Here is a 112,716-nt window from a genome sequence, read left to right on the forward strand (position 1 = left end):
CTGTCGCTTGCCGCCGACGTGGCGCGCCGACCGGTGTCCCGCCGTCACCTCCCGCCTGGGCGCCCGCACGCCGGCGCGGCGGCCAGTGTGCGGGGTGACCTCGGTGGCGCGGGGCCGGGGGCGTCAGGAGAGGGCGTCGAAGCCGGCGCGGAGGTGGTTGAGGCGGTCCGTGAGGTCGGACAGGGGGACGGAGAGGGTCGGGTCCTGGGACTTGCGGGCCAGCTCCCGCACCCGGGCCAGCTCGTCCTCCACCGCCGTCAACCGCCGCGACAGCTCGGGCAGCACCGAGGCGTGGTCGCCGACCCCCGGCGGCAGTTCGCCGCTCACGCGGTCGCGGAGCAGGGACGCCTGCTCGGCCAGCCGCTTGTTCATGTTGTACAGCTCCGTGAACACCGACACCTTCGCCCGCAGCACCCAGGGGTCGAACGGCTTGGTCAGGTAGTCGACCGCCCCGGCCGCGTAGCCGCGGAAGGCGTAGTCGGGCGCGCTGTCCACCACGGTCAGGAAGATGATCGGGATGTTCCTGGTCCGCTCCCGCCGCTTGATGTGCGCGGCCGTCTCGAAGCCGTCCATGCCGGGCATGCGCACGTCCAGCAGGATCAAGGCGAACTCGGTGTTGAGCAGCGCCTTGAGGGCCTCCTCGCCCGACCTGGCGCGCACCGGCACCAGGTCGAGGGAGCTGAGGATGGCCTCGAGGGCGATCAGGTTCTCCTCGCGGTCGTCAACGAGGAGAATCTTGGCGCGATCCGGCATCGATCACGACCCTTCGACTGCTGAGGCTGACGAGTCCGACATGGACCCGCGCCCGCGGCTCAGCCAGCCGCGCAGGCGTTCGAGCAGGCGATCCACGTCGACCGGCTTGGGGACGTAGTCGGACGCGCCGGAGGCGATGCTCTTCTCGCGATCGCCCCGCATGACCTTGGCGGTCAGCGCGATGATCGGCAGGTCGGCGAACTGGGGCATGCGCCGGATGGCGGAGGTGGTGGCCCAGCCATCCATCTCCGGCATCATGATGTCCATCAGCACGAGCGCGACGTCCTCGTTCCGTTCGAGCTGCTCGATCCCCTCCCGGCCATTTTCAGCGTAGACGACCGTGGAACCATGTCGTTCCAGGACGCTGGTCAACGCGAACACGTTACGGATGTCGTCGTCCACGATGAGGATCTTGGCGCCGCTGAGCGGGTCGTCGCCCTGCCACTGGACCGGCGTCTCCACCGGCTCGACCAGTTCCGGCATCGGCATGTCGAGCGGCAGCGGCGGCTCGGGCGCGACCGCGGCGGACGACGACTCCTCCGCCGGCGTCGTCATCAGCTGGCGGCGGGCCACGCCGCCGTCGGTGGCGGCCAGCGGGCCGGTGTAGGAGGCCGGCAGGTAGAGCGTGAACGTGCTGCCCTTGCCGAGCTCGCTGTCCACGTGGATCTCGCCGCCGAGCAGCCTGGCGATGTCCCGGCAGATCGCCAGGCCCAGGCCCGTGCCACCGTACTTGCGGCTCGTCGTGCCGTCGGCCTGTCGGAACGCCTCGAAGATGACGTCCCGTTTGTCGGGCGCGATGCCGATGCCGGTGTCGATCACCTGGAAGGCGAGCAGGTCGTCGGCGTCGTGCAGGCTGTCGTCGTCGTAGTCCACCCCGGGCGGCGCCATCGCGACGCGCAGCTTCACCTCGCCCCGCGGCGTGAACTTCACCGCGTTGGAGAGCAGGTTGCGCAGCACCTGCTGCAGGCGCTGCTCGTCGGCGCGCAGCTCCTTCGGCACGTCGTTCTCGACGTCGACGCTGAACGACAGCCCCTTGTCCTGCGCCAGCGGCGCGAACGCCGCCTCCAGCAGGTCCACCATCTTCGGCAGCGCCACCTTGATCGGGTGGATGTCCATCCGGCCCGCCTCGACCTTGGACAGGTCGAGCATGTCGTTGATGAGCTGGAGCAGCGACGAGCCCGCGCTGTGGATCGTACGGGCGAACTCCACCTGCTGAGAGGTCAGGTTGCCCTCGGCGTTCTCGGTCAGCAGCTTGGCCAGCACCAGCAGGCTGTTGAGCGGCGTGCGCAGCTCGTGGGACATGTTCGCGAGGAACTCGGACTTGTACCGCGAGGAGACCGCGAGCTGCTCGGCGCGCTCCTCCAGCGTGCGGCGGGCCTGCTCGATCTGGAAGTTCTGGATCTCGATCGCGCGGTTCTGCTTGGCCAGCAGCGCCGCCTTGTCCTCCAGCTCGGCGTTGGACCTGCGCAGCTCCTCCTGCTGGCGCTGCAGCTCGTCGGAGCGCTCCTGGAGCTCCCTGGTGAGCCGCTGCGACTCGGTGAGCAGGTCTTCGGTGCGGGAGTTGGCGATGATCGTGTTCATCGTGACACCGATGGTCTCGACGAGCTGGCGCAGGAAGTCGAGGTGCACCTCGCCGAACGGCGTGAACGAGGCCAGCTCCAGCACGCCGAGCACCCGGCTCTCGAACAGGATCGGCAGCACCACGATCTGCGCGGGCGTGGACTGGCTGAGCCCGCTGTCGATGGTGATGAACTGCGGCGGCACGTCGTCGAGCATGATGTGCCGGCCCTCGGCCGCCGCCTGGCCGACGATGCCCTCGCCGATCGCGAAGCGCTGGCGCGGCCCCCGGTCGGGGCGCACGCCGTACCCGCCGATCAGTATCAGCTCGTGGTCGCCCTCGGGGTCGACGCCGTAGAAGGCGCCGTAGCGGGCCGAGACCAGCGGCGTCAGCTCGCTCATCGTCAGCTTGGCCACCTCGAGCAGGTCGCGGTGGCCCTGCATGAGCCTGGAGATGCGGGCCAGGTTGGACTTGAGCCAGTCCTGCTCCTGGTTGGCCTGGGTGGTCTCGCGGAGGTTGGCCACCATCGAGTTGATGTTGTCCTTCAGCTCCGCCAGCTCGCCCTGCGCCTCGACGGCGATCGAGCGGGTCAGGTCGCCCCGGGCCACGGCGCTGGTGACGGTGGCGATGGCGCGCACCTGCGTGGTGAGGTTGCCGGCCAGCTCGTTGACGCTCTCGGTGAGCCGCTTCCACGTGCCCTCGACGCCCTCGACCCGGGCCTGGCCGCCCAGCTGCCCCTCGGAGCCCACCTCCCGGGCGACTCGGGTCACCTCGGAGGCGAACGACGACAGCTGGTCCACCATGCGGTTGATGGTGGTCTTCAGGGCCAGGATCTCGCCCTGGGCGTCCACGTCGATCTTGCGGGTGAGGTCGCCGTTGGCCACGGCCGTGGTGACCTCGGCGATGTTACGCACCTGCGAGGTCAGGTTGTTGGCCATGAAGTTGACGTTGTCGGTGAGGTCCCTCCAGACGCCCGAGACGCCGGTCACCCGGGCCTGGCCGCCCAGCTGGCCCTGCGTGCCCACCTCGCGCGCCACTCGGGTGACCTCGTCGGCGAAGGAGGACAGCTGGTCCACCATCGTGTTGAGGGTGTCCTTGAGCTGCAGGATCTCGCCCTGCGCGTCGACAGTGATCTTCTTCGACAGGTCGCCCTGGGCCACCGCCGACGACACGGCCGCGATCTGGCGCACCTGGGAGGTCAGGTTGTTGGCCATGAAGTTGACGTTGTCGGTCAGGTCCTTCCAGACCCCGGACACGCCCCGCACCTGCGCCTGGCCGCCCAGCTGGCCCTCCGTGCCCACCTCCCGGGCGACTCGGGTCACCTCGGAGGCGAACGACGACAGCTGCTCGACCATCGTGTTCATGGTCGACTTGAGCTCGAGGATCTCGCCCTGGGCGTCCACGTCGATCTTGCGGGTGAGGTCGCCGTTGGCCACGGCCGTGGTCACCTGGGCGATGTTACGCACCTGGTATGTCAGGTTGTTGGCCATCGAGTTGACGTTGTCCGTCAGGTCCTTCCAGACCCCGGACACGCCCTTCACCTCGGCCCGGCCGCCCAGCTTGCCCTCGGTGCCCACCTCGCGGGCGACTCGGGTGACCTCGTCGGCGAAGGAGGACAGCTGGTCCACCATCGTGTTGAGGGTGTCCTTGAGCTGCAGGATCTCGCCCTCCGCGTCAACGGTGATCTTCTTCGACAGGTTGCCCTGGGCCACCGCCGTCGCCACGGTCGCGATGCTGCGCACCTGGGAGGTCAGGTTGTTGGCCATGAAGTTGACGTTGTCGGTGAGGTCCTTCCAGACGCCCGAGACGCCGGTCACCTGGGCCTGGCCGCCGAGCTGGCCCTCGGTGCCCACCTCGCGGGCGACTCGGGTGACCTCCTCGGCGAAGCCGGACAGCTGGTCGACCATCGTGTTGACGGTGTTCTTCAGCTCGAACATCTCGCCCACGGCGTCGACCGTCACCTTGCGGCTCAGGTCGCCCTTGGCCACCGCGGTGGTCACGACCGCGATGTCGCGCACCTGCGCCGCCACGCGCGAGGACATCGTGTTGACGGCCTCGGTGAGGTCGCGCCAGCTTCCCGACATGCCGCGCAGGTTGGCGCTGCCGCCCAGCCGGCCCTCGGTGCCGGCCTCGCGCGCCACCCTGGTCACCTCGCTGTTGAACAGCGCGAGCTGGTCGACCATGCCGTTGATGGCCTTGCCCAGGCGCCGCACCTCGCCCCTGGCGGAGCGGTCGAGGTCGATCCTGCGCGACAGGTCGCCCTTGGCGACCGCGTCGATCACGTCGGCCGCGCCGCTGACGGGGCTCACCAGGGCGTCGATCAGCTGGTTGACCGACTCGACGCCCTCCGCCCAGGCGCCGACGCCCGGCCCCGGCGTCAGCCGCTCGCCGAACCGGCCCTCCTTGACGATCTCTTTGCGAACGCGCACCAGCTCGTTCGCCAGATGTTCGCGGCGGTCCGCCACTTCGTTGAGCAGCAGCCGGACCTCGCTGAGGATGCCGGGAGGCGCGTGGGAGACACGACGCCGGAAATCACCGTCCCGCCAGGAGAAAAGGGTCTCGAGGATAGGAATGAGATCCGACTCGGTATAGGTCCTCTCCTCCGGGGTTGGCGCGGCCTTGGCCGTGGTCATGGGGCCTCCTTCACTCGCGGCGGGCTCCGGCGAGTGATTCAAGTCTGTCACGATGAGTAGCTCGTAGTCCTGCCCTTGGATTTACCCCAAGTCAGCGGGAAGTGTGGTAGGCACGGTGGGATGACTGCTTCTCCCCATGCGGTGCTCGCCGCGACCTTCGCGCCGGGCGAGACCGCTGTGACGGCTGCGATGAGGTTCACGCGCGAAGTGATGACCGCGTGGGCCACCGGCGGCGTGCTCCACACCGCCGAACAGGTCGCGGGCGATCTGGCCGAGCAGGTCGCTGACGAGCCGTTCGAGGTGATCTGGAAGCATCTCGGGGATGCCGTACAGGTGGAACTGAGGCAGCGATACCTCTCCCAGGGTGATCCGAAGGCTCCTTCCGGGAACGTCGAAGAGTGGGGAGTCACCTTCACGGGCGATTCCCGTGTCCATTGGGCTAGGCTCACGCTACCTGGCTCTCCGGACATGGTGGCCGCCGAATGGCTGGAGGAGAGCGCCCGGGGGCCGCACTGGCTCGGGTTCTTGGCCGATGCGAGCGATCTGCTCGCGGGCACGCTCGACCCGGACATGGTACCTGCCATCATCGCCCAGGTCGTAGTGCCGCGTTTGTCCAGCTGGTGCGCCGTCTACACCTCCGACAGCTCCCTCGGTCCGATGCGGCTGGTCTACCTCTGGCACGCCGACGAGGCCAGGATCGACGGGCTGCGCGAGCAGCTCGCCGACATGGACGTCGCCGCCGCCGACGCCAGGGTCACCTCGACCGTCCACCTGGCCGACTCGCAGGTGCTCGCGGTGCCGCTCACGGCGCGCGGGCGCGGGCTCGGCATGATGTGCCTGGGCCGGCCCGACCGCTTCCCGGACGACGTCATCCAGTTCGCCGAGGACATCGGCAGGCGTGCCGCGCTGGCCATGGACAACGCCCGGCTCTACGCCCAGCAGGCCGCCGCCAACCGGGCGCTCCAGCGCAGCCTGCTGCCGCCCAACGAGCCCGAGGTCCCGGGGCTCGACTACGGCGTCATCTACGAGCCCGCCGGCGAGACCAACGAGGTGGGCGGCGACTTCTACGACCTGTTCAAGGCGGGCGACGACTCGTGGCGGTTCGCGATCGGCGACGTGTGCGGCACGGGCCCCGAGGCCGCCGCCGTGACGGGGCTCGCCCGCCACACGCTGCGGCTGCTGGCCCGCGAGGGGTACGGCGTCGCGGCCGTGCTCGGACGGCTCAACCAGGCGATCCTGGAGGAGGGCGAGCGCGCCAGGTTCCTCACGCTGCTGCACGGCGACATCACGCCCGTGGCGAGCGGGCTGGAGGTGCGCCTGGTGTCGGCCGGGCACCCCGAGGCGCTGCGGCTCAAGCCGAGCGGCAAGGTGGAGGCGGTGACCACGCCGCAGTCGCTGCTGGGGGTCTTCCACGAGGTCATGTTCGAGGCCGACACCGTGCACCTGGAGCACGGCGACGTGCTGCTGGCGGTGACCGACGGGGTGACGGAGCGGCGCTCGGGCGGACGGCTGCTCGACGACGACGGCGGCCTGGCCAAGCTGCTGGCCGAATGCGCCGGGCTGTCGGCCAGGGCGGTGGCCGAGCGCATCCGCAGGGGCGCGGCGGAGTTCGCCTCCGAGCCGAGTCAGGACGACCTGGCCATCGTGGTGCTGCGCGCCCGCTAACACGCTCAATAACGGCTCCCTGTGACGGCGTGGGCACATGCTGTCACCGGGAGAGTCCGACGGTCAAGTCGATCAGTCAGAGAGCTTCTTACAGTGTGTCAGATGTCACTGTGATTGAGATGCTTCCTGGCGAATTCGAGCTGGAGCGCGGTCTGCGCGATCCGCTCCGCCACCACGAGCGAGCCGCCGATGGCGTCGTACATGTAGACCTCGTGCTCGCGCCCGTGCTCGGCCAGCTTGGCCACGTACTTCTCGATCTGGCGCAGCGGGCAGCGCGTGTCGTTCTCGCCCGCGAGGATCAGCACCGGGCTCTTGACCTGGTCGACGTAGGTGATGGGGGAGCTGGCCGCGTACTGCTCCGGCTGCTCGTCGGGTGAGCCGCCGAGCAGGGCGCGGTGGTAGGCGCGCAGGCTCTCCGCCTCGTCCTCGTACGAGGTCTGGTGGCAGGCGATCGGCACCGCCGCGATGCCGGCCGCCCACAGGTCCGGCTGGGTGCCGAGGCCGAGCAGCGTGAGATAGCCGCCCCAGGCCGCGCCGGCCAGCACGATCCGGTTGGGGTCGGCGATGCCGCGATCGACCACCGCTTGGCGTACGGCGGCCACGTCGGCCAGCTCGATGTGCCCGACGTCGCCGTGCAGCGCGTCGCGCCAGGCGGAGCCGTAGCCGGTCGAGCCGCGGTAGTTGACCCGTACCACCGCGAAACCCGCGTCCACCCAGGCCGCGACCTCCGGCGAGAACGCGTCGCGGTCGTGCGCCGTCGGGCCGCCGTGCAGCAGGAAGACGGCCGGGTACGGGGCGAGGCCCGTCTCGGGCTTGGAGACCAGCGCGTGGATGCGGCCGCCCTCGCCCTCGACGTCGAGGTCCTCGACGGGGACGCTCGGCGGGGCGGGCGGGCCGCCGGGGTTGACCACGACCTGGCCGCTGCTGGAGCGGATGACCGGCGGGCGCGAGGCGCTGGACCAGGAGTACTCGACGTGGCCGCCGGGCCGGGGAGCCGCCTCCTCGATCACGCCGTGCGGCGTGTCGATGAGCGTCAGGCCGCCGCCCGCGAGGTCGTAGCGGTGCAGGTACGTGCGGGCGCGGTGGTCGCGCAGGATGAGCAGGCCGCGGCCGTCGTCGTACCACTCGGCGTTCAGGTCGCCGGGGTCCTTCAGCCAGATCTCGCGCTGCTCGCCGCTCACCGGGTCCCAGACCAGCGGCTCGTGGCGCCGGCGGCGCTCGTGCAGGGCCAGCAGGCGGCGGTCGCCGACGACGGGGGCGAAGTGCAGGCCGGTGACGCCCTTGGTGGGCCCGTCGTACAGCTCGCCCACCGTCTCGCCGCTCGGGCGGACGACGCGGAGCGCGGGGTGGCGGAAGTCGCCGTACTCGCCGTGGTTGATCGCGATGAGCGAGCCGTCGAGGGACATGTCGGCCACCCAGGCGGCCTCGGTGTGCTCGTACAGGAGGCTCGCCGGGCCGCCGACGCGGACGACGTGGATCCTGAACGTGCCCTCGCTGGCCATGCTGATCGCCGCGACGCCCGTCGTGGACAGGGCGATGCCGCCGGGCTGGCCCGGCGGCAGGTCGGGGGCGACCGGCTCGTTGGGGCCGCCGGCGAACGGCTGGCGCCACCACACGCCGAACTCGTCGCCGCCGGTGTCGGCGAACCAGTAGATCCACTGGCCGGTGGGGTCGATGGCGGCGTACGCGGTGCCCTTCGGGCGGTCGGTGACCTGGCGGACGGCGCCGCTCACGCGGTCCCAGGCGTAGACCTCCCAGGTGCCGGTGGCGTTGGAGCGGTAGATGGAGCGGTTGGGGGCCTGGCGCGCCCAGGACGGCAGCGTCATGCGCGACGCGCGGAACCTGGCCTGCCAGCGTTCCTCCGCCTTCATCCTGCGCGCCCCCTCCCATTGATGTCCCGTGCCTCCGGGCGCGGGATGCCGTCCAGTATTGCGCGTGTTCCAGGGAAAAACTTGGGGAATGTGGGGGAATTTCGGACTAAATGCCCCATCAGTAACACCAGTCCCACATGCCCGTCAAGGAACGGGTCTTGATCGGGGTACGGGCTCGAAGATAGACACGTGAAACGCGGCATGCGTTACTACTTTTTGCCGACTTTTCATGACATTTCGGGAGATAAATCCCGCTATTCGCCTGTCAAGCTCGGCCGGGTCCGTATGCCACGCACTCGGCCCCATCCCGACCACCTGGGCGATGTCGTCATGCCCCAGCTCCATCTCGAACTCCACCGAACGTCGCTCCAGCTCGGCGAAGCCCTCCAGACTCCGCGCCAGCCTGCGTTCCTTCTCCTCGTCCACGGAGAGCAGCCCAAGCTCCTCGACCAGCGGGCTCAGGTGCCGCGCGGCCGGGGTCACGACCACCGCGACGCCGCCGGGCCTCAGGATCCTCCCGAACTCGGGCCCGTTCCTGGGCGCGAACACGTCCATCACCACATCGGCCACCCCATCCCTGATGGGGAGCGGACGCCACACGTCGGCCACGAACGCCCCTGCCCTGGGATGCACCCGCGCCGCCCGGCGTACAGCGTGCTTCGACACATCGAACGCCATCCCGATGCCATCGTTCACCGCGTCCAACGCGGCCGCCAGGTAGTGCCCGGTGCCCGCGCCTGCGTCGACGATCAACGGCGCGGCCCAGCCCTCCGCGCGACGATCGCCGATTTCCGGCTCGTACGCGGGATCCGTTGATCCAGCGCCGTGACCGGCCTCCACTCCCGCCCCACGGTACGCCCTCAGCCCCGTGCCGTCATTCGTTTCGGCGGAGTGCTCACGTTTTGCTGGAACGTTCTTGTTGCACGCGTACTTTCGTACGGTTTCTGCTACCGCGTCGTGCAGTGGTGCGTAGTGGCCCGCATCGAGAAATCGCGCTCGCGCGGCCACCATCTCGGGGCTGTCGGCCGTTCCCGGGGGTTTGTTGCCGACCAGGAGGCTCACGTAGCCCTGCTTGGCGATGTCGAAGGCATGCCCTTGGGCGCACCGCAGCGCGCCGGCGTCGAGCCGGAGGGCGGCTCGGCAGACGGGGCACGCCAGGTATTCGACGATATCGGCCAGCATGCCGCCCATTCTCGTCCACCCCCCGGCCCCCCTTCCCACGGGGCACACCCCACCGGGGGCACACCCCACCGGGGGCGGGCACCACCAGGGCGGGGCACCACCCGGGGCTGGGCGCCGTGCGCATGGCGCCGGTCTCCGCCGTCCCGCTGCTCGCCGACGCGGCGCGCCTGGAGAGGCGGGCGCGCCTGGAGAGGTGGGCGTTGTGGGGCGGTGTGCGTCCTTGGAGGGCGCGAAGGGAGGGGCACAGCGCCGTCGAGGGAGCGGGCGTCGGGTGGTGGCGTGTGTCCTTTGGGCGGCGCGGGCTGCGAGGTGGCGCGCCCAGGGGGACGGGCTGGCGTGCGGGTGGCTGGGCGCCGTGCGTGTGGCGCCGGGCTCCGCCGTCCCGCTGCTCGCCGACGCGGCGCTTGGAGGGGGCGGGCGTTGTGGGGCGGTGTGCGTCCTTGGAGGGCGCGCACGGAGGGGCACAGCGCCGTCGAGCGGAGCGGGCGTCGGGGGCGGGGTGTGTCCCCTGGGGGCGGCGTGGGGTGGGGGTTAGGCGGCGGTGGTGGCTTCGAGGAGGAAGGCGGCGTTGGAGGGGGTGGAGCGGAGCTTGTCGACGAGCATCTCGAGCCCCTGCTGCTTCTCCAGCGTGGTGAGCATGCGCCGCAACCGCCACACCACCTGCCGCTCCTCCGTGTGCAGCAGGATCTCCTCCCGCCGCGTCCCCGAGGCGTCCAGGTCCACGGCCGGGAAGAGCCGCCGCTCCGCGAGCTCGCGGACGAGGTGCAGCTCCATGTTCCCCGTCCCCTTGAACTCCTCGTACAGGTTGTTGTCCATCCGCGACCCCGTGTCCACCAGCGCGGTGGCGAGGATGGTGAGGGAGCCGCCGCCCTCGACGTTGCGGGCGGCGCCGAAGAAGCGCTTGGGCGGGTACAGGGCCCCGGCGTCGATGCCGCCGGTGAGGACCCGGCCGCCGCCGGGCGCCAGGTTGTTGTACGCCCGCCCCAGCCGCGTCAGCGAGTCGAGCAGGAGCACCACGTCCTGGCCGGACTCGACGAGCCGCTTGGCCCGCTCGACGGCCAGCTCGGCGACGGCGGTGTGGTCGCGGTCGGGGTGGTCGAAGGTGGAGTAGAAGATCTCGCCGGAGATCGTGGCGCGCATCTCGGTGACCTCCTCGGGCCGCTCGCCCACGAGGAGGACCATGAGGTGCACTTCGGGGTGGTTGCGGGTGATCCCGGCGGCCAGCGCCTGCAGGACCATGGTCTTGCCGGCCTTGGGCGGGGCGACGATGAGGCCGCGCTGCCCCTTGCCGATGGGCGCGAAGAGGTCGATGACGCGCGTGCTGAGCGACTCGGTCTCGATGCGGAGCCGCTCGGTCGGATGTACGGGTGTCAGCTCGGCGAACCTGGGCCGGCCGCGCCACTGCGCGGCGCCGTTGACCGAGGTGACGCCCACGAGCTTGTTGCCGGCGAACGACGCGACGACGTGGTCGCCGGGCCGCAGGTCGAACTGCCGTACCTTGTCGGGCGTGAGGCGCACGTCGCCGGGTCCGGGGAGGTGCCCGGCCCGGAGGAACGCGGATTTCTCGCGTACGTCCAGGAGGCCCTCGACCTGGCGGACGGGCACGTCCGCACGCTGCTCTGGAATGTGTACAGACATGGTGAAACCCCTTTAAGGGAATGCGCCGGACCAGCCCGGAAGCGGTCGGGCGCGGTGTGGAAAGAAAGGAAGCCGGGCCCCTCGAGAGAACCGGGGCGAGACTCAGATGAAGATCGGCGGAGCCGAAGCTCGACGCCTGGTGGCAAGATACCACACCATCTGGCCCAGTAAACGCCTAGCCCTCTTGGGCTATTCCCGGGCCGTTCTCGGAGTTTCTCCCACGGACGCGGGCAGGGGGACGCGACAATGTTCTTCTCGGCACCGTACTGCGAGGAAAATTACCGCACCCGGTGTGCCGGAGGGCATAGGCCCCCGTCGAAGCAGCGCCATCGTGTCAAGTGACATGCAGGACCCCTGCAACTCGGTGAGGGTTCCATAGAACCAACAGGAAACTCCTTGGGGGAGCACCATGAAGACCGTCAACCACTGCCCGCGGTGCCACCACGAGCTCGACGAGGGCCCGATCATTTACCGGTGCGCGCACTGCTGCCGCGCCGTCTACGCGGCCGACATCGAGAACGAGTTCGTTCCGCGCCAGCAGCAGGTAGCCGTAGCCGCCTAATCTGGGCGAGTGCCGCATACATCCATAACAGTGTCCGGCGTCGAGGTGACGCCGCTCTGCGACGCCGTAGGTCCCATGGGAGCGGCGATCCGCCGCCCGCTCGCCGAGATGTTCCCCGGTTCCGGGCTCCAGGACGAGCCTTGGGTCCTGCACTTCCACTGCTACCTGATCCGCGACGCGGCCGGTCGGCTGACCCTCGTCGACACCGGGATCGGTGACGAAGACTCACCGGCCGCGAGCTGGGCCCCCGTTCCCGGCACCCTGGCCGGCGAGCTGGCCGCCGCGGGCGTCGCGCCCGCCGAGATCGGCACCGTCGTCCTCACGCACCTGCACAGCGACCACGCCAGTGGCGTGGTGACCGACGGCAGGCCCGCGTTCGAGAACGCCCGGTACGTCCTCCAGCAGGCCGAGGTGGACGCCGCGCGGGGCCCCGTGCTCGACCGGCTCCTCACCCCCATCAAGGGGCAGCTGCAGGTCGTCGAGGGCCACGCCGAGGTCTCGCCGGGCGTCCACGTGCAGCACGCGCCCGGGCACACGCCGGGCCACCAGATCGCCAGGGTCGGCGACGTGGCCGTGACCGGCGACCTCGTGCTCCACCCGGTGCAGCTCGACGACCCGGCCATCCGGTACGCCTACGACGACGACCAGGAGACGGCCGCGCGCACCCGGGCGGAGGTGCTCCAGGCGCTCAGGGCCGAGCGCGCGATTCTCGCAACCGCTCACTTCGGCGAGCCGTTCCTGCGTCTGTGACGTTTCCCGGGCACGATGTGTAGCCATGAAGATACGCGTTGTGACCGGCGTCGCACTCGGCGCCGCTCTGGTCGTCCCGTCGGCGGCGTGGGCGGCCCCCACACCCGATCTGACCGGGGCCGCCGTCTACGCGGCGGCAGGCAACCAGCTCAGCCGATACACGGCCGCCGGCGAGTGGCACCCGCTCGCCAGCTTCGGAGCCACGCAGTTCGCCGCGTCGCCCGACGGCACCAAGGCCGCCTGGATCACTGAGAGCGGCAACCTCAACATCAGGGAGCGCGGCAAGACCAGCACGATCGTCAGCGGTCTCCAGGGCAGTACGCCGTGCCTCACCCCGGTCTGGTCCGCCGACTCGACCAAGGTGGCCTACCCGAGCGCGAACGGCACGATCAACGCCGTCCGGGCCGACGGCAGCAGCGCCCCGCGCAAGCTGGGCGTGTCCAAGGGCGTCTGCCACCTCGCCTGGGCGGGCAACGGGCGCTACCTCGCCGGCTTCACCACCACCGGCGACGCCCTCTACCGGCTCGACGCCAAGACGGGCAAGACCGTCATGGTCAAGGGCGTCAAGGCCATCACCCACGTGCAGAGCCTGTCGCCCGACGGCAGCAAGGCGGTCGTGGCGTTCCCGGAGGGCACGCCGGCGCTCGCCGCCAGGACCTGGCCCACCACGTTCAAGCCGGTCATCCTCGCGATCCCGTCGGGCAAGCGGCAGAAGCTGCCGGCCAAGGGCAACGCCATCGGCGCGTACTACCTGCCGGACGGCCGTCTCGTGATGCGGATGGCCGCCGCGCGCACGCAGCCGCGGCACGCGGCCGACCACGCCCACAACACGCTGGTCGTGTTCGACAGCGCGGGCAACGAGCTCCAGCGGCTGGCCGAGCCGCCCAAGGCCAGGAACCAGGCGCTGCTCCAGGTCGTGTCGTAAGGGGCTACCGTCCGCTCATGGCCGGCTGATCGGCCAGGAGCGACGAGGGCAGGGAGGCCATCGCGGTCAGGCCGCCGTACGGGGAGGGCGCGAGAGTGACCTTGATGCCGTGCCTGGCCGCGAGCCTGCTCACCACGAACAGGCCGAGCCGGTCGCTCTGCGCCAGGTCGAACTCCGGCCTCTTCGCCAGCCGCTCGTTGAGCTCGTCCAGCTCGGCCCTGGCCAGGCCGAGACCGCGGTCCTCGACCTCGATCATCAGGCCGTGCGGGGTGGTCGAGGTCCGCAGGTCCACCCTGGTCCGGGGCGGCGAGAAGAGGGTGGCGTTCTCGATCAGCTCGGCCATCAGGTGGGCCACGTCCGTGACCACCGCGCCGAGCAGCGCGACCGGCGGCGGCTGGAGGATCTCGACCCGCTCGTACTCCTCGACCTCCGCCACGGCCGCGCGCAGCACGTCGAGGATCGGCACCGGGTTGCGCCAGCCGCGCCCGGGCGCCTGGTCCGACAGGATGATGAGGCTCTCGGCGTGCCTGCGCATGCGGGTGGTGAGGTGGTCGAGCTTGAACAGGTCCGCCAGCACCTCGGGCTCCTCCGTCGCCCGCTCCATGCTGTCGAGCTGGAGCAGCTGCCGGTGCAGCAGCGACTGGTTGCGCCTGGCCAGGTTCACGAAGACCTGGCTGACGCCGTGCCGGAGCCGGGCCTGGCTCACCGCGGCCGCGACGGCCGTGGACTGCACGTCGTTGAACGCCTGGACGATGTCGCGTACCTCGGACGTGTGGGACGTGACCTCGATCGGGGCGATCTCTTCGGCGGTGGGCGGGGCCGTGTTCGTCCGCAACCGCTTGACCAGGCCGGCCAGCCGCACCTCGGCCAGCTCCGTGGCGGCGTCGCGGAGCCCGGCCAGCTCGCGCACCAGCCGCTTGCGGAAGCGCAGCGAGAACATGATCGACGCGATGACGGCGATCAGGCCGACACCGCCCGCGACCCCGATCTTGATGAGCATGCCGATGGCCGTGGGCGTCACCCGGTTCACGAGGCTCTTGACGGCCAGGGCCTGGTTGCGCTCGACCGCCGCCCACAGGTTCTGGCCGTCGACGGGCCAGGTGGCGGCCGTGACGGGCAGGCCGTTCGTGGCCGCCTGGCCCCGGATGGCGTCCTCGGCGTCCAGGAACTCCTTGTAGACCGATGACTCGGCCAGCCGCGCGTACGGGCCGCGCAGGCCGCGGTCGAGATGCGAGAGCGCCTGCGAGAACAGCAGCCGCCTGGTGGCCACCATCCCCGTGAACGCCTCGTGCTCCGGGGGCTCCACCCGGCCCTTGCCCAGAACGACCGCGATCAGCGCCCGCTCCCTGGACAGCACGTCCTTGGCCTCGCCCAGCATGGTCACCGCCCTGGCCTGCTTGTAGAGGGCCATGTCGGGCACAAGCACCATGGCGTCGTACATGCGGAAGGACGCGTCCACGATCTGGCTGTAGCCGTCGATCACGTCGAGCGGCGCCACGGCCCCGCCGTCCACCTCGCGGCGGACCTCCGCGAGCTGGTCGAGCTTGGTGTTCAGCGCGGCGAGCTGCGCGGTCATCTCCGGTGACAGGTCACGCTGGTTCTTGGCGAGCGTACGGAACGCGGTCACGGCCTTGTCCGTCTCGCCGCGCTGCTTGGCCATCTTGGCGGCGCCCTGCCGGCTGACCAGGAACTCCACGGAGAACAGCCGCTCGTCCTGCAGCTCGATGTTGACGCGCTCGGACGGGTCGGCCAGGTTGGTCGCCAAGTCCTTGATCGACAGCAGGCGCACGCCGTCGCCGCCGGTCAGGCCCGCGGCGAACGCCCACAGGCCCACGAGGGACAGCAGCGGGACGAACAGGAGGACGAGAAGTTTCACGGCGATGGGGCGGCCACGCGTGGGGGGCATGCGACCTCCGGGTGCAAGATGAGATCGCCTCGCAGAGTACACCCCCCTTTGAAAGGATTTCTGTGCGTCTTCCGCGTTCTTTCTCCGGCTGGACCATCGCGGTCTTCGGATTCCTCGCCTTCGCGCTCGGCCTGCTCGGGTTGGTCTCACCCGACTCGCTGCTGGCCATGCTGGGTTTCGAGGTGCTCGACGTCCGCCCCGCCGGGGACTACACGCTGGTCTATATGGCCGCCTCGTCGATGGCGGCGGTGAACATGGGCGTTTATTACGTTTTCGCGGCTTCTCACGACTACACGCCGTTCTTCCGGTGGACGGTGCCGTTCAGGCTCGTGACGTTCGCCGTCTTCACCACGCTGGTGCTGACCGGGGCCGCGCCGGCCAAGTTCTTCGGCGTCGGGCTCTGGGAAGGGCTCGGCGCGCTCATCACGGGGTTCGCGCTCTGGCGCGAGGGCAAGCTCGTGCCCTCGCGCCAGTGAGTCACCGCGTGGCTTCCTCCGAGTCGCGCGCGACCAGTCGGTCGCCCGGCTCGGGGGAGTGCCGCAGGCGCTTCTCCAGCTCGCGCTTCTCGTTCTCCAGCTGGGCCACCCGGTCGGTGGCCTCGGCCCTGGCACCCAGCAGCCGGCGGCGGCGCCTGGCGGACCTGCGCGAGCCCGAGCCGATCAGCCAGAGGCCCAGCAGCAGGACGGCCGCGGTGGCCGCCCCCGCGAGGAACATCTCCACCTGATTGGGCTCGAAGGTGTACCCGAACAGGATGTACCTGGCGCTCTCCTCCGTCAGGACGATGGCCACCGCGCTGCCGGCGAGGAGGACCAAGAGCACTCCAAGTAGAATCATCCAACTCACCCCTTGTCGTAAGAGCCCGATTCCCCTGCCCTGTCGGGGATGAGGTATGCGCCAGGATTGCCGTCATGAGACCCGAGCCGGGGCAGGTGCTCCACTTCTCCGAGGACCCGACGATCGAGCGGTTCGTCCCGCACGTGGCGCCGACGTCGAAGTTGAAAGAGTCGTACGTGTGGGCCGTCGATCACGACCGCTGCCCCGACTACTGGTTCCCGCGCGCCTGCCCGCGGGCCATGGCCTGGGTGGGACCGCGCACCACCGAGGAGGACGCGGCCCGGATCATCGGCGCGGGGTGCGGCGAGCGGGTGCACGCCATCGAGTACGGCTGGCTCCAGGCGATCAGAGAGGTCCGGCTGTACGCCTACCGGCTGCCCGCGGACGGCTTCGCGCCCATCGGCGACCCGCCGTCCGCCGTGGTCTCCACGGCGGCCGTGACGCCGCTCGGTCCGCCGGAACGCGTGGGCGACCTGTTCGAGCTGCACGAGGAGGCGGGGATCCAGCTCAGGGTGCTGCCCAGCCTGTGGCCGTTCTGGGACGAGGTGATCGCCAGCACGCTGGAGTTCAGCGGGATCAGGCTGCGCAACGCCCGTCGATGAGGGCCTGCAGCGTCTCCAGCGGCATCGAGCCGGGCGGCCGCTTCTCCTGCGCGAACGTGTTGGCCTCGCGCCGCAGCACCTCGTTGACCGGGGTGGGCACGCCGTGCAGGCGGCCGAGCAGCACGATCTCGCCGTTGAGGTAGTCGGCCTCGATGGAGCCGCTGCCCCTGGCCAGGCTCTGCCACGACGACCCGCCGCCGCGGGCGATGCCCTCGATGTGCCGGACGTCCACCTGGTGGCCGCGCAGGCTCGCCTCTTCCTCAGGCGTGGAGTACGCGATCCCGGCCCGGTCGAGCAGGGCTCTGGCCTCGGCCCTGGCCACCTCGACCACCTTCTCCCTGCCGGGAGCGTGGCCCACGAGCGCCTCCACGGCATTGCCCAGGTTGCTGAGCAGCTTGCCGTGCTTCCAGCGCATGACGTCGGTCTGGGTCAGGCCCACCAGGCCGTGCTTGCCGAGGTCGCCGGCGATCCGCTCGGCGAGGTCGTCCACACCCTGGGGATAGCGCCCGACATGGAGCAGGCCCGAGTACGGGTGCCCGTGGGCGGCGACGACGCCGGGCTCCAGATGCTGGGCCGGCAGCCACACGCAGATGCCGTAAACGCGGTCGAACCGCCGCAGGACCATGCGCTCGTTGGCCACGCCGTTCTGGGCGCAGGCCACGGGCAGGTCGGACGGCCAGCCGGCCAGCGCGGAGACGGTGTCCTGGGACTTGGTGGCCAGGATCAGCACGTCGTCGTCACGCGCGGGGACGGGGCCGTCGGCGGCGGGGATGTCGAGGGTCTCGGTGGATTCGGGGGTGATCAGCCGCAGGCCGTCACGCTTGAGTGCCTCGTAGTGGGCGCCTCTCGCGACGAGGAGAACGTCGTGCCCGCCTTGGTGGAGGCGGGCACCGATGGTTCCGCCGACTGCTCCTGCTCCGATCACTATGTAGCGCATTGTCCAAGGATGTCACTTTGCGAGGGCGACCTGGGTCTGCGCCGGCACGGCTGACCCCCGCATCCGCTCCCGCATGATCGTCTTGAGCACGCGCCAGCCGTCGCGCACCGCGTTCAGGTTGCTCACGCCGTGGATGCGGGAGCGCTCGTGGCTGGGGACCTCGTGGATGATGAGGCCGGCCTGGGCGGCGCGGACGTTCATCAGGGTCTCGATCTCGAAGCCGTCGCAGTCGAGCTCGAGGGCGTCGAGGTGGCGGGCCCAGAAGGCGTTGTAGCCGTAGCAGAGGTCCGTGTAGCGGGTGCCGTAGAGCAGGTTGGTCATCCCGGTGAGGACCTTGTTGCCGAGCGAGCGGATCGGACTGAGGTCGTCCGAGCCGCCACCAGGGGCGTACCTGGAGCCCTTGGCGAAGTCGGCGCCGTCGAGGAGGGTGGAGACGAAGGAGTGGATCTCCCGGCCGTCGGTCGAGCCGTCGGCGTCGATCATGACGATGATGTCGCCGCGGGCGGCCTGGAAGCCCTCGATGAGGGCGTTGCCCTTACCGCGCCGGCTCTGCACGACGACCCGGAGGTCGGGGCGCAGCCTGCGCGCTACGGCGACGGTGTCGTCGGTCGAGTTGCCGTCGACCAGGATCACCTCGTCGATCCAGTCGGGCAGCGTAGCGAAGACGTGGGGAAGGTTCTCGGCCTCGTTCATCGCGGGGACGATGACACTGACGCTGGCGGCGAAAGGCTGCTTGTTCATGGAATCAAGATGACTCCCCACACATGCAAGTCACTTGACACCGCCTTGCATTGGTCCGTCATTTATCGGACCAGCGCCTCCGCGGCCCTCGCGATGATCTCGTCGACGGTCTCCTCCGGGGTCTGGCGGGTGGTGTCCAGCCACAGGCCGATGCGCGGGGTCTCGGCCCGGAGCGACCCGTCGAGCTGGGCAATCGTCCAGTCGGAGCCGTAACCGACCTTGGGGCGGGCACGTTCGCGGCGATCCACTTCATCCGGGTCGGGCGCCAGGACGATTACATGAAGAGGACGAGTATGAATCAATTTCGTAAACCGTTCCAAGTCCGGTCCAAGAATGACGTCCTGGACTATTGGCGTGAATCCGGCTTCGAAATACAGGTCCGCGGTGTTGGCCGCTATCCGGTGACGCAGGTGCAGCTGGCGGACCGCCTCGCCGTCGAGGTCGGGGGTCATCTCGGCGCGGCCGCCCACGACCATGCGGCGGAAGGCGTCGCCGCGCACGTGGGCGGAGCGCGGCAGCCGCTCGGCCAGCGCCTGCGCCACCGTGGACTTGCCGGCGGCCGAGATGCCGGTGATCAGGACGGCGCCGTTCACGTGCCGACCAGCTTCCGCACCCGGTCGGCGCCTATGGACAGCAGCAGCGTGGGCAGCCTGGGGCCGGTGTCGCGGCCGACCAGCAGCCTGTAGAGCAGGGCGAAGAAGGCCCGCTGCGCCGCCTTCAGCTCGGGCGTCGCCTTGGCGTCGGCCGGCAGGCCCGCCTGGAGCTTCGGGACGCCGTACACGAGCGTGGTGAGGCTGTCCAGCGACCAGTCGTCCAGCCCGTCGGACAGCAGCCGCAGCGACTCGCGCTCGTCCTGGCCGAGCGAGTCGAGCAGCTCCTCGTCCGGCTCCTCGCGCACGCGCGTGCGCTCCTCGGCGGGCACGTGGGCATCGACCCAGCGCTGCGCCCGGTCCAGGCGCGGGCGGGCCTCGTCGAGCGCCTCGATCGCGTCGAGGTCGCGCAGGATCCGCAGGGTCTGCTCGGCGTCGCCGGTCGTGACGTCCACGATGGAGGCCAGCGTCCGGTACGGGACCGGGCGCGGAGTGGCCGGCAGCGGGCCCGCGGCCGTGCCCACCGCCCTCCTGTACGCGGCCAGCTCGGCGGGCTGCCCCTGACCGTCCGCGATCTTGCGCCCCAGGGCGTCCCACTCGTCGTAGAGCCGCTGGATCTCCTGGTCGAAGGCGATCTTGAAGGACTGGGCGGGCTTGCGGCGGGCGTACAACCAGCGCAGCACCGGCGCCTCCATGATCTCCAGCGCGTCGGCCGGAGTCGGCACGTCGCCCTTGGAGCTGCTCATCTTGGCCATGCCGGTGATGCCGACGAACGCGTACATGGGGCCGATCGGCTGCCGGCCGCCGAACACCTCGCCCACGATCTGGCCGCCGACGATCCACGCCGAGCCGGGAGAGTGGTGATCGACCCCCGACGGCTCGAAGACCACGCCCTCGTAGGCCCAGCGCATCGGCCAGTCGACCTTCCAGACGAGCTTGCCGCGGTCGTGCTCGGCCAGGCGCACGGTCTCGCCGAAGCCGCACTCGCAGGTGTAGGCCAGCTCGGTGGTCGCGTCGTCGTACGCGGTGACCGTCGTCAGGTCGCGCTCGCACAGGTCGCAGTACGGCTTGTACGGGAAGTACTCCTCCACCTGCTTCGACCGGTAGCGGGAGAGCACGGCGTCGATCTTCGCGCGCTCGCGCACGGCCAGCAGGATCTGCTCGCGGTAGGCGCCGCGCGTGTACTGCTCGGTCTGGCTGATGCCGCGGTATTCGACGCCCAGCTCCTCCAGGGCCCGGATCATGGGCGCCTTGAAGTGCTCGGCCCAGCTGGCGTACGAGCTGCCGGGAGGGGCGGGCACCGAGGTCAGCGGCTTGCCGATGTGCTCGGCCCACGACGGGTCGACGCCCGCGGGCACCCTGCGGAAGCGGTCGTAGTCGTCCCAGGACAGCAGGTGCACGCACTCGACGCCGCGCCGCCGGATCTCGTCGGCCACCAGGTGGGGGGTCATGACCTCGCGCAGGTTGCCCAGGTGGATCGGGCCCGACGGGCTCAGGCCCGAGGCGCAGACGATCGGTTTGCCGGGCGCGCGCCGCTCGGCCTCGCTGATGACCTCGTCCGCGAACCTGGAGACCCAGTCGGTCTCGGCACTTTCCGCCATCGCGCCATTCTTGCGGCTCCGCGCCGCCCAAGCCAACGCGTTACCAACCAAACCCGCCGTGTCGCCGGTCCTCGGGTCGCCCACCCGGCGCCGGAGCGGCGGGTGGGCGGGGCCGCTAGACGAGTAAGTCCTAAGTCGGGTCAGTGGTCGTAGGCGATCAGGGATCGGGTGATGGGCTGGCCGGTGGCTCGGTTGTGCCAGATGGCGGCGGTCAGGGCCAGGATGCGCTGGGCGATGCGGGCGCCGACCCCGGTGACGGTGCGTCCGCCGTGCAGTTCCAGGTCGAGCTGGCCCTTGAGCGTGTCGTTGACGGACTCAATCAGCTGGCGGATCGGCTTGAGCAGCTCTTCGCCGGGGCGAGGGGTGCGGTTGCGGTAGGACGGGCGCAGCAGCCGCACGCCGCGCTCGGCCAGGAAGGTGTCCAGTTCGGCGGAGATGTAGCCCTTGTCAGCGACGATGAGCAGGCCGGGCCGGTCGGCGAGCAGGTGCGGGTCGTGCTCGCAGATGGCCATCAACACCTGGCGTTCGTCGATGTTGGGGGTGGCCAGGGCCCAGGTGATGGGTAGTCCGGCGGGGGTGCAGATGAGGTGCAGGCGCAGGCCCCAGAAGTAGCGGGAGTGGGAGCGGCAGTAGCCGTAGCCGGCCCAGCCGGCCAGGTTCGAGCGTTGGGTGGTGGGGCGGGAGCGGCCGCATTCGATCGGAGTGGAGTCGGCCACCCACACCGCATCGCTCCACAGGTCGGTGTCGGATGCCAGCGCCCGGATGGCCCGTTTGAGCAGCGGCAGGGCCTTGTGCAGGCGTTTGTTGTAGCCGGACTGGCCGGGCAGGTAGGGGAAGGCGCCGGGCAGGTGCTTGGGGACGTAGCGCAGCCAGCGCGCCTCGGAGTGGATGCCGAGCAGGACCTGGGCGACGGCCAGGGTGAGCAGTTCGGCGTCGGTGAGTTTCGGCTTGCGTCCCAGTCGTGGCTGATGTCCGAGCCAGTCGTCGATGCTGACGTACAGTGCGGTGAGAAGGGTGTTGAGGTCTGTTGTCACAAACCGATCGTCAACACCCTTCGTTATGTACGCACTCCGTACCGCAGCTACTTAGGACTTACTCGTCTAGAGGGTCGCCGCGTACGGGTCCCAGTCGGCGGGGAGCGGGTCCGGAGCGGTCGTGGTGGAGGTGATGGGCAGGAACTCCCCGCGCTCGCCGGACTCCGAGATGGCGCACATGAGCTCGAGCACGTGGTACGCCAGCTCCCCCGACGCCCGGTGCCCCGTGCCCGCCCGGAGCGACCTGGCCAGGTCGAGCACGCCGATGCCGCGCCCGGCCGTGGTGCCCGACACCGGCAGCTCGCGCCAGTCCGCGTCGCGCGCCCCCCGGGCCAGCAGCGGCCCCTCGAAGGTGTTGGGGTCGGGGAGCGACAGCGCGCCCTCGGTGCCGATGATCTCGATCATCCGGCGGGGAACCGGCGAGTCGAAGCTGAACGTGGCCGTCGCCGTCGCCGTCCCCGGGAAGTCGAGCAGCGCGTTGACGTGCGTCGGGACGTCCACGGGGAAGACCAGGCCCTCCTTGGGCCCCGAGCCGACGACGCGGTGCGGCCGCGCCTTGCGGGTGTCGGCCGCCACCCGGGTGACGGGCCCGAGCAGCGACACCAGGGCGGTCAGGTAGTAGGGGCCGAGGTCGAAGAGCGGGCCGCCGCCCGGCTGGTAGAAGAACTCGGGGTTGGGGTGCCAGGACTCCGGCCCCAGGTTCTGGATGGCGGACGTGACGGCGACCGGCTCGCCGATGAGGCCGGAGCGCAGGGCGTGCAGGGCCGACTGGAGCCCGGCGCCCAGGAACGTGTCGGGGGCGCCGCCGACCCGCAGGCCCAGGTTGGCGGCCTCGGCCACGACCTTGGCGGCCTCGTCCACGTTCATGGCCAGCGGCTTCTCGCCGTACACGTGCTTGCCGGCGCGCAGCGCCTCCAGCGCGACGGCCGCGTGCGCGGACGGGACGGTGAGGTTGACGACGATCTCGACCTCGGGCACCGCCAGGACCGTGGCGAGGGTGCCCGACACGGGGACGCCGTACTCGGCCGCGACCGCGGCGGCCCGCACGGTGTCGATGTCCGCGAGGCCCAGCACGCGGACATCGGGGAAGGAGGTGAGGTTTCGGAGGTATTGGCCACTGATGTTCCCGGCGCCGACGAGGGCGACGCCGATGGGGCCGTTGCTCAAGAGCCCTCCAGGGAGGTGAGGTAGGCGTGGCTGTCCGCGAGAGCGGCGAAGATGTCGGTCGCGCACTCGTCGAGCTCGACGATGCGCCAGGCGTCGGGCGCGGCGGCGAGGATCTCGGGCACCGGCATGACACCGCGGCCCACCGCGGTGTGCGGCTCGCCCTTGACCACCGGGCCGTCCTTGACGTGCAGCGCCAGGATGCGCTCGGAGAGGCGGCCGAGCAGGGCGGGCACGTCCGCGCCGCCCACCGCCGCCCAGTAGGTGTCGATCTCCAGGAACACCTCGGGAGCGAGCAGGTCGGCCAGCACCTCGATGGCGTGCCGGCCGTCGATCTCGGGCTCGATCTCCCACCAGTGGTTGTGGTAGCCGATCCGCATCCCGTACCGGGCCGCCTGCTCGGCGAAGCCGTTCAGGAGATCGGCCGTGCGCGACAGGCCGTCGCGCGTGGTGAACTCCTCGTGCTCGATGCCGCCGGGGATGATCACCAGGTCGGTGCCGACCGTGGCGATGGCGTCGAAGACCTCCGCCGGCTCCTTGCTGAGCAGCGCGTACGCGTGCGTGCTCGACACCGTCAGCCCCAGGTCGTCCATGACCTCGCGGAAGCCCTTGGGGTCCGTCGTGGGGTCGAAGGGCTCCACGGCCAGGTAGCCGATCTCCGCGATCCGGCTCAGCACCGTGTCGCGGTCGGCCGCCAGCGCGTCCCTGACGGTGTAGAGCTGGACACTGATGGGTTTCGTCATCCGCGTACCCCCAGGAGGTGCTCGAGTGCGAGCTGGTTGAGCCGGGTGAAGTGGAAGCCGCGGGCGGCGGCCACCTCGGGGTCGAAGTCGTCCTTGGCCAGGTCGGCCCAGGTCTCGCCCGGCGCCAGCGTAGGCTGGGCGAGCTCGTCCACGCGGGAGGCGCGCAGGGCCTCCTGCACCTCGGGGTCGGCGCGGAAGGCCCGCGACTTCTCCTTGAGGATCAGGTAGGTGCGCATGTTCGCGGCCGCCGAGTCCCACACGTCCTGGGCGTCCTCGGTGCGCAGCGGCTTGTAGTCGAAGTGGCGGGGGCCGTCGTAGCCGCCGTTCTCCAGCAGGTCGACCAGGAAGAAGGCGCTCTTGAGGTCGCCGTGGCCGAAGATCAGGTCCTGGTCGTACTTGGGGCCGTGCTGGCCGTTGAGGTCGAGGTGGAAGAGCTTGCCGTGCCACAGCGCCTGCGCGATGCCGTGCACGAAGTTGAGCCCGGCCATCTGCTCGTGGCCGACCTCGGGGTTGAGGCCCACCATCTCAGGGTGCTCCAGCTCGTTGATCAGCGCCAGGGCGTGGCCGATCGTGGGCAGGAGGATGTCGCCGCGCGGCTCGTTCGGCTTGGGCTCGAGGGCGAAGCGGAGGTCGTAGCCGCGCTCCAGCACGTACGAGCAGAGCGTGTCCAGGCCCTCCTTGTAGCGGTCGAGCGCGGCCTTGACGTCCTTGGCGGCGTCGGACTCGGCGCCCTCGCGGCCGCCCCAGCACACGTACGTCTTGGCGCCGAGCGAGGCGGCCAGGTCGATGTTCCTGATCACCTTGCGCAGCGCGTACCGGCGGACGTCGCGGTCGTTGCTGGTGAACGCGCCGTCCTTGAAGACCGGGTGGGTGAACAGGTTCGTGGTGGCCATCGGGACCTTCATCCCGGTCTCGTCCAGGGCCTTCCTGAACGCGGCGATGGCCTTGTCCCGGTCGGGCTCGACGGCGAGCAGGTCGTCGTCGTGGAAGGTGACGCCGTACGCGCCCAGCTCCGAGAGCTTGTGGACGGTCTCCACCGGGTCGAGCGGCGCCCGCGAGGCGTCGCCGAAGGGGTCGCGCGCCTGCCAGCCGACCGTCCAGAGGCCGAAGGTGAACCGGTCGGTCGGGGTCGGGATGAAATCGGTCATTTAGGTGCGCTCCTCGGGGATTAGTCCATAATCTGTACATAATCCTGAGGAGGCAGGCATGGTCGCGTCAAGAGGGGTACGGCATGATTCCATGCGTGCCCGTAACCTGGCCGTAGTCCTGGGTGCCATCCACCGATCAGGACCTCACACCCGCGCGGCGCTCGCCGAGATGACGGGGCTCACCAAGACCACCGTGTCCAGCCTGGTCTCCGACCTGATCGAGGCGGGGGCGGTGGCCGAGAGCGGGGCCGTGCGGGGCGGCGAGCGGGGGCGGCCGGGCGTGGCGGTGAGCCTGAGCGGCGACCGGGTCGCCACGCTGGGGCTGGAGATCAACATCGACTACCTGGCCGCGTGCGTCGTCGATCTGACCCGGGCCGTGCGGCTGCGCCGTACCCGGCCGGCCGACAACCGCAACTCCGACCCCGTGGACATCCTCGGGAGCCTGCGCGACCTCGTGAAGGAGACGACGGCCGAGGCCGAGCTGGCCGGGCTGCGGATCATCGGCGCGGCACTGGCCGTGCCGGGGACGGTCGAGGGCGAGGTGCTGCGTAACGCACCGCACCTGGGCTGGCGGGACGTACGCGTGCCGGACCTCGTCGACCTGCCCTTCGCCATCGACAACGAGGCGAACCTGGCGGCGCTCGGCGAGCTGTGGTTCGGCTCGCGGGAGACGGACTTCCTCTACGTGTCCGGCGAGATCGGCATCGGCGCCGGGCTCGTGGTGGACGGCACCCTGTTCAGGGGGACGTTCGGGCTGGCGGGCGAGCTGGGCCACGTGGTCGTGGTGCCCGACGGGCCCGCCTGCAGGTGCGGCGGGCGCGGCTGCCTGGAGGTGTACGCCGGCCAGGACGCCCTCCTGGGGGCGCTGCCCTCGGTGTCCGAGCTGGTCACGCGGCTGGAGTCGGGGGAGCAGCGGGCGCTGGAGGCGTGCGGGCGGGCCGGGCACGCGCTCGGCGTGGCGCTCACCTCGGCCGTGCACCTGCTCGACCCGGGCCGGATCGTGCTCGGCGGGATCTACGCGCCGCTCTTCCCCTGGCTCGAAGGGCCGGTGGCGGAGGGGTTGGGCACCCGGCTGGGCCACATGCGGGGCACGCCGCCCGCCCTCGTGGTCTCGGGCACCGGCGCGGACGCCGCCGTGCTGGGTGCGGCAGGGCTGATCATCCAGCAGGTCATCGCCGAGCCCGCCCAGATGCTCGGCCTGTAAGGGGCGATCCCTACCATATCGGCATGCTGATCGAAGAGCGGGCCGCCGAGGACGGCGAGCTGGCCGAGCTGCTCGACGCGGCGTTCGCGGAGCTGGTGGCGCGTTACGGGCCCGAGGGGCGCTCGCAGGTCAAGGCGGGCGCGAGGTTCCTCGTGGCGTCGGTGGACGGCCGGGCCGTCGGCTGCGGCGCCGTGCAGCGCGTGGACGACCTCACCGGGGAGCTCAAGCGGATGTTCGTGCTGCCCGAGTATCGCGGGCGCGGCATCGCCACGTCCATCCTGGGCGCGCTGGAGGGGCTGGCCTGGGATCTGGGCTACCGGCGGCTGCGGCTGGCGACCGGGCTGCGGCAGCCCGAGGCCATCGCGCTGTACGAGCGGTGCGCGTACCGGCCGATCGAGCCGTACGGCAAGTACGTGGACGCCCCCCTGACCCGCTGCTACGAGAAGCCGCTGGCTCAGTAGTAGCCCTTGGCGCCGTCGAGCAGCTCCCTGACCGTGTCGAGGTGGCCGACGTGCCGGGCGGTCTCCTCGACCATGTGGATCAGGATCCAGCGCAGGGTGGCGGCGCCCGAGCTGAAGCCGGGGAACTCGCCCACCTCGTCGAACGAGTGCGCGGCGACGATCTCGTTGGAGACCGCGCACTGCTGCTCGTACTCGTCGAGGAGCCGGGCCAGCGGGACGCCCTCGACCCGCATGTCGGCATCCTCCACCGCCTCGTCGAACTGCGGGTTGGTGGCCGAGTCGCGGCCCAGGAAGAGCACCTCGAACCAGCAGTGCTCGGTCCAGCGCATGTGGGAGACCAGCCCCGCCACCGTCATGAGCGGCGAGGTCGGCAGGACCGGCCGGTGGGCGTCCTCCTCCGACAGGCCCTCGCATTTCCACCGCACGAGTGCGCGCTGCATGTCGAGCCAGCCGGTGAGCTGGGTACGTTCGTCTGCCACGGCGGGAGGGCGTACGCGTGAGAGGCTCATGGCCGCCGACGCTACCGGAACGCGACAGGCGGGCGGACCGGGACGGCCCGCCCGTCCGCCCGCGACTAGCCGTTGGCCGCGTCCTCCAGGCCCTGGACGTCGATCTTCCCCATGCCCAGCATGGCCTTGACGGCGCGCTGTGCCCGCTCCGGGTCGGGGTCGCCGATCAGCTCCTGGAGCCGGCGCGGGATGATCTGCCAGGACAGGCCGTACCTGTCCTTCAGCCAGCCGCACTGCGACTCCTCGCCGCCGTCGGTGAGCTTCGCCCACAGCTCGTCGACCTCCTCCTGCGAGTCGCAGTCGACGTAGAGCGAGATGGCCTCGGTGAACTTGAACTCCGGGCCGCCGTTCAGCGCGATGAACCGCTGCCCGGCCAGCTCGAACGTCACCACCATGGCCGCCCCGGTGGGCCCGGGCGTGACCTCCAGGACGCGCGAGTCCTTGAAGAGCGAGGTGTAGAACCCGGCGGCCTCCTCGGCCTGGTCGTCGAACCAGAGGAACGTGGTGATCTTCTGCATGGCGTTTCCTTCCTACGAGGTCTCTCGCCAACGCGTCGAACTCACCTGGCCCGGATCGACAGACCAGACATTTCTTTTTCCGGCTGCCGGGTCAGCGAGCCCTTCCCGGATCAGCGGGCGCCGGCGCGGTGCTCTCGCGGACCACCAGGCTGGTCGCCAGCTCGACCCGCGGCGTGTCGGGCTCCTGGCCGTTGATGAGCTGGATCAGCATGCGGGCGGCCATGGCCGCCATGTTGGCCAGGGGCTGGCGCACGGTGGTGAGCGTGGGGGCGATCCACTGGGCGAAGGACAGGTCGTCGAACCCGACCACGCTCAGGTCCTCCGGCACGCGCAGGCCGCGCGCGTGGGCCGCCCGGTACGTCGCCAGCGCCTGGATGTCGTTGCCCGCGAAGACGGCCGTGGGGCGGTCGGGCAGGTCCAGCAGCTCCACGGCGTGGTGGTAGGCCGGCTCGTGGCTGTAGTCGCCGTGCCGGATCAGGGCGGGGTCGACCTCGATGCCCACCTGGTCGAGCGCGGCGCGGTAGCCGTCGAGCCGGGCCCGCGAGGTCAGCCGGTGCGCGGGACCGGTGATCATCGCGATCCGCCGGTGGCCGAGCTCGATCAGGTGCCTGGTCGCGGTGAAGCCGCCGTTCCAGCTGGTCGAGCCGACCGAGGGCACGTCGGGGCCCTCGTCCACGGACGGCTGCACCACCACGAACGGGATGCCCAGCCGCCGCAGCTCGCGCTCCTGGTCGGCCGAGAGCTCGGAGATGACCAGGATCGCGCCGAGCGAGCCGCGCGTGCCGAGGTCGTCGAGCCACTGGCGGGCCAGGTTGCTCCGCTTGTGCACGGCCGAGACGACCAGGCCCATGCCCTCGGCCTGCAGCGCCTCCTCGGCGCCGCGGATCAGCTCCACCGCCCAGGGGTTGTCCAGCTCGTTGATGACGAACTCGATCAGGCCGCCGGGGTGCTCGTGCCGGCCCGGCAGCGTGTAGCCGTGCTGGCCGAGCAGCCGCTGGACCTTGCCCCGGGTCTTCGCGGAGACATCCGACCTTCCGTGCAGCACCTTGGACACGGTCGAGACCGAGACGCCGGCTTTGGCCGCGATGTCGGCCATCGTGCTCCGCCGCTCCGTCGTGATGTCGTCCACTGTTCACATCCTTCCGCCCCCTAAGTCTGCCGTCTCGAACAAGCCCTTGACGCCATCCGACGTTTCGCCTACTTTTCCGGCAGGCCGATTTTCGCAACTTTTCGCAAACCGCCGCTCCGCCGCACTCCGACTTCCCCCCCAGGAGGAACGCATGGATCACGCACCCAGCCGCCGCGCGGTGCTCGGCGGCACGATGGCCGGCCTCGCCGTCCCGCTCCTCGGCGGCACGCCTGCCCGGGCCGCCGCCGCCCAGGCGGCGGGCCCCATCGGGTCCGGCTGGACAGAGATCTTCTCCGGCTACTCCGTCCACCAGCCGCCCGACAGGACCCGCCACACCTACGACGCCGCCACCGGCGAGCACCACTTCTGGGTGTACGACACCGACCCCAGCACCTTCCCCGGCCAGGACTCGGGCCCGCGCAGCGAGCTGCGCTTCCACAACGACTACACCTCGGGGGACGCGCAGTTCGAGTGCGACATGAAGATCGGGGCGGGCACGCACCGGATGTGCGTCATGCAGGTCTTCGGCGGCGCGACGTCGGCGACGGCGTTCATGACGCTGGCCATGAACACCGACAGCATCAACTACTACGACTCCACGACGCAGATCTACGCCCCCGTGTACGACAAGTACATCCGGCTCAACGTCGTCCACGAGACCGGCATCGGCAAGATCCACATCTTCGTCAACCGCCAGTACCGGACCAGCTTCAACGACCGCGGGGCGGCCACCCACTACTTCAAGGCCGGCCTCTACGGCCGGGCAGGGATGTCGGCGCGCAGCGACAACTACCTCAAGAACATCCACATCTATCGCAAGTGACACCCACCCGGCCCGCCCCGCTCCCGGGGGCGGGCCTTAGAGTGTCGATCATGGAGCCGACGACCGCGGAACAGTACCGGCGCTTCGCGTCGAGGGAGGCCCGCGGCTCGTCGCCGCTCTACGAGCAGCTCGCCTCCGGGGTGGCGGACGACCCCGACCTGATCGCGCTGCTGTCCGGCCTCCCGCCCGCCAAGCGGCAGCCCAACCTGCTGTTCGCCGCCGCCCGCTACGTCGCGGGGACGCCCGCCGGCTACCAGGAGTTCCGCCGGTCCGTGCTCGACCACCGGGACGCGGTCGTCGCCGCGATGCTCTCCCGGCGTACCCAGACCAACGAGGCGGGCCGGTGCGCCGCGCTCTACCCGCTGCTCGCCTCGCTCCCGCAGCCGCTGGCGCTGCTGGAGGTCGGCGCGTCGGCCGGGCTGTGCCTGCTGCCCGATCGCTACGGCTACGACTACGACGGGAGCCTGGCCGGGGACGTGGACAGCCCGCTGCGGCTGCGCTGCCGCACCGAGGGCGAGTCGCGTTTCCCCGAGCCGGGCGCGGTGACCGTCGCCTGGCGGGCCGGCATCGACCTCAACCCCCTCGACGTCACCGACCCCGACGACGTGCGGTGGCTCCGTACGCTGGTCTGGCCCGGACAGGACGACCGCCTGCGGCGCCTGGACACCGCCATCGAGCTGGCTCGCCGGGATCCGCCCCGCATCGTGCGGGGAGACCTCAACGCGCGTCTCGGCGAGGTGGCCGCCCAGGCGCCCGCGCACGCCACGCTCGTCGTCTACCACACCGCGGTCCTCTATTACGTGCCGGACGACGGGCGCGCCACGTTCGTGGAGCAGGTCCAACGGCTCGGCGGCCACTGGATCGCCCAGGAGGACCCGGGCGTCCTGCCGGGCGTGGACGCCCGGCTCCCCGAGCGGCCGCCGGCGGACGTCCTCACCTACGCGCTCGCGCTCGACGGGCGTCCGGTCGCGTTCTCGGCGATGCACGGCGGCTGGCTCCGCTGGCTGCCCGCCTGAACCCCGGCCCCGTCACTCGCGCGCCGCGAGCGTGTCCGCCGGACGGCAGCTCAGCGCGAACCTGCCCGGGACGGCCGTGGCCGCCAGCGCCAGGGCCGCCACCGCGGCGACCACCGCGAGGTACGCGCCCGAAGGCACGTACGGCAGCGCCGACCCCGTCATCCCCGCGCTGAAGGCGGCCAGCGTCACCAGCGAGATCGCCGTCCCCAGGGCCACCGCCACGACCGTCGCCGTCAGCGTCTCCGCGCGCAGCATCCGCGCCGCCTGCCGCCGCGTCGTGCCCACCACCCGCAGCAGGGCCAGCTCCCTGGACCTGGCCAGGGTGGACATGGCCAGCGTGTTGACCACGGCGATCGCGCAGAAGGCGATGATCAGGCCCATGGCGACGTACGTGACCGCCGCGTTGGGGCTGTCCACCTCAGCAGCCCCGGCCCCGTCGAGCACCGCCCCGCCCGACGCCCGCCGGAGCGCCTCGCGGTCCCCGCCGGAGACCAGGACGGTGCCCCGCGGGTCGTCGACGTGGCCCGCGACGAGCCCCCGGGAAAGGGTCAGGTCGCCGAAGCCGAGACCGCGGGCGTAGATCGCGACGACCCGCACCTCGGCGGGGGTACCGTCGCCGAGCACCAGACCGACCCGGTCTCCGAGGCCGGCGTCCAGGCGGTCGGCGGCGGTGCGGCTGATCGCCGCCGACGTGTCGCCGAGCCCGTCCAGCGAGCCCGCCACCACGTCCAGATCCATCGTCCGGTCCAGGCCGCCGGGCGTGACGGCCTGGACGGCGTACTTCTCGAGATCGATCCTGACCGACGTGCGCAGCACCTCCGTGACGGCACGCACGCCGGGCACCTGGCGCGCGGCGGCGGCGGAGGCGCCGGGGCCGAGCACGTGGTCGGCCCTGACGCCCGCGCCCAGCTCGTCCTGCGCGGCGTGCCCCATGGTGGTCTGCACGAACAGGATCGTGCACGTCATCGCCGTCATCAGGGTCAACGGCACGATCACCGAGGCCAGCCGTCCGGTGCCGGCGCGCAGGCTCTTGCGCGCGAGGTAGCCGGCCACGCCGGGCGCGCGCAGCGGCAGCGCCGTCACCGCCCGCGCGACCAGCGGCCCGAGCAGGGCGACCGCGATCGTCCACACCAGCGCGGTCAGCATGGTGACAGGGCTGGAGGCCGCCTCCGTGTTCAGGCCGGCCAGCACGATCGTCAGGACCACGCCGCCGGCCAGGGCGAGCAGGCCCGCGACCAGCCGCACCGGCGGGATCCCGGCGGCGGGCAGCGCCGTCTCTCCCAGCGCCTCCACCGGCCTGATCCGCGTCGTACGGCGGGCCGAGACGCGCGCCGCCACCCACGCGACCACCAGCGTGGTCACGACCGCCACGATCGAGGGGAACGGGCTGACCACCAGCCGCAGGTTCGCCGGCATCGCGCCCAGGTCGACGAACCTGGACCGCAGCCAGAACCCGAGCGCGATCCCGGCCCCGGAGCCGAGCGCCCCGGCGACCGCCCCGATGAGCAGGGCCTCGCCGCCGACGAGCCTCCTGACCTGGCCCGGCAGGGCGCCGACGGCCCGCAGCAGGGCGAGCTCACGCCGGCGCTGCTGCATGGACAGCGCGAACGTGCCCACCACGACGAGGATCGCCACCAGCAGCGAGGTGCCGCCGAGCGCGCCGCCCAGGCTGATGAGCCTGACCCGGGAGTTCTCCGCCTCGGGGAACTCGACCGCCCCGCGCTCGTCGCCGGTGTAGACCATGGCGCCCTTGACGGCAACCTCGACGGCGACCTCGACTCCGGGCCAGACGCCGATCGCCGTCACCAGGCCGTCGCGCCCGGCCAGGCGGCGGGCCTCGCCGGTGGTGAAGAAGATCGTGTCCTGGCCGGGCAGCGCCTGCGCGGTCACCCCCACCACGCGGTGGCCGGGGATCGTCCGGCCGGCGTGGCGGGCGTCCACGACCACCTCGTCCGCGGCCTCGGGGGCGCGCCCCTCGGCGAGCGTGAACGGGGTGAGCGCGGCCGACTCCCAGCCGTGGGCGGTGAACCCCGCGTAGGGGAAGCTCACCTCGGTGACCACCTTGGTCACGCCAGGCACGCGGGCGAGGTCCCGCGCCAGGGAGGCGGGGATCCACCTGCGTTCGGACAGGAGCTTGGCCTTCTCCTTGCCGCTCTCCTTGGTCTGCCGGACGTACTGGTCGCCCGCCACGATCACGGGGGCGCCGGCGTACCGCTCGGGCGCCACCCCGCCGCGCAGGCCCGTCTCCAGCAGCATCCCGCACGCGGTCACCAGCGCCGCCGCGCACAGCAGGGCCACGAACGCGCCGGCGAACCCGGCCTTGCGGTGGCGGAGCATCCTCAACGCGAAGGAGATCATCAGTTCCACGCCCCCAGCCCGGTCATGCGCCCGGCCACCTTCTCGGCGGTGGGAGCCGCCATCGCGTCCACGATCCGGCCGTCGGCCAGGAACAGCACGGTGTCGGCGTACGAAGCCGCCACCGGGTCGTGGGTGACCATCACCACGGTCTGGCCCAGCCCGGAGACCACCTCCCGCAGGAGAGTCAGCACGTCGCGGGCGGTCATCGTGTCCAGCGCGCCGGTCGGCTCGTCGCCGAACACCACCTCCGGCCTGGTCACCAGCGCCCTGGCGATCGCCACCCGCTGCTGCTGGCCGCCGGAGAGCTCGGCCGGGCGGTGCCCGGCACGGCCGTCGAGGCCCACCCGGTGCACGACCTCCCGCAACCAGCCCCGGTCGACCCGGGTGCCGGCCAGCATGAGCGGCAGCGTGATGTTCTCCGTCACGGTCAGCGCGGAGACCAGGTTGAAGGCCTGGAAGACGAAGCCGACGCGCCGCCGCCGGAGCTCGGTCAGCGCGTTCTCGTCCATGCCCGCCAGGTCGGTGCCGCCCAGGCGTACCGATCCCGAGCTGGGGACGTCGAGCCCGGCGGCGCAGTGCAGGAACGTGCTCTTGCCCGAGCCCGAGGGGCCCATGACGGCGGTGAAGGTGCCCCGGGGGATGGCGATCGACACCTCGCGCAGGGCCGCCACCGCGCTCCGGCCCCTGCCGTACACCTTGCTCACCGCGTCCAACCGCACTGCCTCTGTCATGGTTCAAGCCTGCTGATCTGCGCTTTCCGCCACCAGAGAGCCGGTCACGACCCCGCCATGACCTCATCATGATCCGGACATAATGGTCAGGTGATCCGCATTCTCCTGGCCGAGGACCAGCACGTCATCAGGGAAGCGCTCGTGACCCTGATCAGCATCGAGCCCGACATCGAGGTGGTCCAGGCGGTCGAGTCCGGGGACGCGGTGGTCTCCGCCGCCCTGGTCCACAAGCCGGACGTGGCCGTCCTGGACGTCGACATGCCCGGCGCGATCGACGGCCTCGACGCCGCCGGCGAGCTGCGCGCGAAGCTGCCGGGCTGCCGCACGCTCATGCTCACCGGCCACGGCAAGCCGGGCCACCTCCGCCGCGCGCTGGCCTCCCAGGTGGACGGCTTCATCCTGAAGACCGCCTCGCCGGAGGAGCTGACGGGCGCGATCAGGAAGGTGGCGCGGGGCGAACGGGTGCTGGACCCCTCGCTCGCCAGCACCGCCTGGAACCTGGCCGACAACCCGCTCACCCCGCGCGAGGTCGACGTCCTGCGGCTGGTCGCGGCGGGCGCCGAGGCGACCGAGATCGCGGGCCGGCTCTTCCTGAGCGCGGGGACGGTCCGCAACTACATCACCGCGATCGTCGCCAAGCTCAACGCCCGCAACCGCACCGACGCCGTACGCATCGCCACCGAGGCCGGCTGGATCTAGATCGGCACCGTGGCGGTCAGCTCGAAGCAGCCGTCCTCCTGGGACACGGCCAGCCGCCCGTCGAGCGCCGTCAGCCGGGTGGTGAGGTTGCCGATCCCGGCCGAGCCGCGGCGTCCCTCCGCGGCGCGTGCCCCGTCGTTGCGCACGCTCAGCCGTACGGCGCCGTCCCGTACGGACGTGGTGATCGTGCACCGGCGGGCCGAGCTGTGCCGCAGGACGTTGGTGACGGCCTCCCTGAGCACGATGCCGAGCGTGGTGTCGGCCTCCCCGCCGAGGGTGTCGTGGCCCAGGTCGAGCCGGACGTCGATGCCCGCGGTCGCCAGCAGCGAGCGGGCCGACTCCGCCTCGGTGGCCAGGGACAGCTCCTGGCGCCCGCCCGACACCGTCCGCAGGTCCCGCATCGCCTGCTCGGTCATCGACAGGACGTCGTCCAGCTCCTTGCGCGCCCGGCCGGCGTCGAGGCGGCGGGCGAGCTCGCACTTGAGCAGGATCGCCGCCAGGGTGTGTCCGAGGAGGTCGTGCAGGTCACGGGCGGCACGCAGGCGCTCCTCGACGACGGCCGCGCGGGCCGGGCCGTCCCGCGACTCGTGCAGTTCCCTGGCCAGCTGGGCCAGCTTGAGCAGCCCGTACACGACCAGGCCGGTCACGACCGTGCTGATCGCGTAGTTGACGGTCAGCGGGACCGGCAGGCCGAGCAGCACGCCGGCCGCCGCGACCACCGCGACGACGGCCGCCACCAGCGGCAGCGCCGCAGCCCACGGGAAGGCCAGCAGGATCGGCCCCGCCAGGAACCCCGCCACTCCCAGCCAGGACTGCCCGAACAGCGGGACCGGCGCGAACGTCAGCACCGCCATGATCGACAGCGCCACCGGGTGCCGCCCCTCGACCGACCGCAGCTGCATGAAGACGATGACGGCCAGCGGGACCGCCGGCCACAGCGAGCCGGCCACCAGCAGCGCCTTGGCCGAGAACCCCACCAGCACGGCCGCCAGCAGCGCCATCGGCAGCACGCTGCCGCCCGTGTCGGGGACGGGCTCGGTGACCGTGGCGGGCAGCCTCGCCTCCACCGTCACCAGGGCGTCGTCGGTGAGCCCGACGGTCAGCGTGCCGCCTGCCGCCTCGACCTGGGCCGGCAGGTCGCCCAGGCTCTCGTCGCCGGCCGTGCGGGCGCCGTCGTGGGAGACGCGCAGGCGTACCGTGCCCGCCTCCGCGAAGGTCTCGATGCGGCAGGTGGTGGCGGTGCGCCGCCGTACGATCTCCGTCACGGCCTCCCGGAGCACCGCCGCCAGGAGCGCTCCCGCGGGCCCCAGCGGCTCGGCGTGCCCGGCGCGCACGTCCACGGTGACGCCCGCGGCGGTCAGCATGGCCTTGGCGGTGGAGATCTCGGGGGCCAGCGACATGGCCCGGTAGCTCGCCGCCGCGGCCCTGGCCTCGGCCAGCGAGCGGCGGGCGGTCTCCACGTCGGGATCGCCCGTCCGGGCGCCGTCGGCGATCGTGGCCAGCGCCCTGCCCAGGCCCGCGCTCAGCTCGGCGGCGATGCGCAGCCGCTCCTCGGCCGCCGCCGTCACCGCCAGCGCGAGCCTGGCCGCGTTCACCTCGTCGATCCGGTCGATCATCTTCGTCAGGCCGTAGACGACCAGGGAGATCAGCACCATGCTGATCACCGGGTCGGCGGGGCCGAGCAGCGCGGCGCTCGCCGCCACCGCCAGGGCGAGCGGCCACAGCCGGGTCAGCAGCAACGACCCGCCGACGAAGCCGAGCACGCCGACGGAGGAGCCGGACAGCAGGACCGACCCGTACGCCAGGACGGCCTGGAGGGGGACCAGCCACCACGACCGCCACCGGGCGAAGGCGACCTGCACCCCGAACACGGCCAGCGCCAGGGGCGAGCCGGCGGCCACATAGACGCTCGCGAAGCCCGCGAACACCACGACAACGATCAGCATCGCCCGCTTGTGCACCCGAGCAGCCTAGGAGACGTCCCTGCGCCGCCGGGTGCCGGGGATCAGGCACTCGGCCGCCGGCTGCCGGGTGCCGGGGTCAGGCGGCCGTACCGACCGGGGCGGCCGGAACGCGCCGCCCGGCCGACGCCCCGGGCCTGCGGGCGGAGACGGCCAGGACCGTGGTCGCGCAGGCCGAGACCAGCCCGGCGAGGGCGGCGGCGGCGCCGAGGGTCGACGCGTCGGGGTGGACGAGGGCCTGCCCGCGCTGCGCCTGCCACAGCACCAGCCCCGTGAGCCCCGCGTACCCGAACGCGGCGACGACCACCAGCGCGGCACGGGTGCCGGCGCCCGCGAGGACCCGGAAGCGCCGGGCGAGCAGGCGCAGGCCGATCGCGACCAGCGGGAGCACCTGCAGGGCGTGCAGGCCGACGAAGTGCGCCACCCGCAGGTCGCCCGCGCCGGTCTCCCACCCGGTGACCGGCATGCCGGCGCCGCCGTCGGGCGCGCCGACGCTGTGCGCGCCGATCGTGGTCAGGCTCAGCCCCCTGGCCAGCCCTGCCGCCTGGCCGGGGGTGGGAGCGGTCATCAGGTAGCCGACGGACATGCCGGCGAGCGAGATGGCCAGCCCCAGCGGGATCGCCCACGCCATCGCCCGGTCCAGGCGGCGCTGCGCCATCAGGAGGATCCCCATCGCGAAGGTCATCAGCCAGCCCAGGTACGCGGCGCCACCCATGATCATGAACACTGTCTCGTCCAGCCCGGTGGCGAAGTTGAAGTGGCTGCGCACGCCCCGTGCCGCCTGGAAGGTGATGGCCGTGATCTCCGGGAGGAGGAAACCGGCCACGGTCACCGTGCCCAGCCACCACAGCGTCCGCCGCCACCGGCGGGCCTGGCCGATCATCCAGGCCAGCGTGAGCGCGTAGAGCCCGAGGGAGATCGCGAACTTGACCGGCTTGAGCCACACCCCCTGGCCCATCAGCGTCCGCCCGTCCACCGCGAGCCCGATCGCGCAACCGACGGCCAGCACCGCCATCGCCGCCGCGCAGTAGCTGAGCGGGCCATGCCACGCGGACGTGGCCTTGCGAAAGTCCCGGCGCTGGAGCAGGGCACCCATGACGACTCCTTCACATCGACTGGGTGCAACTCTGCTGGTCAGCGGCCTGCCGGACCAGAGACGTGATCACCGGCCGGGCATGATCTCCTCACAAACCGGGCATCTTGTTACGGTCGGGCCGATAGTGCTGAGACTGTACTGGTCAGTCTCCGATTTATACGTTTTCTTGACGCCCTGACCAGGCTATTCACCTCTTTGGCCTGGATAGTGTGCGATGCATCTTTATGCGGCCATTACGGAGGGGTGACCGTTATGGTGCTGGCGAAAAAGCCGGCCCCCACGGAAGGGACGCTGCGCTCCTGGCTGCTGGAGGGGCTGCAGACCGACCGCAAGCAGATCCAGCACGGCCCCCATGTGAAGCACCCGTGGTGGCGGGTGATGTGCCTGACCGGCGTGGACTACTTCTCCACGCTGGGCTACCAGCCGGGCATCGCGGCGCTGGCGGCCGGGCTGCTCTCGCCGCTGGCCACGTTGTTCCTGGTGGCGCTCACGTTGCTGGGCGCGCTGCCGGTCTACCGCAGGGTCGCGGTCGAGAGCCCGTACGGGCAGGGCTCGATCGCGATGCTGGAGAAGCTGGCGCCGCAGTGGTGGGGCAAGCTGTTCGTGCTGGCCCTGCTCGGCTTCGCGGCCACCGACTTCGTGATCACGATGACGCTGTCGGCGGCGGACGCGACCGCCCACATCCTGGAGAACCCGTTCGTGCCGGACTTCCTGGCCGGAGAGCGGGTCATCGTGACGCTCGTGCTGCTCGCGCTGCTCGGCGGCGTGTTCCTGATGGGCTTCACCGAGGCGATCGGCATCGCCGTGGTGCTCGTCTTCGTCTACCTGGCACTGAACGCGGTCGTGGTCGCGACGGCCCTCGTGCATGTGCTGGAGGCCCCTCAGGTGGTCGTCGACTGGAAACGCGCGCTGAGCCTGGACTTCTCCAGCCCGCTGGCCATGATCGGCCTGTCTCTGGTGGTCATGCCGAAGCTGGCGCTGGGCCTGTCCGGGTTCGAGACCGGTGTCGCGGTGATGCCGGTGGTCAAGGGCGAGATCCAGGAGCGGATCAAGGGCACCAGGCGGATGCTCACCACCGCCGCGCTGATCATGAGCGTCTTCCTGATCTTCTCCAGCTTCGTCACCACCGTGCTCATCCCGCACCGTGAGTTCGAGGGCGGCGGCAAGGCGAACGGCCGGGCGCTGGCCTACCTGGCGCACGAATACCTGGGCACCTGGTTCGGCACCGTGTACGACGTCTCCACGATCGCGATCCTGTGGTTCGCCGGGGCCTCGGCGATGGCCGGGCTGATCAACCTGGTGCCGCGCTACCTTCCGCGCTATGGCATGGCGCCGGAGTGGACGGGCGCGATCCGGCCGCTGGTGCTGGTGTTCTCGGTCATCGCGTTCGCCATCACGATCATCTTCGACGCCGACGTGGACGCCCAGGGCGGCGCGTACGCCACCGGCGTGCTCGTGCTCATGCTCTCCGCCGCGGTCGCGGTGACGCTGTCGGCCGGGAAGCAGGGCCAGCACAAGGCCATGGTCGGGTTCGCGCTCATCTCGTTCGTGCTGGCGTACACGCTGATCGACAACATCATCGAGCGACCCGACGGCGTCAAGATCGCCTCGTTCTTCGTCGCGAGCATCGTCGGCCTCTCGTTGATCTCCCGCGCCACCCGCTCCACCGAGCTGCGGGTCACGGCGGTGCACCTGGACCCGCTGGCCGAGCAGTTCGTCAACGAGGCGGCGTGCGGCGAGATCCACGTGATCGCCAACGAGCCGCACCAGCGGGACCAGACCGAGTACAACGACAAGCTGCGCGAGGCGTGGATCACCCACCGGCTGCGTCCCGCGGAGCCCGTCCTGTTCGTGGAGGCGACGGTGCCGGACGCCTCGGAGTTCGAGTCGGAGCTGCACGTCAAGGGCGAGGAGCGGTACGGCCACAAGATCCTGTCGGTCGAGACCTCCGCGGTGCCGAACGCGCTGGCCGCGCTGCTGCTGCATCTGCGCGACCGGACCGGTTCCGTGCCGCACATCTACTTCCACTGGACCGAGGGCAATCCGGTCGTGGCGATGCTGCGGTACCTGGTCTTCGGCGGCGGTGACGTGCCGCCGGTGACCAGGGAGGTGCTGCGCCAGGCCGAGCCGGACCGGGAGCTGCGGCCGCGCGTCCACGTGGGCTGAGCGCGGGGCGGCGGCCTCCAGGTCCGCCAGGCGCCGGCCAGCGCTGCGGCGATCGCGATCCGGAACAGGACGAGGCTCGTGGCGTCGTTGAACAGGCTCGCGGCCTGCACCAGGGTCTGATCGGCGAACGTGGCCACCACCGTGGCCAGCGCCACCAGGAACAGCACCACCTGCACGCTGTGCACCGCGTCTCCTCGCCTAGCCGTCGTTCATGCCGACCAGACTTCCTGGCGCACCGTGCGTAAACAGTACGAGACCGCGCTGTCCGCGGGGCCGTGTACGGATCCCGTCAAGAATCCTTCCCTCGCCGTATGAAACCCGTCAAGAACGACAAAACGGGCTTATTTCCGGGTTTTCCTTGCTCAAGAGCCGCTCATCCCGGGCGGCGGGAAACGTGCTGAGGAGTGGGGATGGCCGACGTCATCTTCGTCGCCCTGACGATCGCGATCTTCGTGATCTTCGGGCTCGTGGTCAAGGCGGTGGAGCGCCTGTGAGCGCTGTCAACGCCGCCGGCCTGGTCGTGGTCGCGGGGCTGGTGATCTTCATGGTCGTGGCCCTGCTGTTCCCGGAGCGCTTCTGATGAGCACGACCGTCGCAGGGATGATCTTCATCGTCTCCCTGATCGCCGCCCTGGCCCTGGTGTACCGGCCGTTCGGCGACTACATGTACCGGGTCTACACGAGCGTCAGGCACAACGCCGCCGAGCGCGCGATCTACCGGCTGCTCGGGGTGCGCGCGGACGCCGAGCAGAGCTGGGGCGTCTACGCCCGCAGCCTGCTGGCGTTCTCACTGATCTCGGTCCTGTTCGTGTACGGCGTGCAGCGGCTGCAGGACAAGCTGCCGCTCAGCGTCGGGATGAAGCCGGTCACCGACCACATCGCCTGGAACACCGCGATCAGCTTCATCACCAACACCAACTGGCAGGCCTATTCCGGCGAGTCCACGATGGGCCACCTGACCCAGATGGCCGCGCTGGCGGTGCAGAACTTCGTGTCGGCGTCGGTCGGCATGGCCGTGGCCATCGCCCTGGTGCGCGGGTTCGCCCGCCGCAGCTCCGACACCATCGGCAACTTCTGGGTGGACCTGGTGCGCGGCTCGGTGCGGATCCTGCTGCCGATCGCCTTCGTCGGCGCCCTCGTCCTGGTGGCCGGCGGGCTGGTCCAGAACTTCGCCGGCCCGCACGAGGTCACCACGCTGACCGGCCACACCCAGTCGATCACCGGGGGCCCGGTGGCCTCGCAGGAGGTCATCAAGGAACTGGGCACCAACGGCGGCGGCTTCTACAACGCCAACTCCGCCCACCCCTTCGAGAACGCCACCACCTGGACGAACTGGCTGGAGATCTTCCTGATCCTGGTGATCCCGTTCACGCTGACGCGCACCTTCGGCAAGCTGGCCGGGCAGGTCCGGCAGGGGTACGCGATCCTCGCCGCGATGGGCGTGATCGCGCTGGCCGGCGTGCTGCTCACCAACGTCTTCGAGCTGGGCGGGCACGCGACCGTGCCGCAGGCCGTCGGGGCGGCCATGGAGGGCAAGGAGGTCCGCTTCGGCGTATCGAACTCCGCCACCTTCGCCGCCGCCACCACGCTGACCAGCACGGGCGCGGTCAACTCGTTCCACGACTCCTACACGCCGTTCGGCGGCATGATGACGCTGTTCAACATGATGCTGGGCGAGGTCGCGCCCGGCGGGGTCGGGTCCGGCCTGTACGGCATGCTGATCCTGGCCGTGATCACGGTGTTCGTGGCGGGCCTGATGGTCGGCCGCACCCCCGAATACCTGGGCAAGAAGATCGGCTCGCGCGAGATCAAGCTGGCCTCGCTGTACTTCCTGGTCACGCCGGTGCTGGTGCTGGTCGGCACCGCGTTCGCGATGGGCTCGGCCGAGCGGCGGGCGAGCATGCTGAACTCCGGCCCGCACGGCCTGTCCGAGGTGCTCTACGCGTTCACCAGCGCCTCCAACAACAACGGGTCCGCCTTCGCCGGGATCACCGTCAACACGCCCTGGTACGACGTGGCGCTCGGCCTGTGCATGGCCTTCGGCCGGTTCCTGCCGATCATCCTGGTGCTGGCGCTGGCCGGTTCGCTGGCCGCGCAGGCGCCGGTCCCCGAGAGCCCCGGCACGCTGCCGACGCACCGGCCGCAGTTCGTCGGCCTGGTCGTCGGCGTGACGATCATCCTGGTCGCCCTCACCTTCCTCCCGGCGCTCGCGCTCGGCCCCATCGCAGAAGGACTGTCCTGACATGTCATCCCCCGCGCTCAAGGCAGCGGAGCGGAACGGCCGCGTGGGCGGCGGTCTGCTCGATCCGAAACAGCTGCTGACGTCGCTGCCGGACGCGTTGAAGAAGCTCAACCCGGCCACGCTGTGGCGTAACCCCGTGATGTTCATCGTCGAGATCGGCGCGGCGTTCACCACCGTGCTGGCGGTCCTCGACCCCTCGTTCTTCGCCTGGGCCATCGTGGTCTGGCTCTGGCTGACCGCCGTCTTCGCCAACCTGGCCGAGGCCGTCGCCGAAGGGCGCGGCAAGGCCCAAGCCGCCACGCTGCGCAAGGCCAAGACCGACACCCGGGCCCGCCGCCTCAGGGGCCGCACCGCCACGGACTGGGACGTGGTCGGCGCGCCCGAGCTGCGGCAGGGCGACTTCGTGATCGTCGAGGCCGGGGAGACCATCCCCGGCGACGGCGACGTGGTCGAGGGCATCGCGTCGGTGGACGAGTCGGCCATCACCGGCGAGTCCGCCCCGGTGATCCGCGAGTCCGGCGGCGACCGCTCGGCGGTCACCGGCGGCACCAAGGTGCTGTCCGACAGGATCATCGTGCAGATCACCCAGAAGCCCGGCGAGAGCTTCATCGACCGCATGATCGCCCTGGTCGAGGGCGCCAACCGGCAGAAGACGCCGAACGAGATCGCCCTCAATATCCTGCTCGCCGCGCTGACGATCATCTTCCTGGTGGCCACCGTCACCATGCAGCCGCTGGCCATCTACTCCAAGCTCACCAACCCGGGCGTGCCGGACTCGCTCGCGCTGAACGCCGACGGCGTCACCGGCGTGGTGCTGGTCTCCCTGCTGGTGTGCCTGATCCCGACCACGATCGGCGCGCTGCTGTCGGCCATCGGCATCGCGGGCATGGACCGCCTGGTCCAGCGCAACGTGCTGGCGATGAGCGGGCGCGCGGTCGAGGCCGCCGGCGACGTGTCCACGCTGCTGCTGGACAAGACCGGCACGATCACGCTGGGCAACCGGCAGGCGTCGGAGTTCGTCCCCGTGAACGGCGTCAGCGAGGCCGAGCTCGCGGAGGCCGCGCAGCTGTCCAGCCTGGCCGACGAGACCCCCGAGGGCCGCTCGATCGTGGTCTTCGCCAAGCAGCGCTACGGCCTGCGCGAGCGGGAGATCCACGGCGCCGAGTGGGTGCAGTTCACCGCCCAGACCCGCATGTCCGGGGTCAACCTGGGCGAGCGGCAGGTCCGCAAGGGCGCGGCGACCGCGGTGATGAAGTGGGTCCGCGACCGGGGCGGCCACCCCACCGACGAGGTCGGGCACATCGTGGACGGCATCTCCGGCTCCGGCGGCACCCCGCTGGTCGTCGCGGAGAAGGGCCGCGTGCTCGGGGTCATCCACCTCAAGGACGTGGTCAAGCAGGGCATGCGCGAACGCTTCGACGAGATGCGCCGCATGGGCATCCGCACCGTCATGATCACCGGCGACAACCCGCTGACCGCCAAGGCCATCGCGGACGAGGCCGGCGTGGACGACTTCCTGGCCGAGGCCACCCCCGAGGACAAGCTCGCCCTGATCAGGAAGGAGCAGCAGGGCGGCCGCCTGGTCGCGATGACCGGCGACGGCACCAACGACGCCCCCGCCCTGGCCCAGTCGGACGTCGGCGTGGCGATGAACACCGGCACCTCGGCCGCCAAGGAGGCCGGGAACATGGTGGACCTCGACTCCAACCCGACCAAGCTGATCGAGATCGTCGAGATCGGCAAGCAGCTGCTCATCACCCGCGGCGCGCTGACCACGTTCTCCATCGCCAACGACATCGCGAAGTACTTCGCGATCATCCCGGCCATGTTCGCGGCCGTCTACCCGGGCCTGGACACCCTGAACGTCATGCGCCTGGCCAGCCCGCAGTCGGCGATCCTGGCCGCGGTCGTGTTCAACGCCCTGGTCATCATCGCGCTGATCCCGCTGGCGCTGCGCGGCGTCCGCTACCGGCCCGCCAGCGCCTCAAAGCTCCTCTCGCGCAACCTCTACGTCTACGGCCTGGGCGGCATCGTCGCGCCGTTCGCCGGCATCAAGATCATCGACTTGTTCATCCAGTTTCTTCCGGGGATGTCGTAATGGACCGTCTACCCAGCTGGCTACGCCGGCATCTGGCCGCGATCAGGGCCGTGGCCGTCCTGACCGTGCTGCTCGGCCTGATCTATCCGCTGGCCACCACCGGGATCGCGCAGGTGCTGTTCAACGGCAACGCCAACGGCTCGATGCTCGAAAAGGACGGCAAGGACGTGGGCAGCGCGACCATCGGCCAGTCCTTCACCGACGCCGGCGGCAACCCGGCGAAGAAGTACTTCCAGTCCCGCCCGTCGGCCGCCGGCGACGGCTACGACCCGACCTCGACCGGCGCGAGCAACCTCGGCCCCGAGGACGTCGTCGACGTGCTGCCGGTGCCGGGCGCCGAGGGCAGGCAGTCGCTGCTGACCCGGGTGTGCGAGCGGTCCAAGGCGGTCGGCGAGCTGGAGGGCGTCAGCGGCGCCCGCCCGTACTGCACCGCGGACGGGGTTGGCGCGGTGCTGAAGGTCTTCCCCGACCGGGCCGTCAGCGTCAACCAGGCCTGCCCGGCCGCCCCCTTCGTCGCCACCTATGAGGGGCTGAAGGTGGAGTGCGCCAAGCCCGGCGAGGACTACGCCGCCGGCCGGACCGTGCCCGTGCGCGGCGAGGTGAGCCGGGTGCCGGTGCCCGCGGACGCCGTGACCGCGAGCGGCTCCGGCCTCGACCCGCACATCTCCGTCGCCTACGCCGAGCTCCAGGCGCCCCGCGTGGCCAGGGAACGCGGCCTGCCCCTCGACACTGTCAAGGCGCTCATCGACGGGAACACGACCGGCCGGGCGCTCGGCTTCATGGGCGAACCCGCCGTCAACGTGCTCCAGCTCAACCTGGCGCTGGACAGGGGGTGACATGAGGGGGCGGCTACGGGTCTACCTCGGGGCGGCGCCCGGGGTCGGCAAGACGTACGCGATGCTCAGCGAGGGCCGCCGCGGCATGGAGCGCGGCCGGGACGTGGTCGTGGGCTTCGTCGAGACCCACGGCCGCGCCCGGACCGCGGCCCTGCTGCAGGGCATGGAGGTGATCCCGCGCCGGACGATGACGCACCGGGGCGCGACGTTCACCGAGCTCGACGCCGAGGAGGTGATCGCCCGCGGCCCCAAGGTGGCGCTGATCGACGAGCTGGCCCACACCAACGTGCCCGGCTCCAGGAACGTCAAGCGCTGGCAGGACATCGACGACATCCTGGACGCCGGGATCGACGTCATCTCGACGGTGAACATCCAGCACCTGGAGTCCGTCAACGACGTCGTCCAGGAGATCACCGGCGTCCCGCAGCGCGAGACCGTCCCCGACGAGGTGGTGCGCCGCGCCGACCAGGTCGAGCTGATCGACATGTCACCGGAGGCGCTGCGCCGCCGCCTGGCCCACGGCAACGTCTACGCCCCCGCCAAGGTCGACGCCGCGCTGTCGAACTACTTCCGCGTCGGCAACCTGACCGCCCTGCGCGAGCTGGCCCTGCTGTGGGTCGCCGGGAAGGTCGACGACCAGCTCGACCGCTACCGAGCCGAGCACGGCATCGCCACCATCTGGGAGGCCCGCGAGCGGGTCGTGGTGGCCCTGACCGGCGGCCCCGAGGGCGACACGCTGGTACGCCGCGCGGCCCGCATCGCCGCCCGCACCAAGGGCGCCGACCTGCTGGCCGTCCACGTGACCAGCGCCGACGGGCTGACCGGGGCCGATCCGGCCGGCCTGGCCCGCCAGCGGACGCTGGTCGAGAGCATGGGTGGCACCTACCACCAGGTCGTCGGCGACGACATCCCGCAGGCGCTGCTCGACTTCGCCCGCGGCGTCAACGCCACGCAGCTGGTCCTCGGGGCGTCGAGGAGAGGCCGGTTCGCGCAGATCTTCTCCCGGGGCGTCGGCGTGGAGACCACGGCGCGGTCGGGCTCCATCGACGTCCACATGATCACTCACGACGAGGTCAGGAAGGGCCGCCGCCGGCCCGCCCGCTCGCGGGCCGCGCTCACCAGGAAGCGCCGCCTGACCGGCTGGGCGCTGGCGGTGGCCGGGATGCCGCTGCTCACCGCCCTGCTCTCGCCGTTCAGGGACGTGCTGTCGCTGCCCAGCGAGATCCTGTTCTTCCTCTGCCTGACCGTCGGGGTCGCGCTGGCCGGTGGCATGTGGCCGGCCATCACCGCGGCCGTCGGGGGGTCGCTGCTGCTCAACTGGTACTTCACGCCGCCGATCGGCGAGTTCACCATCAACGATCCGGAGAACCTGTTCGCGCTGGTCGTGTTCGTGCTGGTCGCGGCGGCGGTCAGCTCGATCGTGGACGTCGCCGCCCGCCGTACCAGGCAGGCCGCCCGCGCCAGCGCGGACGCCGAGCTGCTGTCCACGCTGGCCGGGCACGTGCTGCGCGGCGAGGCCGCAGTGCCGTCCCTGATGGAGCGCATGCGCGAGACGTTCGGCTTCACCTCGGTGACCCTGCTGGAACGCCGGCCGGACACCGGCCGCACCCCCGACCACCGGTCGGACCCGGACGCCTGGCGGATCGTGGCCACCTCAGGCGGCGCCCCGTCCACCTGCCCGGGGCAGTCCGACACCGACGTGGTCATCGACGACGACATGATCCTCGCCGCCAGGGGCGGGCCGATGGACGCCGCCGACCGTACGGTGCTGGAGTCGTTCGCCGCGGAGGTCGCCGTCGCGCTGCGGCAGGAGCGGCTGCAGGAGGCGGCGGAGCGGGCCCGCCCGCTGGCCGAGGCCGACAGGATGCGCACGGCGCTGCTCGCCGCCGTCAGCCATGACCTGCGTACGCCGCTCGCCTCGGCCAAGGCGGCGGTGGAGAGCCTCGGCAACACCGACGTGGACTGGAGCGACCACGACCGCGCCGAGCTGGTGGACACCGCGAAGGAGTCGCTGGACAAGCTGGGCGGCCTGGTGGCGAACCTCCTGGACATGAGCCGCCTGCAGGCCGGCGTGCTCGGCCTGACCCCGGAACCCGTCGCGCTCGAAGAGGTCATCCCCCGCGCGGTCGACGACCTCGGCCCGGTGCGCGACCGCATCGAGGGGGACGTCTCCATCGAGCTGCCGGAGATCGTCGCCGACCCCGCTCTGCTGGAACGCGTCCTGGTCAACCTCATGTCGAACGCGGTCCGCTACAGCCCGCCGGCCGAGCCGGTGCTGGTCACCGCCAGCCGGCACGGGGAGCACGTCGAGATCCGCGTCATCGACCGTGGCCCCGGCATCCCGCCCGAGGCGCACGAGCGCGTCTTCCAGCCGTTCCAGCGGCTCGGCGACCGCGACAACCACTCGGGCGTCGGTCTCGGGCTGGCGCTCTCCCGCGGGCTGACCGAGGCGATGGGCGGCACCCTCGTACCGGAGGAGACACCAGGGGGAGGCCTCACCATGATCCTGACCATGCCCGTCTCGTCAAGCGCGGTGCCGGCATGACCCGCGTCCTCGTCGTCGACGACGAGCCCCAGATCCTGCGCGCGCTGCGCATCAACCTCGTCGCCCGCCACTACGACGTGGACGTCGCCGCCGACGGCGCCGCCGCCCTGCGCGCGGCCGTGGACCTGCCGCCGGACCTGGTCATCCTCGACCTGGGACTGCCCGACCTCGACGGCGTGGACGTCATCCACGGCCTGCGAGGCTGGACCCAGATCCCGATCATCGTGCTGTCCGGGCGGGCCGGCAACCAGGACAAGATCGAGGCTCTGGACGCGGGCGCCGACGACTACGTCACCAAGCCCTTCGGCATCGACGAGCTGCTGGCCAGGGTGCGCGCCGTCACCCGGCGCACGGCCATCCAGGAGGCGGAACTGGCCCGCATCCAGCTCGGGGACCACCTGGTGGACCTGGCCGGCAAGACCGTCACCGGCGACGTACGCCTGACCCCGACCGAGTGGCAGATCCTGGAGATGCTGCTGCGCCATCCCGGCAAGCTGATCAGCCAGCGGCACATCCTCACCGAGGTGTGGGGCGCCAAGTTCGTCAAGGAGACGCACTACCTGCGCCAGTACATGGCCCAGCTGCGCCGCAAGCTCGAACGCGACCCGGCCCACCCCGCCCATCTGATCACCGAGCCCGGAATGGGCTACCGCTTCAAACCGTGATTCGGCGCCCTGGCGGGGAGCGTCAACGGGGCGTCAGGCGTGCGTCGGGAATGCGTAGTGATCAGGGAAAGTCGCCGGTGGCGGCTCTAGCGTCGGCTGTGTACGGCTCCCCCGCTGGAAGGAAGCAGATGTCAGAGCCCCGATTGTTCGTCCCCGTCAGGGTGGGCACGTGCGCGTCGGCGCTGCGGTTGTTCCGCACGGCCTCGGGCAAGCGGACGGCGGTCGCGTTCACCTCGGCGCTCAAGCTGGCCGACGCCCTCGGGGCGGGCCAGCCGTCGGTGCTGCTCACGGTCGCGGCGCTGCGCTCCATGATCGCCGAGCTCGACGTCATCGGCGTCGTCATCGACCCGGCGGGCACGGTGACGAGGCCCGCGGAGCGCGTGGCCTGATCGGCCGCCGCCGCGCGGCTGTGGCGAGTGGGAAGTAATGCCGTGGAAGATATCGCCCCCGCGGGCCCGGGCGGGTTTCATGAAATTGCTCCCACAGAAAGGATGGTCGATGCGCGGGCGTCCTGTGGAGATGCTGCTTCCGGCCGGGTTCGTGTGGGCGGTCGGCGCTTGCGTCGTCGCCGGGCTGGCCTTCTCCGAGACCACGGCACGCACCATCATCATGGCGGTGGCGGTCGGCGTGTTCGGCGCCTGGGTGCGGCGCTATTTCGCCGCGCTGGCGACGGGCGTGATGTCATGGTGTTTCGCAACGGGCTTTCTGGCGCATCCCGAAGGCCAATTGGCCTTCGGAACCGACGACCTGCTCCGGCTGGCGGCGTTCACCGCCGTGGCGCTCGTGGGCTGCGCCTGGGGGTACGTGTGCGGCGCCCGCCGCCGCCACCGCCTGATGCGGGCGGACCTCCGTCGTGCCCCCGTGCTTCTCGGGCGATTACACGGGCGTCCCGAGGAGCTGCCGCACGAGGCGCAGTGACGGTTCAGACCTTCTCGACCAGGTCGCGAACATGCCGTTGAGCAGGGCCCGCGCGCAGCCCGCCCAGGGCACGTACGGGCCCGTCACGCCGGCGACCCGCAGCAGGTCGTACAGCTCGCCGGCGGCCTCGGCGGCGGTGCGCGGCAGCCGGTGCCGCCGCGGTCGTAGATCACGCTGGTGGTGAAACACCAGGTCAGGCGAGGGGGCCGAGGTACGTGCCGCCGGACACGTCGATGGTCTGGCCGGTCACCCACCGGCCCTGCGGCCCCGCCAGGAAGCCGACGACGTCGGCGACGTCCTCCGGCTCGCCGAGCCGCCCGAGCGCCGTGATCGCCTCCAGCCCGGCCACCACCTCGGGGATCGAGGTGTAGCCGGCGGTCATGTCGGTCCGCACCGCGCCGGGCGCGACCGTGTTCACCGTGATGCCGCGCCTGCCGAGCTCGTTGGCCAGGGTAGGGGCCATCGACGCGAGCGCCACCTTGCTGATGGTGTAGCCGATCTGCGTGGTGACCGCGAAGCGGCTGGCCGTCGAGCCCATGTTGATGATGCGGCCGCCGTCGTTCAGCAGCGGCAGCGCGCGCTGGATCACGAAGAACGGCGCGCTGACGTTGATCGCCAGCACCCTGTCCAGCTCCTCCGGGGTGGTCTGAGCGATCGGCTTGGCCGGGCCGATGCCCGCGTTGTTGACCAGGACGTCCAGCCCCCGTCCCGTCAGGCCGGCGGTCAGCCCCTCGAACAGCTCGTCCACCGCGCCCGTCTCGCCGAACCGGGCGCGGACGGTGAACGCCTGACCGCCCGCCTCCTCGATCCGCGTCACGGTCTCCTTGGCCGCCTCATCGTTGCCGGCGTAGTGGACGGCGATCAGAGCGCCCTCGGCGGCCAGCCGCAGCGCCACCGCCCGCCCGATGCCCCGCGACCCACCCGTGACCAGCGCCGTCTTGCCTGCCAGAACGCCCATCTGCTGCTCCTTGCCAGCGGCCGGTCCTCGGTGCGGATCCGGCGATGGCTCAACCCTGGCGGCACCGCCTCACCGCGTACTCACCACCCGCTCACCGCGCCTCACCGCCGTTGCCAGCTCAGGTAGCCGCCGTCGAGGGCGCGGGCGGCGTAGCCGTGCTCGCCCAGGACCCGTACGGCCTCCGAGGACACCGCGCAGTACGGCCCCCCGCAGTACGCCACGATCTCCATCTCCCTGGGCAGCTCGTCCAGGCGTTCGCGCAGCTCGGCCATGGGCAGGGAGATCGCCCCTGGCACGTGCCCGGCCGCGTAGTCGGCGGCCGGGCGCACGTCCACGACCAGCGTGCCGGGGTCGGCCAGGCGGGAGGCCAGCTCGTCGGCGGTCACCCCCTCAAGGGGCCCGAGCCGAGTCCGTACGGCGTCGCGCAGCTCGGCCAGCCGCTCCTCCGCGAACCCCCGCAACTCCGCCAGGAACCGCGACACCCGCTCGTCCGCCAGCCGGTAGTAGACCCGCTGGCCCTCCTTCCTGCTGGTCACCAGATGGACGGCACGCAACTGCTGGAGCTGGGCGGAGGTGTTCTTGAGCGCCACCCCCGCCGCCTGGGCCAGCTCCTCGACCGTGTGCTCGCGCTGGGCGAGCACGTCCAGCAGGCGCAGCCGCACCGGGCTGGCCAGAGCCTTGCCGATGCGGGCCGGCTGCTGGTAGATCGGGTCCTCCGGGGACTCGGACATCAGACCATGTACTGGTCGTGACGCAGGAACAGCTCGGTCCACTCCTCCGGGGAGAGCTCCCGCCCGGTGTTGGAGATTTCGGCGAGCTCCTCGAAGTAAGCCTCGCGGGGCGCGCCCGGGGTGAAGAGGATCAGCATCGAGGCGGGCTCGCCCGATTCGTTGCGGAAGGCGTGCACGCCGCCCTCGGGCACGTACAGGAAGTCGCCGGGCTTCCCCTCGGCCCACTTCTCGCCGTTGTAGAGCCTGATGGTGCCGGACAGCACGTAGAACGATTCGGTCATCGTGCGGTGGAAGTGCGCGCCAGGACCGGACGGGCGCGGGCCCATCTCCCATCGGTACAGGCCGAACGCGCCGTTCGTCGAGCCGCCCGTGCCGAGGTAGTGCACCTGCGTGCCACTGGCCATCGACAGGTCGGGCGGGGTGTCGGCCGGGCGCAGGACGCCGCTGTGCTCGCCGGCCTCTGCCAGGTATCGGGGCTCGGGGTAGGACATGTCCACTCCTTCTCATGTTCTAAGGAATCTTAGAATATCCGTCCGCTCGCCGCCGGGGGGTCACGATTTGGCGAAGCGCGCCGTTCCCGAGCGATCACGATCACTAGGTTCTGATCGAGCGCAAGGGAGGAGCAGCGCCGATGCCGCTCGATCTCACCGCGTTGCACGAGGCGGAGCTCCTGCGGGGCGCGCTGCGCGGGCCATGGCCGCCGGCCGTCCTCCGCGCTTGCCGCCGGGCGCTCCCGCGGCTTCTCGCTCTCCCCGGCCCCGAACGGCTCGAGTTCCTGCGCGCGACCGCCGCAGCCGAGGAGCCGGAGGCCCTGGCGGCCCTGGACGAGGCAGCGCGGGACACGCGGGCCCTGGCGGCACTGGACGCGGCAGCGCGGGCACGGGCTCAGGCGGCCCTCGACGCGGCAGCGCGGGACACATGGGCCCAGGCAGGACTGGACGCGGCTGGGCCGGACGCATCATGGGCCCTGGCGTGGGAGACCGGTGAGCGCCCCACGGCCTTCCACGTGTGCCCGGCCCGGCACGACGGACCGGTCCGGGCGGTGGCGGTGGGCGAGTTCGGGGGCCGTACGTTCGTGGCCAGCGGCGGCGACGACCACGTGGTACGGCTGCGCGACGCGTTCGACCAGTCAGGACCGGACCTGGAGGGCCTCACGGCGAGCGTCCGCGCCCTGGCGTTCGGCGTGGTGGACGGCCGCCCGGTGCTGGCCGGCGGCGATCACGACGGCACCATCCGTACGTGGGACCCGCTCACCGGAGCGCGCGGGTTCGCCCGCGAGACGGTCGCGGGCCACCCGTCCGCCCTGGCCTTCGTCACGGCCGAGGGCGGGCGGATGCTGCTCGCCGTGGCGATCGGGTACGACGACCACGAGATCCCGACCGCTGACGGACGCGTCGAACTGCTGGACCCCGTCACCGGCGAGCTCGTACGGGAGCTGCGTGCAGAGTGGGACGAAACGATGCTCGACCTCGCGGTGGCCACGCTGGGCGAGCGCACGGTGCTGGCCGCTCTGAGCTACGACACGCTGTACGTGTGGGACCCGGCCACCGGCGAGCGGTTCGGAACCGCCGAGCTGAACGATGTCTGGCCGGACCTGGAGAACGAAGGGTTCGCCCCGCCCCTGCTCGTGGGCGCGCGGAACGAGATCGGCGTGCTGGTCCGGATCGAACACCCACCCGACTACACCGTGCAGAGCCGCGAGGCGATCTACCTCAAACTGGACAACCTCGGCGACCGGGCCCGCGGCCGCGGGTTCGACCGAGACCAGGGCCCGGTGGCCATGACGACCCACGCCAGGCGGAACGTGATGCTCGTGGCGAACCACACCGACACCGGCCGGGCATGGGAACGGCCCGCGAAGGCCGTGATCACGTACGGGGGCGACGGGAAGGACGACGTCCACCTGGACGCCGACACCCGCCTGATCACGACAGCCGCGTTCGGGAGCCTGGAGGGCGGCCTCTGCCTGGCCACGGCCGGGCTCGACGGGACGGTGCAGCTCTGGGACGCGCAGACACCGCACCGGCACCGGCGGATCGGCTACGGCGGGTCGGGGCTGGCGCTGTTCACCACGGCGCAGGGCGCGCCCGCCCTGGCCGTCGGCACGCACAGTGACACGGTGCTCCTGGTGGACGCGGCGAGCGGAGAGAAGATCGGCTCGGTGGGCTGCCGCCAGAGCGGCCGCGGCCACGACTGCGACCTCTCGCCGTACGACCACTGCTGCCGAGGGCTCGCGGCCGGAAACGCCGCCGGCCAGCCGTACCTCGCCAGCAGCGGCTGCGCCGCCTACGGCACCATGCTGTGGCAGCCCCTGAGCAAGATCCGCGGGATCGCGCGGAAGGGCGACGCCACGAGCGGCCGGGTCACCTTCGGCACCGGCGGCCACTCCTCACCCACCGCCCTCGCCTTCGGCGAGGTCGACGGCCGCGTGCTGCTCGCGGCCGGAGCCGAGGTGTGGGACCCGGTCACGCAGGAGTGCGTGGCCAGGCTGCCCAGGTGGGGGTTCGCACTGAGCGAGAGCGCCTTCGGCCGCGCCGGGGACCACCAGCCGGCGCTGGCCACCCGGCGCGACAACCAGGTGGATCTCTGGAACCCGCTGACCGGCCGCCACCTCCAGGTGCTCGACGTGGACGACACCGGTGAGGGCCTGGCCATGGGCCGCGTCGCCGGTCGCGACATGCTCGCCGTCGGCAGCGGCAGGTACGTGCACCTGTGGGACACCGCCGCCTGGGAACGCCGCGAGTGGATACCGCACACTTCGACCGTCACCTGCCTGAGCCTGGCCGAGCACGGGGACCGAGCCCTGCTGGTGACCGGGACCGAGGACGGCACGGTGACCCTCTGGGACGCCGCCTCCCAGCGCCGCCTCGCCGTCCTGGGCGCGTTCGCCCGCCCGGTCCGCGCCGTCGCCGCGACGACCGTGCGCGGGAGCCTGCACGTGTACGGCCAGTCCCGCTACGGCCGCGTCCTCGCCTGGCGAGTCGCCATTCCCTAGTCCTCCTCGACCAGGTACATCGCCCATTCCGGAACCTCATCCAGGTTGTTGCCGGAGACGTCCAGCTCCTCCAGCGAACTCAGGCCCGCCAGGCTTGCGTAAGGAACTGAGCTCTCCCAGCCAATCGGGACTTCCACGATCAGGTTGAAGCGTAAGCGCAGCTGAGTGATGCCGGTCAGCTCCCTCACGGACTCCGGAACCCGTTCCAGCCTGAGACCTGCGAGGTCCAACACGTCGGCGTTCTCCGTCAGCGCCTGGGCGATGCGCCGCTCGACCGTCGAATCCAGCGACATAAGTGCGACGCTCCTTTGGCGGGATTCGTTCTCACCAGTAGACCAGGGTGGCATCGATCTTGCTCTGGTCCTGGCCGGTCAGAAGGACGTACATCACTCGCCCGTCGACGGACTTCATGGCCCCGGCGAAGCAGCCCCAGCCCTCGCACGCCTGATCACCGGGAGGAACCTCGGACCATCCTGCCGCGTAAAAGCCTTTGAGGGCTTCTTTCTTGGTGTCGGTGAATACGTCGAGGTCGACTGACCCACCATCTGCGGAGTCGCACGAATCAGACTCGTATATGTTGCTGACGCTGTCCCTCGGAAAGAGGTCGCGGGTGGCTCTCAGTAAGGCTTCGTTATCCTTCTTCGCCGCGGCGACGCACTGTTCCTGCGATTTGGCTCCTTTCTCTGCAATTCTGTCCACGGCCAAGTTGAAGAGCAGCAGCACCGCGCCCGAAGCGACGGTGGCTGCGGCAAGCGCCAGGAGAGAGCCATACACTGCGCGTCGAACCGTGCCGCTCATCTTGATGCTCAAGAAAGCATTCCCTCTCTCCGGCGAGGCCGTGCTCAAGCGTCTCTGTGACAGTCTGGACCACTCGTACCTTCGATGAGGGGGATTCGGTGGGCACATGGGCCGCTTACCTCGCATGCCAAGCATCGAGCGACGCAGAAAAGCTCCTTCCTGCTGGTGATACCTGGGGTCCGGATCGATGGGAGGAAGCAGTCGCCCCAGGATGGTCGGTCGCCGAGACGGAGATTCTGGCGGTTGCGGATCCTGAAGCCGTTTTGGCGCAGACGCGCGGGCACGCGCTGTTGGCCTTTGTACTGGACAGCGACTTTGCGCATGTGATGGGGGCGGTCGATGGCGATACTCGCTGGGAGCTGTATCTCAATGAGCACCATGCCGAGGCGTACGACTACCCACTGCCCGAAGTCACCTATGCCCAGAACGCCGACCTCCACCGGCAAATAGCTGACTGGATCAAGGCCGCTACCGGCAACATCGTGTCACCGGAGCAAGTCCGCAAGGTCGTCTCCACTCGTCGTGTCTTTGCCGATGACGCCCTGCGCTCTCTGCTGTACGTCTTCGGCATTGTCACCGAGCACCTGTCGTTCGGCGACGACCTGCCCCACGTCGTCAGAAGCTGCTGAGCCGCCAGATCGTGGGCGCAAGCAGCACCAGCACCTGCCATAGCCCCCAACCCGCGTCGGCCCCGACCACTGGCGCGTGCCACTCCAGGACCAGCAGTGGCATAGCGATGGCGAACACGCCGTCACTCAACCCGGCCAGCCTGCCCGCGCTGCCGCCGGAGAAGCGGGAGGAAGGCGGGCATCAGGTGGGCTGGCCGGTGGGGCGTACGACGACCGTGTTCACGTCCACGCCTTCGGGCTGGGCCAGCGCCCAGGCGATGGCGTCGGCGATGTTTTCCGCGCTGAGCAGCGGCCCGGCGGGGCGGCCGTCCGGCCAGAACGAGGTGTCCACCCGGCCAGGCGCGATCAGCGTCACGCCTACGCCGTCACCGGTCACGAGCATGCGGGTGTTCTCGGCGAGCGCGGTCACCGCCCACTTCGTCACCGAGTACATGTTGCCCGGCGAGTGGATGAACCCGGCGACGCTGCCGACCAGCACGATCCGGCCGCGGGTCTCGCGCAGCGCGGGCAACGCGGCCTTCACGAGCAGGGCGGGGCCGAGCACGTTGGTGAGGACCATGTCCCGCAGCCGGTCCGGCTCGGTCTCGGTGAGCGGGCCGTGGGTGGAGAAGCCGGCGTTGGCGACAACGTGGTCGAGCCTGCCGTACTCCTTGACGGTCGCCGTCACGGCATCCTGTACGGCGTCATAGTCGGTGGCGTCTCCGGGCAGGCGTAACACGCCAGGCACCTGGGCGAGCCTGGCCTCGTCGCGACCGGTCACGGCAACCACCCAAGAATGCCTCCACCGACACAGACCCCCTCCTGGCTAACGTGACGGCAGGTCCGCCAGGGCAGGCTGGGACATCGTGCGTCGCTCTGCCGGGAAGAGCCGGTAGATCGTGTCACGGAGCGCCTCGTCCCGTACGGAGACGAGGAACTCCTCGGGCGTGCTCCCGCACAGCCGGCGCAGCTCAGGCGACTCGTCCAGGAGGCACTGGATCAGCGCCCGCTGATCCGCGAGCCGCCGGGCCTCGCCGGCCTCGTCCACCAGACACCCATGCCTGCCGACATAGACGAAGCAGGACGGGAGCGGGCCTCCGGAGTCGAGCGTCACGGGATGGCGCTCGGCGGGCAGGCGGCGACGCCAGTAGTTCGGCTCGGTGAGGTCGAGCACGGCCAGCTCGCGCTCGTCGAGCCAGAGCACGAAGAGCCGCGACGTCTCGCCCGGGGCCTCCACTGGCACGGCCGGCACGTAGCCCCACCGGTTGACGTGTGCGGAGACGCCCGGCGCGAGGCCGTCCACATCGGCGAGCGTCATGGGGATGACCGGCGGGATCCCGCGGCCGGCGAACTTGCGGCGCAGCTGACCGGGCGAGGCATTGGAGCCCACGGCGACGACGGGATGGCGCTCCGACATCGGGGAGCGGCCGAGCCGCGCCAGGAGTTCGCCGAGCGTCTCGTCTCCGGCCTGCCAGTCGTCCGCCGGGGCGGACTCCTCTAAGCGCAACTGCAGGTACGCGCCGTCCATCAGCACGCCGGAGGTGGCAGGGGTGCGTCCCGGGTAGGTCAGCGGTTGCGTCATGGGGTCGCCGTGGAAAAGGTCCACGGCCTCGGCCATGGTCATGAAGCATCGAGCTCGTACACGAGCGTGTGCCGGTCTCCCGGTGCGACCGTGACCATCACGCGTACCGGCCTGCCCTCGGCGTCATAGCCGGTACGCATGTGCTCGGCCACCGGCGTGCCCGCAGGCAGCCCCAGCCGGGCGGACTCGTCCCTGGTGGGCATCCGGACCTGGATCTCGTCCACCAGCCGCTGCTGAGGGTGACCGATGGACGCGAGCAGGCCGCCGGGGGCGCTCACGTTCTTCGGCTGCATCAGCGCCGTCCCCCTGGCCAGATCCTCCGGGAAGTAGCTCTCGGCCAGCTGGAAGGGAACGTCGTCCACGTACCGCACCCTGCGCCGGACCACCACGATGTCCTGCTCGGCGTCGAGCCTGAGGCGTTCGGCCACCACCTTCGGCGGGATCTCCAGGCCGACGCTCACTTCCTGCAGGGGGACGCGGCCCTGGTCCTGGACCTCGGCCGCCCACGCGTCCGCGTCGGCACTGTGGCTTCCCCGGTGCTCGAAGTGGGAGAGGTGCCAGCGCAGGCGCGCCTGCGAGCGCACGGTACGGCCGCGGCCCCGCCCACTGCTGAGCAGCCCCTCGTTGGTGAGCTGCTGCAACGCCTGCCGCACCGTCTGGCGCGACACGCCATGTCTGTCTGCCAATTCCTGCTCTGGCGGCACCGTGTCCCCTGGTGCCAGTTCGCCTCGCGCTATCGACGTGCGCAGGGTGTCCGCGACGCGTTCGTACAACGCGCGGGGGTCGGATCCGGCCGGCACTTGAGTTCTCCTTGGACGACTTGTACGTACTCACCGTACCAAGAGACCCTATGGTGACCGCAAAATCACAGATTGTTAGGAAGACGAATCGAGCCAGGCGACGATGCTCCGCACGTACCCCTCGACGTTCGTCAGCGGACGTCCGTCGAGGATCCCGACGAGATGCCCGACCCCGAACGGCGCGTCATAGGCGCGGGCGCGCCGGTAGGTCTCGGGATCCACGGCCAGCCTGACGGTCTCCCAGCCGTGCCAGGCCATCAGGGCCGCGTCGACGGCGGGGTCGAACAGGTGGGCTTGATCCCAGTCGAGGACGCCGATCAACCTGCCGTCCCGGCCCCAGTGCACGTTGGCGCCGCCCAGGTCGCCGTGGACCAGCGCATCCGGTACGGCTTCCAGAGCCGCCGCCGCCTCCAGACGCCTGCGGCACTCGTCTCGCCACCTGTCCGGCAGGCGCGGCACCACCTGCTCGGCCAGAACCTCGGCCCAGCCCTTCTCCCTGGGGGCGTTGAGCAGTTGCCTCAGGCGCGGCGTGACGGGAACCTCGCGCACGGCGCGCAGCAACGCTCCGATCTGATCCGGGTCGCCCTGCCCCTCGGGCTGCTCCTCCCCGTCGATCCACGAAACGGCGACCGCCGCGCGCTGACCGAACCGGGTCACGGGGGTGAGCGGCTCCGGCACCGCGAAGGGCAGCCCGGCCTCGGCGATCTCCCGCAACACCGCCATGCGGCGCGGCATCTCCTCCGCCGACGACGGCCGCTTGCTCACCCGTACGGCCGCGGTTCCGGGGATGAGGACGACGTGATGGAGATTGCCCTCGGTGACCCGGGCGGCGTCAAGGGGGTGGCCGGGGAGGAGGGCGTCGGCGATCTCCAGCAGTTCGGCGGCGGTGATGGGGGTTTCGGTCATGACTTCACCAACATCCATGTCGCGGCGAGGCCGTCCGGGGAAACGAAGAAGGCCGCTTCCGATTTCGGAAGCGGCCTTCTACCTGGGTCGGGGTGGCGGGATTTGAACCCACGACCTCTTCGTCCCGAACGAAGCGCGCTGCCAAGCTGCGCTACACCCCGGTGCACGCCCGTCTTGCGCGTGCTTGGAAAAGTCTAGCGGACTCCCAAGGTACTTGTGACCGTGTCAACGGCGAGGAACGAGAGTAAGCAGTGACGCCTCCGGGAAGCAGGCGAAGCGGGCGGGGGCGTAAGGGGAGGTGCCCAGGCCGGCCGAGACGTGGAGCCAGGCGTTGTCGTGGCGGCTCAGGCCCTTGACGCGGGCCCGGTCGATGCCGCAGTTGGTCACCAGGGCGCCGTAGAACGGGATGCAGAGCTGGCCGCCGTGGGTGTGGCCGGCCAGCAGGAACTGGTAGCCGTCCGCGGCGAAGCGGGTCATGTTGCGGGGCTCGGGGGAGTGCATGACGCCCAGCCGGAGGTCGGCGTCGGCGGGGGCCGGGCCGGCGACGAGGTCGTAGCGGTCGCGGTTGATGTGGGAGTCGTGGATGCCCGCCACCGCCACGTCGAGGTCGCCCACCTTGATGCGGGCCGTGGTGTTGTTCATGTCGAGCCAGCCCTCGGCCGCCATGCCGGCCCCCAGTTCCTCCCAGGGCAGGGAGGGCACGTGCTGGCGGCGGTCGTTCTTGGAGGTGCGCCAGAGGTAGCGGGCCGGGTTTTTGGGCTTGGGCGCGTACAGGTCGTTGGAACCGTAGACAAACAGGCCCGGACGGGACAGCAGGGGCTCCAGGGCGTGCAGGAGCGAGGGGACGGCGTCCGGGTGCGCGATCGAGTCGCCGGTGTTGACCACCAGGTCCGGCTTCAGCGGGCCCAGGGAGCGGACCCAGTTGATCAGCATGGTGCGGCGCGGCGTCAGGTGCAGGTCGGAGAGGTGGAGAATGCGTACGGGACGCTGACCGCGCTCCAGCACCGGCACGTCGAAGCGGCGCAGGCGGAACCAGTTGCGCTCCACCACAGAGGCGTAACCCAGCCCGGCCAGGCCGAGACCGAGCATGGACAATGGCACTGCGACGGCTTTCCTCACCTATTCATGATGCCCGACATCGGGCGCGCGGCGTCCGGACAGTCCGCGCAGACGGCAAGATGGAGCGCATGAGCGCATTGAAGGACAAGCTGAAGGCCGATCTGACGGCCTCGCTTAAGAGCCGGGACGAGGTACGTCTCCGGACGATTCGGATGGCACTGGCCGCGGTGAACGTCGAGGAGGTCTCCGGCAAGCAGGCCAGGGAGCTGACCGACGACGAGGTCATCAAGGTGCTGACCAAGGAGGCCAAGAAGCGCAAGGAGGCCGCCGAGGCGTTCGGTAACGCGGGGCGGGCCGAGCAGGCGCAGGCCGAGCTGGACGAGCAGGCGGTGCTGGAGGAGTACCTGCCGGCGCAGCTCAGCGACGAGGAGCTGGGCGCCCTCGTCGACGCGGCCATCGCGGAGACGGGCGCCGCCGGGCCGCAGGCCATGGGGCAGGTCATGAAGGCGGTCAATCCGAAGGTCGCCGGGCGGGCGGAGGGTGGCCGCGTGGCCGCCGCCGTCCGCGCCCGACTGGCGGGTTAGCCGGAGCCCCGGCCCTTCGGTCGTCCGGCTGTTCCACCGCCCCGCTGTTCCGCCGCCCGGGCTGTTCCGCGGTCCGCTGTTCGTTGCCCGAGTGCTGGGTGCCGGGTCCGCGGTCCACTGCTCGGCCGGGCCCGTGGTGGCCAGGGAGACGGTCCAGGGCGCGGGTTGGCCCCGATGTACTGCCACGTACTGCGAGGGCCCTCAGAGGGGCCTGGAGGCGGTCTCGGCGGGCCGGGAGGCGGGTCCCCGCCGCAGAGGTAGGCGGCGGGGACGGAAGCGAACCTCGGGCCCGTCAGAAGGCGGGCTGGAGCGGGGCGTTTGGGGTCAGCGACCGCGGCCGTTGCCCGGGCCGCCCTCGCCCCGACCATTGCCGGGCCCCCCGTCCCCACGGTCCCCGTTCGGCGGGTTGAAGATGTCGAACGGGTCGCCGTCCCCACCGGAGGGCGGCCCTTCCTCGTCCTTGTCCTTCTTCTCGGGCTTCTTCGGCGCGCAGTTCTCCGTGCACCCGCCGAACCGCGACTGGTCCACCGGCGTGAACTCCGCGGCCTCGATCCCCTTCAGCGCGCTCAGCATCGCGTCTTTCCAGATCCGCCCGGAAATGGAGGCCCCGTACACGTACGAGTAGTAGCGCCCCCCGATCGTGACGCCGATCAGCTCGTTGCCCTTGGTGCCGCGCGGGTCGCCCAGGCTGACGGCCGACGACATGTTGGGGGTGTAACCGGCGAACCAGGCCGACGCGTAGTTGTCGGTCGTGCCCGTCTTGCCGGCCGCGTCGCGGCCGATGCCGCCGACCTCCTGCATCGTGCCCTTGGTGAACACGCCGGACAGGATGCCGCTGACCGCGTCGGCGACCTCCTCCTCCAGGACCTGGGAGCACTTCGGCTTGTACTGCTTGGCCTTGCCGTTCCGGTCCTTGATCTCCGTGATCGCCAGCGGCTTGCAGTACTGCCCCCGCGAGGCGAAGACGGCGTACGAGCTGGCGATCGTCACGGGGTCGACCTCGTTGACCCCCAGCGTGAACGTCTCCACCTCCGACAGCTTCTGCCCGTCGGCCCGCTTGACCCCGAGCTTCTTGGCCATCTTGACCACGCTGCAGAGCCCGACCTTCTGCTCGAGCTTGAGGAAGAACGTGTTGACCGAGCCCCAGGTGCCGGTCTGCAGCGTCTTGAAGCCGCCGCCGCCCTCGCTGGAGTTGTGCACGGTGTGGGACGGGTCGCCGACGTTCTCGCCCTTGCAGTTCTTGAACGCGCTGTAGCCGCTGGCCTGGAAGCCCGCCGGCGACGGGAAGCCGTCGCCGTACTTCATGCCCTCCTCCAGCGCCGCGGCCAGCGTGTAGACCTTGGCCGTCGAGCCCTGCTGGAACCCGCGACCGCCACCGTGTGCCGCGTCGGCCACGATGTTGTAGCTCATCTCGTTCTTCTTCTTGCTCCCGCCGAACTTCCGCGAGGCGGCCATGGCCTTGATCTCGCCGGTGCCGGGGACGACCATGGCCTGCGAGGCCACGGGCTTGTCCTTCCTGGAGACGTACTTCTTGATCGCCTTGTCGGCGGCCGCCTGCATCTTCGGGTCGATCGTGGTCTTGATCGTCAGCCCGCCCCGCTGGAGCAGCTTCTTGCGCTCGTCCTGGTTCTTGCCGAAGTCCTCGTTGTTGAGGATCTCGTACTGGACGTAGAGGCAGAAGTACGGATATTTGCTGGCCTCGCAGCCGCCGGGCGCCTTGATGTTCTTCCAGCCCAGCTTCTTCGCCTTGGCCTCGGCGGCCTCCTGCTGCGAGATCTTGCCGATCTCGGCCATCCGGTCGAGCACGATGTTGCGCCGCTGGAGCAGCCGCGCCCGTGACTCGGGGCCGACGCTCGGGTCGGTGCGGGCGGGGTTCTGCACGGCGCCGGCCAGGGTGGCGCTCTCGGCGAGGTCGAGCTCGGAGGCGGGCTTGTCGAAGAAGCGGCGGGCCGCGGCCTGGATGCCGTGGGCGCCCGCGCCGAAGTAGGCGATGTTCAGATATTTCTCGAGAATCTGGTTCTTCGAGTACTTCTTCTCGATCGCCATCGCGTTCCGCAGCTCGGACAGCTTGCGGGAGAGCGTCGGGGCGATGGCCGCCGCCTGCTCCTCGGGCGTCTCGGCCTTGTTGACCAGCACCTGCTTGACGTACTGCTGGGTGATCGACGAGCCGCCCTGCATCACGCCGCCGCCCGACAAATTCTTCACGAGCGCTCTGGCCGTTCCCTCAACATCGATCGGCCCGTGCTGGTAGAAACGGAAGTCCTCGATCGCGATCAGCGCAGTCTGCATGATCGGGGCGACCTGGTCGAGGCGGACAGACTGCCGGTTCTCAAAGTAGAACTGGGCAAACTGCTTGCCGTTGGCGTCCTTCAGCACGGTGCGCTCGGGAAGAGGGGGTTCGTCGAGCTCTTCAGGCTTGAGGTTGAGGCTTTCCACAGCGCTCTTCGTGGAGATCCCCGCCCCTCCCACCGCAGGCAGGGCCACGGCCGCGGCGAGCACCCCGGCGACGCATCCCGCGATGATCAGACGCAGGATGCCGAGGACGGGGTTGGAGCGATCTTTGCGCTGCGCTTGCACGCTACCAAGAGTACGTCGAAAGACTGACCGAATCGGTAGCGCGACACCATTTCGCCTTGACTGATGGGGGTGACTAGTCATTCCCGGTCAAGATGGCGCTGAGAAATTGGTCCTCTGGGGTCTGTCGGCCCGAACGGGTAGTTGCGTACGTTCTCCCTGCGGCAACTGAATACGGAGGCTCGGCGCCCGCGCCCGTCGGCCCCAAATGACGACTGACCACCTAAGGGGAGTGGGGTCGAACAATGTGGATCACGGATTGGACCTCCCGTGCCGCCTGTAAGGGTGCGGATCCGGATGCCCTGTTCGTGCAGGGCGCCGCGCAGAACAGAGCCAAGCTCATCTGCCGGGGCTGCCCGGTCCGTACTGAATGCCTCGCCGATGCGCTGGACAATCGCATCGAGTTCGGGGTGTGGGGCGGTATGACCGAACGCGAACGGCGTGCGCTGCTTCGACGGCGGCCTGACGTGGACTCGTGGCGAGACCTGCTCGAGTCGGCCAAGGAAGAGTACGAACGAACCAACGAGCTGATCGCGGGCTGAACCAAGCCCGGCGAGCCGTAGTACGGCCGGCGCCGTCCGCCGGCCGTACTTTCATGCGCTCGCCAGCAAGTCCCCGATCTGCCGCAGACCAGTGAGATCGTGGACGTCCTCGGACATGGCGCGAACCTGCACCACGGGCACCGTGGGGTGGGCCGAGACGAAATGCTCCTGCTCGCGATGCTCGCGAGCGGTGAGCTGCATTCGCCCGGCGTGCAGCCGCAGCACGGCGGCGGTCAGCTCATGCTCGCCCCGCGCCTCCAGGTCTTCGGCGGCCGCGGCGCTACGGGCGGCCGAGAGGACCGAGGCGGGTGACATGTGCACACGGTTGACCACCAGGCCGGCCAGTGGCATGCGCTCTTCGGCGAGCCTTTCGACGAAGTAGGACGCCTCCCGCATGGCGTCCCGCTCGGGCGCGGCCACCACCAGGAAGGCCGTGCCTGGGGCCTGCAGCAGCTTGTACGTCATCTCGGCCCGCTGCCTGAAGCCGCCGAAGACGGCGTCGAGCGCGGACACGAACGTCTGCAGATCCTTGATCACCTGCGCGCCCAGCAGCTTGGTCATCGCTCCGGCCATCAACCCGAACCCGGCGTTGAGCAGCCGGAAGGCGCTGCGTCCGCCGGCCTTGGCCGGTGCCGTCAGCAGCCGGATGAACCGTCCGTCGAGGAAGCGCCCGAGCCGCTCGGGCGCGTCGAGGAAGTCGAGCGCGGACCGCGACGGCGGCGTGTCCACGATGATCAGGTCCCACTCGTCCGACCGGCGCAGCTGGCCGAGCTTCTCCATGGCCATGTACTCCTGCGTGCCGGAGAAGCTGGAGGACAGGGACTGGTAGAAGGGGTTCGACAGGATCTGGCTGGCCCGCGCCGGATCGGCGTGCGACTCGATGATCTCGTCGAACGTACGCTTCATGTCGAGCATCATGGCGTAGAGCTGGCCGCCGCCGTCGGGCGAGCTGACCAGACGCGGGGTGTTGTCGAGCTCGGTCAGCCCCATCGACTGGGCCAGCCGGCGCGCCGGGTCCACGGTGAGCACGACGGCGCACCTGCCGCGTTCGGCGGCCCGCAGCCCGAGCGCCGCGGCGGTCGTGGTCTTGCCCACCCCGCCGGCGCCGCAGCAGACGATGATCCTGGTGCCGGGGTCGTCGAGTATCGCGTCGATGTCGAGTGCGGCGGGCTTCTTCACGCTGCTCCTTGGGTGCGCATGCTCTCTGCCAGCTCGTACAGGCCGGCCAGGTCGACGCCGTCGGCCAGCAGCGGCAGCTCGTAGCTCTTCAGTCCGGCCTCGCCCAGCGACTCGCGCTCGGCGCGCTCCAGCGAGGTGCGGTGGGCGTGCTCGGCGATCTCCTCCGCGAGCGCCTCGGCGATCGCCGAGGCCTCCGCCCCGTCGGCCACCCCGGCGGCCTTCAGCCCGAGCACGAGCTCGCCGGGATCGAAACGGCCCTTGACAGCCGTGTCAAGAGCGGCCTGCGGGATCAGTGATTCACGCACCATATTGACGAAAATTCCGCCCGCGGGAAGCCCGGCCGAACGCAATTCGGAGATGCCGTCGAGCGTCTCCTGCACGGGCATCTCCTCCAGCAGCGTCACGAAGTGCACCGCCGTCTCAGGAGATTTCACGACCCCGTTGACCAGCTCGGAATGGTTCTTGATCGGCCCGACCTTGGCCAGGCCCGCCACCTCCTGGGTGACGTTCAGGAAGCGCGTGATGCGGCCCGTGGGCGGCGCGTCGAGCACGACCGCGTCGTAGATCCTGCGGCCGTTCTTGCCCCGCCTGCGCACGGCCTCGGTCGTCTTGCCCGTGACGAGCACGTCGCGGAAACCGGGGGCCACGGTGGTGGCGAAGTCGACGACGCCCATCTTGGTCAGCGCCCGGCCCGCCCGGCGCATCCCGTAGAACATCTCCATGTACTCGAGCATGGCCTCCTCGGGATCGATGGCCAGCGCGTACACGTCGCCGCCGGAGGGCGCCACGGCGATCTTGCGCTCCTCGTAGGGCAGCGGCGGCAGGTCGAAGATCTGCGCGATGCCCTGCCTGCCCTCGACCTCGACGAGCAGCACCTTGCGACCGCCCGCGGCCAGCGCGAGCGCGAGCGCGGCGGCCACGGTCGTCTTGCCGGTGCCGCCCTTGCCGGTGACCACGTGCAGCCGCACACCGGCCCAATCCGTGTCCGGAGAGTCCACTATTCGAGGCTACCGAAGGGTCACTTGCCGGAGGCCGACGGCCACCCTTTGAGATTGCTCACACCCCGGCCGGGAACTTGCCGCGACCACGGTCTTGAGCAGGCACAAGGCAGGCCGGCGGGCGGGTTTCCTGTGAGAAGCTGACCTTCATGAAGAAATGGGAGTACCTCACCGCCCCGTTGCTGATCCACAACACCAAGATGATCCTGGACAACTTCGGCTCCGACGGCTGGGAGCTGGTCCAGATCGTTCAGGGCGCCACGCCGGAGCAGCTCGTCGCCTACTTCAAGAGGGAGAAGCAGTGACCCCCGAGCAGAGGATCGCGGACCTCGGCCTGACGCTGCCCGAGGTGGCGGCGCCGGCGGGCGCCTACGTGCCGGCCGTGCGCACGGGCAACCTCGTCTACACCTCCGGCCAGGTCCCGTTCGTCGACGGCAAGCTGCAGCGGACCGGCAAGCTCGGGGCCGACCTGACCACCGAGGAGGGCGCGGAGCAGGCCCGCATCTGCGCGCTCAACGCGCTTGCCGCCCTGAAGGCCGAGGTGGGCGACCTGCAGAAGGTCGTGCGGATCGTCAAGGTCGTGGTGTTCGTGGCCAGCGATCCGTCCTTCACCGAGCAGCCCAAGGTCGGCAACGGCGCCAGCGAGCTGCTCGCCGAGGTGCTGGGCGAGCCGGGCAGGCACGCCCGCAGCGCCGTGGGCGTGGCCGTCCTCCCGCTGGACGCACCTGTGGAAGTGGAGCTGATCGCCGAAGTAGCCTGAGGCACTATGACCGATGTGACCGGATTGCCGCTTCCAGCCGAGCTAGCCGCACGGGCGCGGGACCTCCTCGAGGGGCGGGTCGAGCCGGTCCCCACGCGCGACGCCGCCACGGTGGTGATTCTGCGGGAAGGGCCGGAGGCGTACCTGCTGCGGCGGAAGGCCACGATGGCCTTCGCGGCCGGCGCGTACGTCTTCCCCGGCGGTTCGGTGGACGCCCGCGACACCGACCAGGCCGTGGCCTGGGCCGGACCGTCGCCGGCAGAGTGGGGCACGGTCTTCAACGCGAGCGAGCAGGTCGCGCGCGGGCTGGTGTGCGCGGCCGTACGCGAGACGTTCGAGGAGTCCGGCGTGCTGCTGGCCGGTCCCGGGCCCGATTCCGTGGTCGCCGACACGACGGGCGACGACTGGGAGTCCGACCGGCTGGCGCTGATCGACAGGAGCCTGGGCTTCGCCGACTTCCTCGCCGGGCGCGGCCTGGTGCTCCGGTCCGACCTGCTCAAACCGTGGGCCCACTGGATCACCCCGGAGATCGAGCACCGGCGCTTCGACACGCGGTTCTTCGTCGCCGTGCTCCCCGAGGGCCAGCGCACCCGTGACGTCGGCGGCGAGGCCGACCAGGTGGCCTGGAAACGTCCCGCGGAGGCGATCGAGCTGGCGCACCGGGGAGAGATCTTCCTGATGCCGCCGACGTACCACACGCTGAGCGAGCTGGCCGCTCACGACGGCGTGGCGGGGATCCTGGCCGAGCGCAGGGAGATCGTGCCGATCATGCCGAGGGCCGTGGAGATCCAGGGCGAGATGCGGCTGGTGACCCGGTGAGCGGGCTGCACATCCCGATCGGGACGCCCGACGGCTCCCGTACCGAGCACGCCGAGAACCTGCTCGCGCCCAACCCGTCCGCCATGACGCTCGACGGCACCAACACCTGGGTCATCGGCGAGGACGAGGTGGTGGTGGTCGATCCGGGGCCGGAGGACGAGGCGCATCTGAGCCGCGTACGCGATCACCTCGGGGAGCGGCGCGTCACCGAGATCCTGCTCACCCACGGGCACTTCGACCACAGCGGCGGGGCCAGGCGCTTCGCCGAGATGGTGCGCGCCCCCGTCCGGGCGCTCGATCCGCGGCACCGGCTGGGCGAGGAGGGGCTCGCCGACGGTGACGTGGTGACCGTGGCGGGCCTGGAGATCCACGTGTACGGCACGCCGGGCCACTCGTTCGACTCGCTCTGCTTCTGGCTGCCGCAGGACCGCGCGATGCTGACCGGTGACACCGTGCTCGGCCGGGGCACCACGATCATCGCCCGCGACGGGGGCCTGGCCGACTATCTGCGCAGCCTCGACCGGCTCAGGGCGGCCGCGGAGGGCCTGGAGGCGCGGGCGCTGCTGCCCGGCCACGGCCCCGTGCTGCCCGACCCGATCGCCGCGCTCGACGGTTACATCGCGCACCGGCGGCAGCGCCTCGACCAGATCAGGGCGGCGCGCGCCCAAGGGGCGCGCACGCCACGCGAGATCGTCAAGATCGTGTACGCCGACGTCGACCGCTCCCTCTGGGCCGCCGCCGAGATGTCGGTCGTGGCCCAGCTCGACTACCTGGACCGGTTGTAGAGCCGGTCCATGTCGAGGATGACCACGGCCTTGGCCTCGATCCGCAGCCAGCCGCGCTGGGCGAAGTCGGCCAGCGCCTTGTTGACCGTCTCGCGCGAGGCGCCGACGAGCTGCGCCAGCTCCTCCTGCGTCAGGTCGTGGTGGACCCGCAGGCCGTCGTCCGTCTTGGTGCCGAACCGCTCGGCCAGGTCGAGCAGCTGCTTGGCCACGCGGCCGGGCACGTCGGTGAAGACCAGGTCGGCCAGCACGTCGTTGGTGCGGCGCAGCCGCTGGGCGAGCGCGCGCAGCAGGTGGAGCGCCACCTCGGGGCGGCCGGTCAGCCAGGGGCGCAGGTCGTCGTGGCCGAGCCCGGCCAGCCGCACGTCGGTCAGCGCCGTCGCCGAGGCCGTACGCGGCCGCGGGTCGAACAGCGACAGCTCGCCGAACATCTCGCTCGGCCCGAGCACGCTCAGCAGGTTTTCCCGTCCGTCGGGTGAGGTGCGGGACAGCTTGATCTTGCCTTCCAGCACGACGTAGAGCCGGTCGCCGGTCTCGTTCTCGTGGAAGAGCGTCTGTCCCTTGGAGAGCTGGACCTCCGTGATGCTCGTACGCAGCGCCGCGGCGCTCTCGCGGTCCAGCGCGGCGAACAGGGGGGCCTTGCCCAGCACATCTTCGGTGTTCACTCTGCCTCCTCTGCTGCCATTGTGACTCACCCCACTCTGCGTGGCACACACAGGTTATGGGAATGCTGGAGTGTTCTGCGCTTTTCGGATGAGTCGTATCCAGGGGAAAGGTACCGGATGCCCTGATTTCAGGGGGTATCGACCCTCCCCTGTGCCGCAGAAGAGGCTCAGGAGGCGAGCAGGCCGTCCACGGAGGCCACCGCGGCCGCCACCGACTGGCCGAGCAGGACGCGGAGCACGTCGGCCGCGCGCGGGCGGGCCGTGGGATCGGCCTGGCGGCACTGCCGTACCGCCAGGTGCAGCGCGGGAGGCAGGACGGCGGGGTCGCCGTCCGTGCGGCCCGTGGCCGCGAAGACCACCAGGTCGGCCCAGGCCAGCACGTCGTCGGCCGCCGAGCCCGGCGTGACGCCGGGCTGCCAGCCGATCAGCACCTGGCCGTGGGCGCCGAGCGCGACGCTCTCGTGGCTGAGCCGGAGCCCCACGTTGCCGCGGGCGTGCAGCTTGGCCACCGCGGAGGCACAGGCCAGGGCCAGGCGATGCAGCGCCTGCCCCCGCAGAGGCCCTGATGTACGCACGAAGTCCGACAGCACCGCACCCTGACCGCTCATGGCCACCGCCTCCCATGTCGCCCCCTTGTACGCAAGCAAGGCGTCCTGGGTTCAACACTTCGCGGAAGCTTCTAGTCTTGCGGCATGGCCACGAACGCGGCGGGGCGCAAGCCGGAGACCCGGCTCGCATTGGTACGGCGGGCCCGCAAGATGAACCGCATCCTCGCGGACACCTATCCAGAGGCCCACTGCGAGCTCGACTTCGGAAACCCGTTAGAACTTCTGGTCGCGACCATCCTCTCCGCCCAGTGCACGGACAAGCGGGTCAACATGGTCACCCCCATCCTCTTCGCGAAATATCCGACAGTGGAGGACTACGCCGCCGCCGACCGGTCCGAGATGGAGGAGATCATCCGCTCGACCGGCTTCTTCCGCGCGAAGACCAACAGCATCATCGGCATGGCGCAGGCGGTCTGCGAGAAGTACGGCGGCGAGGTGCCCGGCAAGCTGAAGGACCTGGTCACCCTGCCCGGCGTGGGCCGCAAGACCGCCAACGTGGTGCTGGGCAACGCGTTCGACGTGCCGGGGCTCACCGTCGACACCCACTTCCAGCGGCTGGTGCGGCGGTTCGGCTGGACGGAGGAGACCGACCCCGTCAAGATCGAGCACGTCGTGGGGGAGCTGCTGCCCAAACGCGAGTGGACGATCTTCTCCCACCGGGTGATCTGGCACGGTCGCCGCATCTGCCACGCGCGCCGGCCCGCGTGCGGCGTGTGCCCGCTGGCCGCGCTCTGCCCGTCGTACGGCACCGGCCCTACGGCGGCGGCCGAGGCCGAGAAGCTCGTCAGGTCCGGCCCCTTCTCGTGATCGCGGAAGCCGTCCAGCCTCTTCTCGTGATCGTGGAAGCCGTCCAGCCTCTTCTCGTGATCGCGGGAAGTCCCCGGTGTCCCGGCGTGTTGGAGGATGCGTGACCCAAGTGCCCGACTGGCTCGACCGACTGGCGGCGCAGGCTCAGCGCTTCGACGTACCGCGATGGTGGACGCCCCCCAACGGGAGCGGGCGGGCCGCGGCGGTGCTGATGCTGTTCGGTGAGGGGCCGCTCGGCCCCGACGTCCTGCTCATCCAGCGCAGCACGCGCGGGCGCAGGCACCCGGGCCAGCCCGCCTTCCCCGGCGGCGGCGTCGACCCCGACGACGGCGGGCCCGTCGCGGCGGCGCTGCGCGAGGCCGAGGAGGAGACCGGGGTCGATCCCGCGGGCGTCCACGTGCTGTGCACGATGCCCGAGCTGTACCTCAGCCACAGCGACAACCGGGTAACGCCCGTGATCGCCTGGTGGCGCGAGCCGTCGGCCGTGCACGCGGCCTCGCCGCACGAGGTGGAGTCCGTGGAGCGGGTGCCGATCGCCGAGCTGGTCGATCCCGCCAACCGCGTCACGCTGCGGCATCCGAGAGGGACGGCGGGGCCCGCGTTCCGGGTGCGGGGGATGCTGGTGTGGGGGTTCACCGCGATGGTGCTCGACACCGTGCTGCGCGAGGGCGGGCTGGAGCGCCCGTGGGACCCCGCGCAGGTGGAGGACCTCCCGCAGGAAGTGATCGACCTGGCGTCGAGGAGCTAGCGGGGCGAACGCAGGGCCACGCCCAGGGAGGCCCAGCCCGCCACGTCCTTGTCGCTGTCGGCCGCCAGCGCGCGCAGCGTCTCCAGGCCGGCCCGGTCAGGGGGATCGCCGAGCACGTGCTGCAGCGCGTACGCGGCGCCGTAGCGCACCCTCGCGTCCTCGTGGCCGGCCAGCTCGATCACCGACGGCAGTGACCGCGGGTCCGCCAGGTGCCCGAACGCGATCAGCACCGAGTAGAGCACCATGGCGTCGTCCTCGCTGGCCGCCAGATAGCGCAGCACCGGCAGCGTACGGTCCACGAACGGCCGCAGCATCCCCATGATGTCCACGCCGAGCAGCCGCTCCGCCACGGTGTCCGCGGCGCACAGCCGGCGCGCCTCGATGAAGGACTCCAGATCACCGCGCTGTTGCAGCACGGAGATCACGTGCCAGCGCAGGGGGCCGTCAGGGTCGGCGTCGGACAGAGCCGCGTCGATGAGATCGCGCACTGTTCCCTCCGCCGACGGCATACCGCTCAAGGTAGCCACGCGGTGACGCCGTCCTGGCGGAAGACGTGCACACTTGACCGTATCCCTGGTTAGCTTTGAAACGTGCGCGGTGATCTGCTTGACCTCATCTTGATCGGCCTCGTGATCGCCTTCGGCATCTCGGGTTACCGGCAGGGCTTCATCATCGGGGTAATGAGCTTCGTGGGGTTCGTCGGGGGGGCCGTGCTGGGCGTCTTCATCGCGCCGCCGATCTCCAAGGCCCTGGTCAGCGGCGACACCCCGCAGGCGCTGCTGGCCATCGTGATCGTCTTCCTGGCCGCCACCATCGGCCAGTTCGCGTCCTCGACGCTCGGCGCCGTCGTGCGCAGCCACGTCACGTGGGAGCCCGCCAAGGTGGCCGACGCGGTCGGCGGCACGTTCTCCAGCGCGCTGTCCGTGCTGGTGATCGCCTGGCTGATCGGCTCGCTGATCGTCTCCACGGCCTTCAGCCCCCTCGTCGACCAGGTGAAGAACTCCGCGCTGCTGACCACCGTCGACGACGTGATCCCGCAGGCCGCGCGCAACTGGCAGCAGCCGTTCAAGAAGTTCGTCGACCGGTCGGAGTTCCCGCCGGTCTTCGACGCCATCGGCGGGGGCACGATCATCGACGTGCCGCCGCCCGACCAGAGCGTGCTGCAGGGCTCCAAGCTGGGCCGCGCCCGGAAGGCCATCGTCAAGGTGCAGGGCAACGCGGAGAGCTGCAACAAGCACATCGAGGGCACCGGCTTCGTCTACGCCCCCGGCCGGATCATGACCAACGCCCACGTGGTCGCCGGCGTGACCCGTGGCCTGCAGGTCATCGACTCCACCAACACGCCCCACGAGGCCACCGTCGTGCACTACAACCCGCGCCGCGACATCGCCGTCCTCTACGTGCCCGGCCTCGACCTGCCGCAGCTCTCCTTCGACGACGACGGCTCCCGCGGCGACAGCGCCATCATCGCCGGGTTCCCCAAGAGCAAGGGGTTCACCGCGGAGCCGGCCAGGATCGGCGGCCAGCTCGAGGCCGAGGCGCCCGACATCTACCGCGACGCCACGGTCAGGCGCAAGGTGTACGCGATCCGCGGGAAGGTGCTGCCCGGCAACTCGGGCGGCCCGCTGCTCACGGTGGACGGCCGGGTCTACGGCGTGATCTTCGCCGCCGCGATCAACGAAGAGGAGACCGGCTACGTCCTGACGGCCGAGGAGGTCGCCCCCGACGCGGCCCAGGGCCGCAACGACACCACCCCGGCCAGCACCCAGAAGTGCGACTGACGCCCGGTTGTCAGCGGGGGAGCTTGTCCAGGATCGCCGCGACGGCCTCGTCGGGGTCGCTGTCCTGGCCGAAGCCCGAGGCCGCCTTGCCGACCGCGTCGTACGCGCCGCCGTATCCCTGGACCCTGGCTGCTCCACGGCCGAAGAGGGTCAGCGCCCCGCGCCCGTTGCCGCGCTGCAGGTGCGTCAGCCCGACGCAGATCTGCGCGAGGCCCTGCCACAGCTCGCGCTCGTCCTCCGGCGCGCATTTCCAGCGGCCCTCGAACACCTCGTGCGCGTTGAACGGCAGGCCCTCGCCGAGGAAGCGGCGGGCGTCGGCCAGGGCCTGTTCGGTGGTGGGCGCGTAGTCGTCGGGGACCCGGGGCACCCCGGGCTCGCCGTAGGGGAGCGGCCTGCCGTACGCGTCGCGCGGCCTGGCGTTACGCGGCCTGCCCTCGGGATCGCGGTCTCTCATCGTTCGGGCTCCGGATCGGCCAGCCAGCCGAGCAACTCGGTGTCGAACACGTCGGGGATCTCCTCATGGGGGAAGTGGCCGGCTCCTTCGAGCAGCCGCCACCGGTACGGGGCCGCCACGTAGCGGCCCGAGCCGTGCGCCGTACGCGGCAGGGCGCGCGGGTCGAGCGCCCCGTGCAGCTGGAGCGTGGGAGCCTCGACCTCGGTGCGCATGGCCCTGGCGTAGCGGCGGCCGTCCGGACGCAGCTGGGAGCGGCCGAACCAGCGGTGGTACTCCAGCGCGCAGTGTGCCACGGCGGGGATGCGGAACGCCTCGCGGTACGTACGCGCGGTCTCGGGATCGGGCCAGCCGGGCCGCGACCAGTCGTCGAGCAACCGGCCCACCAGGGCCCCTTCGCGGCGCCTGAGCCGGTGCTCGGGCAGCAGCGGCAGCTGGTGGCCCAGCGACTGCCGGCTGGCCTTGAGCTGGCCGAACGGGTCGGTCAGCAGCGCCTTGCGCAGGCGCAGGGGATGCGGGGCGGACACGGCGATCAGCCGGTGCACGCACTTGGGGTCGAGCACGGCCATCGTCCAGGCCAGCAGCCCGCCCCAGTCGTGCCCCACCACGATCGCCCCGGTCTCGCCCAGCGCCCTGATCAGGCCGGTCGCGTCGGCGGCCAGCGTGGGCAGGTCGTAGCCGCGCGGCGGCTTGTCGCTGCCGCCGTAGCCGCGCAGATCGGTCGCGACCGCCCGGTAACCGGCCTTCGGCAGCGAGACGAGCTGGTTGCGCCACGTCCACCAGAACTGGGGGAACCCGTGCAGCAGCAGCACCAGCGGCCCCTCGCCCGCCTCGACGACGTGGAAGCGGGTGCCGCCCGCGTGGACCGCGCGGTGCGTCCAGGGGCCCTCGATCTCTACGACCGACTCGTCAGGCGCCATCACGTGTCACCGGCTCACGATCGGGACGGACCGCGGGCAGCGTCTCGTCCTCGGGCGTGGCGATCTCCTTGAGCCCCTTGATCGACCTGGCGGTGCGCTTCATCCCGGCCAGCCCCTTGAGCCGCCTGACCCCGACGAACACCAGCAGCCCCGCCACCACCAGGTAGAACACCGTCACGATGAGGAAGGCCAGCCAGTTGGGCAGCCACTGGGCCAGCACGAACGCGATCGTGAACGAGGCGAGGATCAGGCACAGGTGCGCCATGAAGGCGGCGGCGGCGAACAGGCCGCCCGCCGTGCCGACCCGCTTGGCGTCGAACCTGAACTCGGCCTTGGCCAGCTCGATCTCCGAGCGGACCAGGTCCGAGATCTGACTGCTCGCCTGGGCGACCAGCGAGCCCAGGGATTCTTCCTCGGGAGTCTGCGGCATGAACGTCTCCTATCGAGGCCTGGTGGCCGTGTCAAACATCATCCAGCGCGATGCGACGCTCGCGTACCGTGTGAAGCGGCACCGCCGCCAGGAGCTCTTCCGACAGTTTCGCCAGGCCGAGCCGCGCTGACAGCCAGGCGCCCCGAACACGCCGAAACTTGTCGAGCGCAGTCCCGCTATCCCAGAACTACCCGATCGAACAAGATAGCGCCCGTGCCGGGCACGCCGGGCTTCGCCCCAGGGTCTCAGGAGCCAGGCGTATGCCCCCTTTATCGGGACATACGCCTGGAATGGGGGATCAGTCCTCGGACTTGGCGGACGGGAGCTTCTCCGAGATCAGGTTCATCACCGTGCTGTCGGCCAGCGTGGTGACGTCGCCGATGCTGCGGTTCTCCGCCACGTCGCGCAGGAGGCGGCGCATGATCTTGCCGGAGCGGGTCTTGGGCAGCTCGGGCACGACCAGGATCTGGCGCGGCTTGGCGATCGGGCCCAGGGTCTTGGCCACGTGGTTGCGCAGTTCGGCGGCGATGTCGTCGCTCTCCTCCGCCGAGCCGCGCAGGATCACGAACGACACGATCGCCTGGCCGGTGACCGGGTCGGTCGCGCCGACCACCGCCGCCTCGGCCACCTTCGGGTGGCTGACCAGCGCGCTCTCCACCTCCGTGGTGGAGATGTTGTGGCCGGAGACGAGCATGACGTCGTCCACGCGGCCGAGCAGCCACAGGTCGCCGTCGTCGTCCTTCTTGGCGCCGTCGCCGGGGAAGTACATCCCGTCGAACCTGCTCCAGTACGTGTCGATGTAGCGCTGGTCGTCGCCCCAGATCGTGCGGAGCATCGACGGCCACGGCTCGCGTACGACGAGGAAGCCGCCGCCCCCGTCGGGGACGCTGTTGCCCTGGTCGTCCACCACGTCGGCGGCGATGCCGGGCAGCGGGCGCATCGCGGCGCCCGGCTTGCCCGCGGTGACGCCGGGCAGCGGGCTGATCATGATGGCGCCGGTCTCCGTCTGCCACCAGGTGTCGACCACGGGGCAGCGCTCACCGCCGATGTGCTCGCGGTACCAGACGTACGCCTCGGGGTTGATCGGCTCGCCGACGGAGCCCAGGATGCGCAGGCTGGACATGTCGAACTTCGCGGGGATGTCGTCGCCCCACTTCATGAACGTCCGGATCGCGGTGGGCGCCGTGTAGAGGATCGTGACCTTGTACTTCTGCACGATCTCCCAGAACCGGCCGCGGTGCGGGGTGTCGGGGGTGCCCTCGTAGATGACGCTGGTGGCGCCGTTGGCGAGGGGGCCGTACACGATGTAGGAGTGGCCGGTCACCCAGCCGATGTCGGCCGTGCACCAGTAGATGTCGGTGTCGGGCTTGAGGTCGAAGACCGCGTGGTGCGTCCAGGCGGTCTGGGTGAGGTAGCCGCCCGTGGTGTGCAGGATGCCCTTGGGCCTGCCGGTGGTGCCGCTGGTGTAGAGGATGTACAGCGGGTCCTCGGCGTCGTGGGGCTCTGCGGTGTGCTGGTCGCTCTGCCGGTCGACCAGGTCGTGCCACCAGACGTCCTTCTCGCCGAAGGCGACGTCCTGGCCGGTACGGCGTACGACGAGGACCTTCTCGACCTGCGGGCACTCGGCGACGGCCTCGTCCACCGTGGGCTTGAGCGCCGACGGGTTGCCCCTGCGGTAGCCGCCGTCGGCGGTGATGACGAGCTTGGCGTCGGCGTCGTCGATCCGGCTCTTCAGCGCCGTGGCCGAGAAGCCGCCGAACACCACCGAGTGGATCGCCCCGATGCGGGCGCAGGCCAGCATCGCGATCGGCAGCTCGGGGATCATCGGCATGTAGACGGCCACCCGGTCGCCCTTGCCCACGCCCAGCTCCTGGAGGGCGTTGGCGGCCTTGCTGACCTCGCGCTGGAGGTCGCTGTAGGTGAGGGTACGGGTGTCGCCCTCGGGCTCACCCTCCCAGTAGTAGGCGACCTTGTCGCCGCGGCCCTCCTCGACGTGGCGGTCGACGCAGTTGTAGGCCACGTTGAGCTCGCCGCCGACGAACCACTTGGCAAAGGGGGCGTTCCACTCGAGGGTGGTCTCCCACCGTTTGGCCCACGCCAGCCTCTCGGCCGCACGCTCCCAGAAGGCGAGACGGTCGGCGGCGGCCTCGTCATATGCGGCGGCGGTCACGTTGGCGGCCGCCGCCAGGTCAGCCGGCGGTGCGAACCGGCGATTCTCCTGTAGCAGGTTGGACAGCGCCTGGGTCTCGTTACCAGGGGTCTCCGGGGCCACCTCGTGCTCCTTCTATGGCCAGATTGCAGGGTCGTGTCCCACTTCACCAGCTCACGGCCTCCACACACAAGAGGTCTAGACAGGTCTGTACCGATGGGGGCCCGCTTATCAGGTCGCATGACAACCGCTATTGAAACGTTGTCATCCTGAAATCAGGTGGGGACCCATAAAGGGTTCCGCATATTCGGCCGCCCCGGGATTTCGCTCTTTGAGCGCGCGTCGCCTTCACCCGAGGCGCTGGTACGGTCGTCACCCGGTGGAGCGAGAGCGGTCGTACCCGCCGGTAAGGTCGGTTTCCGTGAGTGACCCACTGGCTGTCATCGCGGAGTTCCCCGGCGTCCCCGAGGCGGTCGACTCCGCCAGGCAGGCCGTCGACCGGCTGTACCGCCACCGAGTCCTGCGCCGGGCCAGCCCGGCCGTCTCGACGGAGTCGTCCCTGCGGGGCGCGCGGGCCTCGGCGTCCCTGGAGGGCGTGGACGTGTCCCTCGACGCGCTGCGCCGGGACGAGGTTCACGACCCGCTGGTCCAGGGAGCCCTGCGGGCGTCGGCGGAGCTGGGCCGCCTGGGCTCGATGTGGCGGACGGCGCCGAGGCAGGTGCTGGCCCGCCTGCACACGGTGGCGGCCGCCGGCCTGGCGCCGCAGTCCGCCCTGGGGCGTCCGCGGGCGACCGACGAGGCGCCGGACCCGCTGGGGCTCGGTCCCGCGCCGGGGGCTTCGGAGACGGCGACGCGCATGGAGGGGCTGCTCGGGCTGCTCGAACGGCCCACGAAGGCGCCCGCGATCGTGCTGGCCGCCGTCGTACACGCGGAGCTGGCCGTACTGCGTCCCTTCGGCGCGGCGGACGGGATCGTGGCGCGCGCGGCCGAGCGCCTGACCCTGGTCGAGTACGGCCTGGACCCGAAGTCCCTCGTGGCCGTGGAGGTGGGGCACCTGGAGCAGGCCTCGTACGCCGGGGGGTTGAGCGCGTACCTGAGCGGGACCCCGGAGGGCGTCGCCCAGTGGGTACAACAGTGTGCCTCCGCAGTAAGTCTGGGGGTGCGCGAGGCGGCCGCCATCTGCGAGGCGATGCAACGAGGCTGAGGTCGCGCGGGCGCAGGCGCAGGTGGGAGCGTTGGACCGGACCCCCGACACAGCTGACGGCGTCTCCGTCAAGAGACGCCGTCTGCCGGCGCATCACACCGGGTTACCAAGCGTGCACCTCTATTCGTCGGAGCGGGTCAAGCCCGTCACGACGCGCCTCCCGCGGCTGGTCGCGCGTGGGTACCCGGCTGATGCGCCCGGACAAGTGGTCCGTGAGACCTTTCTACGTCGGATCCGCCCTGATGGGAACCCCTCCGACCAAGACCTTTACCCGCCTATGAGCCGGGCCCCGGCATACCTCGCCGTCGCCACCCTCCGTGACCTGGTTACCAACCTGTGATGACTACGGAGAGTAGCCGTCTTTATGTGATCGTTATGGTGTGGACAAAAAACTTGGCGAAAATGCGAGATTGCTCCTCGACGAAACTCGAGTCCATCGGGCAGCATACGGGGGTATCGCCCGAAACTGGAGCGACCGTGCACGGGGTTGCTTTGCCAGTCCCTTGCCAGGCTCTGGTGAAGTGATGAAAGCTTTCTTCTGAAACGGGACCGGCTCTACCCCCCCGGAGCCGGACCGATCAGGCGACCCCCGCTCTCCCCCCCGGCGGGGGTCGCCCCTTTTCCGCCCCCGCTCGCACCCCACCGTCCCGGTCGCCCTCACCCCATCCCGCCTCCCACGGCCTCCTCCGCTGCGGCGCCTTCCCGCAGCGCGTCTCCTACGCCTCCTCCGCTGCGCTGGCCTCCGTGGCGCGTCTCCCGCGACCCCGTCCGCTTCGGCACCTTCCCGCAGCGTGCCTCGCGTTGCCCCCTCTGCTCGGCACCTTCCCGCAGCGCGTCTCCCACGGCCCCTCCGCTACGGCGCCTTCCCGCCGCGCGGCTCCCGCGGCTCCCTCCCCTACGGGCCTCCCCGTATCGTGCCTTCCACGGTCTCCTCCACTTCGGTGCCTTCCTGCAGCGCGCGCCTGCCACCGCGCCTCTCACCGAGCACTTGCCGTGTCCGCGCTCTCCCACGGATCGGCCTCTCGCCATCACGGTTCCGCAGAGCGCGTCCAGCCGAGCGTTCCTCATCACCCGTGCCCACCCACGGACACCGGCCCCCATCGCGACCTCCTGCGAGAAGCCTCTCGCCGAGCAGCCCTGCGACTGGACCGGCTACCGCCGCAGCCACCCGCAGCGCCTCTCAGGATGCCCACCCGTCACCACTCCCTTCACCACAGCAGCCCCAACCACCGCGCCGCATTCGTGCACTCCGACCCGACCCCGACCGCCGCCGTTGCGAGACTCGACCGCCCCCGCCTGAGCACTCTGGCACCCAGCGCACCCGCACCCGAGCATCCTGGCGTCCCCAGTCGCATCCGAGCGCATACCCGCCACAACGCGGCCGGCACCCACGCCACCCCACCCCCGCGACCAGCACCACGGCCCCCATTGCACCTCCAGCCACCAGGCCACTTATCCACAGACCGGCCACACCCCCGCCCAACAATCCCCAGAATCCCGTTCACCCTCTCCCCAACCCACCCACCTCCAGCAAGGTTGGCCTCCCGACCCGACCCCGAGAGGCCGACATGCACCGCCCCCTCGTCATCACCGAAGACCACGCGCTCCTCGACGACCTGGTCCGCATAGCCGCCGCAGCAGGCGCCCAACTCGACGTGGCCCACATCCCCGCCCACGCCCGCCCGTTCTGGAACCTGGCCCCCCTGATAGCAGTAGGCGCCGACCAGGCAGACGCCGTGGCCGCGAGCTCACCCCCCACCCGAGATCAGGTCCTCCTCGTGACCCGGGCCCCCGACGACCCGGACACCTGGCGAAAATGCGTGGCCGTAGGCGCCCAGGCCGTCGTGACCCTCCCAACCGACGAGCGCCACCTGGTGGAGCGGTTGGCGGACGCCATGGAGCCCGACCCCCGCTCAGGATCGGTGATCTGCGTGATCGGCGGCCGAGGCGGGGCAGGCGCGAGCGTACTGTCGGCGTGCCTGTCCCTGCGTGCCTCGGGCGACCACCTCCGTACCTTGCTGGTGGACGCCGACCCGCTGGGCGGTGGCATAGACGCACTGCTGGGCCACGAGGAGGCGTCGGGCGCCCGCTGGGGAGACCTGGTCGCCAGAGAGGGCCGGATCAACTCCAGCGCGCTTCAGGCCGCACTGCCGTCGTTCGGCGACCTGGCGGTCCTCTCCTTCCACAGAGGCGAGGTGGCGGCGATCCCCGCCCAGGCCATGCGTTCCGTCCTCGAGGCGGGCCAGCGAGGCTTCGACCTGATCGTCGTCGACCTCCCCCGCCACCTCGACCCCGCCGCGATCGAGGCCCTCACCAGAGCGAAGACCACGCTGATGGTGGCCACGGCCGACGTACGCGGCATCCTCTCGGCCGTACAGGTGCTGGGCGAGACCCGCAAGCACACCTCGGACATCCGCGCCATCCTCCGCCCAGGCGTGGTGGACGACGACATGGCCGCGGGCGCCCTGGGCATCCCGTCCGCCGGCACCCTGCCCGACCAGCCGAGACTCACCGCCACCCTCAACCGGGGCGAGCTGCCCAAACTGGGCCCCCGCACCGTGATGGGCGCCCTGTGCAGCACACTCCTACGAGACCTCCTCCCGACATGACCGCCCCGCAACCACCCGCATCCGCAGGAGCCGTGTCCCAGGAACTGGTCGAAGCAGTCCGCGTACGCCTGGCCAGAGCGGGCGTGGAGCCCAGCGCCGCCCAGGTGGCAGTGGCCCTGCGAGCCGAGAAATCCGTGTACGGCGACGCGGAGATCCTCGCGGTGGCCAGGGCCCTCTGCGCCGACCTCATGGGCGCCGGCCCTCTGGAGCCGCTCCTGGCCCGGCCAGACGTGACGGACGTCCTGGTCAACGGCCCACGCGAGGTGTGGATAGACGATGGCGGCGGCCTACGCCGTACCTCTGTGACCTTCACGGACGACGGGGCGGTACGCCGGCTGGCCCAGCGCCTGGCCTCCGTCGCGGGCAGAAGACTCGACGACGCCTCCCCGTACGTCGACGCCAGACTCGCCGGCGGCATCCGCCTCCACGCCGTGCTTCCGCCGGTGGCGTCCGGCGGCACCTGTATCTCGCTACGCCTACCGCCCCGCCGTACGTTCACCCTGGACGACCTGGTGTCGGCGGGCACGATCACCCCATCCGCCATCCCGGTGCTGACCGCCATGGTGTCCGCCAGGCTGGCGTTCCTGGTGACGGGCGGCACGGGCACCGGCAAGACGACACTCCTGTCAGCCCTGCTCTCGCTCGCCGACCCGGCCGAACGCCTGCTCCTGGTGGAGGACTCAGCCGAGCTCCGCCCCCTCCACCCCCACGTCGTCCGCCTGGAAACCCGTCCGGCGAACCTCGAGGGCGCGGGCGGCGTGACCCTGCGCGACCTGGTACGCCAAGCGCTGCGCATGCGCCCGGACCGCTTGGTGGTCGGGGAGGTCAGAGGCAGCGAGGTGGTGGATCTGCTGGCCGCCCTCAACACAGGCCACGAAGGCGGCTGCGGCACCCTTCACGCCAACACCGCCGCCGACGTACCCCCTCGCCTGGAAGCACTGGGCTGCGCAGCAGGCCTGACCAGGGAAGCCGTACACAGCCAGCTGGCCGCGGCGCTAGACGCGGTCATTCACCTCACCCGCGGCCGCCCGGACGGCCGACGCCGCATAGCCGAGATCTGCCTGCTCTCCAGAACGTCAGCCGGCTTCGTCGAGTCGACCCCGGCCCTGACCTTCGACCCGACGGGTAACTCCCGACCCGGCCCCGCCTACGACTCCTTCTCCCGAAGAGCCCAGCCATGATTCCCAGCCCCAAGGCCACGCGATGACCGGCGCCCTCATAGCAACTCTGTCCACAGCCTGCGCAGTATGGCTGTGGACAGCCCCAGACACCCCCACCACCCGCCTGACCAGGCTGGTGACAGGCAGGGACAAACCCCGCTGGACATCCCTCACCACCCGCCTGACCCGCCCCACCGCCGCCCGCCGCGCGCAGCTCTGGCGCCACGCATCGATCGAGCTGTGCCAGTCCCTGTCGGCAGAGCTGTCAGCCGGCCGCACCCCAGGAGAAGCACTGACCAGGGCAATCGCCTCCGTGGACTTCCCGGCCGCAGAAACCCTGCGCCCGGTCATCGCCGCGGCAAGAGACGGCGGCGACGTCTCCGCAGCCCTCACCTCATCGGCCCCACCCGAGGGTGGCGAGGGCCTCCGCCAACTGGCAGCCTGCTGGGAAGTAGGCGTCACGGTAGGGGCCGGCCTGGCCGCATTGGTCGAGCGAGTCGCGAGCACGTTACGCGCAGCCCAAGCCCACCGCCAGGACGTCGCCGCCCAACTCGCGGGCCCCCGCACCACAGCCCGCCTCCTGGCCGTACTGCCGGCCCTCGGCCTCCTCATGGCCGCCGCCCTCAACATGCACCCTCTGGACTTCCTCCTGGGCAGCCTCCCCGGCCTCATGTGCCTGATAGCAGGCATCGCCCTCGACGCCTGCGGCCTGTGGTGGACCAACCACATGGCCACCCAAGCGCAAACCTAACCAAGACCCCAACCAGCAACCCAAACCCAACCCCAAAAGTGGAACCCACACCAACCGGAGCCTCACCCATCCACCACACAGCACCGCCACCTACGCGGAACTGGCCCAACGGCATCGCCATCAAAAAGTTCGCCCATTCGGAACCGCCGCCCGGCTCCGAACCCCCACCTCATGCAACCAGCCGCACACCTCGGCACCCCAGCGGAACCGGCCCTCAGCAGAACACGCGCCCCACCATGCCCCGCGCACCGAGCCCGCCATTCACCAGCCCGCCATTCACCAGGTCCGCCACGCAGCAAGCCCACCACCCGCCAGGCCCACCACCTACCAAGCCCGCCATCCGCTGAGCCCGCTACGCCCCTAGCCCGCTACGCAGCAACCCGCCACCCGCTAGGCCCGCCATCCACTGAGCCCGCTCCGCGCCGAGCCCGCCACGCAGCAACCCCGCCACGCGCAACCCCGCCACCTACCAAGCCCGCCACCTACCAAGCCCGCCACCTACCAAGCCCGCCACCTACCAAGCCCGCCACCTACCAAGCCCGCCACCTACCAAGCCCGCCACCTACCAAGCCCGCCACCTACCAAGCCCGCCACCTACCAAGCCCGCCACCTACCAAGCCCGCCACCTACCAAGCCCGCCACCTACCAAGCCCGCCACCTACCAAGCCCGCCACCTACCAAGCCCGCCACCTACCAAGCCCGCCACCTACCAAGCCCGCCACCTACCAAGCCCGCCACCTACCAAGCCCGCCACCTACCAAGCCCGCCACCTACCAAGCCCGCCACCTACCAAGCCCGCCACCTACCAAGCCCGCCACCTACCAAGCCCGCCACCTACCAAGCCCGCCATCCACCGAGCCCCCTACGGGCCGAGCCCCTACGGGCCGAGCCCCTACGGGCCGAGCCCCTACGGGCCGAGCCCCTACGGGCCGAGCCCACTACGGGCCGAGCCCACTACGGGTCGAGCCCGCCACCCTTCAGATCCGCCGGCGCAGCAACCCACCACTCACCGGCCCGCCGCCTACCAAGCCCGCGCTACGCCCCAAGCCCGCCACCCGCCAGGTCCCCCAGCCACCAAGTCGGCCACTCACCGAGCGCACCATCACCAAGCCACACCACACTGATCCGATCGGACCCGCCCAATGCTCGAATGGCTCGCTGCCTTCCTCGCCGGCCTGGCCACATGGCTGTGGTTCTCTCCTCAAACCCCGGCCGAGCGCCTTTCCCGACTGCGCCCGCCAGCCAAGCCCCACCCTCAAGAGCCACATCCAAACCAGCAAACGCCAGCCCCCACTGACGGGCCACTTTGGCAAGACTCGCCTCCGACCCGCATCACCGGCAAGACGATCACCATCGCCACCTGCACCGGCCTATTCACCGCACTCCTGATCGGCGGCATCCCCGGAACCATCGCCGGCCTCCTGATCACCCCAGCCGCCGCAGCCTTCCTCCACAGGAAACAACCCCAGCAGACCCACAACGACCGCCGCCGAATCGCCGCCGACCTCCCCTTCGCCGCCGACTTGATGACCGCATGCCTGCTCGCCGGCCGCCCGGTGAGTGACGCCACGGAAATCGCCGCCAACGCGATCGGCGGCCCCCTCGGCCAGCGGCTGAAATGGGTCAGCACTCAACTGCGCCTGGGCGCCGACCCCGATCCCACCTGGGCCACGCTCGCCAAGGACCCAGCCACGGCCCAGCTCTCCCGAGCCATGAGCCGAGCGGCTCAGAGCGGCGCACCGGTAGCGGATGTCCTTACCCGCCTGGCAGACGACGCCCGAGAAGCCGCCAGAGCCGATTCCGTCGCCTCAGCCAGAAGCGTCGGCGTAAAAGCAGTAGCCCCCCTCGGCCTCTGCTTCCTCCCAGCATTCGTCCTGCTGGGAATCATCCCCGTAATAGCCGGCCTGGCCTCCACGATCATCATCCCCTGAAGCTTGTACGTTTCCCGGACAAGCGGATCACGAAGGGCCGAAGAATCACCCTTGCCAAGCCCGGGCTCGCGAAAATCAGCCCTCAACATCAAGTCAACTCAGCACACCGAGCGACGCCCACACGGCCCCACCCCTCTTCTGAGCTCCCCCTGGACGACGGGATCGATGCCCACCAACGAGGGGCGACACCTGCGACCCCGCACCGAGCCTTGCGATCGATAACACAAGGCCATCCAGGCAAACGCCCAATCCAGGCCGCCTGACACCACCCACCCCCATCGAGTCCGCCGAGGCCACGACCGCCGAAGCATCCTGCCCGCGCAACCCGCTGCCGAATGGGCAGCCCACCAACGTCACCACCCCCGTATCAAGCATGGCCTGAGCTTTTGGTACAGATCGGAGAGATCAGGCCAAGCCGTATGCCGGGTTCAGCAAGCCATTGCGTCCGTGTCGTCAGTCGATCATTGCGCTCGATCGTGACCGGGGTCTTTGCAGCCTCGCGGTCGGTGGGAGGTGAAGTGCTCGTTCATACGCCGTCGAAGGGCTGCGATCTCGTCTCCCTCGCCGCCAAGAGCGGCGAGGTCTTGCTTTATCTCCATCTGGACGTTGCTGATCTCGGCCTTCAACTGGGCCATGTTGGTCGGGGTGCCGTCGCTGCTGCGGCACTGGCCCGCTTTGAGCGTGCGCAGGTGCAACAGCAGCTCGAGGATTTGTGCCTCTAGGTCCATGAATTCCTGCCTTTGTGCCAGCTCAGACAGATTGTAGGGTCTGGTGACGGGCCGGATTTGGCTGTGTAAGTCCACGATGACAGAAAGTCCACACCCATGACAGTCATCTTCGCGTGCAGCAAGAGTGTAGTTCTTCATACGCAAGCTGATGTTGTTTCTCCCGCAGGAGATGCTCGGGCCCCCCGGCCGCAGCCGCAAATAACTCATAATTGGCAGAAATGGAGAGAAAGCAGCCAATCCGTGGCCTGCCAGCGCGTCGAAGATCGACAACGAGAAGGCTCTGCGCCGGATAAGTCAATGAGCAAGAGACCCATCCACCGGAGACCGCGCCGACACCGTGAAGCCCTGCTGTCTGCGCGCAGAGCCGCGCCCGTTTACGACTGGGCGGCCGCGCTCGGCGGCCGGGACCCGAGGTGGCGCGCAATCTCCTCCTCCCACGACTGCAGGAAGTCCGGATAGCGCTCGGCGAACTCGTGCAGAGGCCCCTCGCCCTCTGGCGTGAGCGCGGTCAGAGCGTACGTGACCCGTACCGTGCTGCCGCCCTGCCCATCCACGTCCACCTCGACGGTGACGGTCCCGGCCCGGGAACCGGGTGTGACCCTGGCGTACGAGACGCGCCGTCCAGGCTCGCGCTCGACCACCACCCAGATGGTCCGCTCGCTGTGCGCGCCGGTTTCGAAGACCGTGCCAGGGGCGGAGTCGTCATCGGCCTTCACCGGGAAACGGGGCTGCCACCCGGCCACCCACTGCTCCTCCCCGCGCGGTGTGAACAGCGTAAATGCTTCCACCGGCGGCAGCGCGACCGCCAGCCGTCCGGTGAGCGTGTATTGCGCGCCACTCATCGCTCGGTCAGCCGATGCGCGTCGGCGGATGTCAGCGTCAAGCCGTACACAGCCTTGAGTTGCTCGATCTTGTCCAGGGTTGCGGGCGTGAATGGCGCCTTGCCGTCGAAGGAGTGCAGCGCGATGCCCTCCACCAGATCACCCAACGAGATGTCGAGGTATTCGGCCAGTCCCTTGAGCACCTTGAGCACGTTCTTCTCGAGCCGCAGACCTGTCTGTACGCGTTCCACTGTTACCATGGTAACAATGTACGCCTCATGGCGACGCCGCACGGCAGCCTCCAACGACCAGGCAACGCTTGGGCAGCGTCGTCTCCGAGCGCCGGCAGCGCTCGGGCAGTGTCGCACCTGAGCATTCCGCAACGCCGCCTCCGCGTGCGCAACGCATTGCCTGGGCACTCCCTCTATGCCGCAAGGCCGTCTCCAAGCCCTCTACGTGACCTCCAGGCTCCAATGGCGCTCTCCGGGTCCCACCTCCACGCCCTAATCCGCACCGAGACGCTTCATCCACAACGCCGGGCTGCGGAAGTCCCTCATCCACAGAACGCCGTTCGGTCCATCTGTCGCGACCCGGCTTCGGCCAACCTAAGGGCACCCGCCGGACAAACCCCGGCTCCGAGCGCCACCTGGAGGCACGATGCACAGTCCCGCCACCACGCCAGACGACATCAAAGCCACCCCAGCATCCAGTCACACCACATCGAGCAACAAAACACTCAGCAAGTTCTCACTCGGCCGCACCCGCATCACCCGAAGCGCCCCGTCAGTCCTCAACACCGCCGCAGAAGCCACTACGCACACCGCCCGGCCGGCAAGGGAAACCTCGACCAAGTCTCTGAGGGAAGCCTCGACGTCGCCTGGCACACGAAACGGATCACCCGAGCCGGCCCCGATCGGGCACGCCACCCACCCCGCTCCGGCTCGGCACAACAGATGGTTTCATTACGCGACAGTCAATCGTGAGCGCGGCATGTCCACGGCCGAATACGCAGTAGGCACGATTGCGGCCTGCGCTTTCGCCGCACTTTTGTTCAAAGTGGTGAGCAGCCCAGAGGTCCAGGAAATGCTGAAGTCCCTCATCGATCGAGCACTCAACACCGCCACCGGATGACCGTCCGCCAAGCGCGGACCTCCTTGGGCAGGAAGCGGTCGGCATCGCGGGGTTCGGTCACGGCCGAGACCGCCGCGATGCTGCCCGCGCTCATGGTCGTCCTCGCAGCCGCGCTATGGGCCGTCCAGGCTGTCAGCGTCCACCTCGAGTGCGTGGACGCGGCCCGCGCCGCAGCACGAGCCGCGGCCAGGGGTGAGCCTCTCGACCAGGTCATCACCCGAGCCCGTACGGCCACCCGCCCGGGGGCGCAGGTAGCCGTAACCCGCGACACGGAAACCACAAAGGTTCAGATCACCGTAGAAGTACGACCACCCTGGGCCTACTCATTGCCCGCAGTACGAATATCCGCCGCGGCCGTCGCCGACACCGAGCCCGGATATCCCCCATGAACACAGGCAAACGGTCCCGGCAGGCGAGGAGGTCCCCATCAATACTAAAGAAAAAGGCTCAGCCACACTCTGGGGTGTAGCTCTCATGGGTCTTCTGATGGCGGTGGCCACAGCGTTCGCCACACTGGGCGCGGTACGCGTGGCACGCCATCGCGTACACAGTGCCGCCGACCTGAGTGCCCTTGCCGCAGCCAAGCTAGCGATAATGGATCCAGAAACCGCCTGCGCCCGAGCCGCTACCCTGGCCAGCCAGAACGGCGTGACGCTGACCCAATGCAAAATTACTGACGAAATCGCCGATGTTTGGACCTCGCTGTCGATCTCGCTGCCGATGGTAGGCTCCCGGACGCTGACGGCCAGATCTCGGGCCGGTCCAGCGGAAACGGGCCCTTGATCGCAGCCTGGGCCGTGCGCGCCTGGTCATCAAGCGCGCATGCCGGAAAGCAGCAGAAACAACGGAACGCGGAGCCGGCGCGCCAACTCGTCAGCATCCCCAGCGAAGCGGGCCTCACAAGGTGCGCACTCGCGCAGCGAGCTCAGCGAAAATCCCGACCTCGTGAGTGCGACAACATAGTCCTCTATAGTGCGGTGAAACCAGGTGACGGTGCCACCCATCCATTCTCTTTCCCGTGGCCCTTGGAGAAAGTAGTCATCAACAACCCAGGATGTTCGTTTGTCCCGCACGCCGGAGTCGTGCGAGGTCAGAACCGGATGAACGACCGTGAAGACGATGCGTCCGCCGGGTGAAAGGCATCCATGGAGGGCGGCCAGCACGGGCTCGATATCCTCGACATAATGAAAAGCCAACCGCGAAACAACCAGATCGAACGAAGAGGGCGGAGCGGAGAAGTCTTCGATATCAGCCATCTCGACGCGGCCGGCCGTTCCGCATAACGCCGCGTTGGCGGCATCGACCATCGCCGCCGAGCCGTCCAATCCCAGGTAACTGCGACAGCCCGCATCCAACAGGACTTGTGCGATGGCCGCATCCCCGCATCCGAGATCCAACACCCGAAGCCCCGTGACCTCACCCAGCTCCTCCAGGAAAGCCGGTTCCTCCATCACATGGTTGGGGCTCGACGCGCCACTGTGCCGATGGCCGAGGTACCGCTCGGCGACTTGAGGCGCGTCGTAGAAGGATCCGCCGCGTTTGGTTCCGGTCACGGCCCCGAAGTGTAGATCGGTGACCTCGCCGGAGCTGTCGTTGCCGAGGAGGTGGTGGCGTAGGAGGGGTGGGACGACCTGAGGTCGGAGCTGCTGGCGACGGAGGGGAAGTGGGTGGGTGGGGAGCTAAGCGTGAGGGAAGGGTGGGGTCGCGGTTGGCTGAGGAGTAGGTGGTGAGGGCCGAGATCGCTCTCGGTCTGCGGCTGAGGTGCGGTTCAGGTGAGTTGCTCTGCGTTGCACCGTCCTCTTTGCGCTCGTGGGTGTAGTCGACCGTGTGCGGAATCCGCTTGCCTCCGCGAAGACTATGTCGCCCCCTCGGCCTCGTCGTGGGCGAATAGGCGGCAAGGTCACTGGGGCGTGAATGTGGCGAATGACGACATTTCGGTTGATGCGAAACGTGGTGAATGGATCTAATGAGCGGCCGAAAACGGTGGGGCGCTTGGGGTTTGCGGGGCTAGGTCGCAATCAAGTCACGACTTCTTAGACATGGTGTCCAAGAGTTGTGTATCTACCGTAAGGTTCCGCTTACCCTCGGTCCATGCCGTATGTGACAAGGCGCCTGTGAGCGCCGGATCGAAGTCGCTAGGGTGCGGGTCCGGGGACGGTCGGTGACCGTATCGGCCGGGCGGACTGCACTTCCGATCGTCGCGTGAACGCCCCAGGGTGGTCAGGCGGCGCGAGGCTCTCGATGGAGGGAAGCGTCGTGACGGTAGTCGGCAGAGTGGTGGCCACAGGGATGATCGTGGCCGGCTCCATCGCGCTTGGCGGGACCGCTCAGGCCGCCGCGGTGACCTGGCGGGCCGACACGTCGGGCCAGATCACCTCGCCCGCTGACGGCCAGGTGCTTTCGAGCTCGTCTGTGACCGTTTCCGCGCATACGGGCGTGATGCAGCTGAACATGGGCCTATACGTCCAGGGGCCCTCCACACCCAACCAGAAGGTCGCCGGAGGGGGAGCGAACCAGACGATCTCCGGCACGTTCGACGCCGGCAACGCCCCGAACGGGACCTTCACCGTGACCCTCAAGGGAGAGATCACGGGGAGCCAGTACGCGAGCAGCACGTTCAAGCTCCGGCGGCCGCCCGAGGCGCCGGGCAACGTGAACGCGACCCGGCAGGGCAGCGCCAAGGTCCAGTTGACCTGGAGCAAGGGCTCGGAGCCCGACCTGCAGTCGTACGAGGTCTCCAACAGCCAGTCCGGCATCGTAGGAAGGCTGCCCGCCGACAGCGCGTGCGCCGGGTCCACATGCCAGGCGGTGCTCGCCGTGCCGGCGAAGGCGAAGGGCCAGAAGGTGGGGTTCACGGTCAAGGCGTTCAGGGGTGACGGCGACGGCGGGTCGATCGGGTCGGGCAATTCGGCCGCCGCGTACGTCGCCTTCCCCGCCGCGCCGACACCCACGCCGACGAAGAAGACCGCCGGCACCAGGACCCCGAAGACCACCAAGAACGTCGACTCGCTCCCCACACTGCCCGCCAAGAGACAGACCCTGCCGACGACCAAACCGACGACGCACAAGCGGACGGCGGCCAAGCTTCCGGAAATACCCGACGCCGACCCGAACGGGAACCTGCCGATCCCTACGGCCGACGAAACGGGCGGTCTTCGCCCATCTGACGCGAAGGGTGGCGCGGACACCGCTCCCGTCCAACCCGACGTGAAGGCGCAGTCGAGCGAGTCACCGATCGGGAACCTCGGCCAGTACGGCCTCTACGTCGCAGCGGGTGTCCTCCTGTTGCTGTTCGGCGCCCATGCGGGGGCCTGGGCGAGGCGGCGGGCGCTCGCCACGAGTGAGAGCTCCATGCCTGGTACGGCCAGAGCGGACACGGGTGTGGGCACATCGCCGGCTGGCGGGGTTCAGACCGCCCATGCGAACGAAAGCGTTTCAGTCACCATGGCCCCGCCCCGGCGACGGCCCGCCGTGATCCTGGCCGTCGCCAAGACCCGGATTCCCGACCAGTCCCGGATTCCCGACCAGTCCTGGGATCAGCGGCCGGTGTCCGACGGGAGTTCCGAAGGGTCGGCTCCGGAACGGTCGTCGGCGCCGCCCGCGCTCGATCGGAAGCGTGAGGAGGCCCCCGCCGCGTTCGGGATGGAGCGTGAGGAGGTCCCTGCTGTGTTCGGGGTGAAGCGTGAGGAGCCCTCTGCGGCGCTCGGGGTGGAGCGTGAGGAGGCCGCCGCAGTGTTCGGGGTGGAGCGTGAGGAGCACCCCGTCGCGCTCGATCGGAAGCGTGAGGAGGCCTCCGCTGCATTCGGGGTGGAGGAGGTGCGAGACGTCCCGGAAACCCGCCAGGGGCCCGTGCGCATCACCTTGCCCAGTTCCGCGGTCACGGATGTCTCCGAGTCCGACGCTTCCCCTGTCCGGCCCGCCGTACGGATGGAGGATCGCTGGGACGATTATCTGCCGCCGTCTCCACGGTCAATGGAGGACAGCGGGTTCTGGGAACGCCCGCAGCCGGGGGCGGACGATTTCTGGTCCGGCGACGATGACGACAAGGGTGAAGGCGAGGAACGCGCTTTTGTGGGACCTCGGCAAAGAGACGGCGAAAGCTGAATCGCTTATTTGGCTCGGCTTATCGATCAAACACGTCCGAGGTCTGGGTTGGCGTGCGACAGTGCAGGTGGAGCCCAGTTTTGAGGGGTCGGGCCAGCAGGTCTAGCGCGAGCGGCAGGCGCCACTCGTATGGAAAAGGGCTGCCAGACGCCGCAGCCTCGGTGGCAGTTCTTGTGTGGATGTCGTGGCGTTTTACTGAGAAGACAGCAATGTGTTGAGGAGACGGACGGCGCCTCGTTTGTCGAGGGGCTCGTTGCCGTTGCCGCATTTCGGGGATTGAATGCAGGAGGGGCAGCCTCGCTCGCATTCGCATGAGGTTATGGCTTCGCGGGTGGCGGTCAGCCAGTCGGTCGCGCGGGCGTAGCCGCGTTCGGCGAAACCCGCCCCGCCCTCGTGGCCGTCGTACACGAAGACGGTGAGCAGTCCCGTGTCGGCGTGCAGTTCGGTGGAGACGCCGCCGATGTCCCAGCGGTCGCAGGTGGCGAACAGGGGGAGCAGGCCGATGGAGGCGTGTTCGGCGGCGTGGGCGGCACCGCCGAGGTCGATGCCCGCCTCGGCGAGCGGCGCGACCGCCGAGGCGGGGAGCGTCCACCAGACGGCGCGAGTGCGGAGGGTGCGAGGTGGCAGGTCCAGGGGCTCGTCGCCGAGCATCTCGCCTGATTGGAGGCGTCTCTTGAGGTACGACACCACTTGCCGGGTCACCTCCACCTCGCCGAAGTGGAGCGTGCCGGGGCCCAGGGGGTGGGAACGCTGGGTGGCGAGGATGGAAATGTCGGTGATGTCGCGAGCGAACGTCGTGAAATCCGGGGTCGCGCTGGACACCAGGGCGACCCCGGCCTCCAGGTCCAGAAGCTCCACCAGGAAGGTCTCGCCCTGATGGATGTAGACCGCGCCCGTGTGCACCGTCGTGTGCGCGGACGGCTCGTCCACGCTGCCCAGGAGGCGGCCGGTGGACGACTCCACGACCTGGATGGGCGCGCCTCCGCCGCCTCGGATGTCGGCGAGGTCGGTGGCGCGCTCCCGCTTGGTCCAGAACCAGCCCGCGGGGCGCCTCCTGAGCAGCCCCTGGGAGACCAGGTCGTCGAGGACCGTTGAGGTGGTGGTGCCGAAGATGGGCAGGTCGTCGTCGGTCAGCGGGATCTCGGCGGCCGCGGCGCAGAGGTGGGGGCCCAGGACGTACGGGTTGTCGGGGTCGAGGACGATCGCCTCCACGGGCTGGCCGAACAGGGCCTGGGGATGGTGGACGAGGTAGGTGTCCAGAGGGTCGTCCCTGGCGATCAGCACGGCGAGCGCGTCCTGGCCGTCGCGGCCCGCCCGGCCCGCCTGCTGCCAGAGGGAGGCGCGGGTGCCGGGCCAGCCCGCGATCAGCACGGCGTCCAGGCCTGAGACGTCCACGCCGAGTTCGAGGGCGTTGGTGGTGGCCAGGCCCATGATCGTGCCTGAGCGGAGGGCCTTCTCCAGGAGCCGGCGGTCCTCGGCGAGGTATCCGGCGCGGTAGGCGGCGATCTTGTTGGGGAGGTCGGTCCAGTCCGGCTGGGTGGGGGCGTCTGGGAGTGCCCAGGTGAGCGAGCTCTCCGAGGTCGGCTGGGTTGCCATGCCGTGGTGCTCTGAGGTGCTGGACGCCGGGTCTGCCGTGGAAGGCCCGCTGGTGGTCCGGGCTGGTTCCGGCGTGGCGGGGCCCACCGGCTCCGCTGTGCCCGATTGGCGGTCGCGGGCGGGATCTGGTTCCGGCGGGGCCGGTTGGGTGGTGCTGGTGGGCTCGGCTGTGTCCGGTCGGAGGCTGAGGGCGGGGGTCGTTTCCGGCGGGGTTGGCTGGGTGGTGCTGGTGGGCTCGGCTGTGCCGGGTTGGTGGTTGAGGGCGGGGGTCGTTTCCGGCGGGGCCGGTTGGGTGGTGCTGGCGGGCTCGGCTGAGCCGGGTTGGTGGTTGAGGGCGGGGGCCGTTTCCGGCGGGGTCGGTTGGGTGGTGCTGGCGGGCTCGGCTGAGCCGGGCTGGTGGGTGAGGGTGGGGGGCGTCTCCGGCGGGGTGGTGCCGGCTGTGGTCGGATGGCGGGGGGTTGAGGGGCGGAGGTGGCGGGTGGAGAGGGAGAAGGCTACGTCGGCGAGCTTGGCGCGGGCCGTCAGGGCGACCGTTTCGGCGCCGCGGCGGGAACGTACGAAAGCGAGCGTGCGGACGTCGGCCAGAACGAGGTCCGCCAGCAGATCCGCCGCCTCAGCCGTGGCCGTCCGCCGCACAGGGGCCCCTCCCTCGCCCCGTAGCTCGGTCAGGGGCGGCTCCCACAGCGCGATGGTGGTGGAACCCTTGGGCGAGGCGTCCACGGTCACCTCGTCCATCTCAAGCCCCGTCAGCCTCATCCCGAACGCGCCCGGCTCGCTGGCCGTCGCCGACGCGAGCAGGAACGTGGGGCGCGAGCCGTAACGGGCGCAGACGCGGCGCAGGCGGCGCAGGATCTGGGCGACGTGGGAGCCGAAGACGCCGCGGTAGCCGTGGCACTCGTCGACGACGACCATGCGCAACCGGCGGAAGAACGAGGACCACTGGGCGTGGCGGGGGAGGATGCTGCGGTGCAGCATGTCCGGATTCGTCAGGACGTAGTTGGCGTGCTGGCGCACCCACGTACGTTCCTCGAACGGCGTGTCGCCGTCGAAGCAGGCCGCGCGGAGCTGGGTGATGCGCAGCTCGCGCAGGCCGCGTAGCTGGTCGGCGGCCAGGGCCTTGGTCGGGGTCAGGTACAGGATCGTGCCGCCGTCGAGGCAGGAGGCGACGGCGGGAGTGAGGTACGCCAGCGACTTCCCGGACGCCGTACCCGTTGAGATGATCACGTTTCGGCCACGGAATGCCAGGTCGGCGGCCTCGTACTGGTGAGGCCAGAGTCCGGTCACCCCGCGGTTCGCCAAGCGCGTAACAAGTACTTCTGGCGTCCATTTGGGCCATCCCGCTTGACCCGCCCGACGTGCTGGAACATGCTCCACATGGGTGACACGCTCATGACGTGCGGGAACACCGAGCAGGTGGCGGAGGAGTGGACCCGCCTGTTGTGGGGAGGATGCGAAGGAAGTCACTGTTTCCAGTCTTGCATCGATGGGCAAAGTCGCCGGGAATCGTGATTTCGTATAGACACAAGCGAGACGCATGGTTGAATGCCGCGCGTCAGGGTCGGACGATCTGGGGCCACGCTCCAGATTGCCAGGCCCAAGAGAGTAGTTTCGCAGGCGAGGCGCTGGAGGATCTGTGGATCTGAAGTTGGATCACCGCACCGAAGACCGACTCACCATCGTGGAGGTCGAGGGTGAGATCGATGTCTACACGGCGCCGAGATTGCGTGAGCTCCTCATCGACCTGGTGAACAAGGGCAACTTCCACCTGCTCGTCAACATGGAGAAGGTGGACTTCCTCGACTCCACGGGCCTTGGTGTCCTGGTCGGGGGGCTCAAGCGGGTTCGTGCGCACGACGGCTCGCTCGAGCTGGTCTGCACGCAGGAGCGCATCCTGAAGATCTTCCGGATTACCGGTCTGACCAAGGTCTTCGGGATCTACGCTTCGGTCGACGAGGCCAAGGAAGCTCACGGCAAAGACAAGTAGCATGGCTACCGTCGAGCTGACGTTCAGCGCTCTTCCCGCCCATGTGCGGACCGCGCGGCTGGTGGCGACGGCGATCGCTCGCCGCACCGGCGTGGAGGAGTCCCTGCTGGACGAGGTCAGGCTCGCTGTGGGTGAGGCCTGCTCCCGGGCAGTCGAGGCGCACCGCGTCCACTGTCCGGGCGAGCCCATCCGCATCGAGCTGCGTGACGACTCCGGGCGTTTCGAAGTCACGGTCAGCGACCAGGCCCCCAGCGATGAGATCAAGCAGGAGCGGCCCCTCGATCTGGGCATGCTCTCTGACTCGTTCATGTCAGGCTTCGGCCTCGCGGTCATCGAGGGCTTGGCCGACGACGTCGAGGTCTTCCCCAGCCCGAAGGGCACCAACATCCGCATGAGCTGGCCCGCGGCCGCCAAGGTCTGAGCCTGCTCCGCCGCCTCGCTTCGCCGGGCGTCCCTGGGGGGCGTCCGGCGTGGGGGGTTTCTGGGTTCTGTGGTCAAAAAGCCCATCTTGTACGGCGGAGCACGGGCGGCGCCACCCGCCGTACGTGGCTGAGCGCCTCCAGGGAGACGCCCGCTGACCCGCACGTGGCCGGCCGCCGTCACGGCGCACGGGCACCGTGGCTTCCGTCTTCCGCTGGACCTACGGGGTGAACGGGGTTCGTCGAGCGGAGTCGGTCTTAACGGGCGGCCCCCGACGGGCGAATGGGGTTGGTTGGCGGGCTGTCGCGCGGGGCGAGTGCGTTCGCGGGGAGGGCGGCCCTTCTGGCGCCTCCGACGGGCATATCCCGTTTGTGACCGGGCTGCCACGCGGGGCACGCGGTTCGCGGGCTCGGCAGGCGGGCAGGCGGAGTGGGCGGTTTCGTGGCGGGGCGGCTCCTGCCGTCGCGTTGCGGGTCCCGGTGACGGGGCGATGGGCGTTGCGGTCGTTGGACGTGGTGCGGTCCGTGGCGTGGCGGGCGTTTGACGGGGTCGTGTCGATGGCGGCGGTGGGCGTTGCGGTCGTTGGACGTGGTGCGGTCCGTGGCGTCGGCGGGCGTTTGACGGGGTCGTGTTGATGCCGGGCGGTGGGCGTTGCGGTCGTTGGACGTGGTGCGGTCCGTGGCGTCGGCGGGCGTTTGACGGGGTCGTGTTGATGCCGGGCGGTGGGCGTTGTGGTCGTTGGATGAGGTGCGGTCCGTGGCGTCGGCGGGCGTTTGACGGGGTCGTGTCGATGGCGGCGGTGGGCGTTGTGGTCGTTGGATGAGGTGCGGTCCGTGGCGTGGCGGGCGTTTGACGGGGTCGTGTCGATGGCGGCGGTGGGTGTTCCGGTCGTCGGATGAGGTGCGGTCCGTGGCGTCGGCGGGCGGCCGATGAGGCCGTGGCGGCGGGGGACGGATGGGGTGGGTGCCGGTGAGGGGGCCGCGTGCCGTGTTCTAAGCGGCGGTGCCGTGGTCCGGTGGCGGTGGTGGGGTGCGGTGACCGCGGTGGGTGGGTGTTTCGGGGGTCGGCTTCCGTCTCTCGGGTCCCTCCGGCATCGCTCCAGGCGGCCCGAGTTTCGGTCTGTCGCTATCCGGAGGTTTTCATGACCGTAAACCCGGGGAAATTTCGCCTGTCAGGCCGCAAACCGGCCCGCTGTCAGGGGATTACTGGACGCGCGCACAATTAGCCACCTCGAGAGCCTTCATATCCGTTCAGTGCCTGCGTAGACTCCCGGCACCGGCCAAGGTGATCCGGCGGAACGCGGATTCAACCGGAAGCGGCACCCACAACCCGGATGGTGCCGCAACACCCGCCGAGGAAAACTGCAGCACCGCCCGGGCAGGACGACCGGTCTTGCCGAGGAGAACGATGAGCAGGCACATGCTGGCAGCGGAGCCAGCGTCCAATCTGGCCCTGAGTGGAAACAATCTCACCATCGTGATCGTGGTCGCCGCGGTCGCACTGATCGCACTAGCCGTCGCAGGCGGCCTGGTGCGCGAAGTGCTGTCCGCCGGCCAAGGCACGGAGCGCATGCAGAACATCGCGCGTGCCGTACAAGAAGGCGCCGCCGCTTATCTAGGGCGCCAGTTCCGCACATTGGCGATCTTCGTCGTCGCGATACCTATCCTGTTGCTCCTGCTACCGGGGGAAACGGAAGTAGTCGTCGGACGTTCGATCTTCTTCGTGGTCGGGGCGGTTTTCTCCGCGCTGACTGGTTTCATGGGCATGTGGCTGGCCGTGCGCGGGAATGTCCGTGTCGCCGCCGCGGCCAACGAATCGGGCGAGAAGCGCGCCATGCGCATCGCGTTCCGTACCGGCGGCGTGGCCGGGATGTTCACCGTGGGCCTCGGCCTGTTCGGCGCGGCCGTGGTCGTGTTCATCTACCAGGGCAACGCCCCTGGCGTGCTCGAGGGATTCGGGTTCGGGGCGGCGCTGCTCGCGATGTTCATGCGAGTCGGCGGCGGCATCTTCACCAAGGCCGCCGACGTCGGCGCCGACCTGGTCGGCAAGGTCGAGCAGGGCATCCCGGAGGACGACCCGCGCAACGCCGCGACCATCGCCGACAACGTGGGCGACAACGTCGGTGACTGCGCGGGCATGGCGGCCGACCTGTTCGAGTCGTACGCGGTCATGCTGGTCGCCAGCCTCATCCTGGGCAAGGTGGCCTTCGGCGAGCAGGGGCTGGTCTTCCCCCTGATCGTTCCCATGGTCGGCGTGATCACGGCGATCATCGGCATCTTCGTCACCGGAATGCGCGACCGCGACCGCAACGGCATGTCGGCGATCAACCGCAGCTTCTTCATCTCGGCCGCGATCTCCGCGGTGCTCGTCGCCGTGGCCGCGTTCCTGTATCTGCCCGACAGCTTCAGCGGCCTGACCGGCGCCACCGTGCAGTCCGACGCCGACCCGCGGTTCATCGCCATCGGCGCGGTGCTCATCGGCCTGGTGCTGGCCAGCGCCATCCAGCTGCTGACGGGCTACTTCACCGAGACCAACCGCCGTCCCGTACGCGAGATCGGCGAGAGTTCGGCCACCGGCCCGGCCACCGTCATCCTGGCCGGCATCAGCGTCGGCCTGGAGTCGGCCGTCTACTCCGCCCTGGTCATCGGCGGCGCGGTCTACGGCGCGTTCCTGCTGGGATTCGGGAACGTGACGATCGCGCTGTTCGCGGTGGCCCTGGCGGGCACCGGCCTGCTGACCACGGTCGGCGTCATCGTCTCCATGGACACCTTCGGGCCGGTCTCCGACAACGCGCAGGGCATCGCCGAGATGTCGGGCGACGTCGAGGGCGAGGGCGCCCGCGTCCTCACCAGCCTGGACGCGGTCGGCAACACCACCAAGGCCATCACCAAGGGCATCGCGATCGCCACGGCCGTGCTGGCGGCGACCGCGCTGTTCGGAGCCTTCCGCACCGCGGTGGAGGGCGCGCTGGCCGAGGCGGGCGGGGCGGTCAAGTCCGCGCTTGGCGAGTTCGCCACCTTCTCCCTCAGCGTCGACCAGCCGAACGCTCTGGTCGGCCTGGTCATCGGGGCCGCGGTCGTGTTCCTCTTCTCGGGGCTCGCGATCATGGCGGTCGGACGGGCCGCGATGCGCGTGGTCTTCGAGGTACGCGACCAGTTCCGCAACAAGCCGGGCATCATGGACGGCTCGGAGAAGCCGGAGTACGGCCGGGTCGTGGACATCTGCACCCGTGACTCGCTCCGCGAGCTGGCCACGCCCGGTCTGCTGGCGGTCATGACGCCGATCGCGGTCGGGTTCGCCCTCGGGTACGCGCCGCTGGGCGCGTTCCTCGCGGGGGCCATCGCGTGCGGCACGCTGATGGCCGTCTTCCTGTCGAACTCCGGTGGCGCCTGGGACAACGCCAAGAAGCTGGTGGAGGACGGTCACCATGGCGGCAAGGGTTCGGAGGCGCACGCCGCCACCGTCATCGGCGACACGGTCGGTGACCCGTTCAAGGACACGGCCGGGCCTGCCATCAACCCGCTGATCAAGGTGATGAACCTGGTGGCGCTGCTGGTCGCGCCCGCGGTGGTGCAGTATGCGGGCAACCCGGCCCTGCGGATCGGCGTCACGGTGGTGGCGGTGGCCGTGGTGGTGGGGGCCATCGTGGTGTCCAAGCGGCGCTCCGTGACCACCGAACCGGCCAACAACGACAACCGCGAGCAGCAGCCCGTGGCCTCGTAACACCCGCAATACGCTGGAGAGACGCCCGCCCTACTGCGTAGGGGCGGGCGTCTCGTCTTTCCGGGCTCTCCTCCGGGACTTCGGAGGCCCGGGCTCGCTGGTCGTCGGCTTCTGCGCCGTGCGGGCGGTCGATGGCGTGTCGTTGGGCGATTCGCGGCAATCGGGGCGGGGGCGGGCTGCGGCGCGCGGGGGCGATCGGCAGGGGTGGTGGGGGCGCGCAGGTCTTGCGCGGATGTAGGACCTGCGCGGGGTGTGTGGTGGTGCGGGCACATAGGAGGAGGCGCGGGCGTGCGCGAGATGGGGGTGCGCGGTGGTGTTGGCTTGTTGGAGGTGGGGGTGCAGTGGTGCAGGCGTGCGCGAGGTGTGGGGCTTTGCGGCGGTGCGGGCGCTGGGGGCGCGTGGGCTGCATGGCGGGACGGGCGTGTGGCGGTGCATCGGGTTGCGGGTTGCGGAGGGGCTGGCATGCGGGGTCTGCGGTGAGCCTTCTCGGCATCACCCGCGAGTCCCATGCGCCTGCACCCGGCGGCAGGGGCGGGGGTGAAGGCGGGCGTGGGGGCGAGGTGGCTCGGTGGGAAACTGGGGCCCGTGAAAGGTGACAAGCAGCCCAGTGGTGGGAAGACCCTGGGCCTGATTCTGCTGGGGATGCTCGTCATCCTGGCCGTGATCGTCGGGCTGGCCGTCTGGGCTTCGAGGACGGGGTGAGCTGGTGCGGACCTTGATTGTGCTGCGGCATGCGAAGGCCGCCCACGTTCCCGGGCTGGCCGATCGGGAGCGGCCGCTGACGGGGCGGGGCGAGCGGGACGCCAAGCGGGCGGGCGACGAGATACGGGCGGCCGGGCTCGACCCCGACGTCGTGCTGTGCTCGCCGGCGCTCAGGACCAGGCGCACCGCCGAGATCGCCTTTCCCGAGGCGGAGGTCAGCTACGAGCGGGACATCTATGAGGCGTATCCCGATGAGCTGCTGGAGCTGGTCCGCCGGGTGGATCCCGAGGTGGGCACCGTGGTGCTGTGCGGGCACAACCCGGGTGTGCACGAGCTGGCCGTGGGGCTGGCCGGAGGGGAGTACGTGTTCCGGCCGGGCGCGTTCGCGGTGATCGAGGTGGAGTCCGCCTGGGAGGAGCTCTGGATGGGTGAGGGGCGCTTGGTAACGCTCTGGGACCCTAAGGAGGAGCAGGAGCACTGAAGGAACGACCCCAAGGAGCACGGAAGGGGCCCAGTGGACACTGAGGCCCCCGAGGGGCACGGAGGGGTCCAATGGGCGGTGAGGTTCCCCAAGGACCCCGGGGACCGTTCCCAGAGCCCGGAGAGCCCATCCTGGGGCTCCAGGATGGGCAGGGTGTTGGGGGGTGAGGGTCAGCCGGCGGTGAAGGTGGCGCTGTCCTCCGCGTCCGCCGCCTCCACCTCGTCCCTGGAGATCCCCAGCAGGTAGAGGATCGAGTCGAGGTAGGGAGTGTTGACCGCCGTGTCGGCCGCCTGCCGTACCACCGGCTTGGCGTTGAACGCCACCCCCAGCCCGGCCACCGCGATCATGTCGAGGTCGTTGGCGCCGTCGCCGATGGCCACCGTCTGCGAGATCGGCAGGCCGGCCTCCTTCGCGAACCGCTCCAGCGCCCGCGCCTTGCCCGGCCGGTCCACGATCTCGCCCACGACGCGACCGGTCAGCCGCCCGTCGATGACCTCCAGGACGTTCGCGGCCGAGTAGTCGATCCCGAGCTCCTCCACCAGACCGTCGGTGATCTGCGTGAACCCGCCGCTGACGATGGCGAAGCGGTAGTCGAGCCGCTTGAGCGTGCGGACCAGCGTGCGGGCGCCGGGCGTGAGCACGACCTCCTTGCGCACCTCCTCGAACACCTCGGCCGGCAGCCCCTCCAGCAGCGCCACCCGGCGCCGCAGGGACTCGGCGAAGTCGAGCTCGCCGCGCATGGCCTGCTCGGTGACCTTGGCGACCTCGTCCAGGCAGCCGGCGTGGGCCGCGAGCAGCTCGATGACCTCGCCCTGGATGAGGGTCGAGTCGACGTCCATGACGATCAGGCGCTTGGCGCGGCGCGACAGGCCGGTGCGCTGCACGGCCACGTCCACCTCTTGGACGGCCGCCTCGGCCGCCAGCTCGACCCGTAGCGAGCTGGGGTCGGCGCCGGAGACGGACAGCTCGATGCAGGTGACGGGCCATTGGGCGAGGCGTTCGATGCGGTCGATGTTCGCGCCGGCGGCGGCGATGCGTCCGGCGATGCCCGCGATGGCGGCGGGCTGGAGCGTGGCGCCCAGCACGCTGACCGACAGGCGGCCGCGGCGGCGCTGCTCCTTGGCCTGGGAGCCGGTGGAGAGCTCCACCTCCATGCCGAGGTCCTCGGCCACCCGCTCGACCGCGGTCCACATGGCGCCGAGGGTCGTGCCGGTGCCCGTCGGGGGGCCGCCCGCGTACGTGACGAGCACGCCGAGCGTGAGCCGGCCGCGAATGACGACCTGTTCGATGTCCGCCACAGTCACTGGAAAGGCGGACAGAACGGAGAAAAGCCGCGAGGTGACTCCGGGCCGGTCGGGGCCGGTCAGGGTGATCAGGAGGCTGCGCTGGTCCACATCCAGCCACGGTACTGCGCCCGGCCCGATGCTCGCGAAGCAGGGCGGGCATTCGGGCGCGGGCGCAGCGGTGTCACGTCACGGTGGACGCGGCTCGAAACGCTCCAGTGGCTCGAAGCGTTCCAGCGGGTCGAAACGTTCCGGGGTCGAAACGTTGCAGCGGGTCGAAACGTTCCAGAGAGCGGCGTACTAGCGGACGATCTTGGTCTTGACCGTCTTCACGTAGCCGTGCTCGGGGATGCCGAGCCGCTCGAGCTCTTCCTTGCTCATGTTCTCCATGCCCGTCTGGACGTCGTAGGAGACCACGCCGAGCTTGGCGGTCTGCGTGCCGGTCGCCGTCTTCTTGAGCTTGGTCTCGAAGATCAGGGCGATGGATTCGCCCTTCTCCAGGATCTTGGGCACGAGGCAGAAGAACGCGCGGCCCTCGAGCCCGCACTCGGTGTCCTTGACGCTCGTCCGGTACATGATCCGCCTGAGGTCGACCCCCTTGGGGAACTCGCCGCCGACGAAGTAGGCGTCGGCCTGGTAGGGCCCCTTGTTGGTGGCGACGATGGTGAAGTTGAGCTTGCCGCCGGCCTTGGCCGTCTTCGCGGCCTTCACTTTGACGTCGAAGACCGAGAACGGCTCGTCGGCGACCGTCGTGGCGGAAGCGGAAGCGGAAGCGGAAGCGGAAGCCGGAACAGCCGGGACAAGCAGGGCCGCGGCCAGCAATGCCAGCGACGCGGCCTTGGTCAGGTTACGCATTAAACGTCTCCGGTGAGGAAGTGGTCACGGGGAGGCGCACACAGTAGAAGCCCCCGTAAATGCCCGCTGTTCCTATCATGTTGGCAAAATCTATGTAAAGGCTATTTCTTCAGAATCAAGTGCGTGTCACCGAACTCGTGCCACAGATATGCGTTCTGTAGCGCCTCCCCGTACGCCCGGGCGAGCGCCGCCTCGCCCGCGATCGCGGACAGCATGAGCAGGTGGCTGGAGCGCGGCTCGTGCAGCCCCGTGATCAGCCCCGTGACGGCCCGTACGCCGGTCTGCGGCGTGACGATGTGCCTGGTCCACCCGGCGGCCGCGCCGACCAGCCCGTCCGCCCCGACGGCCGTCTCCAGGGCCCGTACGACGGTGGTGCCCGCGGCCACCACCCGGTTGCCGCTCTCGCGCGCCAGGTTGACCAGCCGCGCCGTGGCCGCCGGCACCTCGTACCGCTCGGCGTAGGGCGGCTCGTCCTTCTCCGGCGAGGCGACCCCCGTGTGCAGGGTGATCGGCGCGATCCCGATCCCGCGTGCCACGAGCGCCGTCACCAGTTCCACGGTGAACGGCCGCGCCGCGCTCGGCATCTCCGCGCTCCCGGGCACGGTCGCGAACACGGTCTGGTACGCCTCGATCGGCCAGTCCTCGCTCACGTACGAGTAGCGGATCGGCGCCCCGTGCGCCCGCAGGTACGGCTCCACCTCCCGGTCCAGCGACGCCCGCCACAGGCGCGGCGTCTCCCGTTCGATCAGCCGCAGCGTGGCCCGCCCGGGCAGCGGCAGCCACTCGCCGGGCTCGCCCCCGCCGTAGGGCTCGGTGGCGGTGGCGGTACGGCGGCGCAGCTCGACCAGCCAGGTGCCGTCCTCCCTGGCGGTGGAGAAGTGCACGGCCAGCCGGTCGAGCCGGACGGCCGCGGGCAGGGTCGCCGAGTTGTTCACGACGATCAGGTCACCGGGGTCGAGCAGCCCCGGCAGGTCGGCGAAGTGGTGGTGGGAGGGGGCGAGGTCGCCGCGCGAGACCATCAGGCGTACCGCGTCCCTGGACATCCCCCGCGCCTCGGGAGGCTCGCTCGCCGACAGGCCCGGCGGCAGCGCGAAGTCGAGCGCGACGGTCATTGCAGGCTCACTTTGCCGCTGGCCGGACGGGACCGCACCAGGTCGTGCAGCGCGGCGGCCACCTTGGCTGGGTCGGTGGCGGACGCGGCCTCGTCGGCGCCCACGGCGTCGGCGAGCATGCGGGTGTTCATCTCGCCGGGGTCGGCCCACCAGACCCGGATCGCGGGCTCCTCGGCCGACAACACGTTGGAGAGCTGCTCCAGGGCCGCCTTGGTGGCGCCGTAGCCGCCCCAGCCCTCGTACGCGCCCGTGGCGGCGTCCGAGGTGATGTTCACGACGGCCCCGCCCGCCGCGCGCAGGGCGGGCAGCGTGGCCTGGATCAGCGCGAGCGGGGCGGTGACGTTGGTCTCCAGCAGCACCCGGAACGCCTCCAGCGGGTAGCCCGCCAGCGGCGGCAGCGGCGTCACGCCGAGGTCGCTGGCGTTGTTGACCAGCAGGTCCAGCTCGGGCGCCGCCCGGGCCAGCCGCTCGACGTGCGCGGGCTCCGTCACGTCGCCCGGGATCGCGGTGGCGCCCAGCTCGGCCGCGGCCCGCTCCAGGTCGTCCGCGCCGCGGGCGGTGAGCACGAGGTTCCAGCCGGCGCCCGCCAGAGACCTCGCCAGGGCGAGTCCGAGACCGCGGGAAGCGCCGGTGATGAGTGCGGTGTTCGTCATGGTGCCGACGTTAGAAACGCCGCGGGCGGCGCACATCGGGCCGAAGTCCCGCCGTCGCCTGGGCACATCGTCCTAGGACCATAAGCTGGGTCCCGTGACCTCCGACCGAGACGAGATCCTGCAGGCGGTGAGCTCCGCGGTGCTCGCGGTCACCCGCCATCTGTCGGTCCGCGAGGTGCTGCAGGTCATCGTACGCTCGGCGCAACGGCTGCTCGACGCCCGCTACGCCGCGCTCGGCGTGCCCGACGACGAGGGGTCGTTCGGCGAGTTCGTCGCCGAGGGCCTCACTGACAGGCAGTGGGACGCGATCGGGCCGCTGCCCCGACAGCATGGCATGCTCGGCGCGATGCTCCGCGAGGGGAGCCCGGTCAGGCTGCCCGACCTGCGCAAGGACCCGAGGTTCGAGTGGTGGCCGAAGGCCCACCCGGTGATGAAGGACTTCCTCGGCGTTCCGATCCGCGACGGCGACCAGGTGCTCGGCATCATCTTCCTGGCCAACAAGCGCACGCCGGGCGGCTTCACGCAGGCCGACCAGGAGCTGCTGACGCTGTTCGCCGCGCACGCGGCCATCGCGCTGACCAACGCCAGGCTCTACGAGCGCGGGCGCGAGCTGGCCATGCTGGAGGAGCGCAACCGGGTGGCCCGCGAGCTGCACGACGCCGTGACGCAGAAGCTGTTCTCGCTCAGGCTCACCGCGCAGGCCGCCTCCGCCATGCTCGACCGGGCGCCCGAGAAGGCCGCCGCCGAGCTCGAACGCGTCCAGCGCCTGGCCGGGGAGGCCCTGTCCGAGCTACGGGCGGTGATCGTCGAGCTGCGGCCGGCCGAGCTCGACCGGCACGGCCTGGCCGAGACGCTGCGCAAGCACGTGCGCCTGCTCGACCGGCTCCACCCGGCCATGGTCACGTTCGAGTGCGCGGAGCTGCCGCCGGTCGACTCGGCGGTCGAGGTGGCGGTGCTCAGGGTGGCCCAGGAGGCGCTGCACAACGTGCTCAGGCACGCGGAGGCCACGAGCGTCTCCGTGCGCCTGGCGTACGAGGACGGCAAGCTGGTGTTGATCGTGCGCGACGACGGCAACGGCTTCGAACAGGCGGAGTCGCGCGGCCTGGGCCTGGTGTCCATGCGCGACAGGGCGGAGTCCGTGGGAGGGGTCATGACCGTCGAGTCGGCCCGCGGCAGGGGGACCACGGTACGTGTGGAGGTGGGCGTTTGATCCGGGTGCTGATCGCCGACGATCATCCGGTGGTGCGGCAGGGGCTGCGTACGTTCCTCGACCTGCAGGACGACATCACGGTCGTCGGTGAGGCGGGCGACGGGGCGCAGGCCGTCGAGCTGGTCGGGAAGCTGGCGCCCGACGTGCTGCTGCTGGACCTGAAGATGCCGGTGCTCGACGGGCTCGGCGCCCTCGAACGGCTGGCCGGGTCGGCGACCAGGGTGGTCGTGCTGACGTCGGTGAGCGACCGCTCCGACGTCGGCCCGGCCATGCGGGCGGGGGCGTCGGGGTTCCTCTACAAGGACGTCGATCCGAACGCGCTGGTGCAGGCCGTGCGGGCCGTACACGGAGGGCAGGTGTTACTGGCGCCCGAGGCCGCCGAGGCGATGCTGTCGGCGCCGGACGGCCCGCCACCGGTGCCGCTGACCGACCGCGAGCGCGAGGTGCTCGCGCTCATCGCGGCCGGCCGCTCCAACCGGGAGATCGCGAGGAGCCTCGCCGTCGCGGAGAAGACGGTCAAGACCCACGTCTCCAACGTGCTGATGAAGCTGGGCGTCCAGGACCGCACCCAGGCCGCGCTGTACGCGGTCCGGCACGGCCTGGGATGAGGGTCAGGTGTCCTTCTTCTTGTTGCTTTCCTCGTGGCTGGCGGGCGGGTTGTAGGTCTTGACCGGCGGCGGCGGCGACCAGCTCCGGCCCGGCCGGCGCGGCGGGGAGACGATCTTGGTGCTGACCTTCTTGAGCCAGTAGTAGCCCTTGATGCCGAGGCGCTTGAGCTCTTCCTCGGCTATGTTCTCCATGCCCTGGTCGACGTCGAACGCCATCACGCCGACCCGGGCCGTGGCCGTGCCCTTGGTGCTCTTCTTCAGCGTCACCTGGAAGTTGAGCCAGTCGGTCTTGCCCTTCTCCAGCCGCAGCGGGCCCCAGCACCAGAACCAGCGGTCCTCCCAGGTGCACTTGGTGCCCTTCGCGGCACCCCAGCGCAGCGTGGGCACGACGCCCTTGGGCACCTCGCCGCCGATCCAGTAGTAGTCGGCGTAGTAGGGGCCCAGGTTCTTGGCGCGGACGTAGTATGTGATCTTGCCGCCGCGCTTGGTGCGGCTGGTGTGCTTGACGGAGATCTTGAAGCTGGAGTACGGCTTCAACCGGGCGACCGCCGTGGTGGTGGGGGCGGCGGCGGTGGTGGCACTCGCCGGGGCGGGTACGGCCAGCGGCGCCGCGACCAGACCGCCGGCTAAGAACAGGCTGAAGCTTCTACGCATATGACGGCTCCCCGTACGGTGCTGGAAATCCCCGATCATCTCCACGATTATTGCGTAGGGCAAATTTTTCGCAAAGAGCAATGATCTTTCGTGACCTGGGGTGGTTTGTGGGTTTTTGCCCGCGCTTATCCCACTTGTGAACGGGGGTCTAGCGCAACGGGGAGGACCAGGTGCCGGAAACGCACCCCTTACAGCCGACCGATCCGCGAACACTGGGCGAATACCGGCTGCTCGGCCGCCTGGGCAAGGGGGCGCAGGGGATCGTTTTCGAGGGCGAGTCGCCCGACGGGCGGCGTGTGGCGATCAAGCTGCTGAACACCCGGCTGGACAGGCCCGGACTGGACTCCGAACGTTTCCTGCGCGAGGTGGCGGCCACGCGGCGGGTGGCCCAGTTCTGCACCGCGCAGGTGCTGGGGGCCCACATGGACGGCGAGCACCCGTACATCGTCAGCGAGCTCGTGGACGGGGTCTCCCTGCAGGTGGTGGTGCAGCGCGACGGGCCTCGTACGGGAGGGGCGCTCTACCGCCTGGCCGTCGGAACGGTCACCGCGCTGGCCGCCATCCACCGCGCCGGGATCGTGCACCGCGATTTCAAGCCCAGCAACGTGCTGCTCGGCCACGACGGGCCACGGGTGATCGACTTCGGCATCGCGCGGGCGCTGGACTCGGCGATGACGATCAGCAGCGGGGTCGTGGGGACGCCCGCGTACATGTCGCCCGAGCAGATCTCGGCCGAACGGGTGGGGCCGGCCAGCGACATGTTCAGCTGGGCCCTGACCATGGTGTTCGCGGCCACGGGGCGGCCCGCGTTCGGCCAGGACAGCCTGCCCGCGGTCGTCTACCGGGTGATGCACGAGGAGCCCGACCTGTCGGCGCTGCCCGAGACGCTGCGGCCGGTCGTGCGGTCGTGCCTGAGCAAGCGGGCCGACGAGCGGCCCGCGGCGGCCGACGTGCTGTTCGCGCTGCTGGCGAACGAGGGGGAGTCGCCGCGGCCCGAGGACGCGCTCGACACGGGCTCGCAACTGGCGGCCGAGCAGACCCCGCCGGATCCGTCCCCGCCCGCTGCCGGTTGGGCGAGCCCCCACGGGCCCGAGGCTGCACCGGGCGGCGGTCACGCGGCCGGCACCGGGTGGGCGAACCCCAGTGGGCCGGCGGCGTCCGTCCCGCCTGGGGGGTACGGGTGGGCTAACCCGTCGGGGGAGGCGTACGCGCCGTCCTCGGGTCCCGCGGGCGGGCCGCCTGCGGTGCCGTACGTGCCGCCGCAGCAGGGGGTGCCTTATGTGCCTCGGCAGCAGCCTCCGCCGGGGCCGTCCCCGGTGCCGCCGCCCTATCCGATGAGCGCCCCGCCCCACCCGGCCGCGCCCCGTCCTCCGGCGCCCGGCCCGGGGACGTCGGGGGCGGAGGGGGTTGCGGGCGGTGAGGGGCCGCCCGGGCGTGCGCCGTCGGTGCCGGGCCAGGGGCACCACGGCCAAGGGCGCCAGGGGCAAGCGCAGGGGCACGGCCAGGGGCAAGGGCAGGGGCCCCCGTCTCGGCAGGCGTCGGCTCAGCAGGCGGCGGGGCGGGAGGGTGGTGGGCGGGGGGACAACGACGCGTTCTTCAAGCATGCGCCGACCGAGGAGCGGCCCGACGAGGCCGGTGCCAGGCGCAGGCGGGCCGCCATGGTCTCCGGCGCGCTCGTCGTGGCCCTGGCCCTGGCCGGCAGCGTGCTGTACTTCGGGCCGAAGATGTTCGGCACTGGCTCCCCGACCGGCGGGAACGCCGCCCAGGTGACCACCTCCGCGAGCGCGAGCCCGGCCCGGACGCAGGCCCTGACGCAGGCCGAGACCCCGCCCCCGACACCCACCCAGATCACGCCCACCCCAACGCCCACCCCCACCCAGAAGGTCGTCCCCGTCCTCGGCAAGCAGGACGGGAAGTCGTTCAAGGGGCACACCAAGGGTGTCCAGACGATCTCCGCGCTCTCCGCGGGCGGCAGGACGTGGCTGGTCACCGGCGGGCAGGACGGCCGGGTGCGGCTGTGGGACCTGGCCAGGCACAAGTCGCTGGCCACGATGAAGGGCCACAGCGAGGAGGTGTACGCCGTCGCCTGCGTGATGGTCGGCAAGACCCCCATGGCCGTCTCCGGCGGGTACGACGGCAGCGTGCGCCTGTGGAACCTCAAGACCCACAAGGGCAAGGTGCTCGGCTGGCACGGCGACGCCGTCTACGCGGTCGCCGTGACCAAGGTGAAGGGCAGGTACGTCGCGGTGACCGGCGACGCCGACGGCTATCTGAGGTTCTGGGACCTGAAGAAGCGCAAGTCCACCGGCAAGATCATCAGGGCCCACCGCAAGCCGGTCAACTGGCTCAGCGCCACCCACCTGGGCGACCGGGCCGTCGCCATCTCGGCCGGTGAGGACGAGACCGTGCGCATGTGGGACATGGCCAAGCACAAGGCGTACGGGAAGGCGTACAAGGGCCATTCCAGGGGCGTGTACTCGGTCGCGGTCGGCAAGGTGGGCGGGAAGACGGTCGTGGCGTCCGGCGGCAAAGACGGAAAAATCAGGCTCTGGGATCCGAAGAGCCGCAAGACCGTCGCCACCCTCTCCGGCCACAAGAAGATCGTTTACTCGCTCTCCTTCGGCACCCTCGACGGCCGCACGGTGCTGCTGTCCGGCAGCACCGACGGCACGATCAGGCTCTGGGACCCCGAGACCCGCAAGACGCTCGGCAAACCGGTCAAGGCACACAAGAAGGGCGTGTACGCCGTGGGCATCGTCCCGCTCGACGGGGGCGCGGCCATCGTGTCCGCGGGCAAGGACAAGGTGGTCAGGCTGTGGAAGATCGAGAGCAGCTCTTAGTGGGCCGGCTACGTGCTCCTGAGCGGTTCGAAGATGGCGTGGTGGGCGGCCACGAGCGCGCGGCGTACCGCCCGGTCCAGCTCGCGCAGGGCCGCGGCGCGGGCGGCGATCTGCCCCGACGTGAGCCCGCGCTCGTCGGCCAGCCGCACCACGGCGGCCAGCCGCGTGGCGAGGGTGGAGACGCGGTGCGCCCGCGCGGGGTAGCCGGGCGCCAGCTCGCCGCCCCGGTGCCCGACGGCCGAGGGGCGGGACTGCGCGGGGCCTTCGACGGCGGACAGGGTGTCGGTGGCCGAGCGCATGGCCTCCGACAGCTCGCGTTCGGCCTCCGACAGCGACGGCAGATCATGGCGTACGGGCCCGGAGTCGTAGATCTCCAGGCGTACCCCGACATACGACGACCCGCGCAGGTCGGGCACCGGCACCAGGCCGAGGTTGCGGCCGTCGAGCACCGCGATGGCGGCCTCGCCGGCGTCCACCGCGGCCGAGTTGAACGCGGCGGGCCCCGACAGCCCCAGCGGATCGCCGGGCGCGGGCAGCGCGAGGCGGAACTCGCGCAGGCCGTCGGAGCGCAGGTTTGCGAGGTATTTACGCAACGGGACGTCGCCGGCCACGGTGGGACCGCCGGCGGCTTCCACGTGGTCAGCCGCCTCGTCGAGGCCGACGTGACCGGCGAGCCACGCGTTGCCCCAGGCGACCAGGGAGGGACAGACAGGTGATTCAGGGCGCACCGATCCACGATAAGCGCTCGCCCTGCAATAGGTTTGTCCCGAGCGTGACTCCTAAGGAGGTATCGGGGATGGGTGGTCAGGTGCTGCGGCTCCAGGACGTCGCCGTCAGGCGGGACGGAGCGGCCCTGCTGCGCGGCATCGACTGGACGGTCAACGCCGACGAGCGTTGGGTCGTCGTCGGTCCCAACGGCGCGGGCAAGACCACGTTGCTGCAGGTCGCGGCCACGTTGCTCTACCCGAGCGAGGGCCTGGTCGAGGTGCTCGGGGAGCGGCTGGGGCAGGCGGACGTCTTCGATCTGCGCCCGCGGATCGGGCTGGCGAGCTCCGCGCTGGCCGAGCGCATCCCGCCGGAGGAGAAGGTCATCGACCTCGTGCTGACCGCCTCGTACGGGATCATGGGCCGCTGGACGGAGGAGTACGACTCCAACGACGTGACCAGGGCGGTCGAGCTGATCGACATGATGGGCGCGGCCCATCTGATCAGGCGGCGGTTCGGCACGCTGTCGGAGGGGGAGCGCAAGCGGGTGCAGATCGCCCGCGCCCTCATGCCCGACCCCGAGATGCTGCTGCTCGACGAGCCCGCGGCCGGGCTCGACCTGGGCGGGCGCGAGGACCTGGTGCGCCGGCTGTCGGTGCTGGCGGGCGACTATCGTTCGCCGACGCTCATACTGGTGACGCACCACGTGGAAGAGGTGCCGAGCGGGTTCACGCACGGGCTGCTGCTGCGGCACGGCTCGGTGGTGGCGCAGGGGCCGCTGGAGCACGTGATGACGCCCGAGAACCTGTCGCAGACGTTCGGGGTGCCGCTCTCGCTGGAGCGCAGCGCCGAGGGCCGCTGGTACGCGCGCGCCTACTAATCCCCCTATTTATCCACATAAAGCCGCCGAAAGCGGAAAGACGGGAAATAGGATCTACGGAGTCGGTCCCCTCGACTCCGGAGCGTCGCCATGTCCGTCGAGCAGCTCATCGTCGCCCTTGTCGTGGTCGCGGCGGTGGGCTTCGGGGTGGCCCGCACGGTCCGCATCATCCCCCAGGCCACGGCCGCCATCATCGAACGCCTGGGGCGCTACCACCGGACGCTGACCCCGGGGCTCAACCTCGTGGTGCCGTTCATCGACCGCATCAAGGACATGATCGACCTGCGGGAGCAGGTGGTCTCCTTCCCGCCGCAGCCGGTGATCACCTCCGACAACCTGGTGGTGTCCATCGACACCGTCATCTACTTCCAGGTCACCAATCCGAAGGCGGCCACGTACGAGATCGCGAACTTCCTGGTCGGCGTCGAGCAGCTCACGGTCACGACGCTGCGCAACGTGGTCGGCGGCATGGACCTGGAACGCACGCTGACCTCCCGCGAGGACATCAACACCGCGCTGCGCGGCGTGCTGGACGAGGCGACGGGCAAGTGGGGCATCCGGGTCAACAGGGTCGAGCTCAAGGCCATCGACCCGCCCTCCTCCATCCAGGACTCGATGGAGAAGCAGATGCGCGCCGACCGCGACAAGCGCGCCGCCGTGCTGACCGCCGAGGGCCAGCGCCAGGCGGCGATCCTGCAGGCGGAGGGCGAGAAGCAGGCGGCCGTGCTGCGGGCGCGCGGCGAGGCGGAGGCGGCCGTGCTGCGCGCGCAGGCGGAGGCCGAGGCCCAGGCCATGCGGGCCAAGGGCCAGGCGGACGCGATCGGCATGGTGTTCAGGGCCATCCACGAGGGGCGACCCGACCAGCACCTGCTCGCCTACCAGTACCTGCAGACCCTGCCGGAGATCGCCAAGGGCGACGCCAATAAAATCTGGATCGTCCCATCAGAAATGGGCAAAGTTCTGGAGAATCTGGGCGGCCTCTTCACACCCCCCAAGAGCCCGGACGTGTAAGGAGGGCTCGTGACGGGGTGGGAACTGGCCGCGGTCTGCGTGGCCGGCATGGTGGCCGGTGCGATCAACGCGGTCGTCGGGTCCGGCTCCCTGATCACGTTCCCCACGCTGCTGGCGATCGGCGTCGATCCCGTCACCGCCAACGTCTCCAACACCATCGGGCTCGTGCCCGGCTCGTTCACCGCCGCGTACGGTTACCGCCCCGAGCTGCGGGGCCAGCGCGAACGCCTGCTGCGCCTGGGCCTGGCCTCCGCCCTGGGCGCGCTGGCCGGCGGGATCCTGCTGCTGTTCCTGGACCCGTCGGTGTTCCAGGTCGTCGTCATCGCGCTGATCGCGCTGGCCTGCGTGCTGGTCCTGGTCCAGCCCAGGCTCAACCGGTGGCTGGCCGACCGGCGCGAGCACGCGCACCCGCACGGAGGGCTGGAGCTGTGGTTCGGCGTGCTGGCGGCCGGGATCTACGGCGGGTACTTCGGCGCCGCCCAGGGCGTGCTGCTGATCGGGCTGCTCGGCAGCTTCCTCGACGACCACCTCCAGCGGGTGAACGCGGCCAAGAACGTCCTCGCGCTGATCGTCAACGCGGTGGCCGCCGTGCTGTTCGTCGTGGTCGCGCACGTGGACTGGCTCGCCGTGGCGGGGGTGGCCACGGGCGCGGTGGCGGGCGGCTTCCTGGGCGCCAGGGTGGGGCGGCGCATCCCGGCGCCCGTGCTCCGGGGGATCATCGTCTGCGTCGGACTTGCGGCGATTTTCGTACTGGTGTACGGATAGGGCGCCGCGTTCGCGGGTATGAATTCGTACATGAAGGGCGACTGGGTAGAGATCGTCATCGATGCCGGAGGCACACCGCGTACTTACGAGATCAGGGCCACTCGCGCCGGGCGGCGGGTCGACGTGACCACGAGGCGGGGGCTCGTCGAGGTGAGCGAGGTCACCCGCTCCGGCACGCCGGTGCGCACGGCCAGGTTCATGTCCAGCCGCATCCTGGCCCTCGTGGAGCACCCCGCGGACGAGGTCAGCTGAAGTCCGCCACGTGGTCCTCCGCCCACTGACCGAACGTCAGCGCGGGCCTGCCGAGCAGCCGCTCCACGGTGTCGGTGACCTGCTCGGGAGCCGTCACGAAGCTCGCCCACGCCTTCAGCGCGCTCTCGACGAAGGCGGCGTTCCCCCAGGCGGCCATGAGCTGCTCGCGGGCCTCCTCCGGCGGCTGCTCCTCCCAGCGCACCTCGCGCCCGGTCGCCGCGCCGATCACGCGTACCTGCTCGACCTGGGTGAGGCGCTCGGGGCCGGTCAGCACGTACGTGGCGCCGCTGTGGCCCGCCGAGGTGAGCACGTGCGTGGCCACGGCCGCGATGTCCCGCTCGTGGATCAGGGGCCTCGAAGCCTGCCCGTACGGCCAGCGCACCACGCCCTGCCTGATCTGCCCGGCCCAGCCCAGCGTGTTGGCCGCGAAGCCGCCGGGCCGCAGGAACGTCCACCCGAGCCCCGAATGCCGGATCAGCCGCTCCACCTCGTGGTAGT

Annotated in this window: 107 protein-coding genes, 1 tRNA gene and 1 pseudogene (1 of these 109 running past the window's edge); 52 read left to right on the forward strand and 57 right to left on the reverse strand. The window is 70.4% G+C overall.

Annotation, left to right across the window (positions count from 1 at the left end):
- Nucleotides 1-123: 123 nt before the first annotated feature.
- Both HD596_RS15020 and HD596_RS15025 read right to left on the reverse strand, forming a co-directional pair.
- Nucleotides 124-753, reverse strand: coding sequence for a response regulator (locus HD596_RS15020; RefSeq protein WP_185069839.1), 630 nt, complete (start codon nt 751-753; stop codon nt 124-126).
- Nucleotides 754-756: 3 nt separating this feature from the next.
- Entirely contained in the window at nt 757-4,944 is a 4,188-nt protein-coding gene (locus tag HD596_RS15025) for a HAMP domain-containing protein (RefSeq protein ID WP_185069840.1), read from the reverse strand.
- Nucleotides 4,945-5,064: 120 nt separating this feature from the next.
- On the opposite strand from HD596_RS15025, the gene HD596_RS15030 reads away from it, so the two are divergent.
- The gene (locus tag HD596_RS15030; RefSeq protein ID WP_246554463.1) at nt 5,065-6,609 is read left to right on the forward strand and encodes a PP2C family protein-serine/threonine phosphatase; all 1,545 of its coding nucleotides are present in this window, start codon (nt 5,065-5,067) and stop codon (nt 6,607-6,609) included.
- A 98-nt stretch (nt 6,610-6,707) separates the two neighbouring features.
- On the opposite strand, the gene HD596_RS15035 is transcribed toward HD596_RS15030, so the two are convergent.
- The 3 genes and pseudogenes from HD596_RS15035 to rho form a co-directional block, all read right to left on the reverse strand.
- Nucleotides 6,708-8,480, reverse strand: a complete 1,773-nt coding sequence (locus tag HD596_RS15035) for a S9 family peptidase (RefSeq protein ID WP_185069841.1) — start codon at nt 8,478-8,480, stop codon at nt 6,708-6,710.
- Between the two features lie 144 nt (nt 8,481-8,624).
- Entirely contained in the window at nt 8,625-9,662 is a 1,038-nt protein-coding gene (locus tag HD596_RS15040; RefSeq protein ID WP_185069842.1) for a putative RNA methyltransferase, read from the reverse strand.
- Between the two features lie 531 nt (nt 9,663-10,193).
- Nucleotides 10,194-11,252: pseudogene (gene rho, locus HD596_RS15045) on the reverse strand (transcription termination factor Rho); the annotation flags it as partial.
- Between the two features lie 457 nt (nt 11,253-11,709).
- On the opposite strand from rho, the gene HD596_RS15050 reads away from it, so the two are divergent.
- Genes HD596_RS15050 through HD596_RS15060 form a run of 3 tightly spaced genes read left to right on the forward strand, consistent with a single transcriptional unit; the run spans nt 11,710 to nt 13,537 of the window.
- Nucleotides 11,710-11,862: a hypothetical protein gene (locus HD596_RS15050; RefSeq protein WP_185069844.1), complete on the forward strand. Its 153-nt coding sequence runs from the start codon at nt 11,710-11,712 to the stop codon at nt 11,860-11,862.
- Nucleotides 11,863-11,892: 30 nt separating this feature from the next.
- Nucleotides 11,893-12,612, forward strand: coding sequence for an MBL fold metallo-hydrolase (locus tag HD596_RS15055; RefSeq protein ID WP_313044103.1), 720 nt, complete (start codon nt 11,893-11,895; stop codon nt 12,610-12,612).
- A 25-nt stretch (nt 12,613-12,637) separates the two neighbouring features.
- On the forward strand, nt 12,638-13,537 hold the full coding sequence (locus tag HD596_RS15060; RefSeq protein ID WP_185069845.1) for a TolB family protein: 900 nt from the start codon (nt 12,638-12,640) through the stop codon (nt 13,535-13,537).
- Nucleotides 13,538-13,541: 4 nt separating this feature from the next.
- On the opposite strand, the gene HD596_RS15065 is transcribed toward HD596_RS15060, so the two are convergent.
- Complete coding sequence (locus HD596_RS15065; RefSeq protein WP_185069846.1) at nt 13,542-15,443, reverse strand: sensor histidine kinase; 1,902 nt, start codon at nt 15,441-15,443, stop codon at nt 13,542-13,544.
- Nucleotides 15,444-15,505: 62 nt separating this feature from the next.
- Here HD596_RS15065 and HD596_RS15070 point away from each other — a divergent pair, with 62 nt between their 5' ends.
- Nucleotides 15,506-15,919: a hypothetical protein gene (locus tag HD596_RS15070; RefSeq protein WP_313044104.1), complete on the forward strand. Its 414-nt coding sequence runs from the start codon at nt 15,506-15,508 to the stop codon at nt 15,917-15,919.
- Nucleotide 15,920: 1 nt separating this feature from the next.
- Here HD596_RS15070 and HD596_RS15075 read toward each other — a convergent pair whose 3' ends face one another.
- Nucleotides 15,921-16,262, reverse strand: coding sequence for a hypothetical protein (locus HD596_RS15075; protein WP_185069847.1), 342 nt, complete (start codon nt 16,260-16,262; stop codon nt 15,921-15,923).
- 89 nt (nt 16,263-16,351) lie between these two features.
- Between HD596_RS15075 and HD596_RS15080 the strand changes: the two genes are divergently transcribed.
- A complete protein-coding gene (locus tag HD596_RS15080) occupies nt 16,352-16,879 on the forward strand; it encodes a DUF6886 family protein (protein WP_185069848.1) in 528 nt (175 codons plus the stop codon).
- Here HD596_RS15080 and HD596_RS15085 read toward each other — a convergent pair.
- From HD596_RS15085 to xylA, 8 genes are all read right to left on the reverse strand, one after another.
- Nucleotides 16,854-17,816, reverse strand: coding sequence for a ketopantoate reductase family protein (locus tag HD596_RS15085; protein WP_185069849.1), 963 nt, complete (start codon nt 17,814-17,816; stop codon nt 16,854-16,856). The genes HD596_RS15080 and HD596_RS15085 overlap by 26 nt on opposite strands.
- A 12-nt stretch (nt 17,817-17,828) precedes the next feature.
- A complete protein-coding gene (locus HD596_RS15090) occupies nt 17,829-18,557 on the reverse strand; it encodes a glycosyltransferase family 2 protein (protein WP_185069850.1) in 729 nt (242 codons plus the stop codon).
- Between the two features lie 62 nt (nt 18,558-18,619).
- The gene (locus HD596_RS15095) at nt 18,620-19,150 is read right to left on the reverse strand and encodes an AAA family ATPase (protein WP_185069851.1); all 531 of its coding nucleotides are present in this window, start codon (nt 19,148-19,150) and stop codon (nt 18,620-18,622) included.
- Nucleotides 19,147-20,748, reverse strand: a complete 1,602-nt coding sequence (gene lysS / locus HD596_RS15100; RefSeq protein WP_185069852.1) for a lysine--tRNA ligase — start codon at nt 20,746-20,748, stop codon at nt 19,147-19,149. Before lysS ends, HD596_RS15095 begins: the two co-directional genes overlap by 4 nt.
- Before the next feature lie 140 nt (nt 20,749-20,888).
- Complete coding sequence (locus HD596_RS15105) at nt 20,889-21,782, reverse strand: IS982 family transposase (RefSeq protein ID WP_185067915.1); 894 nt, start codon at nt 21,780-21,782, stop codon at nt 20,889-20,891.
- Between the two features lie 66 nt (nt 21,783-21,848).
- On the reverse strand, nt 21,849-22,949 hold the full coding sequence (locus HD596_RS15110; RefSeq protein WP_185069853.1) for a Gfo/Idh/MocA family protein: 1,101 nt from the start codon (nt 22,947-22,949) through the stop codon (nt 21,849-21,851).
- The gene (locus tag HD596_RS15115; protein WP_185069854.1) at nt 22,946-23,689 is read right to left on the reverse strand and encodes a sugar phosphate isomerase/epimerase family protein; all 744 of its coding nucleotides are present in this window, start codon (nt 23,687-23,689) and stop codon (nt 22,946-22,948) included. The genes HD596_RS15110 and HD596_RS15115 overlap by 4 nt, the downstream gene beginning before the upstream one ends.
- The gene (gene xylA, locus HD596_RS15120; protein ID WP_185069855.1) at nt 23,686-24,837 is read right to left on the reverse strand and encodes a xylose isomerase; all 1,152 of its coding nucleotides are present in this window, start codon (nt 24,835-24,837) and stop codon (nt 23,686-23,688) included. The genes HD596_RS15115 and xylA overlap by 4 nt, the downstream gene beginning before the upstream one ends.
- A 91-nt stretch (nt 24,838-24,928) precedes the next feature.
- On the opposite strand from xylA, the gene HD596_RS15125 reads away from it, so the two are divergent.
- A complete protein-coding gene (locus HD596_RS15125) occupies nt 24,929-26,041 on the forward strand; it encodes an ROK family transcriptional regulator (protein WP_246554466.1) in 1,113 nt (370 codons plus the stop codon).
- Nucleotides 26,042-26,064: 23 nt separating this feature from the next.
- Complete coding sequence (locus HD596_RS15130) at nt 26,065-26,502, forward strand: GNAT family N-acetyltransferase (RefSeq protein WP_185069857.1); 438 nt, start codon at nt 26,065-26,067, stop codon at nt 26,500-26,502.
- Here the strand turns inward: HD596_RS15130 and HD596_RS15135 are convergent.
- From HD596_RS15135 to HD596_RS15145, 3 genes are all read right to left on the reverse strand, one after another.
- Nucleotides 26,496-27,011: a DinB family protein gene (locus HD596_RS15135; RefSeq protein ID WP_185069858.1), complete on the reverse strand. Its 516-nt coding sequence runs from the start codon at nt 27,009-27,011 to the stop codon at nt 26,496-26,498. The genes HD596_RS15130 and HD596_RS15135 overlap by 7 nt on opposite strands.
- A 65-nt stretch (nt 27,012-27,076) precedes the next feature.
- Nucleotides 27,077-27,529: a VOC family protein gene (locus HD596_RS15140; RefSeq protein ID WP_185069859.1), complete on the reverse strand. Its 453-nt coding sequence runs from the start codon at nt 27,527-27,529 to the stop codon at nt 27,077-27,079.
- A 91-nt stretch (nt 27,530-27,620) separates the two neighbouring features.
- On the reverse strand, nt 27,621-28,658 hold the full coding sequence (locus HD596_RS15145) for a LacI family DNA-binding transcriptional regulator (RefSeq protein ID WP_313044113.1): 1,038 nt from the start codon (nt 28,656-28,658) through the stop codon (nt 27,621-27,623).
- 151 nt (nt 28,659-28,809) lie between these two features.
- Between HD596_RS15145 and HD596_RS15150 the strand changes: the two genes are divergently transcribed.
- Nucleotides 28,810-29,481, forward strand: coding sequence for a polysaccharide lyase family 7 protein (locus HD596_RS15150; RefSeq protein ID WP_185069860.1), 672 nt, complete (start codon nt 28,810-28,812; stop codon nt 29,479-29,481).
- A gap of 50 nt (nt 29,482-29,531) precedes the next feature.
- The gene (locus HD596_RS15155; RefSeq protein ID WP_185069861.1) at nt 29,532-30,497 is read left to right on the forward strand and encodes a DUF2332 domain-containing protein; all 966 of its coding nucleotides are present in this window, start codon (nt 29,532-29,534) and stop codon (nt 30,495-30,497) included.
- Nucleotides 30,498-30,509: 12 nt separating this feature from the next.
- Here HD596_RS15155 and HD596_RS15160 read toward each other — a convergent pair whose 3' ends face one another.
- Nucleotides 30,510-32,855 carry an FtsX-like permease family protein gene (locus HD596_RS15160; protein ID WP_185078491.1) on the reverse strand — a complete coding sequence of 782 codons (2,346 nt, stop codon included), beginning with the start codon at nt 32,853-32,855 and terminating at the stop codon, nt 30,510-30,512.
- Nucleotides 32,855-33,586 (reverse strand): ABC transporter ATP-binding protein, encoded by a 732-nt coding sequence (locus tag HD596_RS15165; protein ID WP_185069862.1) that lies wholly within the window; start codon nt 33,584-33,586, stop codon nt 32,855-32,857. The genes HD596_RS15160 and HD596_RS15165 overlap by 1 nt, the downstream gene beginning before the upstream one ends.
- Nucleotides 33,587-33,676: 90 nt before the next feature.
- Here HD596_RS15165 and HD596_RS15170 point away from each other — a divergent pair, with 90 nt between their 5' ends.
- On the forward strand, nt 33,677-34,285 hold the full coding sequence (locus tag HD596_RS15170; protein WP_185069863.1) for a response regulator transcription factor: 609 nt from the start codon (nt 33,677-33,679) through the stop codon (nt 34,283-34,285).
- On the opposite strand, the gene HD596_RS15175 is transcribed toward HD596_RS15170, so the two are convergent.
- Both HD596_RS15175 and HD596_RS15180 read right to left on the reverse strand, forming a co-directional pair.
- Entirely contained in the window at nt 34,282-36,231 is a 1,950-nt protein-coding gene (locus HD596_RS15175) for a sensor histidine kinase (protein WP_185069864.1), read from the reverse strand. The two genes, HD596_RS15170 and HD596_RS15175, sit on opposite strands and share 4 nt — an antisense overlap.
- A 94-nt stretch (nt 36,232-36,325) precedes the next feature.
- A complete protein-coding gene (locus HD596_RS15180) occupies nt 36,326-37,342 on the reverse strand; it encodes a hypothetical protein (RefSeq protein ID WP_185069865.1) in 1,017 nt (338 codons plus the stop codon).
- Nucleotides 37,343-37,594: 252 nt separating this feature from the next.
- Here HD596_RS15180 and HD596_RS15185 point away from each other — a divergent pair, with 252 nt between their 5' ends.
- The 9 genes from HD596_RS15185 (at nt 37,595) to HD596_RS15230 (ending at nt 48,811) form a co-directional block, all read left to right on the forward strand.
- Nucleotides 37,595-39,508 (forward strand): APC family permease, encoded by a 1,914-nt coding sequence (locus tag HD596_RS15185; RefSeq protein WP_185069866.1) that lies wholly within the window; start codon nt 37,595-37,597, stop codon nt 39,506-39,508.
- Nucleotides 39,509-39,998: 490 nt separating this feature from the next.
- Nucleotides 39,999-40,088 carry a K(+)-transporting ATPase subunit F gene (gene kdpF, locus HD596_RS15195; protein ID WP_185069867.1) on the forward strand — a complete coding sequence of 30 codons (90 nt, stop codon included), beginning with the start codon at nt 39,999-40,001 and terminating at the stop codon, nt 40,086-40,088.
- A complete protein-coding gene (kdpA, locus tag HD596_RS15200; protein ID WP_185069868.1) occupies nt 40,088-41,749 on the forward strand; it encodes a potassium-transporting ATPase subunit KdpA in 1,662 nt (553 codons plus the stop codon). Before kdpF ends, kdpA begins: the two co-directional genes overlap by 1 nt.
- A gap of 1 nt (nt 41,750) precedes the next feature.
- Complete coding sequence (kdpB, locus tag HD596_RS15205; RefSeq protein WP_185069869.1) at nt 41,751-43,847, forward strand: potassium-transporting ATPase subunit KdpB; 2,097 nt, start codon at nt 41,751-41,753, stop codon at nt 43,845-43,847.
- Nucleotides 43,847-44,683, forward strand: coding sequence for a potassium-transporting ATPase subunit C (locus HD596_RS15210; protein ID WP_185069870.1), 837 nt, complete (start codon nt 43,847-43,849; stop codon nt 44,681-44,683). The genes kdpB and HD596_RS15210 overlap by 1 nt, the downstream gene beginning before the upstream one ends.
- Nucleotide 44,684: 1 nt before the next feature.
- A complete protein-coding gene (locus HD596_RS15215) occupies nt 44,685-47,228 on the forward strand; it encodes a DUF4118 domain-containing protein (RefSeq protein ID WP_185069871.1) in 2,544 nt (847 codons plus the stop codon).
- Nucleotides 47,225-47,893, forward strand: coding sequence for a response regulator (locus HD596_RS15220; RefSeq protein WP_185069872.1), 669 nt, complete (start codon nt 47,225-47,227; stop codon nt 47,891-47,893). The genes HD596_RS15215 and HD596_RS15220 overlap by 4 nt, the downstream gene beginning before the upstream one ends.
- A gap of 128 nt (nt 47,894-48,021) precedes the next feature.
- Nucleotides 48,022-48,282, forward strand: coding sequence for an SAV_915 family protein (locus HD596_RS15225; RefSeq protein WP_185069873.1), 261 nt, complete (start codon nt 48,022-48,024; stop codon nt 48,280-48,282).
- A gap of 109 nt (nt 48,283-48,391) precedes the next feature.
- Complete coding sequence (locus tag HD596_RS15230) at nt 48,392-48,811, forward strand: hypothetical protein (protein ID WP_185069874.1); 420 nt, start codon at nt 48,392-48,394, stop codon at nt 48,809-48,811.
- Here HD596_RS15230 and HD596_RS15235 read toward each other — a convergent pair.
- The 4 genes from HD596_RS15235 to HD596_RS15250 all read right to left on the reverse strand — a co-directional run bounded on the left by HD596_RS15235 (nt 48,770) and on the right by HD596_RS15250 (nt 50,991).
- Nucleotides 48,770-49,000, reverse strand: coding sequence for a hypothetical protein (locus HD596_RS15235; protein WP_185069875.1), 231 nt, complete (start codon nt 48,998-49,000; stop codon nt 48,770-48,772). The two genes, HD596_RS15230 and HD596_RS15235, sit on opposite strands and share 42 nt — an antisense overlap.
- Nucleotides 49,001-49,004: 4 nt before the next feature.
- The gene (locus HD596_RS15240) at nt 49,005-49,769 is read right to left on the reverse strand and encodes an SDR family NAD(P)-dependent oxidoreductase (protein ID WP_185069876.1); all 765 of its coding nucleotides are present in this window, start codon (nt 49,767-49,769) and stop codon (nt 49,005-49,007) included.
- Nucleotides 49,770-49,870: 101 nt separating this feature from the next.
- Nucleotides 49,871-50,500 (reverse strand): ArsR/SmtB family transcription factor, encoded by a 630-nt coding sequence (locus HD596_RS15245; protein WP_185069877.1) that lies wholly within the window; start codon nt 50,498-50,500, stop codon nt 49,871-49,873.
- Complete coding sequence (locus HD596_RS15250) at nt 50,500-50,991, reverse strand: cupin domain-containing protein (protein WP_185069878.1); 492 nt, start codon at nt 50,989-50,991, stop codon at nt 50,500-50,502. The genes HD596_RS15245 and HD596_RS15250 overlap by 1 nt, the downstream gene beginning before the upstream one ends.
- A 140-nt stretch (nt 50,992-51,131) precedes the next feature.
- Between HD596_RS15250 and HD596_RS63750 the strand changes: the two genes are divergently transcribed.
- Entirely contained in the window at nt 51,132-53,495 is a 2,364-nt protein-coding gene (locus HD596_RS63750) for a WD40 repeat domain-containing protein (RefSeq protein ID WP_185069879.1), read from the forward strand.
- Here HD596_RS63750 and HD596_RS15260 read toward each other — a convergent pair.
- Together HD596_RS15260 and HD596_RS15265 are read right to left on the reverse strand one after the other, a co-directional pair.
- Nucleotides 53,492-53,788 carry a leucine-rich repeat domain-containing protein gene (locus HD596_RS15260; RefSeq protein WP_185069880.1) on the reverse strand — a complete coding sequence of 99 codons (297 nt, stop codon included), beginning with the start codon at nt 53,786-53,788 and terminating at the stop codon, nt 53,492-53,494. The genes HD596_RS63750 and HD596_RS15260 overlap by 4 nt on opposite strands.
- A gap of 31 nt (nt 53,789-53,819) precedes the next feature.
- Nucleotides 53,820-54,305 carry a hypothetical protein gene (locus HD596_RS15265; RefSeq protein WP_185069881.1) on the reverse strand — a complete coding sequence of 162 codons (486 nt, stop codon included), beginning with the start codon at nt 54,303-54,305 and terminating at the stop codon, nt 53,820-53,822.
- A gap of 86 nt (nt 54,306-54,391) precedes the next feature.
- Here HD596_RS15265 and HD596_RS15270 point away from each other — a divergent pair, with 86 nt between their 5' ends.
- Nucleotides 54,392-54,922 carry a hypothetical protein gene (locus HD596_RS15270; RefSeq protein ID WP_185069882.1) on the forward strand — a complete coding sequence of 177 codons (531 nt, stop codon included), beginning with the start codon at nt 54,392-54,394 and terminating at the stop codon, nt 54,920-54,922.
- On the opposite strand, the gene HD596_RS65630 is transcribed toward HD596_RS15270, so the two are convergent.
- From HD596_RS65630 to HD596_RS15305, 7 genes are all read right to left on the reverse strand, one after another.
- A complete protein-coding gene (locus HD596_RS65630) occupies nt 54,909-55,052 on the reverse strand; it encodes a TMEM175 family protein (RefSeq protein WP_221519335.1) in 144 nt (47 codons plus the stop codon). The two genes, HD596_RS15270 and HD596_RS65630, sit on opposite strands and share 14 nt — an antisense overlap.
- Before the next feature lie 51 nt (nt 55,053-55,103).
- A complete protein-coding gene (locus tag HD596_RS15280) occupies nt 55,104-55,682 on the reverse strand; it encodes an SDR family oxidoreductase (RefSeq protein ID WP_313044128.1) in 579 nt (192 codons plus the stop codon).
- 45 nt (nt 55,683-55,727) lie between these two features.
- Nucleotides 55,728-56,519 carry a hypothetical protein gene (locus HD596_RS15285; RefSeq protein ID WP_221519336.1) on the reverse strand — a complete coding sequence of 264 codons (792 nt, stop codon included), beginning with the start codon at nt 56,517-56,519 and terminating at the stop codon, nt 55,728-55,730.
- A 2-nt stretch (nt 56,520-56,521) separates the two neighbouring features.
- Nucleotides 56,522-57,283, reverse strand: a complete 762-nt coding sequence (locus tag HD596_RS15290; RefSeq protein ID WP_185069884.1) for a GntR family transcriptional regulator — start codon at nt 57,281-57,283, stop codon at nt 56,522-56,524.
- A gap of 75 nt (nt 57,284-57,358) precedes the next feature.
- Nucleotides 57,359-58,189, reverse strand: coding sequence for a phosphotransferase family protein (locus HD596_RS15295; protein WP_185069885.1), 831 nt, complete (start codon nt 58,187-58,189; stop codon nt 57,359-57,361).
- A gap of 87 nt (nt 58,190-58,276) precedes the next feature.
- Nucleotides 58,277-58,350: transfer RNA gene (locus tag HD596_RS15300), tRNA-Pro, on the reverse strand.
- A 64-nt stretch (nt 58,351-58,414) separates the two neighbouring features.
- A complete protein-coding gene (locus HD596_RS15305) occupies nt 58,415-59,278 on the reverse strand; it encodes a metallophosphoesterase (protein WP_185078494.1) in 864 nt (287 codons plus the stop codon).
- 98 nt (nt 59,279-59,376) lie between these two features.
- Between HD596_RS15305 and HD596_RS15310 the strand changes: the two genes are divergently transcribed.
- On the forward strand, nt 59,377-59,832 hold the full coding sequence (locus HD596_RS15310) for a GatB/YqeY domain-containing protein (protein ID WP_185069886.1): 456 nt from the start codon (nt 59,377-59,379) through the stop codon (nt 59,830-59,832).
- 324 nt (nt 59,833-60,156) lie between these two features.
- On the opposite strand, the gene HD596_RS15315 is transcribed toward HD596_RS15310, so the two are convergent.
- Nucleotides 60,157-62,409, reverse strand: a complete 2,253-nt coding sequence (locus HD596_RS15315; protein WP_313044133.1) for a transglycosylase domain-containing protein — start codon at nt 62,407-62,409, stop codon at nt 60,157-60,159.
- 242 nt (nt 62,410-62,651) lie between these two features.
- Between HD596_RS15315 and HD596_RS15320 the strand changes: the two genes are divergently transcribed.
- Nucleotides 62,652-62,948 (forward strand): WhiB family transcriptional regulator, encoded by a 297-nt coding sequence (locus HD596_RS15320; protein ID WP_090771382.1) that lies wholly within the window; start codon nt 62,652-62,654, stop codon nt 62,946-62,948.
- 51 nt (nt 62,949-62,999) lie between these two features.
- Here HD596_RS15320 and bagB read toward each other — a convergent pair whose 3' ends face one another.
- Nucleotides 63,000-64,127, reverse strand: a complete 1,128-nt coding sequence (gene bagB / locus HD596_RS15325) for an ATPase BagB (RefSeq protein ID WP_185069888.1) — start codon at nt 64,125-64,127, stop codon at nt 63,000-63,002.
- The gene (gene bagA / locus HD596_RS15330) at nt 64,124-65,125 is read right to left on the reverse strand and encodes an ATPase BagA (RefSeq protein ID WP_313044136.1); all 1,002 of its coding nucleotides are present in this window, start codon (nt 65,123-65,125) and stop codon (nt 64,124-64,126) included. The genes bagB and bagA overlap by 4 nt, the downstream gene beginning before the upstream one ends.
- 149 nt (nt 65,126-65,274) lie before the next feature.
- On the opposite strand from bagA, the gene sp36 reads away from it, so the two are divergent.
- From sp36 to HD596_RS15350, 4 genes are read left to right on the forward strand one after another with little or no spacing between them, the layout of a single operon-like run.
- Complete coding sequence (sp36, locus tag HD596_RS15335; RefSeq protein WP_185069889.1) at nt 65,275-65,430, forward strand: Sp36 family protein; 156 nt, start codon at nt 65,275-65,277, stop codon at nt 65,428-65,430.
- Nucleotides 65,427-65,885: a RidA family protein gene (locus HD596_RS15340; RefSeq protein ID WP_185069890.1), complete on the forward strand. Its 459-nt coding sequence runs from the start codon at nt 65,427-65,429 to the stop codon at nt 65,883-65,885. Before sp36 ends, HD596_RS15340 begins: the two co-directional genes overlap by 4 nt.
- A 6-nt stretch (nt 65,886-65,891) precedes the next feature.
- Complete coding sequence (locus tag HD596_RS15345; protein WP_185069891.1) at nt 65,892-66,704, forward strand: NUDIX hydrolase; 813 nt, start codon at nt 65,892-65,894, stop codon at nt 66,702-66,704.
- A complete protein-coding gene (locus tag HD596_RS15350) occupies nt 66,701-67,489 on the forward strand; it encodes an MBL fold metallo-hydrolase (RefSeq protein WP_185069892.1) in 789 nt (262 codons plus the stop codon). The genes HD596_RS15345 and HD596_RS15350 overlap by 4 nt, the downstream gene beginning before the upstream one ends.
- Here the strand turns inward: HD596_RS15350 and HD596_RS15355 are convergent.
- On the reverse strand, nt 67,471-68,151 hold the full coding sequence (locus HD596_RS15355) for a Crp/Fnr family transcriptional regulator (protein ID WP_185069893.1): 681 nt from the start codon (nt 68,149-68,151) through the stop codon (nt 67,471-67,473). The genes HD596_RS15350 and HD596_RS15355 overlap by 19 nt on opposite strands.
- A 167-nt stretch (nt 68,152-68,318) precedes the next feature.
- Nucleotides 68,319-68,759 (reverse strand): hypothetical protein, encoded by a 441-nt coding sequence (locus tag HD596_RS15360; protein WP_185069894.1) that lies wholly within the window; start codon nt 68,757-68,759, stop codon nt 68,319-68,321.
- An 84-nt stretch (nt 68,760-68,843) separates the two neighbouring features.
- Here HD596_RS15360 and nth point away from each other — a divergent pair, with 84 nt between their 5' ends.
- The gene (nth, locus tag HD596_RS15365) at nt 68,844-69,566 is read left to right on the forward strand and encodes an endonuclease III (RefSeq protein ID WP_185069895.1); all 723 of its coding nucleotides are present in this window, start codon (nt 68,844-68,846) and stop codon (nt 69,564-69,566) included.
- Nucleotides 69,567-69,666: 100 nt separating this feature from the next.
- The gene (locus HD596_RS15370) at nt 69,667-70,314 is read left to right on the forward strand and encodes an NUDIX hydrolase (RefSeq protein WP_185069896.1); all 648 of its coding nucleotides are present in this window, start codon (nt 69,667-69,669) and stop codon (nt 70,312-70,314) included.
- Here HD596_RS15370 and HD596_RS15375 read toward each other — a convergent pair.
- Nucleotides 70,311-70,802 carry a HEAT repeat domain-containing protein gene (locus HD596_RS15375; RefSeq protein WP_313044140.1) on the reverse strand — a complete coding sequence of 164 codons (492 nt, stop codon included), beginning with the start codon at nt 70,800-70,802 and terminating at the stop codon, nt 70,311-70,313. The genes HD596_RS15370 and HD596_RS15375 overlap by 4 nt on opposite strands.
- A 102-nt stretch (nt 70,803-70,904) precedes the next feature.
- Between HD596_RS15375 and HD596_RS15380 the strand changes: the two genes are divergently transcribed.
- Complete coding sequence (locus tag HD596_RS15380) at nt 70,905-72,095, forward strand: MarP family serine protease (RefSeq protein WP_185069898.1); 1,191 nt, start codon at nt 70,905-70,907, stop codon at nt 72,093-72,095.
- Nucleotides 72,096-72,105: 10 nt separating this feature from the next.
- Here the strand turns inward: HD596_RS15380 and HD596_RS15385 are convergent, their stop codons facing one another.
- The 3 genes from HD596_RS15385 to HD596_RS15395 are packed head-to-tail and all read right to left on the reverse strand — an operon-like array spanning nt 72,106 to nt 73,896.
- Nucleotides 72,106-72,549: a DUF309 domain-containing protein gene (locus HD596_RS15385; protein WP_185069899.1), complete on the reverse strand. Its 444-nt coding sequence runs from the start codon at nt 72,547-72,549 to the stop codon at nt 72,106-72,108.
- Nucleotides 72,546-73,466 carry an alpha/beta fold hydrolase gene (locus tag HD596_RS15390; protein ID WP_185069900.1) on the reverse strand — a complete coding sequence of 307 codons (921 nt, stop codon included), beginning with the start codon at nt 73,464-73,466 and terminating at the stop codon, nt 72,546-72,548. The genes HD596_RS15385 and HD596_RS15390 overlap by 4 nt, the downstream gene beginning before the upstream one ends.
- Complete coding sequence (locus HD596_RS15395) at nt 73,456-73,896, reverse strand: phage holin family protein (protein ID WP_185069901.1); 441 nt, start codon at nt 73,894-73,896, stop codon at nt 73,456-73,458. The genes HD596_RS15390 and HD596_RS15395 overlap by 11 nt, the downstream gene beginning before the upstream one ends.
- Between HD596_RS15395 and HD596_RS63755 the strand changes: the two genes are divergently transcribed.
- Nucleotides 73,895-74,026: a hypothetical protein gene (locus HD596_RS63755; protein ID WP_281398242.1), complete on the forward strand. Its 132-nt coding sequence runs from the start codon at nt 73,895-73,897 to the stop codon at nt 74,024-74,026. The two genes, HD596_RS15395 and HD596_RS63755, sit on opposite strands and share 2 nt — an antisense overlap.
- A gap of 168 nt (nt 74,027-74,194) precedes the next feature.
- Here HD596_RS63755 and acs read toward each other — a convergent pair whose 3' ends face one another.
- On the reverse strand, nt 74,195-76,168 hold the full coding sequence (acs, locus tag HD596_RS15400) for an acetate--CoA ligase (protein WP_185069902.1): 1,974 nt from the start codon (nt 76,166-76,168) through the stop codon (nt 74,195-74,197).
- Between the two features lie 298 nt (nt 76,169-76,466).
- Between acs and HD596_RS15405 the strand changes: the two genes are divergently transcribed.
- The 5 genes from HD596_RS15405 to HD596_RS15425 all read left to right on the forward strand — a co-directional run bounded on the left by HD596_RS15405 (nt 76,467) and on the right by HD596_RS15425 (nt 83,700).
- On the forward strand, nt 76,467-77,249 hold the full coding sequence (locus HD596_RS15405) for a Fic family protein (protein WP_185069903.1): 783 nt from the start codon (nt 76,467-76,469) through the stop codon (nt 77,247-77,249).
- 1,568 nt (nt 77,250-78,817) lie between these two features.
- Nucleotides 78,818-79,858, forward strand: coding sequence for a septum site-determining protein Ssd (gene ssd / locus HD596_RS15410; protein WP_185069904.1), 1,041 nt, complete (start codon nt 78,818-78,820; stop codon nt 79,856-79,858).
- Nucleotides 79,855-81,039 carry a TadA family conjugal transfer-associated ATPase gene (locus tag HD596_RS15415; RefSeq protein WP_185069905.1) on the forward strand — a complete coding sequence of 395 codons (1,185 nt, stop codon included), beginning with the start codon at nt 79,855-79,857 and terminating at the stop codon, nt 81,037-81,039. The genes ssd and HD596_RS15415 overlap by 4 nt, the downstream gene beginning before the upstream one ends.
- A gap of 22 nt (nt 81,040-81,061) precedes the next feature.
- Entirely contained in the window at nt 81,062-81,769 is a 708-nt protein-coding gene (locus HD596_RS15420; protein WP_185069906.1) for a type II secretion system F family protein, read from the forward strand.
- Between the two features lie 1,142 nt (nt 81,770-82,911).
- Nucleotides 82,912-83,700, forward strand: coding sequence for a type II secretion system F family protein (locus HD596_RS15425; protein WP_185069907.1), 789 nt, complete (start codon nt 82,912-82,914; stop codon nt 83,698-83,700).
- Nucleotides 83,701-84,161: 461 nt separating this feature from the next.
- Here the strand turns inward: HD596_RS15425 and HD596_RS15430 are convergent, their stop codons facing one another.
- The 3 genes from HD596_RS15430 to HD596_RS15440 all read right to left on the reverse strand — a co-directional run bounded on the left by HD596_RS15430 (nt 84,162) and on the right by HD596_RS15440 (nt 85,500).
- Nucleotides 84,162-84,698 (reverse strand): hypothetical protein, encoded by a 537-nt coding sequence (locus HD596_RS15430; protein WP_185069908.1) that lies wholly within the window; start codon nt 84,696-84,698, stop codon nt 84,162-84,164.
- Between the two features lie 104 nt (nt 84,699-84,802).
- Complete coding sequence (locus HD596_RS15435) at nt 84,803-85,270, reverse strand: SRPBCC family protein (protein ID WP_185069909.1); 468 nt, start codon at nt 85,268-85,270, stop codon at nt 84,803-84,805.
- Nucleotides 85,267-85,500 (reverse strand): hypothetical protein, encoded by a 234-nt coding sequence (locus HD596_RS15440; protein ID WP_221519337.1) that lies wholly within the window; start codon nt 85,498-85,500, stop codon nt 85,267-85,269. The genes HD596_RS15435 and HD596_RS15440 overlap by 4 nt, the downstream gene beginning before the upstream one ends.
- Before the next feature lie 406 nt (nt 85,501-85,906).
- Between HD596_RS15440 and HD596_RS64770 the strand changes: the two genes are divergently transcribed.
- The 3 genes from HD596_RS64770 to HD596_RS15450 are packed head-to-tail and all read left to right on the forward strand — an operon-like array spanning nt 85,907 to nt 87,163.
- Nucleotides 85,907-86,380 carry a DUF4244 domain-containing protein gene (locus HD596_RS64770; protein ID WP_313044157.1) on the forward strand — a complete coding sequence of 158 codons (474 nt, stop codon included), beginning with the start codon at nt 85,907-85,909 and terminating at the stop codon, nt 86,378-86,380.
- Nucleotides 86,377-86,769, forward strand: coding sequence for a TadE family type IV pilus minor pilin (locus tag HD596_RS60390; RefSeq protein ID WP_221519338.1), 393 nt, complete (start codon nt 86,377-86,379; stop codon nt 86,767-86,769). The genes HD596_RS64770 and HD596_RS60390 overlap by 4 nt, the downstream gene beginning before the upstream one ends.
- 37 nt (nt 86,770-86,806) lie before the next feature.
- Nucleotides 86,807-87,163 carry an Rv3654c family TadE-like protein gene (locus HD596_RS15450; protein ID WP_313047540.1) on the forward strand — a complete coding sequence of 119 codons (357 nt, stop codon included), beginning with the start codon at nt 86,807-86,809 and terminating at the stop codon, nt 87,161-87,163.
- 29 nt (nt 87,164-87,192) lie between these two features.
- Here the strand turns inward: HD596_RS15450 and HD596_RS15455 are convergent, their stop codons facing one another.
- Nucleotides 87,193-87,933, reverse strand: a complete 741-nt coding sequence (locus HD596_RS15455; RefSeq protein WP_185069912.1) for a class I SAM-dependent methyltransferase — start codon at nt 87,931-87,933, stop codon at nt 87,193-87,195.
- Nucleotides 87,934-88,636: 703 nt separating this feature from the next.
- Between HD596_RS15455 and HD596_RS15460 the strand changes: the two genes are divergently transcribed.
- The gene (locus HD596_RS15460) at nt 88,637-90,484 is read left to right on the forward strand and encodes a hypothetical protein (protein WP_185069913.1); all 1,848 of its coding nucleotides are present in this window, start codon (nt 88,637-88,639) and stop codon (nt 90,482-90,484) included.
- 192 nt (nt 90,485-90,676) lie between these two features.
- Here HD596_RS15460 and HD596_RS15465 read toward each other — a convergent pair whose 3' ends face one another.
- Complete coding sequence (locus HD596_RS15465; RefSeq protein ID WP_313044159.1) at nt 90,677-93,304, reverse strand: DEAD/DEAH box helicase; 2,628 nt, start codon at nt 93,302-93,304, stop codon at nt 90,677-90,679.
- 409 nt (nt 93,305-93,713) lie between these two features.
- Here HD596_RS15465 and HD596_RS15470 point away from each other — a divergent pair, with 409 nt between their 5' ends.
- From HD596_RS15470 to HD596_RS15485, 4 genes are all read left to right on the forward strand, one after another.
- Complete coding sequence (locus HD596_RS15470) at nt 93,714-94,064, forward strand: STAS domain-containing protein (RefSeq protein ID WP_043629845.1); 351 nt, start codon at nt 93,714-93,716, stop codon at nt 94,062-94,064.
- 1 nt (nt 94,065) lies between these two features.
- Nucleotides 94,066-94,485, forward strand: coding sequence for an ATP-binding protein (locus HD596_RS15475; protein WP_185069915.1), 420 nt, complete (start codon nt 94,066-94,068; stop codon nt 94,483-94,485).
- A gap of 1,406 nt (nt 94,486-95,891) precedes the next feature.
- Complete coding sequence (locus HD596_RS15480) at nt 95,892-98,207, forward strand: sodium-translocating pyrophosphatase (RefSeq protein ID WP_185069916.1); 2,316 nt, start codon at nt 95,892-95,894, stop codon at nt 98,205-98,207.
- A 706-nt stretch (nt 98,208-98,913) separates the two neighbouring features.
- A complete protein-coding gene (locus tag HD596_RS15485) occupies nt 98,914-99,390 on the forward strand; it encodes a SixA phosphatase family protein (protein WP_313044162.1) in 477 nt (158 codons plus the stop codon).
- A gap of 170 nt (nt 99,391-99,560) precedes the next feature.
- Here HD596_RS15485 and serB read toward each other — a convergent pair whose 3' ends face one another.
- From serB to HD596_RS15505, 4 genes are all read right to left on the reverse strand, one after another.
- A complete protein-coding gene (gene serB / locus HD596_RS15490) occupies nt 99,561-100,784 on the reverse strand; it encodes a phosphoserine phosphatase SerB (RefSeq protein ID WP_185069917.1) in 1,224 nt (407 codons plus the stop codon).
- Nucleotides 100,785-100,973: 189 nt separating this feature from the next.
- Nucleotides 100,974-101,528, reverse strand: a complete 555-nt coding sequence (locus HD596_RS15495) for a DUF11 domain-containing protein (protein ID WP_185069918.1) — start codon at nt 101,526-101,528, stop codon at nt 100,974-100,976.
- A gap of 101 nt (nt 101,529-101,629) precedes the next feature.
- Nucleotides 101,630-102,640 carry an S-adenosylmethionine:tRNA ribosyltransferase-isomerase gene (locus HD596_RS15500; protein WP_185069919.1) on the reverse strand — a complete coding sequence of 337 codons (1,011 nt, stop codon included), beginning with the start codon at nt 102,638-102,640 and terminating at the stop codon, nt 101,630-101,632.
- A complete protein-coding gene (locus tag HD596_RS15505; RefSeq protein WP_185069920.1) occupies nt 102,637-103,293 on the reverse strand; it encodes an SDR family oxidoreductase in 657 nt (218 codons plus the stop codon). Before HD596_RS15505 ends, HD596_RS15500 begins: the two co-directional genes overlap by 4 nt.
- Nucleotides 103,294-103,387: 94 nt before the next feature.
- Between HD596_RS15505 and HD596_RS15510 the strand changes: the two genes are divergently transcribed.
- Nucleotides 103,388-104,503 (forward strand): GAF domain-containing sensor histidine kinase, encoded by a 1,116-nt coding sequence (locus HD596_RS15510; protein WP_313044163.1) that lies wholly within the window; start codon nt 103,388-103,390, stop codon nt 104,501-104,503.
- A complete protein-coding gene (locus tag HD596_RS15515; RefSeq protein ID WP_185069921.1) occupies nt 104,500-105,111 on the forward strand; it encodes a response regulator in 612 nt (203 codons plus the stop codon). Before HD596_RS15510 ends, HD596_RS15515 begins: the two co-directional genes overlap by 4 nt.
- Before the next feature lie 3 nt (nt 105,112-105,114).
- Here HD596_RS15515 and HD596_RS15520 read toward each other — a convergent pair whose 3' ends face one another.
- Complete coding sequence (locus HD596_RS15520; protein ID WP_185069922.1) at nt 105,115-105,765, reverse strand: hypothetical protein; 651 nt, start codon at nt 105,763-105,765, stop codon at nt 105,115-105,117.
- 170 nt (nt 105,766-105,935) lie between these two features.
- Here HD596_RS15520 and HD596_RS15525 point away from each other — a divergent pair, with 170 nt between their 5' ends.
- Nucleotides 105,936-108,605: a serine/threonine-protein kinase gene (locus HD596_RS15525; RefSeq protein WP_185069923.1), complete on the forward strand. Its 2,670-nt coding sequence runs from the start codon at nt 105,936-105,938 to the stop codon at nt 108,603-108,605.
- An 8-nt stretch (nt 108,606-108,613) separates the two neighbouring features.
- Here the strand turns inward: HD596_RS15525 and HD596_RS15530 are convergent, their stop codons facing one another.
- Nucleotides 108,614-109,333, reverse strand: a complete 720-nt coding sequence (locus tag HD596_RS15530; protein ID WP_313044165.1) for an Rv1486c family protein — start codon at nt 109,331-109,333, stop codon at nt 108,614-108,616.
- A 68-nt stretch (nt 109,334-109,401) separates the two neighbouring features.
- On the opposite strand from HD596_RS15530, the gene HD596_RS15535 reads away from it, so the two are divergent.
- The 4 genes from HD596_RS15535 (at nt 109,402) to HD596_RS15550 (ending at nt 112,218) form a co-directional block, all read left to right on the forward strand.
- Nucleotides 109,402-110,190 carry an ABC transporter ATP-binding protein gene (locus tag HD596_RS15535; RefSeq protein ID WP_185069924.1) on the forward strand — a complete coding sequence of 263 codons (789 nt, stop codon included), beginning with the start codon at nt 109,402-109,404 and terminating at the stop codon, nt 110,188-110,190.
- A gap of 90 nt (nt 110,191-110,280) precedes the next feature.
- On the forward strand, nt 110,281-111,201 hold the full coding sequence (locus HD596_RS15540) for an SPFH domain-containing protein (RefSeq protein ID WP_185069925.1): 921 nt from the start codon (nt 110,281-110,283) through the stop codon (nt 111,199-111,201).
- 9 nt (nt 111,202-111,210) lie between these two features.
- Entirely contained in the window at nt 111,211-111,966 is a 756-nt protein-coding gene (locus HD596_RS15545) for a sulfite exporter TauE/SafE family protein (RefSeq protein WP_185069926.1), read from the forward strand.
- 30 nt (nt 111,967-111,996) lie between these two features.
- Nucleotides 111,997-112,218, forward strand: coding sequence for a DUF8836 family protein (locus HD596_RS15550; RefSeq protein WP_185069927.1), 222 nt, complete (start codon nt 111,997-111,999; stop codon nt 112,216-112,218).
- Here HD596_RS15550 and HD596_RS15555 read toward each other — a convergent pair.
- On the reverse strand, nt 112,211-112,716 hold the 3' portion of the coding sequence (locus HD596_RS15555) for an NAD(P)H-binding protein (protein WP_185069928.1). Its footprint extends 319 nt past the window's final position; the window shows 506 of its 825 coding nt (coding positions 320-825); the start codon falls outside the window, past its right edge — the gene reads right to left on this strand; its stop codon occupies nt 112,211-112,213. The two genes, HD596_RS15550 and HD596_RS15555, sit on opposite strands and share 8 nt — an antisense overlap.

Origin of the sequence: Nonomuraea jabiensis (genome assembly GCF_014204795.1) — a bacterium.
Taxonomy (GTDB): domain Bacteria; phylum Actinomycetota; class Actinomycetes; order Streptosporangiales; family Streptosporangiaceae; genus Nonomuraea; species Nonomuraea jabiensis.

What these genes read in the sequence shown, in the direction of transcription:
- HD596_RS15020 (WP_185069839.1), bottom strand. Translation starts at nt 753, where the DNA reads ATGCCGGATCGCGCCAAGATTCTCCTCGTTGACGACCGCGAGGAGAAC.
- HD596_RS15025 (WP_185069840.1), bottom strand. Translation starts at nt 4,944, where the DNA reads ATGACCACGGCCAAGGCCGCGCCAACCCCGGAGGAGAGGACCTATACC.
- HD596_RS15030 (WP_246554463.1), top strand. Translation starts at nt 5,065, where the DNA reads ATGACTGCTTCTCCCCATGCGGTGCTCGCCGCGACCTTCGCGCCGGGC.
- HD596_RS15035 (WP_185069841.1), bottom strand. Translation starts at nt 8,480, where the DNA reads ATGAAGGCGGAGGAACGCTGGCAGGCCAGGTTCCGCGCGTCGCGCATG.
- HD596_RS15040 (WP_185069842.1), bottom strand. Translation starts at nt 9,662, where the DNA reads ATGCTGGCCGATATCGTCGAATACCTGGCGTGCCCCGTCTGCCGAGCC.
- HD596_RS15050 (WP_185069844.1), top strand. Translation starts at nt 11,710, where the DNA reads ATGAAGACCGTCAACCACTGCCCGCGGTGCCACCACGAGCTCGACGAG.
- HD596_RS15060 (WP_185069845.1), top strand. Translation starts at nt 12,638, where the DNA reads ATGAAGATACGCGTTGTGACCGGCGTCGCACTCGGCGCCGCTCTGGTC.
- HD596_RS15065 (WP_185069846.1), bottom strand. Translation starts at nt 15,443, where the DNA reads ATGCCCCCCACGCGTGGCCGCCCCATCGCCGTGAAACTTCTCGTCCTC.
- HD596_RS15080 (WP_185069848.1), top strand. Translation starts at nt 16,352, where the DNA reads ATGAGACCCGAGCCGGGGCAGGTGCTCCACTTCTCCGAGGACCCGACG.
- HD596_RS15085 (WP_185069849.1), bottom strand. Translation starts at nt 17,816, where the DNA reads ATGCGCTACATAGTGATCGGAGCAGGAGCAGTCGGCGGAACCATCGGT.
- HD596_RS15090 (WP_185069850.1), bottom strand. Translation starts at nt 18,557, where the DNA reads ATGAACAAGCAGCCTTTCGCCGCCAGCGTCAGTGTCATCGTCCCCGCG.
- lysS (WP_185069852.1), bottom strand. Translation starts at nt 20,748, where the DNA reads ATGGCGGAAAGTGCCGAGACCGACTGGGTCTCCAGGTTCGCGGACGAG.
- HD596_RS15115 (WP_185069854.1), bottom strand. Translation starts at nt 23,689, where the DNA reads ATGACGAAACCCATCAGTGTCCAGCTCTACACCGTCAGGGACGCGCTG.
- xylA (WP_185069855.1), bottom strand. Translation starts at nt 24,837, where the DNA reads ATGACCGATTTCATCCCGACCCCGACCGACCGGTTCACCTTCGGCCTC.
- HD596_RS15125 (WP_246554466.1), top strand. Translation starts at nt 24,929, where the DNA reads ATGCGTGCCCGTAACCTGGCCGTAGTCCTGGGTGCCATCCACCGATCA.
- HD596_RS15130 (WP_185069857.1), top strand. Translation starts at nt 26,065, where the DNA reads ATGCTGATCGAAGAGCGGGCCGCCGAGGACGGCGAGCTGGCCGAGCTG.
- HD596_RS15135 (WP_185069858.1), bottom strand. Translation starts at nt 27,011, where the DNA reads ATGAGCCTCTCACGCGTACGCCCTCCCGCCGTGGCAGACGAACGTACC.
- HD596_RS15140 (WP_185069859.1), bottom strand. Translation starts at nt 27,529, where the DNA reads ATGCAGAAGATCACCACGTTCCTCTGGTTCGACGACCAGGCCGAGGAG.
- HD596_RS15150 (WP_185069860.1), top strand. Translation starts at nt 28,810, where the DNA reads ATGGATCACGCACCCAGCCGCCGCGCGGTGCTCGGCGGCACGATGGCC.
- HD596_RS15155 (WP_185069861.1), top strand. Translation starts at nt 29,532, where the DNA reads ATGGAGCCGACGACCGCGGAACAGTACCGGCGCTTCGCGTCGAGGGAG.
- HD596_RS15160 (WP_185078491.1), bottom strand. Translation starts at nt 32,855, where the DNA reads ATGATCTCCTTCGCGTTGAGGATGCTCCGCCACCGCAAGGCCGGGTTC.
- HD596_RS15165 (WP_185069862.1), bottom strand. Translation starts at nt 33,586, where the DNA reads ATGACAGAGGCAGTGCGGTTGGACGCGGTGAGCAAGGTGTACGGCAGG.
- HD596_RS15175 (WP_185069864.1), bottom strand. Translation starts at nt 36,231, where the DNA reads ATGCTGATCGTTGTCGTGGTGTTCGCGGGCTTCGCGAGCGTCTATGTG.
- HD596_RS15180 (WP_185069865.1), bottom strand. Translation starts at nt 37,342, where the DNA reads ATGGGTGCCCTGCTCCAGCGCCGGGACTTTCGCAAGGCCACGTCCGCG.
- HD596_RS15185 (WP_185069866.1), top strand. Translation starts at nt 37,595, where the DNA reads ATGGTGCTGGCGAAAAAGCCGGCCCCCACGGAAGGGACGCTGCGCTCC.
- kdpA (WP_185069868.1), top strand. Translation starts at nt 40,088, where the DNA reads ATGAGCACGACCGTCGCAGGGATGATCTTCATCGTCTCCCTGATCGCC.
- kdpB (WP_185069869.1), top strand. Translation starts at nt 41,751, where the DNA reads ATGTCATCCCCCGCGCTCAAGGCAGCGGAGCGGAACGGCCGCGTGGGC.
- HD596_RS15210 (WP_185069870.1), top strand. Translation starts at nt 43,847, where the DNA reads ATGGACCGTCTACCCAGCTGGCTACGCCGGCATCTGGCCGCGATCAGG.
- HD596_RS15215 (WP_185069871.1), top strand. Translation starts at nt 44,685, where the DNA reads ATGAGGGGGCGGCTACGGGTCTACCTCGGGGCGGCGCCCGGGGTCGGC.
- HD596_RS15220 (WP_185069872.1), top strand. Translation starts at nt 47,225, where the DNA reads ATGACCCGCGTCCTCGTCGTCGACGACGAGCCCCAGATCCTGCGCGCG.
- HD596_RS15225 (WP_185069873.1), top strand. Translation starts at nt 48,022, where the DNA reads ATGTCAGAGCCCCGATTGTTCGTCCCCGTCAGGGTGGGCACGTGCGCG.
- HD596_RS15230 (WP_185069874.1), top strand. Translation starts at nt 48,392, where the DNA reads ATGCGCGGGCGTCCTGTGGAGATGCTGCTTCCGGCCGGGTTCGTGTGG.
- HD596_RS15240 (WP_185069876.1), bottom strand. Translation starts at nt 49,769, where the DNA reads ATGGGCGTTCTGGCAGGCAAGACGGCGCTGGTCACGGGTGGGTCGCGG.
- HD596_RS15245 (WP_185069877.1), bottom strand. Translation starts at nt 50,500, where the DNA reads ATGTCCGAGTCCCCGGAGGACCCGATCTACCAGCAGCCGGCCCGCATC.
- HD596_RS15250 (WP_185069878.1), bottom strand. Translation starts at nt 50,991, where the DNA reads ATGTCCTACCCCGAGCCCCGATACCTGGCAGAGGCCGGCGAGCACAGC.
- HD596_RS63750 (WP_185069879.1), top strand. Translation starts at nt 51,132, where the DNA reads ATGCCGCTCGATCTCACCGCGTTGCACGAGGCGGAGCTCCTGCGGGGC.
- HD596_RS15260 (WP_185069880.1), bottom strand. Translation starts at nt 53,788, where the DNA reads ATGTCGCTGGATTCGACGGTCGAGCGGCGCATCGCCCAGGCGCTGACG.
- HD596_RS15285 (WP_221519336.1), bottom strand. Translation starts at nt 56,519, where the DNA reads ATGGCCGAGGCCGTGGACCTTTTCCACGGCGACCCCATGACGCAACCG.
- HD596_RS15295 (WP_185069885.1), bottom strand. Translation starts at nt 58,189, where the DNA reads ATGACCGAAACCCCCATCACCGCCGCCGAACTGCTGGAGATCGCCGAC.
- HD596_RS15305 (WP_185078494.1), bottom strand. Translation starts at nt 59,278, where the DNA reads ATGCTCGGTCTCGGCCTGGCCGGGCTGGGTTACGCCTCTGTGGTGGAG.
- HD596_RS15310 (WP_185069886.1), top strand. Translation starts at nt 59,377, where the DNA reads ATGAGCGCATTGAAGGACAAGCTGAAGGCCGATCTGACGGCCTCGCTT.
- HD596_RS15320 (WP_090771382.1), top strand. Translation starts at nt 62,652, where the DNA reads ATGTGGATCACGGATTGGACCTCCCGTGCCGCCTGTAAGGGTGCGGAT.
- sp36 (WP_185069889.1), top strand. Translation starts at nt 65,275, where the DNA reads ATGAAGAAATGGGAGTACCTCACCGCCCCGTTGCTGATCCACAACACC.
- HD596_RS15345 (WP_185069891.1), top strand. Translation starts at nt 65,892, where the DNA reads ATGACCGATGTGACCGGATTGCCGCTTCCAGCCGAGCTAGCCGCACGG.
- HD596_RS15360 (WP_185069894.1), bottom strand. Translation starts at nt 68,759, where the DNA reads ATGAGCGGTCAGGGTGCGGTGCTGTCGGACTTCGTGCGTACATCAGGG.
- nth (WP_185069895.1), top strand. Translation starts at nt 68,844, where the DNA reads ATGGCCACGAACGCGGCGGGGCGCAAGCCGGAGACCCGGCTCGCATTG.
- HD596_RS15385 (WP_185069899.1), bottom strand. Translation starts at nt 72,549, where the DNA reads ATGAGAGACCGCGATCCCGAGGGCAGGCCGCGTAACGCCAGGCCGCGC.
- HD596_RS15390 (WP_185069900.1), bottom strand. Translation starts at nt 73,466, where the DNA reads ATGGCGCCTGACGAGTCGGTCGTAGAGATCGAGGGCCCCTGGACGCAC.
- HD596_RS63755 (WP_281398242.1), top strand. Translation starts at nt 73,895, where the DNA reads ATGAACGTCTCCTATCGAGGCCTGGTGGCCGTGTCAAACATCATCCAG.
- HD596_RS15395 (WP_185069901.1), bottom strand. Translation starts at nt 73,896, where the DNA reads ATGCCGCAGACTCCCGAGGAAGAATCCCTGGGCTCGCTGGTCGCCCAG.
- ssd (WP_185069904.1), top strand. Translation starts at nt 78,818, where the DNA reads ATGCACCGCCCCCTCGTCATCACCGAAGACCACGCGCTCCTCGACGAC.
- HD596_RS15415 (WP_185069905.1), top strand. Translation starts at nt 79,855, where the DNA reads ATGACCGCCCCGCAACCACCCGCATCCGCAGGAGCCGTGTCCCAGGAA.
- HD596_RS15420 (WP_185069906.1), top strand. Translation starts at nt 81,062, where the DNA reads ATGACCGGCGCCCTCATAGCAACTCTGTCCACAGCCTGCGCAGTATGG.
- HD596_RS15425 (WP_185069907.1), top strand. Translation starts at nt 82,912, where the DNA reads ATGCTCGAATGGCTCGCTGCCTTCCTCGCCGGCCTGGCCACATGGCTG.
- HD596_RS15435 (WP_185069909.1), bottom strand. Translation starts at nt 85,270, where the DNA reads ATGAGTGGCGCGCAATACACGCTCACCGGACGGCTGGCGGTCGCGCTG.
- HD596_RS64770 (WP_313044157.1), top strand. Translation starts at nt 85,907, where the DNA reads ATGCACAGTCCCGCCACCACGCCAGACGACATCAAAGCCACCCCAGCA.
- HD596_RS60390 (WP_221519338.1), top strand. Translation starts at nt 86,377, where the DNA reads ATGACCGTCCGCCAAGCGCGGACCTCCTTGGGCAGGAAGCGGTCGGCA.
- HD596_RS15475 (WP_185069915.1), top strand. Translation starts at nt 94,066, where the DNA reads ATGGCTACCGTCGAGCTGACGTTCAGCGCTCTTCCCGCCCATGTGCGG.
- HD596_RS15480 (WP_185069916.1), top strand. Translation starts at nt 95,892, where the DNA reads ATGAGCAGGCACATGCTGGCAGCGGAGCCAGCGTCCAATCTGGCCCTG.
- HD596_RS15495 (WP_185069918.1), bottom strand. Translation starts at nt 101,528, where the DNA reads ATGCGTAACCTGACCAAGGCCGCGTCGCTGGCATTGCTGGCCGCGGCC.
- HD596_RS15500 (WP_185069919.1), bottom strand. Translation starts at nt 102,640, where the DNA reads ATGACCGTCGCGCTCGACTTCGCGCTGCCGCCGGGCCTGTCGGCGAGC.
- HD596_RS15505 (WP_185069920.1), bottom strand. Translation starts at nt 103,293, where the DNA reads ATGACGAACACCGCACTCATCACCGGCGCTTCCCGCGGTCTCGGACTC.
- HD596_RS15520 (WP_185069922.1), bottom strand. Translation starts at nt 105,765, where the DNA reads ATGCGTAGAAGCTTCAGCCTGTTCTTAGCCGGCGGTCTGGTCGCGGCG.
- HD596_RS15535 (WP_185069924.1), top strand. Translation starts at nt 109,402, where the DNA reads ATGGGTGGTCAGGTGCTGCGGCTCCAGGACGTCGCCGTCAGGCGGGAC.
- HD596_RS15540 (WP_185069925.1), top strand. Translation starts at nt 110,281, where the DNA reads ATGTCCGTCGAGCAGCTCATCGTCGCCCTTGTCGTGGTCGCGGCGGTG.
- HD596_RS15550 (WP_185069927.1), top strand. Translation starts at nt 111,997, where the DNA reads ATGAAGGGCGACTGGGTAGAGATCGTCATCGATGCCGGAGGCACACCG.